Genomic DNA, 109,106 nt, shown 5'->3' with positions numbered 1-109,106 from the left:
GGTCGCCACGACAGTGGCCTTCGCGTCGTTGAGCGCGGCGAGCGACTGACCCGCCTCCTGTGCACCCGCACCGGTCAGTCCATCTCCCGCGAGCCAGTCGAGCCATTCCCCGCCTTCGCCGATGGACAGGCCAAGGCCATCGACCAGCTCCTCCCTGGCTTCCTGCGCGGCGGCCAGGGCGGCCGCATCCGCAGCGGACTGCGCGCCGTTGCGCGCCGAGGCCGCTTGAGCGAAAGCGAAGAAGGCGAACGCAACAAAGAGCAGAATCCCCGTCATCCAGATGTAGATAGGGAGAGTCTGCCCTCGGTCGTTTCGGGGAAGTACCCGCCTCAGCCGCCGACCACGTCCGATACGGCGTCCTGGATCGCTCCGGAGATCTGGCCGTCGAGCCCGAGACCGTCGATGAGGACAAAGATCCCCGCAATAAGAATCATCAACCCCGCATACTCCACAAACCCCGCCCCCGCATCCCGCTCCCGCCCGCGGATGCGACCCGCGATCGTCAACGTCCAGTTCACCCAGACTTCGAGCACGCGTTCCTTCAGCACGACGGCCCCTTCTCTCCCACCAGATTCCGCGACCCCCGCGACCACCGTCGGCGTCGCCATGGGCAACGTACGCGACAACACGTGGCTCGGCAGCAACTCTGCGCAACCGGTGGGCTTTCGTGCGCCCCGGCCCCGCAAGTTGGCGGATTCTCTTCCCCCTCGGTGAGATCACCATGCACGAAGTCCCCTCCCGCGTACCGCGACCGCGAACTCAGGACCGACTGTCCCACATCGAGTTGCACCCGCGAAGGGTTTTCGCGAAGTCGATGTCGGCGTCGATGTTGGCATGGCCGTCAACGTCTTTGGCATGGCGATCAACGTCCCAGAATGGAGCCGAAGTCGGAGCCCGAGCCCAGGAACATGCCCGACGCGATGAGGATCATTGTGGCGGGGAGCATGAAGACCAGCGTCACCATCGTCGCCTTGGGAATGGTCTTGGCCGCCCGGCGGCGGGAATTCTGGGCGTCGGTGCGGCGCATGTCCGTGGCGATCTGGATGAGCGTGTCCGCGATCGGCGAGCCCAGTTCCTCGCCCTGCTGAAGGGCGGAGACGAACTGGGCGACCTGCTCGGAGGCGTTGCGTCGGCGCAGCGCGTCGAAGGCCTGGCGGCGGCTGACGCCCATGTCCATCTGGCGCAGGGTGATGCGGAGTTCGTCCGCCCACGGCCCCTCGTACCGCTCGGCCACCCTGTCCAGCGCCTGGCGGAAGCCGAGTCCCGCCGAGACCACCACCGCGAGGACGTCGAGGAAGTCCGGCAGGGTGCGGTCGATGACCTCGCGGCGTTCGCGGATGGCCTGCCAGATCAGCCCGTCCGCGGCCGTGGCGCCGAAGGCGAAGGTCAGGAGGGCGAAGAGCGGGGAGCCGTTGGTGAGGAAGATCAGGCCGAGGAGGGCCCCGAAGACTCCGTAGACCGCGCGGCGCGCCGCGTAGCGGTCGATCGTGAGGCCGCCGGGGTTGCCCGCCATGTCGATGCGCCGGCGCTTGGCGTCGACCCGCTTCGGTCCCATCATGCGCAGCACCAGCGGGGCGAAGCGCATCCCCAGGCGGTCCACCGCCGAGCCCGCCGCCGAGACGCGGGTCGCGCCGACCTCCAGGGCCACGGCGAGGTCGGAGGGCAGCTTCGCGTCCGCGCGGTACATGCGGATGCCCTGGCAGACGCCCACCACGGCCAGGCCCATCACCACCGCCAGAGCCAACGCCATCAACGTAACTCCTTCGCCAAGCTGTTCTCGGCCACCGGGTCGGGCACGAGGTCAGTAACGGGAACAGTCATGGGATCAGACCTCGATCTTGCCGAGGCGTCTGATCATGAAGAAGCCGATTCCATAGAGGCCCAGTGAGACCAGGATCAGCGTCTGGCCCATCGGCGAGCCGGTCACCCGCTCCAGCGCGCCCTCGTTCGACGAGTTGATGAGGAGGAGGGAGCCCAGTCCGAGCAGCGGGACCGTGAACGCCGTCGCGTGGACCTCCGACAGCATCGTGCGGACCTCGCGCCGCGTCTCCTTCCTGTCCTCCAGGGTCTGCGTGAGGTTGCGCAGGGAGTTGACCACCGTGCCGCCCGCCTTGTTGGACAGGACGAGCGTCGTGACCAGGACGATCAGCTCGCGGGAGGGGAGGCGTCGCGCCAGTTCGCCCAGGGTGTCGTCGATCGAGCGGCCCAGCGTGAGCTGGTCGGCCACGTGCGAGAGCTCCTCGCCCGCCGGGGCCTCCAGTTCCTCGGCCGCCATGGCCAGGGAGGTGCGCAGGGCGAGTCCCGCCGCCGTGGCGTTGGCGAGGATGCGGGCCACGTCGGGGAGCTGGTTGATGAACGCCTCGATGCGTTTCTGCCGCTGCCAGTTGAGGAACGCGACCGCGCTCCAGACCGCGACGGCGCCCGCGATCGGCCCGAAGAAGGGGGCGAGCGTCGCGGCGGCCATCGCCCAGAACGCGACGACGACCGCCATCACGTACGTGAAGAACTCCCCCGCCGTCAGGTCGAGGCCCGTCGAGGAGAGCCGCAGGTGGATCGCGCGGCCGAGGCGGGTGCGGCGCAGTCTGCGGTCGACGGCGGCGAAGCGGCGGGGGCGGCCCGGCGGCCCGCCGTCCCCGCTGCCGGGGCCGAGCGCGAGGCGGTCCACCAGGGCCTCGCGCTGGGCGCGCCCCGATGCGTATGTGTGCACCCCGGCGACGGCGAGCGTGCCGGTGAGCAGCGTGGCGCCGAGCGCGAGCAGCGCGGGTTCGTTCATCGGGCCCCGCCTCGCGGACGGTGCGACCCGGGGCGCGGCCGACCGGCGGTCATCCGATCGCCTCCCTCGTGTTCATCACGTCGACGGCGTCGGCCACGCCGAACGCCGGTGGCACCGGCTCGCCGGCCCCGTACAACCTGTCGGCGACCTCGCGCGGCAGCGGCAGGTGCTCGAAGTAGCCGTGCACGACGCGGTCGGGCCCGATCGGGCGGGGCACGAAGCGGGTGACGGGGACGATGCGGAACTGCTGGCGGCCGTGCGAGACGAGCAGCACGATCTCGGAGATCTTGCGGGAGCCGTCGCTGCGGCGCGCGAGCTGGATGACGACGTCCACCGCCGAGTTGATCTGGTCCTTCAGCGCCTCGAAGGGGATCTGCACCTCCGACATGGAGCCGAGGGTCTGCATGCGCATCAGGGCGTCCTCGGCCGTGTTCGCGTGGACGGTGGCGAGGGAGCCGTCGTGGCCGGTGGACATCGCCTGGAGCATGTCGAGGGTCTCGCCGCCGCGGACCTCGCCGACGATGATGCGGTCGGGGCGCATGCGGAGGCTGTTCCGTACGAGGTCGCGGATGGTGATCTGGCCCTTGCCCTCGACGTTCGCCGGGCGGGATTCGAGGCGGATCACGTGGTCCTGCTGGAGCTGGAGCTCCGCGGAGTCCTCGATGGTGATGATGCGTTCGTGGGCCGGGATCAGACCGGAGAGGGCGTTGAGGAGCGTGGTCTTGCCGGTGCCCGTGCCGCCGCTCACGATGAGGTTGAAGCGGGCGCGCACGAACGCGGCCAGCAGCATCAGCATGTGCTCGTCGAGCGAGCCGAGGCCGATCAGCTCGGGCAGCGTGTAGGCGCGCGGGAAGCGGCGGATGGTGAGGGTGGCCCCGGTGAGGGTCAGCGGCGGGATGATGACGTTGACGCGCTCGCCGGTGGGCAGGCGGGCGTCGACCATGGGGTTCGACTCGTCGACGCGGCGGTTGACCGTGGAGACGATGCGCTCGATCGTCTGCATGAGCTGGTCGTTCGAGGCGAAGCGGAGCGGGAGCTGCTCGACGCGGCCGTTGCGCTCGACGAAGACGGAGTCGGGACCGTTGACCATGATCTCCGTGATGGACGCGTCGGCGAGGAGCGGTTCGAGTACGCCGAGGCCGAGGGCCTCGTCGACGACGCGGCGGATGAGCTGGGCGCGCTCGGAGGTGGAGAGCACGGGGCCCTCGCGGCTGATGATGTGGCCGAGTACGCGCTCCAGGCGGACGCGGCGGTCCGCGGCCGTGAGCGAGGACATCTCGGCGAGGTCGATCTCCTCCAGGAGCTTGGAGCGGTAGACCGCGACGAGACCGTCGTCACGGCTCGGCTCGGTCTGGCGGGTGGGGGCCACGCGGTCGCGCAGGCTCATGTCGTCCTTCAACCTCCCATGCGGTACGGGTCTCGCTCCCATGCGGTACGGGTCCTCGGCAGGTCTTCTGTCATCTGCGGTACGGCCCTCAGCCCCCCGTGTCCTCGTCGTTCGGCATCGTGGCCTCCTTGGTGACGCTCCAGTCGCTGTCCACGAAGGGCAGCAGCGTCGGGACCCGCACCTCCACCGTGGCCGTCGTGGTGTCGCCGCCCTGGCTGACGCCGACGGAGGATTCGAGGCCGCTGTCCATGGCCGCCGCCCCCGCGGCCTCCCCGGAGTCGCCCTGCGAGGCCGCGCGGGCCGCCGCCCTGGCCCCGGAGCCCGCCTGGTTGGCGGCGTAGCCGACCAGGCCGAGCTGGATCGCCGCGAGGCCCACGAGCAGCAGGATCGGCAGGAACCCGGCGAACTCCAGCATGGAGACACCCCGGTCACCCCATCGCCGGCGACGACCACGACCACGGCGGCCACGGCCCCGGCGGCCCGCGAAGATCCCGGACGCCCTCATCCCGGACGCCCTCATCCCGTACGCCCTCACCCCGTCTCCCCCTCCTCGCCCTCCTTCGCCGCGCCCGCCTCCCCGTCGACGTGCCACCCCGTGTCGAAGCCGGGGAAGAACACCGGCACGTCCACCGACACGTGGGCCCTCCACACCGCCCCTCCGTCCGCGCAGGTGACGTCCGCGTCCTGCCAGGCGCCGGGCAGGTGCTTCTTCGCCGCCGAGGAGCAGGCCTCGTCCTCGCCCTCCCCGGCGGCCCGTGCCGCCGTGTACGCCCGCGCCGCCTCGTCCGCCGCGTTCCCGGCCAGGGAGTACGTGTAGCCGTACAGGGCGCACTGCCAGAGGATGGCCATGACCACGAGGACCAGCGGGAACATCGCGGCGAATTCGAGGGTGACCGCGCCCCGGTCGCCGGACGCGGCCTTGCGGCGCAGGGACATGGCGCTCCGCCTGCCGCCGCCCTGGGGCCGTGGCTCGACGATGCCCAGTTCGCCCGCGAGGCCCCAGAGCGCCTGCTTGACCGAGGAGCGGCTCTCCAGGTCCTGCATGCGGCCCGCGTCGACCACGGCCTGGAGCTCCTTGAAGGCGGCGGGCACGGTGGTGCGGGCCGTCCTGGTGCCGGTGACGCGCTCGATCAGGGAGGGCTGGATGTCGGTGCCCTTGCCGTGGCGGTTGACGACGGTGAGGGTCTCCTCGGCCTTGCGGACCTGAAGGCGGTCCCAGAGCCGCACCACGCGCTTGGCGGCGCGGACCGCCACCACGTCGGGGGTGACCAGGAGCAGGGCGTGGTCGGCGAGCTCCACGGCGGTGGCGCTCGCCGAGGTGACGTAGGCGCCGCAGTCGACGACCACGACGTCGTACCGGGAGCGCAGGGCGCCGAGGGTCTGGCGGGCGACCCGGTCGGTGACCTCCTCGCCCCGTTCGCCGTCGGCGGGGGCGAGGAGCAGGCCGAGGCCGGTCTCGTGGGTGTAGACGGCGTCCTGGAGGACGCGGGGCGTGATGTCGCTGATGGCGGCGAGGTCGGCGATGGAGCGCCGGAACTGCACGTCCAGATAGGAGGCGACGTCGCCGGACTGGAGGTCGAGGTCGAGGAGGGCGACCGAGCGCCCCGACGCCTGGGCCGCGAGGGCGAGCTGGACGGCGGTCACCGTCGTCCCCACGCCGCCCTTCGCGCCGCTGACGGTGACGACCGTGCCGGTGCCGGGCGGGCCAGCCGCGCCGCTCCCCCCGTACAGTTCGAGGCTCCCGCCGCCCAGGTGGCGCCGCATGCCCGTGGACCAGGCGGCGGCGGCCTGGACGCGTTCGGCGAGGGCGTCGTAGGCGAGCGGGAGGCCGACGATGCCGCGGGCGCCGGAGTCCATGGCGGCGGTGAGCAGCTCGGGGCTGGTGTCGGCGGTGACCAGGACGACGCCGACGGCGGGGAAGCGCAGGACGAGGTCCCTGATGAGGTCGAGCGCGGGGGCGGGCCCGATGCGCTCGTGGACGAGGACGACCTCCGGCAGTTCGTCGACCGACTCGGCGGCGAGCCGGGCGAGGGTGTCGAGGAGCGCGGTGGAGTCCCCGACGGCCGGGGCGGGTTCGGCGTCGGGGAGCTGTCCGGCGAGCGTGGACAGCGCGCGGGCGGCCTCGATGTCCCCGACGGCGGGGAGGATCCGGGTGGCCATACGAGCCTCCTACTTGTCCTCGTCGAGGGTGTACGTACGGTCGCGCGGCGGCACGGTGGCGTCGCCGCCCGCGCCGACCAGGGCGAGCCGGACGTGGGTCGCGAACGACTCGGCGTACGCGACGCGCTGCGCGTCCGCCGTGCCGAGGGCGAAGGTGATCGGCACGGCCTCGGACGCCCTGCGGCGCGTGCGGTCGTCCTGGTTCGGTTCGAGCGGGGTCAGCCTGCCGACGTCGAGCACCTTGGCCCCCTCCACGATGACCTTGGACTGGTCCTTCGCCCTGTCGCTCTCGCCCTTGAAGGTGGCGTAGATGTTGACCTTCGCGCCCGGTGTGATCTTGCCCGCCACGCCGGTCGCCGCGTCGATCAGGATGGCGATCTCCTGCTGCCCCGGGCCCAGTTCGGGGCGTCGGACGATCATGTCGGACTGGAGCAGCGAGCCCTTCTTGAGCTGGGTGACGGCGATCTTGCCGCGGATCTCGCGGAGGTCGGTGACGGCGTTGTCGGAGAGCCACCGCTCGGGCATCTCGACCTTCTCGAACTGCTCGGCGGTCAGCTCCCGGTAGGGCGGGATGTCGTCCTTGAGCTTGTACGCCGCGGTCTCGGGGCCCACTTTGGAGTTGACGTCACGGATCACCGAGAGCACGCCCGCGAACGCGCCGAGCGCGCACAGGACCGAGAGGACCAGCAGGATGACACCGCGGCGCTGGCGTGAGTTCATGGGCCGGACTACCTCGTTCGAGTGCGGTTGGCTACGGACGGTGAGCGTGGTGGCGCGTGTGCGGTCGTAGGTCGCGTACGGGGTACGAGGAGGGGGCGGCGGCTAGGTGGCGCCGCGTGGCAGGGCGGTCGCGCCGCCCGGCGCGAGGGTGCGCCGCGGTGGCGAGGGGCGGTCCATGACCGGCGGCAGGGGTGCCGCGCAGAACGCGCAGCGGTCGCCGATGAGTTCGAGCCCGCACCAGTGGCAGTCGTCGCGGCGGACGGACGACACCAGTTGGTAGAGGACGGAGATGTCCGGGATGGCCGCCACGAACTCGACGACCTTGCCGGTGGCCCACCAGCGCGCGGACTCGGCGGGCGGGCGCGCCTCGGTGACCTCCTGGCAGTTCCAGGCGGGGGCCAGGGTCTCGGTGACCCAGCCGGGTGCCAGTTGTCCCGGGGCGTACAGCATCCTCGTACCGAATCCGGGTCCCGGCAGGGTCGCCGCCCCACCGTCGCCCGAGATCTTGACCAGCTCGGGCCGCGGCGTGGCGAGGACGGCGAACCGCGCGCCCGGCAGCCAGGACTTGGCGTGCGACTGGAGGGTGACGGGGACGCGGTCCAGCTTGGCGACCGAGCCGAGCAGGGCGCCCGCGTAGATGTAGTGCGAGAGGAGGCGGGCCGCGGAGGCGAGGACGCCCGGGCTGAAGTCGCAGATCGAGAGCTGGCGGAGCTGGAGCGCGAGCACGGCGAGGCCGAGCGGCGGCAGGTCCGAGCGGACGACGGCGATGCGGTCGCTCTCCAGGACCGAACGGATCGCGTGCAGCCGGTGGGCGACGGCCGGGGGCGCGGAGGCGGGGCACAGGATGACGACGTAGCCGTGGTGCTCGATGAGCGTGTCCATCTCGGTGAGCGCCTGGTCCAGCGAGTACGTCCGCGGGGACTGCACGGCGGACTGGAGGACGGCCGCCGAGGGGGTGTGCCGGTCGGGCGAGGGCAGCACCGAGTCGGGGCCGGTGACGGCTATGGCGGTCGGCAACGCGTACACCCCCGGTCCTCGTGCACTCCTGCCTCAGCACCATATCCACGTCATGGTCGACTCGACACCCAACTTCCCACTGTTCATGTGGAGGTGGGGGATTCCGGTGGGGCTACCGGTGGGATCGGTGTGAGGCCTTGACATCCCTTATTGGTCTGGACCAGCTTGTACGTCCAGCACCCCCCACCTCGTTTTCCTCTCCCCCCACGGAGGCAGCAGTGGTTCGCACACGCAGCAGGACGGGGGCCGCCGTCGGCGGCTTCTCGGCCCTGGCTCTGGCTCTCACCGGCCTCTTCACGAGCGGCGTCGGCACGGCCGGCGCGCAGCCCGCCGACACCGCGACCCGCGCCGAGACCGCGACCCGCACCGAAACCTCGGCCCGCGCCGTCCCGGCGCACGCGGTGACCGGTTACTGGCAGAACTTCGACAACGGCGCCCAGGTGCAGAAGCTGAGCGACGTGCCCGACGACTACGACATCGTCGCCGTCGCCTTCGCGGACGCCACGGCCACGCCCGGCCAGGTGACGTTCGACCTCGACTCGGCGGGCCTCGGCGGCTACACCGTCGACCAGTTCAAGGCCGACATCAAGGCCAAGCAGGCGGCGGGCAAGTCCGTGATCATCTCGGTCGGCGGCGAGAAGGGCGCGGTGGCGGTCAACGACGCGGCGTCCGCGAACGCGTTCGCCGAGTCCGTGCACGAGCTCATGCGGGAGTACGGCTTCGACGGCGTCGACATCGACCTGGAGAACGGCCTCGACTCGACGTACATGACGCAGGCGCTGAAGTCGCTGGCCGGCGAGGCTGGGCCGGGCCTCGTCCTCACGATGGCCCCGCAGACCATCGACATGCAGTCGCCGCAGAACGAGTATTTCAAGACAGCGCTCGCCGTGAAGGACATCCTCACGGTCGTCAACATGCAGTACTACAACAGCGGCTCGATGCTGGGCTGCGACGGCAAGGTCTACAGCCAGGGCACGGTCGACTTCCTCACCGGCCTGGCCTGCATCCAGCTGGAGAACGGCCTCGACGCCTCGCAGGTCGGCATAGGCGTCCCCGCCTCCCCCCGCGCGGCCGGCGGCGGATACGTCTCGCCGGACGTGGTGAACGACGCCCTGGACTGCCTGGCCGAGGGGACCGGCTGCGGCACCTTCAAGCCATCCAGGACCTACCCGGGCATCCGGGGCGCGATGGCCTGGTCCACCAACTGGGACGCCACGGCGGGCAACGCCTGGTCCAAGGCGGTGGGAGCGCACGTGCACGCGCTTCCGTAGCCCGTCCCCCTGCTTGAGGACGGCGGCGGCACCGCTCCCCCGGTGACGCCGCCGTTCTCGGGTGCTCGGGGCCGTCACCAGGGCAGGTCGCGGACCTGCTGCACACAGAGGACGAGGAAGAGCAGCCCGGCGCCCGCCAGCATGACGTTGCTCAGCATTCCGTTGCGCCACTCCTTGGGCGTACGGGAGGAGTTGAGCAGCCAGAGCAGGGTGAGGGCCAGGAACGGCATGAAGAAGGCGCCGAGTACGCCGTACGCGACCACGAGGCCGAACGGCTGGTCCAGGAAGAGCAGCCCGATCGGCGGGAAGGTCAGCCACAGCAGGTAGGCGCGGAACGGCAGCGACTTCTCCCGCTTGCCCGCGGCGACCTCCGCGACCATGCCGTCGGCGCTCTGCTCGGCACGGGAGGTTCCGCGCTCGCGCCGCAACCGCTCGACGAAGTCGGCGAACATCAGGCTCACCCCGTGCCACACGCCCATCAGCGCGCCGAACGACGTGGCGAAGAAGCCGATCAGGAACAGCTTGGCGGTGACGGCACCGAACTTGTCCTCCAGCACGTTACCGAGGTCGATGAGGCCCCGGTCGCCGGAGGTGAGGGCGATGTTCGTGGAGTGCAGGAGCTCGGCGCCGATGATCATCATGGCGACGACGAAGATGCCGGTGGTGACGTACGCGACGCGGTTGTCGAGCCGCATCACCCTGACCCAGCTGATGTCGGTCCAGCCCTTGGAGTTCACCCAGTACCCGTACGCGGCCATGGTGATGGTGCCGCCGACGCCGCCGATCAGGCCGAGCGTGTAGAGCAGCGAGCCGTCCGGCAGGACGGGTGCGAGGCCCGCGAAGGCGTTGCCGAGGTCGGGGGCGACGCGGATGGCCACGTAGACGACGATGAGGAACTTCATGCCGATGACGACCGTCATGACCTTCTCGAAGACGGCGTACCGGTTGAACCAGACGAAGGCGAGCCCGAGCAGTCCGCAGAGGATGGCCCAGGCCTTGAGGCTGGGCCCGTCCGGGAAGAGCGCGACGAGCGGCAGCGCGCTGGAGGACATGGCGGTGGCGCCGTACACGAACCCCCACACGACGACGTAGATCGCGAAGTAGTACGTGGTCCACTTCCCGAGGCTGCGCCAGCCCTCGAAGAGGGTGCGCCCGGTGGCCAGGTGCCAGCGCCCCGTGGCCTCGGCCAGGGAGATCTTCACGAGGCATCCGATGATCGCCGCCCACAGCAGCGTGTAGCCGAACTTGCTGCCCGCGATGAGCGTCGCGACGAGGTCGCCCGCGCCGACCCCGGTCGCCGCGACGACGATGCCGGGTCCGACGTACCTCCAGCTCGCCTTGCGAAGCGGCTTCGCTTCCCCGGCGGCGGTGCCACTGCCTGTCGTTTCAGCCATGCCGATCAAGAAAGCGCATCGGGGGGCGCGGCACAAGAGGTTGGCCAAAGACAGCGTTGACCAGTGCATGCCACGCATCGACGATGGGCCCGCGCACCCGCACGCATCCGCAGTCGCTCGGTCCGCACGCACCCCGTGGCCGCGCACCCCGCTCGTCGCAGTGAACAACCCCCACCCCCAGGAGAATTCATGCGACTCCGTACACGCTTGAACGGCAGAAGATCCGCGGCCCTCGCGGCCGTGCTGGCACTCGCCCTGGCGGCGCCCCTGACCGCCAACGCCTCGCCGGACGGCTCCGACGGAACCCCGTCGAGGAGCGCGGCCGCGGCGGCCGACGAGGAAACGCGCCAGTACGAGGTCCCGCTGGCCGACGACCGCGCCGCCCGTACCGCGCTCGCTCGGACCGGCGTCGCGATCGACGAGGTCGACGCCCGCGCGGTGGTCGTCTCGGCGGACGCCGCGGAGGCGGCCTCGCTCCGGAAGGCGGGCTACGAACTCAGAGCCCTGCCCGGTCCCCCGAAACGTACGAACGGCATGGCGGTGGAGCCCAAGGACTTCCCGCCGGCCGACGCCCGCTACCACAACTACGCCGAGATGACGGCGGAGATCGACCAGCGGATCGCGGCGCATCCGACCCTGATGAGCAAGAAGGTCATCGGCAAGTCCTACTCGGGCCGGGACATCGTCGCCATCAAGATCAGCGACAACGTGGGCACGGACGAGGCCGAGCCGGAGGTCCTCTTCACCCACCACCAGCACGCGCGCGAGCACCTCACCGTGGAGATGGCGCTGTACCTGCTGCGCGAGCTGGGCGACGACTACGGCACGGACGCGCGCATCAAGAAGATGGTCGACTCCCGGGAGATCTGGATCGTGCCGGACCTGAACCCGGACGGGGGCGAGTACGACATCGCGAGCGGCTCGTACCGCAGTTGGCGCAAGAACCGCCAGCCCAACAGCGGCTCGTCGAACGTCGGCACGGACCTGAACCGCAACTGGGCCTACCGGTGGGGCTGCTGCGGCGGCTCGTCCGGCTCCACGGGCTCGGACACCTACCGTGGCCGGGCCGGCGAGTCGGCGCCCGAGGTGAAGGTGGTCGCGGACTTCGTCCGCAGCCGCGTGGTCGGGGGCAAGCAGCAGCTCAGGGCCTCCATCGACTTCCACACGTACAGCGAACTGGTCCTGTGGCCGTACGGCTACACATACGCCGACACGGGCCCCGGCCTCACCCAGGACGACCGTGACGCGCACGCGGCGATCGGCCGGAAGATGGCCGCGAGCAACGGCTACACGCCGCAGCAGTCCAGCGACCTCTACATCACCGACGGGTCGATCAACGACTGGCTCTGGGGCAGTCAGAAGATCTTCAGCTACACCTTCGAGATGTACCCGTCATCCGCCGGGGGCGGCGGCTTCTACCCTCCGGACGAGGTGATCGAGCGGGAGACGTCCCGCAACCGTGACGCGGTCCTCCAGCTCCTGGAGAACGCGGACTGCATGTACCGCTCGATCGGCAAGGAAGCGCAGTACTGCACCACGGGCTGACGACACGTCGGCCCGCCTCGGCCCGGGGTGCGATGTGACCCCGGGTCTCCTGCACTGCCCTTCCCTCGGTGCCGCTAGCACCGCCCGGCGACGGGCTTCGCAGCCGGTGGTCAGACGTGGGGGCCGAGCGGTGGCGCGGCGGCGTTGCCGGGGCGCTTCGCGGGAGCGGCCGCGTGGCACGCTTCCGGGTCGTCGCCTCCGGTCGGCGCCGTAGCCGCGATGACGGTGTCCAGCGTGTCCCGCGCGGCCAGCAGGGCGGCCACCGCCTCGTCGATGCGTTCACGTTCCCGGTTCAGGTCGGGCAGCATGCCGGAACAGGCGGGCGCCAGAGTGCGCCCGTCGGCGACCATGCAGGGCATCAGTTCGGCGATCGTGGCGGTGTTGAGACCGGCGCCCAGCAGCATGCGGATGCCCCGGACGGTGGCTATGTCCTCTTCCGCGAACTCGCGATACCCGCTGGGCCGCCGCGAGGGCCTGAGCAGCCCCTGCTCCTCGTAATAGCGCAGCAGGCGTTGGCTGACCCCGGTCCGCCGGGAGAACTCCCCCATGCGCATGTGACGACCACCACATTCAGTTGACTCTCACACCGATGTGAGACAGCAGTCTATTCCGCATGACGAACCAGCCGTCAACTGGCCCGCAGCACACGCCCGTTACCGTCATCGGCCTCGGCCCCATGGGTCTCGCCCTCGCCAAGACGCTCCTGGAACACGGCCACCCCACGACCGTCTGGAACCGCACCCCGCAGAGAGCCGACGGACTTGTCGCCGAGGGCGCCCACCACGCGGGGACCGTCGCCGAAGCGGTATCCGCGAGCCCTGTCACGATCGTGTGCCTCAAGGACTACGAGACCCTGTACGCGGTCGTCGAACCCGCCGGCGACGCCTTGAAGGGCCGCGTACTGGTCAACCTCAACTCCGGTACGCCGAAAGAGGCGCACGCCGCGGCCGGTTGGGCGGCCGGGCAAGGCATCGACTATCTGGACGGCGCGATCATGGTGCCGCCGCCGCTCGTCGGACACCCCGAGTCCGTCTTCCTCTACAGCGGTTCACCGGACGTCTTCGACGAGCACCGGGCGACGCTGGAGAGCATGGGCGGCCCTCGGTACCTCGGCGCCGACCCCAGCCTGGCGGTGCTGTACAACGCGGCACTGCTCGGCATGATGTACGCGACCATGAACGGCTTTCTGCACGCCACCGCGCTGGTCGGATCGGCGAACGTATCGGCGGTCACGTTCGCCGATCTCGCACTCAACTGGTTCATGCCCTCGGTGGTGGACTCCACCCTCACCGAGCAGGCTCCCGACCTGGACAGAGGCAACTACCCCGGCGACGTGGGCACCATGGAGATGAACCTCAACGCGCTGGAGCACATCACCCGTACCTGCGTGGAGCAGGGCGTTCACTCCGACCAGCCGCGGCTCATGCGGACGATCGCCGAGGAGGCGATCGCCGAGGGGTACAGCGGCAAGAACTACCTGGCCGTGTTCGAAGTCTTCAAGAAGGCGGCACAGGCTTCGTGACGACCGACCTCGTTCCTCGCCGTCAGGCCTGGCGGGCACAGGACGTGAGGCGATCGGCGAGCGCGATGACGAGGTCGCGCAGTTCATCGGGGCGCTCGATGACGAACGGCCGGTCGAGTGAGGCGAGGACCCGCGGCAACCAGTCGAGCCGCTGCGCCCGTAGCTCGACGCGCCGCCAGTGCTCGGCCGCGGGGTCCTGGCCGGCCGCGGGCTCGTGCTCGTACTCGTGCTCGTGCTCGTACTCCTTCAGGCTCGCGATGCCTGCGGGGAGGTGCGCGCGGATCTGCTCGACCGTCCCGTGGATCCGCAAGGTCACCTCGTGCCGGTACTCGGCCGTGGCGAACCCCGACAGCACGCGCTCTGCCGGGTCAGGACCCACGGGCGCTTCGAATGAGCCGGGCAGGGCCCTCGCGGCCGCGATGCGGTCGAGCCGGAAGGTTCGGTCCTCGCCGGCCTGGGCGTCCTCGCCCGTCACGTACCACCGGCCCGCGTGGGCGACGATCCCGTAGGCGTGCAGTGTGCGTTCGCTGCGCCGTCCTTCGCGGTCGGTGTAGCGGATCGAGACCGGCCGGCGGTGGCGCACCGCATCGGCGATGGTGAGCAGGAGCCCGGCGTCCGGGTGGTCCAACTCGCCGGGCTGATCCGTGAAGGCGAGAGCGTCCAGGAGTGTGTCGAGCCGGCGGGCGATGTGCTGGGGCAGCACCCGCCGGATCTTCGCTGACGCCGTCTCGTTCGCCGTGCGCTCCGTCGTCGTCAGCTCCGCCCGGCGGCCGGCGACCAGGCCGAGCAGCACGGCCAGCGCCTCGTCGTCGCTGAGCATGAGCGGCGGCAAGCGGTACCCGGGAGCCAGCCGGTACCCGCCGTAGCGGCCGCGCACCGACTCCACGGGCACGTCCAGGTCGGTCAACTGGCCCACATACCGCCGCACGGTGCGCCCCTCGACGCCGAGGCGGTCGGCGAGCTCGGCCACGGTCCGGGTGCCGCCCGACTGCAGCAGCTCCAGGAGCGTCAGCACGCGGCCGGTGGGTCGGGACATGTTCGCAGCCTAACCCGCATAGAGGACCGATTCTGTCCCCTATTTCTCCTAGCCTGCGACGTGCACACCCCAGCACAGCCAAGGAGATTCCCATGGACTTCGTCTCGATCCGCGTCATCACCAGCGATGTCGCACGCCTCGTCGCGTTCTACGAGCGGGCTACCGGGATACAGGCGACATGGGCCACCGAGGACTTCGCCGAACTCAAGACGTCGCGTGCGACCCTCGCGATCGCCGGCACCCGCACCGTCCCGCTGTTCGCCCCGGGCTCTGCCCGCCCGGCGGACAACCACAGCGTGATCATCGAGTTCCTCGTCGACGACGTGGACCGCGTGCACCAGAACCTGACGAACCTGACCGGCTTCATCACCGACTTCGTCACCGAGCCCACCACGATGCCCTGGGGCAACCGGTCGCTGCTGTTCCGCGACCCCGACGGCAACCTCGTCAACTTCTTCACCCCCGGCACCCCAGCGGCCAAGTGACGCAGAGGGGGCACCCGGCAGGATCGCCGGGTGCCCCCTCTCCGTACGCGTACCGCTACACGAAGAGGCTGACCACCGCTGCCACCGCGAAGCCCGCCACGGAGAGGACCGATTCCAGGACCGTCCAGGTCTTGAGCGTGTCCCGCTCCGAGATGCCGAAGTACTTCGCGACCATCCAGAAGCCGCCGTCGTTGACGTGCGAGGCGAAGATCGAGCCCGCCGATATCGCCATGATGACCAGGGCGATGAAGGCCTGGGAGTAGTCGCCCTCGGAGAGGAGGGGGGCGACGATGCCCGCCGTCGTGACGATCGCGACCGTCGCCGAGCCCTGGGCCACGCGCAGGACCAGGGACAGGAGGTACGCGAGGACGATGATCGGCAGGCCCACGTCCTGGAAGGTGTCCGAGAGGGCGCCGGCCACGCCGCTCGCCTTGAGGACCGCGCCGAAGATGCCGCCCGCGCCGACCACCAGGAGGATGTTGCCGACCGGTTTGAGGGACGAGGTCGACACCCTTTCCAGGGACTTGCGGGACCAGCCGCGCCGGATGCCAAGCAGGTAGTACGCCATCAGCAGGGCGATCGTGAGGGCCACGAAGGGGCTGCCGAAGAACTCGATCACCGAGCGGAGAGTGGAGGGGTCGAAGGCGATCGAGGAGAAGGTCGCGAGGAGGATCAGGAACAGCGGCGTTCCGATGATCGCGAAGACCGTGCCCAGCGGCACCGGCTTCTCCTGCGGGGCCACGCCTGCCGCATGCTGCTCGGCGACGACCGCGGCCTTCGCCTCCTCGGCGGCCTCGACCATGTCCTGGGGTACGGGCACGAAGATGCGCTTGCCGATCCACGCCGAGAAGACCCAGGCCGCGAGCACCGCGGGGATGCCGCAGACGATGCCCATCAGGATGACCCAGCCGAGGTCCACGTGGAGCAGACCGGCGGCGGCCACCGGGCCGGGGTGCGGGGGCAGGAAGGCGTGGGTCATCGACAGACCCGCGAGGAGGGGGAGGCAGTAGAGCAGGATCGACTTGCCGCTGCGCTTGGCGGCGGCGTACACGATCGGCGCGAGGACGAAGATGCCGACGTCGAAGAAGACCGGGACGCCGAAGATCAGGCCCGTCAGGCCCATGGCCAGCGGCGCGCGCTTCTCGCCGAAGAGGCCGAGGAGGCGGGAGGCCAGGACCTCGGCGCCGCCGGACACTTCGAGGATCGCGCCGAGCATCGTGCCGAGGCCGATGATGATCGCCACGTGGCCGAGGATGCCGCCCATGCCGGACTCGATGACCGAGACGGCGTCGGACTTCTGGACCGTGCCGAAGAGTTCGGTGACGGAGAGGCCGGCGGAGAGACCGACGACGATGGAGACGGCGAGCAGCGCCACGAAGGGCTGGAGCCTGACCTTGATGATCAGGAAGAGCAGGAGCACGATGCCGAGCGCGGCGACCGTCAGCAGGCCTGCGGTGCCGTCGATCAGGGTGAGTATGCCGCCGGTGTGCGGTGGCTCCTCGGTGGCGGCCGCGAGCACGGCGGTGTGGGACGGGGACATCTTTGACCTCGTAAGTGCATGGGGCTTTCAGAGCATGGGCAGGGGGGATCGCGGCACGGCGCCCCGACGAGAAGGGGGCGCCGTGCCGTGACGACGTACGGCTTGTGGGGGGAGATCGTGCTGGGGGTGGGTCAGCTCAGGACGGCGAGCGCGTCGATCTCGATGAGGAGGCCCTTGGGCAGCCCGACGTAGACCGTGGTGCGGGCCGAGGCCGGGGCCTTGAGGCCCTGCTCCTCGAAGTACGCGTTGTAGATCTCGTTCATCTCGGCGAAGTGGTCGACGTCCGTGAGGTAGACGCGCATCATCATCACGTCGTCCCAGGTGGCGCCGCCCTCTTCGAGGATCGCCTTGACGTTGGCGAACGTCTGGAGGGTCTGCTCGCGCAGGGTCGGGCCCGCGGGGGTGGGGGCCTTGCCCTCCTCGGCGGGGAGGAAGCCGACCTGCCCGGCGACCTGAAGGATGTTGCCCTTCTTGACGCCGTGGGAGAACTTGGCGGGCGGGGTGGTGTGGGTGGCCGGGGTGAGGGCGGTCTTCTCGGTGGTCATGTCGTGCTCAGGCTTCCTTCAGGGGTGACTTGCCGGAGTACTCCCGGCTGATGGCGTCCGCCGTGCGGCGCACCTGCGGGAGCAGTGAGAGGAGTTCCTCGGCGGTGACGACGACATTCGGCGCGGAGACCGACATGGCGGCGACGACGCGCCCGTCCGCACCGCGGATGGGGGCCCCGATGCAGTTGATGGACTCCTCGTGGCCACCGAGGTCGGTGGCCCAGCCCTGTTCGCGCACGGCGCTGAGCTCCTTGAGGAACGCGGCGGCGTTGGGCGTCGAACGGGACGTGTAGGTGGGGTAGTCGAGCTTCTCCGCGATGGCGCGGCGCTCGGCCTCGGGGAGGTCGGAGAGCAGCAGCTTCGCCACGGCGGCGACGGTGATGGCCACCGGCTTGCCGATACGGGAGTACATCCGCACCGGGTAGCGGCTCTCGACCTTGTCGATGTAGAGGACTTCCTGCTCCTCGTAGACGGCGAGGTGGACCGTGTGGCCGCACCGCTCGTTGAGGGCGAGGAGGTGGGGGTGGGCGATCTCGCGCACGTCCAGGTTCTCGACGGCTTCCTGGGCGAGGGCGAAGAGCCGCGCGCCGAGGCGGTAGCGCTGGTCGGACTGGCGGAAGACCAGGCCGTGCTCGTGGAGGGTGCGCAGGAGCCGCAGGGCCGTGGACTTGTGGACGCCGAGCCGGTCGGCGACCCGCCCCAGGTCGGCGGGGCCCTCGGCGAGCAGCGGCAGGATCGACAGCGCGCGGTCGACGGTCTGGCTCATGGCGTTCGTACCTCTTCCTCGGCCCCGGTGTCCTCCGGGACGTACGCCGTCCAGCCGGGGCCCAGACGAAGTGTCTCCCAGGCGGAGTCGTCGAGGTCCGCGAGGCGGTCGGCGTGGGCGCGGGCGGGCGGCGTGGCGAGGTCGCCGGGGACGGTGAGCGCGGCGGCGGCCATGAGGTGGCCGTGCCGGAGCCGGTGCGCGGCGGGCAGGCCGCGCAGGGTGGCGGAGAGGAATCCGGCGGCGAAGGCGTCGCCGGCGCCGACGGGGGCCACGACGTCCACGGTCAGGGCGGGCTGGAAGACGGGGTCCTCGCCGTGCCGGTAGACGGTGGCGCCCCGGCTGCCCTGTTTGACGACGAGGGTGGCGGGTTCGGGCAGGGCGGCGCGGACGGCGTCGGGGCCGCCGGTCACGCCCCAGGCCGCGGCGGCCTCGTCCTCGCCGACGAAGACCAGGTCGGCGCCGCGCGCGAGGTCGAGGAGGACTCCGGGGCCCGCCTGCGCGTCCTTCCACAGGCCGGGGCGGTGGTTGACGTCGAACGAGACCAGTGCGGCGCGGTCCGGGCGCCGGGCGCAGAGGTGGCGTACGAGGCCGAGGCAGTCGGCGGAGAGCGCGGGGGTGATGCCCGACAGGTGCAGGACGCGGCCCGAGGCGAGCGCGTCCTCGTCCACGGAGGCCGGGGACATCGCGGAGGCCGCCGAGCCCGCGCGGTAGTAGACGACCTCGTGGGCGTCGGCGTCGCGGTCGTCGGCGGTGCGGAAGTAGACGCCGGTGGGGCGGTGCGGGTCGCGGCCGACGGCGGAGGTGTCGACGCCGTAGCGGGCGATCGTCTCGACGAGGTGGTCGCCGAAGCCGTCGGCGCCGACGCGGCTGACCCAGCGGGTGGTGTGTCCGGCGGCGGCGAGCGCGCAGACGACGTTGGACTCGGCGCCGCCGATCCCGCGGTCGAAGGAGGGCACGTCGGCGAGGCGCCCGGGGCGCGCGGGCAGGAAGGTGACCATGGACTCGCCGAGCGCCACGACGTCCACCGTCGCGTGGGCGGCCGTCTCCTCGACGGGCCGTGCGGCTGTCTGTGCGGTCACGATCTTCCAGCCCCTCAACCGACTCTCCGGATCCGTTGACCCGGCGTTGGCTCGGATGTTAGACAGCAGTAAGCGACATACGCAATGACTGTTGCACATAATGCAACGCACTCCTGGAGGAGGCGCCCATGGCCGCCGACAACGCCGTCGAACGTCCTGCCGATCCGTTGGCCGCGCTCGCGGACGAGCGGGTCGACCACCGCTTCAAGGGCCTGCCGCCGGACGCCGAAGGACTGACGGTCGGGGAGCTGGCGGCCCAGCGCAGGAACCTCTTCACGGGCGGCTTCACCACGCCCGTGCTCGCCCTCTCCGCCGAGCGCCTCGAACACAACCTCGCGCTCATGGAGACGTACGCGGAGCGGCACGGCCTCGCCTTCGCGCCGCACGGCAAGACGTCGATGGCCCCGCAGCTCTTCCGGCGGCAGCTCGACCGCGGCGCCTGGGGCATCACGCTCGCGGTGCCGCACCAGGTGCGCGTGGCACGGGCGTTCGGCACCCCGCGCGTCTTCCTCGCCAACGAGCTGGTCGACGCGGCGGCGCTGCGCTGGCTCGCCGGTGAACTCGGCGCCGACCCGTCCTTCCGCTTCATCTGCTACGTCGACTCCGTGCGCGGCGTCCGGGCGATGCACGCCGCGCTCAGCGAGGCCGGGGCGACACGCCCGGTCGACGTCGTCGTCGAGCTGGCCGCGGGCGACGGGGCGCGGACCGGGGTGCGGACCGAGGCCGAGTGCTTCGAGATCGCCGACGCCGTCGCCGCGGCGGACACGCTGCGCCTCGTGGGCGTCGCCGGGTACGAGGGCGAGGTGCCGCAGGCCTCGCCGGAGACGGTCACCGCCTGGCTGCGGCGGCTCGTCGCGCTCCTCGTCGACCTCGACAAGGCGGGGCGGTTCGCGGACCTGCCGGAGGTCGTGGTCAGCGCGGGGGGCAGCGCCTGGTTCGACGCGGTGGCGTCGGTCTTCGAGGAGATCCCGGAGCTTTCCGTACCGGTGCTCAAGCTGCTCCGCTCCGGGGCGTACGTGTCCCATGACGACGGTCACTACCGCCACCTCACGCCCTTCAACCGCGTCCCGCAGGAGGGTGCGCTCGAACCGGCCTTCCGGCTGTGGGCGCAGGTGGTGTCCCGGCCCTCGCCGGAGCAGGCGTTCACCAACGCGGGGAAGCGGGACGCGGCGTACGACCTCGACATGCCCGAGGCGCAGGTCGTACGGGACGGGGGCGACGGCGTCGAGCGGGCCGCGACCGGGATCACCGTGACCGGGCTCTCCGATCAGCACGGGTGGCTGCGGACCTCTCCGGAGGCGGAGCTCTCCGTGGGCGACTGGGTGGGGATGGGGCTCTCGCATCCCTGCACGGCGTTCGACAAGTGGCAGCTGATTCCGCTGGTCGAGGGGGACGGGACGGTCACGGATTACGTCCGGACGTTCTTCTGATCTCCCCGCCTCCGCCACGCGGCGGAGGCTTCCCGCCCATTCGTTCACCCCGCATCGAGCCATACCGAAGAGGAGTCGCACCATGGATCTGGTGATCCGGGACGCGCGCGTCATAGACGGCACCGGAGGTGCCTCCTACCGCGCCGACATCGGCGTACACGAGGGCAGGATCACCGAGATCCGGAGAGAGGGCGCCGGAGAGGGGCCCCGGCTCACGGGGCTCTGCAACCTGGACGCCCAGGGCCTCGCCCTCGCGCCCGGTTTCATCGACATGCACGCCCACAGCGACCTCGCCCTGCTCCGGGACCCGGAGCACACCGCGAAGGCCGCCCAGGGCGTGACCCTGGAGGTCATCGGCCAGGACGGCCTCAGCTACGCCCCGGTCGACGACCGCACCCTCGCCCAGGTCCGCCGGGCCATCACCGGCTGGAACGGCGACGGCGGCGACATCGACTTCACGTGGCGCACGGTCGGCGGCTACCTCGACACGCTCGACGGTGCGCACGGCGGCCACGGCATCGCGGTGAACGCCGCCTACCTCATCCCGCAGGGCACCGTCCGGATGTACGCCATGGGCTGGGACGACCGCCCGGCCACACCCGCCGAGCTGGACCGCATGCGACAGCTCGTCGCCGAGGGCATGAGGGAAGGCGCCGTCGGCATGTCGTCGGGGCTCACCTACACCCCGGGCATGTACGCCGACGACTCCGAACTGACCGAGCTCTGCAAGGTCGTGGCCCGGTACAACGGCTACTACTGCCCCCACCACCGCAGTTACGGCGCCGGCGCCCTCCAGGCGTACGAGGAGATGGTGAACCTCACGAGGACCGCGCACTGCCCGCTGCACCTCGCCCACGCCACCATGAACTTCGGCGTGAACAAGGGCAAGGCCCCCGACCTGCTCGCCCTCCTGGACGACGCCCTGGCGCGAGGCGCGGACATCACGCTCGACACGTACCCCTACACCCCGGGCTGTACGACGCTCGTCGCGATGCTGCCGAGCTGGGCGAGCGAAGGCGGGCCCGACGCCATCCTCGCCCGCCTCCAGGACGACTCGACCGCCGAGAAGATCCGCCACCACATGGAGGTCATCGGCGCGGACGGCTGCCACGGCGTACCCATCGAGTGGGACACCATCGAGATCTCCGGCGTCTCCGACCCCGGGCTCGCCTCCTGCGTCGGCAAGACGGTCAAGGAGTCCGCCGACCTGCGCGGCGAGGCCCCCTGGGTGACCGCCCGCCGTCTCCTCGTCGAGGACAAGCTGGGCTCGACGATCCTCCAGCACGTCGGCCACGAGGAGAACGTCCAGGCGATCATGCGCCACCCGGTGCACACCGGCGGCAGCGACGGCATTCTGCAAGGTTTCAAGCCGCACCCGCGGGCGTACGGGACGTTCCCGCAGTACCTCGGGCGCTACGCGCGCGAGCTCGGCGTGATGTCCCTGGAGGAGACCGTCGCGCACCTCACCTCGCGCCCGGCCGCCCGGCTGCGGCTCGCCGACCGGGGCGTGGTCCGCGAGGGCTACCGCGCCGACCTGGTCCTCTTCGATCCGGAGACGGTCGCCGCGGGCTCGACCTTCGAGGCGCCCCGCACGCTTCCCACCGGCATTCCGCACGTCCTGATCGACGGCAGGTTCGTGATGCGGGACGGCCTGCGCACGGACGTCCTCGCGGGACGCGCCGTACGCAGGACGCCGTAAGGGCCTGGGCTCTCAGGACCTGGGTTTTCAGGACCTGGGTTTCAGGACCGCCGCGCTCTAGACGACGGTCGTCGGCCACGTCTCCGCGACCGGCGCGGGGGCGGCGGGCGCCGGGGCGGCGCTACAGGTGAAGCCCAGGCCGGTGAGGGCCCGGACGACCTCGCCCGCGGAGAAGTCACGGCGGTCCTGCCGCGTGATCAGCTCCCCCACCTGCTTCACGGGGTACTGGCGGCGGCCGATGAGCACGGACTCGGCCGTGATGGCCTCGGGCTTGACGCCCTTCATGGCCTGCTCGACGTCGCTCTTGAAGAAGTCGAAGGGGAAACGGGCGATGACACAGCGCATGGTGCCTCACAGAGGTCGGGAGGGACGGGCGGCGGCCGGCTGGCCGGTACGGACGGGGCTCTTCGGCGTCAGGCGGCCTTGCCGTGCGAGGTCCCACCCGGGCCGCCCTGCGAGCGGGCGGCGTACGCGCGGCGCGCACGGCCGTCGCGGGGACGCCGGCCACGGCCCGAGGAGGCACCGCGCCCCGCGTCGGACCTCGGCGGGGCGGCGATGGTCACCGGGGTGCCCGAGGGAGCCTGGGCGCCGGTCACACGCGTCAGCTCGGCGTCGCCCGAGCGCACCTGCGCGGTCTGCGGGGTGATGCCCGCGGCGGCGAGGAGACGGCTCATGTCCCTGCGCTGCGCCGAGGTCACCAGGGTGACGACGCTGCCGGACCCGCCGGCCCGGGCGGTGCGGCCACCGCGGTGCAGATAGTCCTTGTGGTCGGCGGGCGGGTCCACGTTGACGACCAGGTCGAGGTCGTCGACGTGGATGCCGCGGGCCGCGACGTTGGTGGCGACCAGCGCCGTGACCTGGCCGGACTTGAACTGGGCGAGGGTGCGGGTGCGCTGCGGCTGGGACTTGCCGCCGTGCAGCGCCGCCGCCCGGACGCCGCTGCTGAGCAGGTGCGTGGTGAGCCGGTCCACCGCGTGCTTGGTGTCCAGGAAGAGGAGCACCCGCCCGTCGCGGGCCGCGATCTCCGTGGTCGTGGCGTACTTGTCGGCGCCGTGCACCTGAAGCACGTGGTGCTCCATCGTGGTGACCGCGCCCGCCGAGGGGTCGACCGAGTGGACGACCGGGTCGCTGAGGTAGCGGCGGACCAGGAGGTCGACGTTGCGGTCGAGCGTGGCCGAGAACAGCATCCGCTGGCCGCCGGGGCGCACCTGGTCGAGCAACTCGGTGACCTGGGGCAGGAAGCCCATGTCGGCCATCTGGTCGGCCTCGTCCAGGACGGTGATGGCGACATCGTCCAGGCGGCAGTCGCGGCGCTCGATGAGGTCCTTGAGCCGGCCCGGCGTCGCGACGACGACCTCGGCCCCGGCGCGCAGCGCGCCGGCCTGGCGTCCGATCGACATGCCGCCGACCACGGTCGCCATGCGCAGCCGCACCGCCTTGGCGTACGGGGTGAGCGCGTCGGTCACCTGCTGCGCCAGCTCACGGGTGGGTACGAGGATCAGCGCGAGGGGCTTGCGGGATTCGGCGCGCTGCCCCGCCGTGCGCGCGAGCACCGCGAGGCCGAAGGCGAGGGTCTTGCCCGATCCGGTGCGCCCGCGGCCGAGGACGTCACGGCCCGCGAGGGAGTTGGGCAGCGTGGCCGCCTGGATCGGGAAGGGCTCGGTGACGCCGAGGCGCGTGAGGGTGGGCGGCAGGACGTCCGGCAGTCCGAGCGCCGCGAAGTCCTCGACGGGCGGCAGGGCCGGGGTGATGGTCACCGGCAGCGCGAACTCTCCCTGGAGGGCGGCGGGACGACGGCCCGAGCCCCTGGAGTACGAGCGCCCGGCCGAGCGGGAGCCGCCCGAGCCGCGGTAGCTGCTGTTCGACTGACGGCCATCTGTGCGAGATGAGCGGTTCAAGGTGAACCTTCCTCGATGCGGCGCGTATCGAGGAATTCATCCGGCACGAACGGTGCCGAGAATTGCAGGAACGGGCCGGAACAAATTAAACATGAATTCGGCCGCGAATTATGAGAAAGCGGCCGGTCTGACACGCCGGACACGCCGGGGGGTCTTCACCGGGATGCCTCAGGGGCGGTCATCGGGGCACGGAGCCCCGGAAAAAGCAACGGGCTGGGGCCCGCACCCAAGGTGCGGGCCCCAGCCACGAAGTACGCGTGAGCGTCAGGCAGGCAGGATGTTCTCGGCCTGCGGGCCCTTCTGGCCCTGCGTGACGTCGAAGGTCACCTTCTGGCCCTCCTGCAGCTCACGGAAGCCCTGGGTGGCGATGTTCGAGTAGTGGGCGAAGACGTCAGCGCCGCCACCCTCCTGCTCGATGAAGCCGAAGCCCTTTTCCGAGTTGAACCACTTCACGGTGCCGTTAGCCATGTCATATCTCCTTCGGGGCAGTGCCCGTGGAGTCCACACTGTGCGAACTCCGCATCGCCGCGATGATTACCCCGTCCGGATTGACCGGCAATACAAAGTGCTCCGTCGACACATAAAGTCGACCGGAGCACTTGAAGTCTCTGGGAACCACAACTGCAACTGGAAATGACACTAGCACGCCCAGCGCGATGACGCAGTACTTTTCATACCGCTCTGCCGGTCGGTGGATAAACCCTCATCGCGCATCGGACGAATTTCTACACCTGCCGGAACAGATATGGGTCAGGAGGGCCGTGTCCCTTCGGCCTGCCCGTCGGGGCCGCACAGCTCGTCGTTGCGGCGCAGCGCGTCGTCGAGCTGGTCCTCCAGGAGGACGATGCGGCAGGCGGCCTCGATCGGCGTGCCCTGGTCGACGAGCTCGCGGGCGCGCGCGGCGACGCGGAGCTGATGGCGGGAGTAGCGGCGGTGGCCGCCGTCGGACCGCAGCGGAGTGACGAGGCCGGCCTCGCCGACCGCCCGGAGGAAACCGGGCGTGGCGCCGATCATCTCGGCCGCGCGGCCCATCGTGTAGGCGGGGTAGTCGTCGTCGTCGAACCGATCGGGGCCATGCGTGAGGGTCTCTGAGGGCATCTGCACCTTTTCCTGAACGCGTCGAGGGGCCTGGTGCCGTTCGGCACCAGGCCCCGAGGGGTTTCAACACCATCTGCCGGCTATGTGCGCCGGTTGTCTGTTTCCGCACGACCGCCCGAGAGGGCGGGGACGCGGGGATCGCGAATGCGTGACCGGGGACCACCTTCCAATCCGGGGCCTGCGGTACCCGAGCGGCTCGAACCTCGCCCGGGCGATCCTGATGGCGTCAACTCCTCTCATCTCTCTTCACTGACAGCCCTTCATCGACTGTCGTTGGCTACACGAATAACTCTAGCCACGGCAGCCACGCATGTCTACCGTAACCGCGATAGATTTTCGCAGCCGGAGGAGCAGGGATCCGAATGCCCGAGCCGCCCTCCGCCTCGGTAGGCTCATCAGTCATGTCGAAGCCTGACGAACTGCTCGTCGACATCGCCTCTCTGGTGGAGTCCGAGCACAGCAATCAGATGTCCCTCACCGTGGTCGTGGCCGGCGCCGTCATCACCGGCCGCCTGGCCCCGGAAGCCCTGTGGCGGCGGCGCGTGGCCGAAGTCCTGAAGGACTCCGACCAGCTCCGTCCCTTCGCCGCCGTCTTCGCGGGGGACGGGGCGGGCTCCGGTCCGCCGCCCGAGCCCGCCCAGCCCACCCACCTCCACTTCCATCTGGCACGCATCCTCCAGGGCAGCCTCGGCCTCCCGGAGACGGGCGGGATGTACCGCATCCCGCTCCAGGACGTGAGCGCCTGGAGCATCGGAGACCTCAGCTACTCGGAGAACTGAACGAGCACATCACCCGACGAGCCCCGGCCCCGGGGCGGCCCTGACCGGCCGCCCCGGGGCCGGGGGCGGGGCTACCGGGCCCCGGACGGCTTGGGCAGCTCGCAGCCGGGGCGGCTCAGGTCGATCTCGTTGCCCGCGCCGACGCAGGGGACGATCCAGTAGGTCTGCTGGCCGTAGTTGACGCCCTCGCGGACGGTGACCTCGCCGTTCTCGTCGACCTCGCAGGGGTTGTTGTCCGTGCACCGGCCGCCGCTGTCATTGCCGGTGTTGTGGACGGCGACGACCTTGCCGCTCTCGTCGTCGATCACCGGCGAGCCGGAGGTGCCGCCGATCGTCCGGCACTCGGGGGTGTAGCGGACCGAGTCCTTCCAGGTCCAGTCACCCTCCTTGAGGCGGTGCGCGAAGCCGTCGACGCGGCACTGGTAGAGCTTCTTCCAGTAGCCCGACGCGACCGTGATCGCCCGGCCCTGCCCGGGACGCTGCCCGTCCAGCTCCAGGGCCTTGGTCCCGTACGTGCTCTCCACCTCCGCGTAGGTGCTGGTGAGCCGGTAGAGCGACATGTCCGTGTCGGTCATGGTGGCGTACGCGATCGTGTCGGCCCTGAGCGTCCCGAGCCTTCCGCCCGCGCCGTCGAGCAGCGTGAAGCTGCGCGTGGAGGGCTGGTCGACGAGGACCTCGCCCGGCGCGGGGAAGCCGCTCTCCACGCAGTGGCCGTTGGACAGGACGAGCGCGGGGTCGTCGGGCCGCGAGTCGGGCACGCGGACGACGGAGCCGGAGCAGTTGCTGAGCGCCACCGTCCCCGCGAGATCGACGGCACCGGCCTTCGCGGGCGGTTCGTCGCTCACGGCGGTGGCGGGCGCCGCCGTCGCCCCTATGAGCAGGGCGGCGAAGCACGCACCGACGAGAGGCTTCTTCATGTGGGGGTCCCCTCAGATGACTGTGTGACCGGAGTAACTCCGGTTTTGTCATGTGCATTGTTGAGGACACCCGGCACCCGGACAAGGGCGCACCCGCAGGAAGAGGGGAGACGACCGCGCGCCCGCAGGGGCGCGGCGACCGCGTGCCCGGGGAGAGCCACCCGGGGCATCCGCCGCCCCGCCGGCCGGAACACCCCGTAAGCTCGCGCGCATGCAGGTCATCCAGTCGACGAAGCTCGCCAACGTCTGTTACGAGATCCGGGGCCCCGTGCTCGACGAGGCGATGCGGCTGGAAGCGGCGGGCCATCGCATCCTGAAGCTGAACACCGGCAATCCGGCCGCCTTCGGCTTCGAGTGCCCGCCCGAGATCCTGGAGGACATCCTCCGCAACGTCGGCGCCGCGCACGGCTACGGCGACGCGAAGGGCCTGCTCGCGGCCCGCCGCGCGGTCGTCATGCACAACCAGACCCTGGGCATCGAGACCGACGTCGAGCACGTCTTCATCGGCAACGGCGTCTCCGAGCTCATCGTGATGGCCATGCAGGGCCTGCTCGACGACGGTGACGAGGTCCTCGTACCGGCGCCCGACTACCCCCTGTGGACCGCGGCCGTCTCGCTGTCCGGCGGCACCGCCGTGCACTACCGCTGCGACGAGCAGGCCGACTGGATGCCGGACCTCGCCGACATCGAGCGCAAGGTGACCGACCGCACCAAGGCGATCGTCATCATCAACCCGAACAACCCGACCGGCGCCGTGTACAGCGAGGAGATGCTGCGCGGCCTCACCGACATCGCGCGCCGCCACAACCTGCTGGTCTGCTCCGACGAGATCTACGACAAGATCCTCTACGACGGCGCCACGCACACGCCGACCGCCGCCGTCGCCCCCGACCTGCTGACCCTCACCTTCAACGGCATGTCGAAGGCGTACCGGGTCGCGGGGTACCGCGTCGGCTGGATGGCCGTCTCGGGGCCCAAGGCGCACGCCTCGTCGTACATCGAGGGCCTGACGATCCTCGCCAACATGCGCCTGTGCGCGAACATGCCGGGCCAGCACGGCGTCGTGGCCGCGCTGAGCGGACGGCAGACGATCAACGACCTGGTACTGCCGGGCGGGCGGCTCCTCGAACAGCGCGACACGGCGTACGACCTGCTGACGCAGATTCCCGGGGTGAGCTGCGTGAAGCCCAAGGGGTCGCTCTACCTCTTCCCGCGGCTCGACCCGAAGGTCTTCAAGATCAAGGACGACCGGCAGATGGTCCTCGACCTGCTGCGGGCCGAGAAGATCATGGTGGTCCACGGCACGGGCTTCAACTGGCCCGAACCCGACCACTTCCGCGTCGTGACCCTGCCGACGGCGACGGACCTCGCGGAGGCGGTCACGCGGATCGGGAACTTCCTGGACGGCTACAGCCAGCCGTAGCGCGGTCGCACGGCGCGGTGCCCGGCCCAGCGCTCCCGGACCGGAATCAACTTTAGACGGAATCTAAGCTAGGATGTATCCAAGACAGCTTGGAGGCCATCACATGTACGAGCCGATCCGCACCAAGTCGGTCCATTCGATGGCCGACGACGCGAGCTTCCCGCACCGCTCCCGCGAGGAGGAGCTGGACATCCAGCTCGCCGGGCACCTCGCCGCGCTCCTCGCCGTCACCGACGAGCTGCGCGTCCTCGTCCCCGACGCCGGCCTGGACGCCGCGGCCGACCGCCTCGCGTCCCAGGTGGCCCGGCTCCGCCACGGCGTGCACCCCCCGCGCTCCTCCGTCGCCGCGGCCGTCCTCCCCGACAGCTCGACGCACGGGGAGTACCCTCAGCCCCACCTCGCCGCCCTGCACCAGCGCGCGCACGCCCTCGCGGGCCGCGCCCTGGTCGTGGCGGCCTCGCGCGCCGACACCGCGGCGGCCATCCTGGCCGCCGAGCGCATGGACGCCCACGCGGGCGCCACGCGCCTGGTCGGCGCCTCCTGAACGGCCCCGGTCCGCGGCCGGTGAGGCCGCGGACCGGGTGCCACTCACCCCAGGTGGCGGGGCATCAGCCCAGGCGCTTCACCAGCGCGTGGTACTCGTCCCACAGCTCCCTCGGCGTGTGGTCGCCGAAGGTGTTGAGGTGCTCGGGGACCAGCGAGGCCTCCTCGCGCCAGACCTCCTTGTCGACCGTGAGCAGGAACTCCAGGTCGGCCTTGTCCAGGTCGAGCCCGTCGGTGTCCAGCGCGTCGACCGTCGGGAGGATGCCGATCGGGCTCTCGACGCCCTCGGCCCTGCCGTCGAGGCGGTCCACGATCCACTTCAGGACGCGGGAGTTCTCACCGAAGCCGGGCCACACGAACGTGCCGTCGGCGTCCTTGCGGAACCAGTTGACGTAGTAGATCTTCGGCAGCTTGGACTGGTCCCCCCTGGCCGTCGCGGCGGCGCCGACCTTGACCCAGTGGGCCATGTAGTCGCCCATGTTGTAGCCGCAGAACGGCAGCATGGCGAACGGGTCGCGGCGCAGCTCGCCGACCTTGCCCTCGGCGGCGGCGGTCTTCTCGGAGGCCACGTTCGCGCCGAGGAAGACGCCGTGGTTCCAGTCGAAGGACTCGGTCACCAGCGGCACGGCGCTCGCGCGGCGACCGCCGAAGAGGATCGCCGAGATCGGCACGCCCTTGGGGTCCTCCCACTCGGGCGCGATGATCGGGCACTGCGAGGCGGGGGTGGTGAAGCGGGCGTTCGGGTGCGCGGCCGGGACGCCCGACTCCGGCGTCCAGTCGTTGCCCTTCCAGTCGGTGAGGTGGGCCGGGGTCTCCTCTGTCATGCCCTCCCACCAGACGTCGCCGTCGTCGGTCAGCGCGACGTTGGTGAAGACCGAGTTGCCCCACAGCGTCTTCATGGCGTTGGCGTTGGTGTGCTCGCCGGTGCCGGGCGCGACGCCGAAGAAGCCGGCCTCGGGGTTGATCGCGTAGAGGCGGCCGTCCTCGCCGAACCGCATCCAGGCGATGTCGTCACCGATGGTCTCGACGGTCCAGCCGGGGATCGTCGGCTCCAGCATGGCGAGGTTCGTCTTGCCGCAGGCGGACGGGAACGCGGCGGCGACGTACTTGCTCTCGCCCTGCGGGGGCGTCAGCTTGAGGATCAGCATGTGCTCGGCCAGCCAGCCCTCGTCGCGCGCCATGACGGAGGCGATGCGCAGGGCGTAGCACTTCTTGCCGAGCAGGGCGTTGCCGCCGTAGCCCGAGCCGTAGGACCAGATCTCGCGGTCCTCGGGGAAGTGCGAGATGTACTTGGTGGAGTTGCAGGGCCACGGGACGTCGGCCTGGCCCTCCTCCAGCGGCGCGCCCAGCGTGTGGACGGCCTTGACGAAGAAGCCGTCGTCGCCCAGCTCGTCCAGGACCGCCTGGCCCATGCGGGTCATGGTGCGCATGGACACGGCGACGTACGCCGAGTCGGTGATCTCGACGCCGATCGCGGACAGCGGCGAGCCGACCGGCCCCATGCAGAAGGGCACGACGTACATCGTGCGGCCCTTCATCGACCCGCGGAACACACCGCCCCTGCCGTCCCGGCCGGTGAAGATCTCCCGCATCTCGGCGGGGTCCTTCCAGTGGTTGGTCGGGCCCGCGTCCTTCTCCTGCTTCGAGCAGATGAAGGTGCGGTCCTCGACGCGCGCGACGTCGGTCGGGTCGGAGGCCGCGTAGTACGAGTTGGGGCGCTTGACCGGGTCGAGCCTCTTGAACGTGCCGTTGGCGACGAGCTCCCCGCACAGGCGCTCGTACTCGGCCTCGGAACCGTCACACCAGACGACCCTGTCCGGCTGCGTCAGTTCGGCGATCTCGTCGACCCAGGAGGCGAGCTCCTGGTGGCCGGTCGGGACGGTGTTGGTCGGGAGGGTGCTGGGAGCCGCGATGTCGCGCGCCACGATTGCTCCTAATCGAGGGGGTTTTGTGGATGTATGCCCCGTGGGGGCTGCGACCCGGACGCTTCACGTGGAAATTCCCTCTGGCGCTCATCCGGTGCCGACCGCACTCATATGATCATCCGACGAGGGCGCCCATCTGTCCAGAGGGCTTCACACCTGAGCGACGTGAGCATCGCCACTTGTACGGGTTCGCCTGCGAGGGCGGTGGTTTCGTATACGGCTGACGAACGACTTACGGGCCCGTAGGTACGATTCCCGTCATGACCGCTCCCGTCCCCGAAGCGATCCCGGAAGCCGTCGGCGCCGCCTCGCCCGGTTCATCCGTACTGTCGCCGCAGTTCCCCCCGAAGCCGAAGATGCGCGGTTGGCTGCACGCCGGCATGTTCCCGGCGGTGCTCGTCTCCGGCCTGGTGCTCACGGCCCTCGCCGACTCCACCCGCGGCCGCATCGCCTGCGGGATCTTCGCCCTGACGGCGTGCCTGCTCTTCGGCGTCAGCGCGCTCTACCACCGGGGCGACTGGGGTCCGCGCGCGGACGGCGTCCTGCGCAGGCTCGACCACTCCAACATCTTCCTGATCATCGCGGGCACCTACACGCCCCTCACGATGCTGCTGCTCCCCGACGCCAAGGGGCAGTGGCTGCTCTGGGGCGTCTGGGGCGCGGCCGTCGCGGGCATCGCCTTCCGCGTCCTGTGGGTCGGCGCCCCCCGCTGGCTCTACACGCCGTGCTACATCGCGATGGGCTGGGCGGCCGTCTTCTTCCTGCCGGACTTCATGCGTGAGGGCGGCATCACCGTCCTCGTCCTCGTGATCGTCGGCGGGCTGCTCTACAGCGTGGGCGGCGTGATCTACGGCATCAAGCGCCCCAACCCCTCCCCCCGCTTCTTCGGCTTCCACGAGGTCTTCCACTCACTGACCCTGGCCGCGTTCGCCGTGCACTACGTCGGCATCTCCCTGGTGGCCTACCAGCACGGCTGACCCTCTCCCCACCACGAGGAAGTGGCCGCGGCTCCCCAGCCGCGGCCACTTTTTCGTGTGCGCGAACAGGCCGGGGACAGGTCGCGGAAGGTCGCGGACAGGGCATTGTCATTGACAGTGACTACCTTTTGACAGTTACTCTCATTTCATGATGACTGTCACCGACGCTGGTGCCGGCACACCTGCCGCCGCACAGCAGGACCCCCGCCGCTGGTGGGCGCTGGCCGCCCTGGTCGCGAGCATGCTCGTGCTCGGTTTCGACATGACGATCCTCAACGTCGCGCTGCCGACCATGGCCGGGCAGCTCGACGCGGACACCGGTGAGCAGCAGTGGATGGCCGACGCGTACGTCGTCGTCTTCGCCGCGCTGATGCTGCCCGCCGGCCTCCTCGGCGACCGGTTCGGACGGCGCCGGATGCTGATGACCGGCCTCGGCGTCTTCCTGGTCGGTTCGGTCCTCGGCACCCTCGCGCACGACGTCTCCCTCGTCGTCGCGGCCCGCGCCGTCATGGGCCTCGGCGGCGCCCTCGTCATGCCGCTCGCCCTGGCCGTGCTGCCCGCCCTCTTCGGCCCCGGCGAACGGACCAAGGCCGTCGGGATCGTCTCCGCCGCCTCCGCGCTCGGCGCGCCGCTCGGGCCGATCGTCGGCGGCTGGCTCCTCGACCACTTCTGGTGGGGCTCGATCTTCCTGATCAACGTGCCCATGGTCGCGATCGGCCTGACCGCCTGCGCCTTCCTGCTCCCCGAGACCCGCGACCCGTCATCCCCGAAGGTCGACATCCTCTCCACCGCCCTGACCGCCGCCGGGCTCGGCGCGCTCGTCTACGCCGTCATCGAGGCACCCGCCCGCGGCTGGAGCGACCCCCTGGTGCTCGGCATGTCCGCCGGTGCCGTACTCCTGCTCACCGCGCTCGTCCTGCGCGAGCGGCGGATGACGCGCCCCATGCTCGACCTGACGCTCCTTCGCGACCGCGGCTTCTTCCTGAACACGCTGGCGGCGACGCTGGTGATGTTCGTCCTGTCCGGCCTGATGTTCGTGCTCCCCCAGTACCTCCAGGCCGTCCAGGGCAACGACGCCCTCGGCACCGGCGTGCGGATGCTGCCGATGATGGGCGGTCTGCTCGTCGCCGCGAAGTGCGTGGAGCCCGTCGTGCGCCGCTTCGGGCCGCGCGCTGCGATCAGCGGCGGACTCGTGGCGCTCGCCTTCGCCGCGATGCTCGGCAGCCGTACGGAGGTCCACAGCGGCTACGGGTTCACCGCGCTGTGGCTCTCGGTGGCCGGCCTCGGCTTCGGCTTCGCGATCGTTCCCGCCATGGACTCGGCGCTCGGCGCGCTGCCCGTGGAGCGGGCCGGCTCCGGCACCGGGCTGATGATGACCGTGCGTCAGGTGGGCGGCGCCCTCGGGATCGCGCTGCTCGGCTCGCTCCTCGCCTCGGCCTACACCCGCGACCTCGACACCGGCGCGCTGCCCGGCCCCCCGGCCGACGCCGCCCGGGAGTCCGTGGTCGCCGCCCACGCCGTCGCCGACCGGCTCGGCTCCGGGCGCCTCGCCGCGTCCGCCGACGCCGCCTACGTCCACGGCATGGGCCTCGTACTGCTCGTCAGCGGTGTCGCCGCCCTGGTCACGGCGCTGCTGGTCGCCGCGCTGCTGCCCCGCTCCGACGACGGCCGCGGGCAGCGCCCGGCCATGGGCGGAGCCCCGGAGGATGCCGGACAATGAACGCATGACGGCCGCACGCACCCCCCACCCCGCTCCCGCCCCGCAACTGGGGCTGCGCGAGCGGAAGAAGCTCAAGACCCGCCTCGCCATCCGGGAGGCGACCTACGGGCTGATCCGGCGGCAGGGGTACGACGCGACGACCGTCGAGCAGATCGCGGAGGCGGCGGAGGTCTCCCCCTCCACGGTCTTCCGCTACTTCCCGACCAAGGAGGACATCGTCCTCACCGACGAGTTCGACCCGGTCCTTGAGCAGGAGCTGCTGCGGCGGCCCGCCGACGAGCCGATCGTGGAGTCGCTGCGGCAGGTGCTGCGCCGGGCCGTGGACCTCAGCTTCTCGACCGAGCCCGACGAGGCCGTCCTGCGTACGCGGCTCATGCTCGAAGTGCCCGCCGTGCGCTCGCGGATGCTGGAGAGCATGTCGGTCACCGGCGGCATCTTCTGCCGGGTCATCGCGGAGCGCACCGGCAGGGACCCCGGCGACCTGGAGGTGCGGGTCTTCTCCATGGGTCTGATCGGCGCGCTCACCGAGACCATGGCGTACTGGGCCGAGCATGGCCACAAGGAGGACCTCCCCTCCCTCGTGGACCGCACGCTCGCCGCGCTGACGGGCGGATTCTCGGCGGCGCCCGACCGATGGGACATGCCATTCTGACCGCATGAACGGTCCGGAGATCAGCGTAAGTTTCGCCCCCGAGCTGGGGCTTTTCGTCCCGCAGGAGCGACGGGGCGGCCCCAGCACGGTCGTCACCGACGGCGCCTCCACGCTCGGGCACGTCGTCGAGTCCCTCGGGGTGCCGCTCACGGAGGTCGGCGCGCTCGTGGTGGACGGCCGCGAAGCCGCCACCGGGCATGTGCCGGCCGCCGGCGAGACCGTCGCCGTACGGGCGGTGCCCCGCCCCCAGCGGGTGCCGGGCGCCCCGCTCCGCTTCCTCCTCGACGTCCATCTGGGCACGCTGGCCCGGCGGTTGCGGCTCCTCGGCGTCGACGCGGCGTACGAGAGCACGGACATCGGCGATCCCGCGCTCGCCGCGCGCTCGGCGGCCGAGCGGCGGGTCCTGCTGAGCCGCGACCGGGGGCTCCTGCGCCGCCGCGAGCTGTGGGCGGGCGCGTACGTCTACAGCGACCGCCCCGACGACCAGCTCCGCGACGTCCTCGGCCGCTTCACGCCACCGCTGCGGCCGTGGACGCGGTGCACCGCCTGCAACGGCACGCTGCGCGAGGCGTCGAAGGAGGACGTGGCGGACCTCCTGGAGGGCGGGACGCGCGGCACGTACGAGGTCTTCGCCCAGTGCGAGCGCTGCGCCCGCGTGTACTGGCGGGGCGCCCACCACGACCGCCTGGCGGCCCTGGTCGCCACGGCACTTGCGGAGTTCGGCGAGGCCGCCCACTAGCCACGGCTCGTGCTCGTGGTCGTGGTCAGGAAAGCTTCGACGCGAGCTCGCCCGGGTCGGTCGTCGGCGCGTCGCAGACGAAGGAGCGGCAGACGTAGGCCGCCGGGAGACCGTCGATCAAGGGCCGGTCGGCCAGCAACGGCAGCTCCGCCGAGCCCTCGGGCCCCGCCGCGACGACCGCCCCCGGCGCCCCGCCGAGCAGCGCCGTCCGGTGCAGGTCCCCGAGGACCTCGCCGACGACGGCGACTTCGAGCGGCCCGGAGACCGCCGCCTCGGCCACCGCGAGCCCGTGCCCGATGAACCGCGGCACCCGGGGCCCGAGCGCCTTGACGACCCCCAGCGCCCGCTCCGCCGCGAGCCGGTGCGGCGAGGCCCCGGTATGGGCGGCGTACGACAGGAGCGCCCCGGCGGCGGCGGTCCACCCGGACGGCGCCGCGTTGTCCGTGGGGTCCTGCGGACGGCGGATGAGCCGCTCCGCGTCCGCCGCGGTGTCGTACAGGGCGCCGCTCTCCGCGTCCACGAACTGCGCGAGCACATGGTCGAGCAGGAATCCGGCGAACTCCAGCCACACGCCCTCCCCCGTCACGGAGGCCAGCGTGAGGAACCCCTCGGCGACATCGGCGTAGTCCTCCAGGACCCCGGCGTTCGACCCGGCCCGCCCGTCCTTGGAGGTCCGGACGAGCCGTGCCCGCGGATCCATGTGCAGACGTACGAGAAGGTCGCCCGCGCCCACGGCGGCGGCGACGAGATCGGGCCGGTCGAAGTAGGCGCCGACCTCCGCGAGCGCGGCCACGGCGAGCCCGTTCCACGCGGCGACCACCTTGTCGTCACGCCCCGGCGCGGGCCGCTGGGCACGCGCCGCGAGCAGCCGCTCCCGCACGGAGGCGAGGCGGGAGGCGTCCGCGAGGGGCCCGTCGAGGGGCGGGAGCCGCAGCACGGAGGCGCCCTTCTCGAAGGTGCCCTCCTCGGTCACCCCGTAGGCTGCCATGGCCAGCTCCGCGTCGGAGTCGCCGAGGACCTCGCGGATCTGGCCCGGCGTCCAGACGTAGTACGCGCCCTCGACGTGCGCGCCCGTGGCCGGGTCCTCGCTGTCGGCGTCGAGCGCGGAGGCGAAGCCGCCCTCGTTGGTGCGCAGTTCACGGACCATGAAGTCCGCGGTCTCCAGGGCGACGCGCCGCGCGAGGTCGGAGCCGGTGGCCCGCCACAGATGGGCGTAGGCGCGGCACAGGAGCGCGTTGTCGTACAGCATCTTCTCGAAGTGCGGCACGACCCACTCGCGGTCGACGGAGTAGCGCGCGAAGCCGCCGCCGAGCTGGTCGTAGATGCCGCCGCGGGCCATGCGCTCACAGGTCTCCGCGGCCATCTGCAGCGCGCCCTCGGCGCCCGTGCGGGCGTAGTGCCGCAGCAGGAACTCGATGACCATGGACGGCGGGAACTTGGGCGCGCCGCCGAAGCCGCCGTGCGCCGTGTCGTAGTCGCGGGCCAGGCCGAGCAGCGCCTGCGCGAGCTCGTCCTCGCCGGGCCGCTCGCCGGAGCCGTGGGTGAGCTGCCGCTCCCCGAGGTCACGCACGATCTTGCCCGCGACCTCGTCGACCTCGCCGCGCCGGTCGGTCCAGGCCCGGTGCACTCCGTCGAGCACCTGCGCGAAGGAGGGCATGCCGTGCCGGGGCTCCGGCGGGAAGTACGTACCGAAGTAGAAGGGCTCGGCGTCGGCGGTGAGGAAGACGGTCATGGGCCAGCCGCCGTGGCCCGTCGCGGCCTGTACGGCCTCCATGTAGACGGCGTCGACGTCGGGCCGCTCCTCGCGGTCGACCTTGATGTTCACGAACTTCTCGTTCATGAGCGCGGCGGTCCCCTCGTCCTCGAAGGACTCGTGCGCCATGACGTGACACCAGTGGCAGCTGCTGTACCCGACGCTGAGCAGCACCGGGACGCCGCGTTCGCGCGCCTCCTCGAAGGCCTCGGCCGACCAGGGCCACCAGTCGACGGGGTTGTCGGCGTGCTGAAGCAGGTAGGGGGACGTCTCGTGCGCCAGTCGGTTCGGCATACCCCCCATCCTCGCGCACACCGGGCACCACACCCGCGCAGGCCGGGCCCTGATCCGTCGACTCCCTCGCGTCGGAGCCCCGTACGCAGGACACTTGTGTCCGCCGGCGACTGTTGCACTCGGAGGGGGATCCATATGCGGGACAGCCATCGGGCCGAGGCCGAGCGGCTGTTGACACGGGCCGTGGAGGAGGAGGTGCGGCGCTCGGGCGGCCGGGTCGACGGGAGCGTGCTGCTCACGCGGTCGCGCGGCGCCCTGGACGCCATGGCGCAGACGGCCGCCGAGGAGTACGAGACGTACACGCGCGCGCTGGACGAGGCGGACGCGGGGCGGCTCACCTTCGGCCAGCGGTACGCCCGGGAGGGCGCGGGAACTCCACTGCTCGTGGCGGTGGTTGCCGCCGTCGCGGCCGGTGTCTCCGACCTCTCCTTCGGTACGGGCGCCGGTACGGCGCTGGGCACCGGCGCGGTCGTGGCGGTGGCGGGCGCCGCCGCCACGGTCCTGAAGGTCACGGCGTCCCATCTCCCCGCGGCGAGCCGCCGCGCCGGGGCGCTCAACCAGCCCGGCGGGCCCGAGCAGCTCAGGTTGCAGTGGCTGACCGCCCTGGAGGTGCGGGGCATCCGGCCCTTCCTCGACCAGCAGCGCGTCCTCGCCGCCTCCACGGGCACCAGGACGGCGAAGAAGACCCCGCCGCAGCTCCGCGGCACCGACAAGAGCGCGGCGGCGCGCCGGCGGTCCGTGCTCCAGCAGTCCTTCGAGCAACTTCCGCGGGTCGAGGGGCCCTTCGCGGGCCGCAGGACGGAGCTGGGGCGGATCGCCCAGTGGGTGCACGCGGCGCGGGCCAGCACCGACACGCGGCCCACGGTCGTCGTCCTGCACGGGGCGCCGGGCTCGGGCCGGTCCTCGCTCGCCGTGCGGGCGGCGCACGATCTGCGGGACCAGTTCCGCGGCGCGTGCGTGGTCGACCTGCGCGGCGACAACCCGCAGGAGACGCCGCTCTCCACGCGGGACGCGCTGCTGCATCTCCTGAACCGTCTTGGAGCCCCGCGCGAGCAGCTCCTCTTCCGCGAGCGGTCCTCGCAGGAACAGCAGGTCAAGCGGCTCAGCGAGCTGTACCACCAGTATCTGACGGGCGTCGCGGTGACGGTCGTCCTCGACGACGCCGCCGACGCCGAGCAGATCCGCACCCTGATTCCGGAGCGCTCCGACAGCCTGGTCCTGGTCACCGCGCGGGAGCCCGTCGAGCTCGCCGCCGACCTGCCCGCGTGGGTGCACTCGCTGCCCGTCGAGGCGCTGGACGAGGCGGGCGCCGAGCAGCTCCTGCGGGAGTCCGCCGAGGACCCCTCGGGCCCCTACGACGCCACTTCGGCGGACGCCATACGCGAGCTGTGCGGCGGCCTGCCGCTGGCCCTGCGCGCCGCCGGCTCCTCGCTGGGCCCCCGGACGCCCCGGCAGCTCGTCTCCGACCTGGCGGCGTACGGCCCCGCGGACAAGATCGGCCCCGTCGAGCGCGTCCTGTGGCTGCGCTACAACGACCAAGCCGAGCCCGCCCGGCGCCTGCTGCGGCGCCTCGCGCTCGCCGGGCGCGCTTCGCTCGGGCCCTCCGCCGCCGCCGCGCTGCTCGGCACGGACGAGCAGGAGGCGGCCCGGCTGCTCACCGCGCTCTCCCGCGCGGGCCTCGTCGACCGGCTCCGCGGCGGGCGCCACCGCCTGCACGACCTGGTCCGCGCCTTCGCGCAGGGCCGCCTCCTGGACGAGGAGGAGCCCACCGAGCGCACGGCGGCGCAGGAGCGGCTCATCGCGAGCTACGGAGAGCTGGCCGACACGGTGATCCGCCTGGTCGACGGCAAGACGTCCACCCGCGCCGACCAGGTCGGACAGCACGGCTTCGCCTCGCTCGACGCGGCGCTGCGCTGGCTGGACGACGAGTCGACGTTCATCACGGCGGCGCTGCGGCACGCCGAGGGCGTCGACCAGCGGGCCGTCCTCAATCTCCTGGGCGCCCTGTGCGACTACTGCCTGCTCCGCGGCGACCTGTACCGCCTCGGCGAGATCCAGGAGCTGACGCAGGCCATCGACCAGGGGCTGCTGGGCCGCAGCGTGCAGTGGCGCACCGGCATCGCGGCCCGCCAGCTCGGCGAGCTGGATCAGTCGCGTACGACGTTGAACTCCGTCGTCGACCTGTACTTCGAGGCCAACCAGGACGCCGCCGCGGCCCGTGCGCTCGGCTCGCTCGGCATCACGCTGCACCACCAGGGCAACCTCACCGAGGCCGCGGCCCGTCTCACCGAGGCCCTGGACCTCCAGGCCGCCGACGATCTCGCGGGCGACCGCGCCTGGACGCTGCACGCGCTCGCGGCGGTGGAGCGGGACCGCGCCCATCTCGCGCACGCCCTGGAGATGCTGGGGACGGCGCTGCGGCTGCACCGCGAGAGCGGCTCGGTGCACGGCGAGGCGTGGACGCACTTCCAGCTCGGCCAGCTCTGCCTGCGCATGGGTGACGTACCGCGTGCGGAGTCCGAGCTGCGGGACGCCCTCGACCGCTACGGCCGCACCCACGACGCGCGCGGCGAGGCCTGGGCCCTGACCCAGCTCGCGCGGGCCCGCCTGGTGGACGGCGATCCCTCGCCCGCGGTGGACGGCCTGCGCCAGGCGGCCTCGCGGCACCGCGACAACGAGGACGCGCGGGGCGAGGCATGGACCCAGTACTACCTCGGCCAGGCCCTTGAGGAGACCGGCGACCTCACCGAGGCGGTGCGGGAGCTGGAGCGGGCGCGCACGGCGTTCTCCCGGATGCGGGACGTGTACGGCCTGGCGTGCGCCAGGCACCACTCCGCGCGCGTCACCCGCGACCAGCGCGCCGCGCAGACCGGCTCCCTGCGCAACTCGGGCTTCGCCCGTCAGCTCCTGGTCGACGCCCGCGCCGACTTCCAGCGGATCGGCGTCGCGCACGGCGAGGCCTGGACGTGTCTGGAGCTGGTCGTCGTGGACGCGGGCAACACCCGTACGCAGCAGGCGCTGGCCCTCTGCGAGGAGGCGATCACGCTCTTCACCTCGTACGGCGACCGCCGCGGCGAGGACTGGGCCCGCTTCCTGCGCTGCACGCTACTGCCGTACGCCTCTCCCGGCGGCTGGGAGATCGGCACGGCGGTCGCCCAGGAGGAGCTGGCCCAGCTCGACCGCGCCGGCCATCCGACGCGCGACGGCAAGCTGGCCGAGTACGTCCGGGCGTACGGGCTCCTCCTGGAGCGGGGCGCCGACCTGGAGACGGGCTGGCAGGCCTGGCGCCTGGGCATGGTCCCGAGCCGGCACGCCCGCGAAGTCATGGGAGTGGACATGCCACGACCGAGCTGACGGCCCGGAGGGCCGCTACTTCCCGGTGTCGCCCGACTTCTTCGCGGACGAGCCGTCGCCGCCCGCCGCGGCGCCGACCGGCTCGTCCTTCTCGGGCTCGCCCCCGGACTCCTTGAAGTCGACCTTGCCCATGTGGCGGTTCATCGACTTCATGAGGACCCAGACGGCGAGGGCCATCACGGCGAAGACGATGAACCCGAGGACGCCGGGCGTCACCTTGTCGTCGTCGACCTCCTTGGCAAGAGGGACGAGATGCGTCATTGCCAGATGTACGTTCACGCTAGGCATTGTCGCGGATGCCCGCAAAGAGGTCGTCCTCGGGGAGGGAAGTATCGACGAGCGACTTCGCGAGCTCGTACTCCTCCGTCGGCCAGACCTCCCGCTGGAGCTCCATCGGCACCCGGAACCAGCCGCCCTCGGGGTCGATCTGCGTGGCGTGTGCGATCAGGGCGCGGTCACGGACCTCGTAGAAGTCGGCGCACGGGACGTGCGTGGTCAGCGTGCGCTCGACCCGCTCGAACTCGTCCCAGCGCTTGAGCCAGTCCCCGTACGGCGACTCCAGGCCGCGGTCGAGCATCGCCTGGTGCAGGGCCTCGGTGCGCGGACGGTTGAAGCCCTGGTTGTAGTAGAGCTTCTGCGGCTGGTAGGCCTGTCCGTACTCGCTCTCGGGGTACTTCTCGGGGTCCGCCGCGCCCTCGAACGCCACCATGCTGATCTTGTGGGTCATGATGTGGTCGGGGTGCGGATAGCCGCCGTTCTCGTCGTACGTCGTGATGACCTGCGGACGGAAGGAGCGGATCTGCCGCACCAGCTCACCGGCGGCCTTGTCGACGTCCTCCAGGGCGAAACAGCCGTCGGGCAGCGGCGGCAGCGGGTCGCCCTCGGGGAGCCCCGAGTCGACGAAGCCGAGCCACTCCTGCTTGACGCCGAGGATCTCGCGCGCCTCGTCCATCTCCTTCTTGCGCACCTCGTGGATGTGCTCCTGGATGTAGGAGTCGCCCTGGAGCTTGGGGTTGAGGATGTCGCCGCGCTCACCGCCCGTGCAGGTCACGACGAGCACGTCCACCCCCTCGGACACGTACTTGGCCATGGTGGCCGCGCCCTTGCTCGACTCGTCGTCGGGGTGGGCGTGCACTGCCATCAGTCGCAGCTGCTCAGTCAAGACTCGATCCTCAAGGTATTGGGCGCCCTCGTGCATCCGGCGCGGTCAGACGGTGCCGTCCCGCAGGGCGTCGTTGCGGGGCGGCGGTCGGGTGGCAAATGGAGGCTTCTATAGTGACGGAACCGGGGGGCGGAAAATTCCGGCATCCCCTGTTTCCTGGAGGACGATCATGGCGGCGGCGGGCTCGAAGCTCCCCGATGGGCTTCCCGAGGGACACCGGGACGAGGCTCCCACGGGCCGGTACGGCCGCTCCCGCACGGCCGACGAAGCCGCCGACCGCAAGCTGAAGATCGTGGGCTCCGTGCTCGGCGTGCTCATGCTCGGCGTCGTCGGCTGGTTCGGCTACGACTACATCAACGGGACGAAGCTCAGCGCCGAGGTCATCAAGTTCGACGTCGTTTCGGCCGAATCCGTCGAGGCCCACCTCGAAGTGCGCAAGGACGCCGGCGCCAAGGGCTACTGCACCCTGCGCTCGCAGGCCGAGTCCGGTGCCGAGGTCGGCCGCGCGGACTTCCGCTTCGACCAGCGCGCCGACCGCGTCGACAAGGTCGTCACCCTCCGTACGACGGGGAAGGCCACCAGCATCGAGCTGCTCGGCTGCCACGCCGACTGACGTAGCGGCTTTACGGCTCCCATCAGCGCCGACGTAAGTCTGACGACTTATGTCCTCCCTCTCGCGCGCCTGAATTGTTAGGCTCGTGGTTTCGCCCACCCGAGAAGGAACATCCTTCTGGGTAGGGCGTTGCTTTGTATTCCCAGTACCTACGAGGAGCACCTGTGACCCAGACCAGCGAGAACGTCACCTGGCTGACCCAGGAGGCGTACAACCAGCTCAAGGCCGAGCTGGAGTACCTGTCTGGTCCCGCGCGCACCGAGATCGCGGCGAAGATCGCGGCAGCGCGTGAGGAGGGCGACCTGCGCGAGAACGGCGGGTACCACGCGGCCAAGGAGGAGCAGGGCAAGCAGGAGCTCCGCGTCCGCCAGCTGACCCAGCTCCTGGAGACCGCGAAGGTCGGTGAGGCTCCGGCCGCCGACGGCGTGGTGGCGCCGGGCATGGTCGTGACCATCGCCTTCGACGGCGACGAGGACGACACGGTGACGTTCCTCCTCGCCTCGCGGGAGTACGCGAGCGAGGACATCGAGACGTACTCGCCGCAGTCCCCGCTGGGCACCGGCGTGAACGGCAAGAAGATCGGCGAGAACGCGCAGTACGAACTGCCGAACGGCAAGCTCGCCTCCGTCAAGATCCTCGCGGCCACGCCGTACCAGGCCTGAGGTCCGGCCGACGCTCAGAGAGGGCAGGGCTCCCGGCGCCACGCGCGCCGGGAGCCCTGCCCTCTCTCAGTGCCTGTGTATGACACAGGCTCTCAGGCCGTCGCCGAGCGGTACTTGCGCACGGCCAGCGTGCGGAAGAGCACGATGATCAGGACCGAGTAGATCACCGAGGCCCAGACCGGGTGCTCCATGGGCCAGGCCGAGGAGCCGGAGACGCCGGGGTTGCCGAAGAGCTCACGGCAGGCCTGGACGGTCGCGCTGAAGGGGTTCCAGTCGGCGACGTGCCGCAGCCAGGGCGTCATCTGGCTGGAGTCCACGAAGGCGTTCGAGATGAACGTGACCGGGAAGAGCCAGATCAGCCCGCCCGACGTGGCCGCCTCCGGGGTGCGGACCGACAGGCCGATGAGCGCGCCGACCCAGGTGAAGGCGTACCCGAGCAGGAGCAGCAGGCCGAAGGCGCCCAGGGCCTTGCCGATGCCCTCGTGGACGCGCCAGCCGACCATCAGCGCCACGATCGCGAGGACGAGCAGGGTCAGCGCGGTCTGCACGAGGTCGGCGATGGTGCGGCCGGTGAGGACCGCGCCGCGCGCCATGGGCAGCGAGCGGAAGCGGTCGATGAGGCCCTTGTGCATGTCGTCGGCGATACCGGCGCCCGCGCCCGCGGTGGCGAAGGTGACGGTCTGCGCGAAGATGCCCGCCATCAGGAAGTTCTTGTAGACGTCCGCGTTCGCGGTGTCGCCGATCTTCATCGAGCCGCCGAAGACGTACGTGAAGAGGATCACGAACATCACCGGCTGGACCAGCCCGAAGAGGATCATCTCGGGAATCCGGGTCATCCGGATCAGGTTCCGCTTGGCGACGACCAGGGAGTCCCTGACGGACTGGCCGATACCGCCCGCGGGCCTGGGACCCGCGCCGCGCACGGCGTCGGTGACGGTGCTCACTTGTCGGCCTCCTTGCCGTGCTTGGTCTTCGTACGGGTCTTGGCTTCCGCGCCGTCCGCGTCCTCCGCGCCGCCCTCGTCCGACAGCTCGGCGGCGTGGCCGGTGAGGGAGATGAAGACGTCGTCGAGGGTCGGGCGGCGCAGACCGATGTCGTCTATCTCGATGCCCCTGGCGTCCAGCTCGCGGATGACCTCGGCGAGCAGCTTGGCGCCACCGGTGACGGGCACGGTCAGCTTGCGGGTGTGCTCGGCGACGGCGACCTCGCCCTTGCCGAAGCCGCGCAGGACCTCCGAGGCGGTCGCGATGTGCTCGCGCTCGTGCACCACGACCTCGACGCGCTCGCCGCCGGTCCTGGCCTTGAGCTGGTCGGAGGTGCCGCGGGCGATGACGCGGCCGTGGTCGATGACGCAGATGTCGTGCGCCAGGTGGTCGGCCTCCTCCAGATACTGGGTCGTGAGCAGCAGGGTCGTGCCGCCCGCGACGAGCTCCTGGATGACCTCCCACAGCTGCTGGCGGTTGCGCGGGTCGAGGCCGGTGGTGGGCTCGTCCATGAACATGACGGGCGGCGACACGACGAGCGCGGCCGCCAGGTCCAGCCGGCGGCGCATGCCTCCGGAGTACGTCTTGGAGGGCCGGTCGGCGGCGTCCATCAGGTTGAACCTGTCGAGCAGCTCGGCCGCCCTGACCTTCGCCTCCTTGGCCCGCATCTGATAGAGCTGGCCGACCATCTGGAGGTTCTCACGGCCGGTCAGGTACTCGTCGACCGCGGCGAACTGGCCGGAGAGGCCGATCGAGCGGCGCACTTCGTTCGGGTGCTTGAGCACGTCGATGCCCGCGACGACGGCCTTGCCGCTGTCCGGTGTGAGCAGCGTCGTCAGGCAGCGGACCGCCGTGGTCTTCCCCGCGCCGTTCGGCCCCAGCAGGCCGAGCACCGTGCCTTCAGGGACATCCAGATCGACGCCGTCCAGAGCCCTTACGTCGCCGAAGGTCTTCACCAGACCTTCGGCGTAGATGGCGCCTGGCATGAGAGGCCTCCCCGTGATGAGTGATGTCGTGCAAGCGTGATGTGCAGCACACCATAACGCGATACATCGCGTTCGCGCGCCCTCTTTTCGGAAACTCGCCCGCCAGGGGTATCCGGAGTGCTCCGACGGGCGTACAGGGCCAGGCGGAGGCGGCTCGGCCCCGGTCAGCCGATGACCGTGTACCCCGCCGTCCGCAGCGCCGTCGCCACCTCGGAGCAGTGCTCCGGCCCCTTCGTCTCCAGGTGCAGTTCGACCTCCGCCTCCGTGAGGCCGAGGCGCGGATCGGTGCGCACGTGCCTGACGTCCAGGAGGTTGGCGTCCATCTCCGACATCACGCCGAGGAGGTTCGCCAGGGCGCCGGGGCGGTCCGTCAGGCGCAGCCGCAGCGAGAGGTAGCGGCCCGCCGCCGCCATGCCCCGGCGCAGGATGCGCTGCATGAGCAGGGGGTCCACGTTGCCGCCGGAGAGCAGCGCGACCACCGGGCCCTCGAACGCCTCCGGGCGGCTGAGCAGGGCCGCGACCGGGCTGGCGCCCGCCGGTTCGACGACCATCTTGGCCCGCTCGAGGCAGAGCAGCAGGGCGCTGGAGAGCTCGTCCTCGGAGACCGTGACGATCTCGTCGACCAGGTCGGCGACCAGACGGAACGGGACGTCACCGGGGCGCCCGACCTTGATGCCGTCGGCCATCGTCGCCTGGCCCGTGATCGACACCGGGCGCCCGGCCGCCAGTGAGGGCGGGTAGGCCGCGGAGCCCGCCGCCTGCACGCCGACCACCCGTACGTCCGGCCGCAGCGCCTTGACCGCCACCGCGATGCCCGCCGCGAGGCCACCGCCCCCCACGCCCACAACGAGGGTGCGCACCTCCGGGCACTGCTCAAGGATCTCCAGGCCGACCGTGCCCTGCCCGGCGATGATGTCGGGGTGGTCGAAGGGGTGGATGAACACCGCGCCCGTCTCGTCCGCGTACTCCTGCGCGGCGGCCAGCGTCTCGTCGACGACCTGGCCGTGCAGCCGCACCTCGGCGCCGTACTCACGCGTCGCGGCGACCTTGGGCAGCGGCGCGCCGGCCGGCATGAACACCGTGGAGCGCACGCCGAGCAGCGAGGAGGCCAGTGCCACGCCCTGCGCGTGGTTGCCCGCGCTGGCGGCCACCACACCGGCGGCGCGCTCCTCGGGCAGCAGGCCGGCGATCCGCACGTACGCCCCGCGCAGCTTGAAGGAGCCGGTCCGCTGGAGGTTCTCGCACTTGAGGTGCACCGGGGCACCGACGAGCTGCGACAGGTGCCTGCTGCCCTCCATCGCGGTCATGCGAGCCACGCCGGACAGCATCTTCCGCGCGCCGCGCACGTCGTCGAGGGTCACCGTCGGAAAGGAGTCAGGCGTGCGGAAGCTCATGACCGCAAGTCTTGCAGCCGACGACCGCGTCCTCGCGCGACGACCACGGGCCGAGACCGTTTGCCGCGTAGGTTTGCGCAGCGCAGGTACGGTCCGCCCCGTGGCCGCGTACCCTGTCCCCCAACCCACCGCCCTCGCATGAAGTGAGCCCCCGGCCATGCCCACAACTCCGGACATGACGACCGCCAGTGAACCCGGCCTTCTCGACAGCCTTCAGCACCAAGTGGCCGTCTTCGCCCGCCGGGCCGAACAGACCCGCCTCGGCGGCGTAGGCCAGGTCCGCAACTCCATGGACCGAGCCGCGTATCTGCTGCTCAACCGCCTCGACAAGGAAGGCCCCATGGGCGTCAAGGCGCTCGCCGCGAGCATGGGCATCGACTCGTCGACCGTCACCCGGCAGGTCGCCCCGCTGGTCGACACCGGGCTCGTGAAGCGCACCTCGCACCCCGAGGACGGCCGGGCCGTGGTGCTCCAGCTCTCGCCGCGCGGCCAGGCCAGGCTCGACGAGGTCCGCTCCTCGCGGCGCGAGCTGATGGCCGAGCTGACGCACGACTGGGGCCCTGAGGAGCGCGAGAGCTTCTGTGCGCTCCTCACACGCTTCAATTCCGCCCTCTCGGCGCGACAGACGTCACAGTCGACGCCCGGCGGAGAAGTTCCGGCCACTCCGGAGTCTTGACCCCGGCCCCGCGTTGGGCCTCATATGAGACCGGGATCCCCCTTCCTTCCGGCCGGGAGGCGCGGTGCGAGAACGGCAGGCGTTCCACGACGCCCGCCGTGCCCGGGAGTTCGAGGCGTTCGTCGCGGGCGCGGCAGGGCGGCTCCTCCATGCCGCCACGCTCCTCACCGCGGAGCTGCCCGACGACAACCCACGCGCGCGCCGCCTGCTGACGGCGGCCCTCTCCCACACGTACGCGACCTGGGACAGGCTGCGCGGCGAGGACCCGTACGACCGCACCCGGCAGCAGGTCGCCGTCCGCTTCGTGCGCGACTCCTGGCGCCGCCACCGCGGCCACGGCGGGGTCCTCGAACGGCTGAACCCCCAGGAGCGGCTGATCCTCGTCCTGCGGATGTACGAGGGCGTGGCCGAGGAACAGACCGCGGCGCTCCTCGGCCTGCCCACGGAACGCGTCCAGGTGATCTGTGCCCGGGCCATGGCGCGGGTCCTGCACCCGCCGCGAGGGCCCGCGCCCGCGCGGGCCCTCAGCAAGGCGGCGCCGTCATGAGCCAGTACGAGCGCAAGGAGGTCGCCGTCAGGCGCCTCCTGGAGGGCACACCGCCGTCCGTGCCGCGGGAGCTGTACGAGGAGGCGGTACGGCGCGGCGGACGCAGGCTGCGGCGGCGCAGGGCGGTGCGCGGGTTCCTGTGGTTCGCCCTGCTCGCCGCCGTCGTCGCCTTCACCGTGTGGGCCTGTGTCACGCAGCCGTGGGTGGAGCCGCCCACGGAGACGACTCCACCGCTGACACGCTGGTAGGGGCGGTCTTCGTGGGCGCGGTCCGCGGCTAGCCGAGCGCCTGCTGGAGGTCGGCGAGCAGGTCGTCCGCGGACTCGATGCCCACCGAGAGGCGCACCAGGTCGGCGGGGACCTCCAGGTCCGAGCCCGCCACCGAGGCGTGCGTCATCCGGCCCGGGTGCTCGATCAGGGACTCCACGCCGCCCAGGGACTCGCCCAGGGTGAACAGCTTGGCGCGGTTGCAGACCTCCACGGCCGCCTCCTCGCCGCCCGCCACACGGAAGGACACCATCCCGCCGAACGCCTTCATCTGCTTGGCGGCGATCTCGTGGCCGGGGTGCTCGGGCAGGCCCGGGTACAGGACGTGCGTCACGCGCGCGTGCCGGGACAGCATCTCCGTCACCCGGGTGGCGTTCTCGCTGTGCCGGTCCATGCGCACGGCGAGGGTCTTGATGCCGCGCAGCACCAGCCAGGCGTCGAAGGGCCCGGCGACGGCGCCCATCGCGTTCTGGTGGTAGGCCAGCTCCTCGCCGAGCGCCGCGTCGCTGACGACGAGCGCGCCGCCGACGACGTCCGAGTGGCCGCCCATGTACTTCGTCATGGAGTGCACGACGACGTCCGCGCCGAGCGCGAGCGGCTGCTGGAGGTAGGGGCTCGCGAAGGTGTTGTCGACGACCAGGCGCACACCGGCCTCGCGGGCGATCTGCGCGAGCGCCGCGATGTCGGTGATGCCGAGCAGCGGGTTGGAGGGGGTCTCCACCCAGATCGCCTTGGTGTGCTCGGTCAGCGCGGCCCGCACGGAATTCGGGTCCGAGGTGTCGGCCACCGACCAGTTGACGCCCCAGCGCGAGACGACCTTGTCGAAGAGCCGGAACGTGCCGCCGTAGGCGTCATTGGGGATGACGACGTGGTCGCCGGGGGCGAGCAGCGTACGGAGCAGGCAGTCCTCGGCCGCCAGTCCGGACGCGAAGGCGAGCCCGCGACGGCCGCCCTCCAGCGCGGCCAGGTTCTCCTCCAGGGCGGTCCGCGTCGGGTTCGCGCTGCGGCTGTACTCATAGCCGCCGCGCAGGCCGCCCACGCCGTCCTGCTTGTAGGTCGAGACCTGGTAGATGGGCGGGACGACGGCACCGGTGAGGGGGTCGGCGGTGTTGCCGGCGTGGATCGCCACGGTCTCGAAATTCTGCCTGCTGTACGAGTCACTCATGCGGCCCGAGCGTAGTGCGCCGAGGGACCTTCCGCCCGAGTCGGTCCGGTACGTCCCCGCAGGTTCGCCAATTGTCGGACCCGTCTGGTTCGCTTGGCCCATGGAGATTCTCTGGGTCCTGATGGCAGTGATCATGATCGGCGCGGTCCTCGGACCCGTCCTGCTGCGCAGGCGCGGTGGAATCCGGCAGGTCGCCCCGGGCTCGCCGGACGCCGCGGACCCTGCGGACTACGGCTTCCTGCGCCAGGAGGAGCTGGACATCCGCATGCCCGGCCCGGACGCCGACCTCCTCGAAGTGCTCGACCTCGTCCAGCGCACCCAGGAGTGGAAGGCGGCCTCGCAGCTCCTCGTGGGCACGGAGACCCACGGCGAGCAGCGGTGGCAGCGCGTGCAGGCCTTCGCGGGCGCGGCCTCCCTGGAGCTGCGTCAGCGGCCCGGCGGGGTGAGCGAGAACCCCGGCGGGCAGTGGCTGCGCGTCTGGCGGACGGAGGCGCCCAAGGACGCGGGAGGCGCCGCCGTGCACGCGGAGTTCCTGGTCCAGCAGGCGTGGCGGACCTCCACGCAGGGGACCGACGAGTTCCGGATCATCCTCGAGGAGGCGAAGGAGGCGTGCGCGCAGGCGGCGCTGCTCGCCCCCGGTGACCCCATTCCGTACATCATCGAGCTCTCCATCGCGCGCGGCCTCGCGTACCCCCGCGAGGAGTTCGAGCAGCTCTGGCTGAAGATCCTTGACCGCGCGCCCGCGCACATGGGGGCGCATCTGGCCGCGCTGCACTACTGGTGCGAGAAGTGGCACGGCTCCCGCGACCTCGCCCAGAGCTTCGCCGAGGCCGCCGCGGCCCGCGCGCCCCGGGCCTCCCTGCTCGCCGCGCTCCCCCTCTTCGCGGTCTACGAACACCTGCCCGAGGTCAACCTCGTCCGCGGGTTCTACGAGAGCGAGGTCGTCACCAAGGCCATAGAGGGCGCCCTCTTCGCGGTGCACGCCGCGCGCCCCGGCGACCCGATGCTGGCGCACGTCCGCCACCTCCTGGTCTTCTTCCTGGTCCGCTGCGAGCGCTGGGGCGAGGCCATGGCTCAGCTCGTCCACGTGGACGGCCACGTCGGCGCCCTGCCCTGGACCCTCTCCGCCGACCCGGCGGCGGACTACGCGATCTACCGCGCCCTGGCCGTCGCGGGCTACGAGGCGAACGGCGGCAGCCCGGCGACACTGCCGCACTGAGGTCGCGGGGCGCCGGCTGTCGCGCCCCGGGCTGCGGCCTCCGCCGGAATGCGAGCCGCCCTGACGGCGTTGTGCCGTAGGCAGCACCCCGTTCCATGGTTCACGGTCACGTACGAGGAGAGAGACCACATGATCTTCGGCCGCACGCCCGAGCTCCCCACTCCCGAGCAGGCGCTCAAGGGCCGGGCGACCCCGGAATTCGAGGTCCCCTCCCGCCACACGGTCCTCGGCAACCCCCTCCTCGGCCCCTACCCCGAGGGCCTGCGGACCGCGGACTTCGGTCTCGGCTGCTTCTGGGGCGCGGAGCGCAAGTTCTGGCAGACGGACGGCGTCTGGACGACGTACGTCGGCTACCAGGGCGGCTACACGGAGAACCCCTCCTACGAGGAGGTGTGCTCCGGCCTCACGGGTCACGCGGAGGTGGTCCGCGTGGTCTTCGACCCCGAGCGCGTCTCGTACGAGTCCCTCCTGAAGCTCTTCTGGGAGTCCCACAACCCGACGCAGGGCTTCCGCCAGGGCAACGACGTGGGCACGCAGTACCGCTCGGCGATCTACACGCACTCCCCCGAGCAGGAAGCGGCGGCGGAGGCGTCCCGTGACGCCTACCAGCAGGTCCTGACGGCCGCGAACCTCGGCCCGATCACCACGACGATCCTGCCCGCGGCCTCCCGCCCCCTCTGGCCTGCGGAGCCGTACCACCAGCAGTACCTGGACAAGAACCCCGACGGCTACTGCGGCATCGGCGGCACGGGCCTTGAGCTGGAGAGCCCCTCGGAGACGAACTGGGGTCGGGCTTGCCCGACGGGGATCGCGCCCGCGCCGGAGGCGAGCAAGTAGCACGTCCTGTGCACACGAGGGGACGGGTATGGCTGAACGCTTCGCCCGTGCCGGCTCACCCGGCCGGTGACCGCGGCCATGCTGCGGTGGGTCGAGGAGGACTTCGGGCTGGAACCGCGGGCCGTCCGCACCACCTTCGACCGGCCGGCCAATCGGTATGACTACGACTGGTGATCGCCGGGTGCGTGCACCTGCCCGACCGCCGCGCGGTAGCCCGCCAGGTCGCCGCGCGCCTCGCGTACGTCCGGGTGGTCGTCGCCGAGCGCCGCGATCAGGTCGGGAAGGCAGGCGCTGAGTGTCTCGGCCGCCGCCGCGTGATCACCGGACGCGGCCAGGAACCTCGCCACGGCGCAGCGGGTCTCCAGCGTGTTCGTGTGGTCCTTGCCCAGGGACGTCTCCTCCGCGGCCAGGATCTCCCTGGTCCGGCGAAGCGCCTCCGCGGGGTCGCCCATGTCGCAGATGATGGCGGCGATCACCCCGCGGGTGGCCAGCGTGTTCATCGCCGTCGGCCCCAGGTTCCGCTCGCGGGCGGCGAGGATACGGCGGAACTCCACGAGCGCGCCCGACAGATCGCCGCCGCGCCGCAGACACGAGGCGAGGTTGTGTCTGACGACCTGTAGAAACTCGTCGCCCGGGGGAAATGTCGCCTCGCACTCGGTCAGGAGCGCGCGGAACATCTCCTGCGCCTCGGCGTGATCCCCGGCCAGCATCCGGTAGAACGCGATCTGGTGCCGCAGCGTCACCTCCCCGGAGAGAGATTCGTTCTGCTCCTGCGAGTCCTGGGCCGCCGGTTCGGCCTGCGACGCTTCCAGCGCCTCCGTCAGCAGGGCGATCGCCTCGTCCCATTCGCCACGGTCGCCCAACGCGGTGGCCCGCGAGTACACGTCGTCCACGTTTCCCGAGTCCACCGCTGTGTGGAACGCCGTCCGTACGCGCCAGAACGCCGCGTCCGCGACGTGCCGCACCTGTGAAGCGTCCGCCAGCGCGATGAGCATCGTCCAGACCTCGCGCGGCACAGGATCGTGTTCCGGCTGGTCGATGAGGTAGTCGAAGGCCAGGAACCCCGGCTCTTCGTCGTTCGGACCCGCCGGGATCAGCAGACTGCTCGCTCCGTGTACAGGGGTCAGCGCCCACTGCCACGCCTCTTCCAACGGCTCCGGCCGCAGCCGGTGTCCGCCGCGGGCGCGCAGGTAGTGGTCGTGCAGTTCGTCCAGGATTTCGCGCGAGACGGGCTGATCCAGGCCACTGCGGCGGCAGTCGACGGCGGCGGCCACCAGCGCGGCCGCCCTCGGGTGGGTTCCGGGGCTCCACGCCCGGCGCCAGTCGCGCAGCAGCTCCGGCCCCGCGGTCAGTACCTCGGCGAGCCCGAAGTGCTCCGTCTGACGTAACGCGCCCGCGATCCTCGGGTCGTCCGCGTGCTCCCCGGCCGCCCGCAGTTCGTCCGGGGACCAGAGCCTGTCCATGAACACCACGCGCGCGGCCTCCAGGATCTCCCGGCCCTCCCGGAGTGCCGCCCGCTCCTCTTCACCCGCCAACTGGAGGCCCCGTGCGCCGAAGCGGTCGTACTCGGCGGTGCGCATCGTGGCGAGCACCGTCGTGTCACCGCCGTCGCCGGTCAGCCGGGCCACCGTCGTGGACGTCAGGCCGCCCGGCCCGAGGAAGCGTTCCAGATCGTCCAGCCAGAGAACCGAGGGGCCGCCGCGCGACAGGAGCGTCACCAGCGCGGGGAGCGCGTCCCGACGCGCGGGGGCGGCCAGCCGGTGGTTCGGCAGCACCGCACGCATGGCCTCGTACGCCGATCTGGACTTTCCGGCAGTCGACTCGCCGACCACCACGACGCACCGCGCGGTGCGCAGGGTCTCCCGGAGCGTCCGGTCCACCGCTCGCGGGACGTACGGCGGCAGCGCGCCCGCGACCGGCGCCTCCCCGTCCCGCCGCGCCGGGTGCACTCCGAGCCGGATCGCGTCGTCGGCCTCCCTGGCCCGGGGCAACCCGCCTCCGCGACCGGCCACGGAGGCGCTTTCGACGATGCTCTGCCGTGCTTCCGTCTGCCCGTCGAGCCACCGCTTCGCCCGGTCCGCCCACACCGCGGTCACGGCGGTCAAGCCACCGCCGATCACTGCCGCCCAGGAGGGCGACAGCCACAGCCCCGCGACGAGCACGCCCGCGACGCCGACCACACCGCACAGCGCCAACGCCGACCAGGCGCCCAGGTGTTGCCACGCATGTCGTCTCACGAGGCGAGGGTGGTACCGGCGTCGGCCATCGCGCAAGCCGAGCCGCCCCGGCTCCTCTGCCCTCAGCGAATCTGCCCCCAGCCGATATCGCCGACAAGCGCCTGCCCGCCGGGCAACAGTGAAGTCACCAACGCGGCGTCCGTAGTCGCGGGATCTCAGGGAGGCTTCATGTCCGTGTTCGGTGTGTCCGTATTCGGCAGTGGCGGGGAGGCGCGGCCGCGGGGTGAGGAGGGGGACACCTCTCCGTCGCGCTTCGACGATCACCTCGCCGCGCAACTGCTCAACCAGCGCATCGTGTTCCTCGGCACCCAGGTCGACGACGTGTCGGCCAACCGCGTCTGCGCGCAGATGCTGCTGCTGTCGGCCGAGGACCCCAAGACCGACATCAGCCTCTACATCAACAGCCCCGGCGGCTCCGTCAGCGCCGGGCTCGCCATCTACGACACCATGCGGCTCATCCCGAACGACGTGGCCACGCTGGCCATGGGGTTCGCCGCCAGCATGGGCCAGTTCCTGCTCAGCGTCGGCACCCCGGGCAAGCGGTTCGCGCTGCCCAACGCGCGGATCATGATGCACCAGCCGTCGGCCGGCATCGGCGGCACCACCGCCGACATCGCGATCCAGGCGGAGAACCTGGAGTTCACGAAGGCGGCCATCGAGCGGATCACCGCCGAGCACACCGGCCAGACCCCGGAGACGATCTCGCGGGACGGCGACCGCGACCGGTGGTTCACGGCCGAGCAGGCCAAGGAGTACGGGATGGTCGACCACGTGGTCGAGTCCCTCGAAGACGTGCGGCCCGCCGGGTCGAAGCGGCGCATCGGTCTGGGCATCTGAGGATCAGGGGAGACACCGCATGAGTCAGTACACGATCCCTACCGTCGTCGAGCGCACCCCGCAGGGCGAGCGCACGTACGACGTCTACAGCCGGCTGCTCTCCGAGCGGATCATCTTCCTCGGCACGGAGATCGACGACGGCGTCGCCAACGTCGTCATCGCGCAGCTCCTCCACCTGGAGTCGTCCGCCCCGGAGCGGGAGGTCGCCATCTACATCAACTCGCCGGGCGGTTCCTTCACCTCGCTCATGGCCATCTACGACACGATGAGCTTCATCTCGGCGCCCATCTCCACCTTCTGCGTGGGCCAGGCGGCGTCCACGGCCGCCGTGCTGCTCGCCGGGGGCGACCCGGGGCGGCGGTTCGTGCTCGACCACGCGCGCGTGCTGCTCGGGCAGCCCGCGAGCCGGGGACAGCAGGGGACGGTGTCCGACCTCCAGCTCCAGGCCAGGGAGATGATGCGGATCCGCTCGCAGGTGGAGGAGGTCCTGGCGCGGCACACGCACCACGACGTCGCCACGCTCCGGGCCGACATGGACCGCGACAAGTTCTTCACCGCGCAGGAGGCCGTCGCGTACGGGCTCGCCGACCAGGTGCTCAGCAGGCGGTCCCTGCCCGTCGCCGCCTGAGCCGCGGGTGGGGTGTCAGGCCGCCAGACGGACCTCGCCCTGGTACGAGGCCCTGGCAGGCCGTGTACGCGGGGAGACGGCCAGCCGGCTCTGGGCCAGGGAGAGTACGTCGGTCAGACGCAGGCCGAGCGCGTGGGCCGCGGCCGCGAGGACCTCGGAGGAGGCTTCCTTGCGGCCGCGCTCCAGCTCGGAGAGGTACGGCATGGAGATGCGGGCGTCGTCGGCCACGTCCTTGAGGGTGCGTTCCTGGGCGAGGCGCTCGCGGCGCAGGACATCTCCCACCACGTCCCGCCAAAGGGGCTCCCTGACCGCCGGGGCCGGGGCCGGGGCCGGGGCAGAGGGAGCCGCCCCGACCGGGCGCAGGGGAATCACGCGGGCCTCGTCCGGCCTCTGCCGTGGTCGCCCCCCGGCCGGACCGCTCGCTCGGCTGTCGGCTCGGTCGGCTCGGCCCTGGGCTTGGCTGCTCGCTTCGCTGCTCACCGTCTCAGCCTAGGAGGCGACCCGGCCGCCGGGCAGCGGTAAGCGTTCCGCCACCCGCGAAATCCCCTCACCACCGCACCGCCACGCTGCCGCCATACCGCCGCACCGGACTACTTCGCGGCAGACCCCACCGACGAGGCGTCCCGCCCCCAGCTCGCCAGCAGCCGCAGCGCCTGCGCCGACGCCGAGTCCGGCTCGGCGTGGTACATGATCAGCGATTGGTCGCAGTCGTCCGGCAGCCGGAGCGTCTCGAACGACAGGGTCAGCTCGCCCACCAGCGGGTGGCGCATGCGCTTGATGCCATGGCCCTTCTCCCGTACGTCATGGGTGGCCCACAGGTTCCTGAACTCCTCGCTCTTGACGGAGAGTTCGCCCACGAGGGCGGAGAGCCGGGGATCGTTGGGGTAGCAGCCCGCGTCCATGCGGAGGTAGCCGACGATGTCGGACGCCTTCTGCTCCCAGTCGATGAAGAACTCGCGCGAGCGCTCGTCGAGGAAGCAGATCCGCGCCCAGTTCCGGTGCTCCGGCGGCAGCTCGCTCCAGTCGCCGAACAGGGCCGCCGCGAGCGCGTTCCACGCGAGGATGTCCGAGCGGCGGCCGATGACGTACGCGGGCACGCCGTCGATGGAGTCCAGGAGCTGCTGGAGCGCGGGCCGCAGGTGCTGCGGGCGCGCGGCCCGCTTCTTCTTCACCGTCTTCGGCTTCGCGAGCCGCGTGAGGTGGGAGTGCTCGGCGTCCGTGAGGCGCAGGGCGCGCGCGATGGCGTCGAGCACCTCGGTGGAGACGTTGCGGCCGTTGCCCTGTTCCAGGCGCGTGTAGTACGCGACGGAGACCCCGGCGAGCTGGGCGAGCTCCTCGCGGCGCAGGCCCGGCACCCGGCGGTGCCTGCCGTACTCCGGCAGGCCGACGTCCGCGGGCCGCAGCCGGGCCCTGCGGGTGCGCAGGAACTCGCTGAGCTCGGCCCGGCCGTCCAGCGGCGCGGCGTCGGCACCTCGCTGGTGTCCGGCGGGCGTCTCGTGCGTGTCGTCCATGCTTCCAGTATCCCGGCCCGTACGCCGCTGAGACTGTCCCCACCAGTGGTAGGACCGCTGGACGTAGGCGGAACGGGTGTCTGGGTGACTCGGCGCGCGGCTGGCAGCCTCGAAGACATGACTGAGCAGATCACCACCGTTTCCGCCTACGCCGCTCCCGCCCCCGACGCGCCCCTGGAGCGGACCACCGTGCCGCGTCGCGCCGTCGGCGAGTCCGACGTGCTGATCGACATCAAGTACTCCGGGATCTGCCACTCCGACATCCACCAGGCCCGTGACGGCTGGGGAGAGGGCATCTTCCCGATGGTGCCCGGCCACGAGATCGCCGGTGTCGTGACCGAGGTCGGCCCCGGTGTGACCAAGTTCGCCGTCGGCGACCGGGTGGGCGTCGGCTGCATGGTCGACTCCTGCCGCGAGTGCGACAACTGCAAGGCCGGCCTGGAGCAGTACTGCGTGCAGGGCAACGTCCCGACGTACAACGGCCTGGACCACAGCGGTGAGCCGACGTACGGCGGCTACTCCTCGCACATCGTCGTCGACGAGGCGTTCACCGTCGGCATCCCCGAGGGGATCTCGCTGGACGTCGCCGCGCCGCTGCTGTGCGCCGGCATCACCACGTACTCCCCGCTCAAGCGCTTCAACGCGGGCCCCGGCAAGAAGGTCGCCGTGGTGGGCCTCGGCGGGCTCGGCCACATGGCCGTCAAGATCGCCCACGCACTCGGGGCCGAGGTGACCGTCCTCTCGCAGTCCCTGCGCAAGAAGGACGACGGTCTGCGGCTCGGCGCCGAGCACTACTACGCGACCAGTGACGACGCCACGTTCGAGCAGCTCGCGGGCTCCTTCGACATGATCCTCTCGACGGTCTCGGCGCCGCTGCCGCTGGACAAGTACCTCGGCCTGCTGCGCTCCGAGGGTGCCTTCGTCAACGTCGGCGCCCCCGAGGAGCCGGTCTCGCTGAACCTCTTCTCCGTGATCGCCGGCGGCAAGACCCTGGCGGGCTCCATGATCGGCGGCATCGCCGAGACCCAGGAGATGCTGGACTTCTGCGCCGAGCACGGCCTGGGCTCCGAGATCGAGCTGATCCGCGCCGAGCAGGTCAACGAGGCGTACGAGCGGGTCCTCGCCAGCGACGTGCGCTACCGCTTCGTGATCGACGCCGCCACGATCTGACGTCCCGCGGCGGGGCACGTATGACCGCCCTTGTACGCGTATGACCGCCCCTGTGGCGCGTATGACAGCCCCTGTGGCCCGTGTGGCTTGAACGCATCTCGGTCGCCGGTCCTGGTCCGCATGACCTCGCGGACCGGGACCGGCGACCGATGTGTATGCCCGGCCGCCCCGCCTAGCATCGTCCCCGTCAGCGCAGGACGACACTGTTTCGAGCGGGCGAGGAGAGCAGACGAGATGACCATCGAGTTGAACCACACGATCGTCGCGGCGACCGACAAGAAGGCCTCCGCCCAGTTCCTCGCGGACATTCTGGGGCTGGAGGTGAGCCCGCCGTACGGACCGTTCATTCCGGTGGCGATCCCGAACGGCGTCACGCTCGACTTCGCCGAGTCCGGCGAGGGGCCCGCCGTGCCGCAGCACTACGCGTTCCTGGTCTCCGAGGACGAGTTCGACGCGATCTTCGGGCGCATCAAGGACCGGGCCCTGCCCTACTGGGCGGACCCGCACCACACCCGCGCCAACGAGATCAACACGAACGACGGTGGCCGCGGCCTGTACTGGGAGGACCCGGACGGCCACAACCTGGAGATCCTCACCAGGCCCTACGGCAGCGGCGCCTGAGCCAGGAACGCGAGCACGGGCTCTGTGGCCACGTCCGCGAACTCCTCGAAGTACGCGTGCCGGGCGCCCGGGACGAGGAACGTCCTGGCGTCCGGGATGCGTCCGGCGATGAGCGGGGCGTTGGCCGCCGGGTTGAACACGTCGTCCGTGCCGTGCACGACCAGGGTCGGCGCCTTGACGCGGGGCAGCGCGTCCCACGCGTCGTGGCGGTTGCTGGCCCGCAGGTGGCGGCGGCGGGCGTACGGGGGCATGGTCGGATCACCCAGCGTGCGGTACTCCCGTCCCGGCCGGACGCGCTCCTGCTCGGCGAGCCACGCCGGGGTGTACATCAGCTCCAGCAGAGCGCGGCGCGCGGCGTCCGGGGCGGCCCGGCTCAGGGTGTCGCCGATGGCGGGGGCGCGCTGGACGGCGTGTGGACCACCGGGCGAGGTGCATCCGAGGACGAGGCGGCCGACGCGGTCGGGATGATCAGCGGCGAGCCACTGCGCGATGCGCCCGCCCATGGAGGTGCCGTAGACGTGGGCGCGCGCGATGCCGGCGTGGTCGAGCACGGCGAGCACATCACGGGCGAACCCGGGCGTGCTGTACGTGTCGGTGTCGGGACGGTCGCTCTCGCCGGTGCCCCGGTGGTCGATGACGACGGTCGTATGATGCGCGGCGAAATCGTCCCGTACGGGGTCCCACCAGTGGTGGTCGTTGGACTGCCCGCTGAGCAGCACCAGCGGCTCGCCGGAGCCGTGCAGCAGGTAGTGGAGGGCGGCACCGTCGGCCGCTTCGGCGAAGGGCACGCCCGCTCACGCCTCCCGGAGGTCGGCGACGACCCGAAAGCGTTCGAGGACGAGCGCGGTCCCGTCGCGCAGCGGTCCGGGGAAGGCGAACTCCGCCCTGGGCAGCGATGCGTGGTCTTCGGGCGGGGGAAGCGTGGTCATCGGAGCACCCTAGTCACGACGCGGCGCCGACGGGTACCGGCGATACGTGATCGACAGTCCCTTCGGCGCCGCGCCCATTTCGGGGGTCGGGTCAGACGGCGGAGCCGGCCTTCCACTGCGCCCAGTCCATGTTCCAGCCGTTGAGGCCGTTGTCCGGGGCGATGACCTTGTCGCCGGTGTTGCGGACGTCGACGACGTCACCGGTGATGGAGTTCTCGTAGAACCAGGAACCCGGGGTGCTCTTGTCGTTGGCACCCTTGGCGTCCTGGAGGCCGATGCAGCCGTGGCTGGTGTTGGCGCCGCCGAAGATCGAGGGCGAGCCCCAGTAGTTGCCGTGGATGAAGGTGCCCGAGCTCGAAAGACGCATGGCGTGCGGTACGTCCTTGATGTCGTACTCGCCCTTGCCGTCGCCGTCCTTGAAGCCGACGGTGGCACCGTCCATGCGGGTCTCCTTGAACTTCTCGGAGATCACCATCTTGCCGTTGTACGTCTTGTTCTCGGGTGAACCGGCGGAGATCGGGATGCTCTTCACGACCTTGCCGTCCCGCGTCACCTTCATCGTCTTGCTCTTGGCATCGACGATGGAGACCTGGTTGCGCCCGATCTTGAACTGGACGGTCTTCTGCTGCACGCCGTACACACCGTCGGCGCCCTCGACGCCGTCGAGGTTCAGCTTCAGGGTGACCGTGGAGTTGCCCTTCCAGTAGTCCTCGGGGCGGAAGTCCAGGCGGTTGTTGCCGAACCAGTGGCCGACGATCTCCTGACCGCTGGTCGACGACACCTTGACCGCGGACTGCACTTCCTTCTTGTTCGTGATGCCCTTGTCGAAGTTGAGGGACACGGGCATGCCGACGCCGACGGTGGAGCCGTCCTCGGGCGTGAAGTTGCCGATGAAGCTGTTGGCCTGCGAGACGGTCGTGAACTTGGAGTTCTCGTGCGCCTTGCGGCCCTCGGAGTCGGTGGCCGTCGCCGAGATCTTGTACTTCGTGGCGCGCTCGAGCTGCTTGCTCGGCTTCCAGCTCTTCTTGTCGGCGGATATCTGACCGGGCACGGCGGTGCCGTCGGCGGTCTCCATGGACACGTCGGTGAGCGTGCCCTTGCTGACGGTGACCGCGGCCGCGCTGTTGATGCTGGCGTTGTCGGAGCCGTTCTTCGGCGCGATCTTGATCTGGGCGGCCGACGTCTTCTTGGCCGCCGCCTCGTCGACCTGGTTCTGCGACTCCTTGCCACCGGAGGCCTTGTCGCCGCCGTCGTCGCTGCATGCCGAGAGCACGAGCACGCCGCCCACGAGAGCGGACACGGCCGCGAGGCCCTTGCGTCCACGTCCCGCCGCTCGGCGCCTACTGTCCGTCATCACACACATCTCCATAGTTGCAGAATCCCGAACACACCCGAGAGTCCCCGTAGACCCGCATAACGTCCTGCCCGGTTCGTCCCGTTCCACTACCGCGCGGAATGTGGGGAACACCACGTTCCCGGTACTGGACCGGATCCCCGCCCGTGACCACTGTGCACGACGGACCCCCAGAGGGACGAAAGAACCCCGGACGGCGGTTGCTGTCCGGGGTCCCCGATTCCGGATCTCTCAATCCGATGTGCGCGCACCAATCGGCGTCGGCGTCGGATCAGACCAGTTCGTCGTCTTCCTCGTCGTCTTCCCCGTCGTCATCGTCGTCATCGTCGTGCTCCCAGTCCGGCGCGTCGGGGTCGTAGTCGATCGCCTCGCTGCTCCAGGAGGCCTGGGCGAGCTCGACGCCGGGGACCTGGCTGACCAGGTCGAACGGGTCCACGAGGTGGGCGAGCGCCTCCGCGTCGTCCTCCCGGACCGCCGACTCGGCGTGGGCCCGCTCCTCCGTCGGCACCGGCTGGTCCCGCGCGATGCGGTCGAGCGCGGCACCGGTCAGCTTCTCGGTGTCGCCGACCTCGACCACCATTTCGACCCGCAGCCGTACAAACCGTGATGTCTCGTCTCCAGTCATACGGGGGAGAGTACGGTCCGCTCCCCTCGTGGCTTTCCCGCGACCCGCGCCTTTCATTACCATCGCCCCCACACGGCCAATTCGCCAGCACCACAAGGGGGATCCGATTCCGTGTCCGCACGCCGATCGTTGCTGACCGCCACCGCCGCCGGAGCCCTTCTCGGCGCCCTGTGGTTCGTCCCCTCCGCGAACGCGACGTCCCCTTCCTCGCCCACCGAGACCGCGCAGAGCCGCCCCGCCGACCGGCCCCCGGCCTCCGACACCACGACCCACGCGGGCCCGGCCCGCCTGGCCGACACGGGCGGCTTCGACACCACCCCGTACGTGATCGGCGGCACGGCGTTCCTGGGCCTGGGCGCGGGTTTCGTGGCGTTCTCGGCACGCCGGGAACGGCCGGTCAGGCGGGGCGGCGCCCGCGTCAGCCCAGCGGGCCCGTGACCGTCTCGGTCGCCTTCAGCAGTGCTCCCGAGCGCACGAAGGCGTCCGCCCCCGCCAGATCGGGGGCCAGGTAGCGGTCCGGGCCCGGGCCCTCCACGCCCGCCTTGCGGAGCGCCGCGATGACCTCGCGGGTCGCGGGCGCGGGCGTCAGGTCCTCGCGGAGTTCGACCGCGCGGGTGGCCGCGTACAGCTCGATCGCGACGATGCGGGTCAGGTTGTCCACCACCGTGCGCAGCTTGCGCGCGGCGGACCAGCCCATGGACACGTGGTCCTCCTGCATGGCGGAGGACGGGATGGAGTCCGCCGAGGCCGGGACCGCGAGCCGCTTCAACTCGCTGACCAGGGCGGCCTGCGTGTACTGGGCGATCATCAGACCCGAGTCGACCCCCGCGTCGTCCGCGAGGAACGGCGGAAGGCCGTGCGAGCGGTTCTTGTCGAGGAGGCGGTCCGTACGCCGCTCCGCGATCGAGCCGAGGTCGGCCGCGGCGATGGCGAGGAAGTCCAGGACGTACGCGACCGGGGCCCCGTGGAAGTTGCCGTTCGACTCCACGCGGCCACCCCCGGCGCTGTCGGGCAGCACGACGGGGTTGTCGACGGCGGCGGCCAGCTCCCGCTCGGCGACGAGCCTGGCGTGCGCCATGGTGTCCCGGCCCGCGCCCGCGACCTGCGGTGCGCACCGCACGGAGTACGCGTCCTGGACGCGCGGCGCGTCGTCCTGGTGGTGGCCGGTGAGCCCCGAACCGGCGAGGACCTTCAGCATGTTGGCGGCGGACACACCCTGGCCCGGGTGCGGCCGGATGGCGTGCAGCTCGGGCGCGAGGACCTTGTCCGTGCCGAGCAGGGCCTCAAGGGTCAGGGCGGCGGTGATGTCCGCGGACTTGTAGAGGGTGTCGAGATCGGCCAGAGCCATGATCAGCATGCCGAGCATGCCGTCGGTGCCGTTGAGGAGGGCGAGGCCCTCCTTCTCGCGCAGCTCGACCGGCTTGATGCCGTACGCGGCGAGCAGCTCGCCCGCGGGCTTCACCTCGCCGTCGGGCCCCTCGGCGTCGCCCTCGCCCATCAGCGTGAGCGCGCAGTGGCTCAGCGGGGCGAGGTCGCCGGAGCAGCCCAGCGAACCGTACTCGTGCACGACCGGCGTGATCCCGGCGTTCAGTACGTCCGCCATGGCCTCCGCGACCTCGGGCCGCACGCCCGTGTGGCCCGAGCAGACCGTCTTCAGGCGCAGGAACATCAGCGCGCGCACCACCTCGCGCTCCACCCGCGGGCCCATGCCTGCGGCGTGCGAGCGGACGATGTTGCGCTGGAGCTGGGCCCGCAGTTCGGGGCCGATGTGGCGGCTGGCCAGGGCACCGAAGCCGGTCGAGACGCCGTAGACCGGCTCCGGCTTGGCGGCGAGCGCGTCGATGATCTCGCGTGAAGCGGCAAGGGCGCTCAGCGCCTCGTCGGTCAGTTCGATCCGCGCGTTCCCGCGCGCGACGGCGATGACGTCGGCCGCGCTCGTGCCGGACGTCCCAAGGGCCACGGTGGTGCCCACGCTGTGCATATCCATATTCAGCAGCGTACGGACTGAATCGCCAGGTGTCACGGGTGAGGTGGGGTGGGGCCACTTACCCGCCGCCCCCGGAACTTCCGCCGCTCCCCCGTCCCGGCCACCGCCGGCGGCGAGTCGGCGAGGCGGACCACCGGGTCGCTCTCCCCGTCGCCGCCCTCCCGCCCCGCGACCACCGGCTTCACGGCGCGCGCCGCCTTCGCCCGGTACTGCGCCGCGTCGGCGAGGCGGAAGAGGCGGCGCGCCGAGCGGACGGGACCGATCGGGTCCCCGGTCGACGCGACCCCGCAGGCGACCCCGTCACCGAGCTCCAACTCGGCCGCGCGTACGCACAGTTCATCGGCGACCCGTACCACCTCGTCGGCGGTGGGGCCCGCGCAGAGCAGGCAGAACTCGTCGCCGCCGAGGCGCGCGGCCAGCGTGCCGGGGAGCATCGCGCCGCAGAGCGAGAGGACCGAGCCGAAGCGTTCGAGGAGGCGGTCGCCGACCGCGTGGCCCAGGGTGTCGTTGACCCGCTTGAGCCCGTTGACGTCGCAGACGACCAGGCTCACCACGGCCTCGTCGGCGCGGTGCCGCTCCACCGCCTCGTCGAGGCGCAGATCGACCGCGCGGCGGTTGGCGAGCCCGGTCAGCGAGTCCGTGAAGGCCAGCCTGCGCGCCTCCTCCAGGCGCTCGGTCTGCGCGATGCCCGCGGCCACCACCGAGGCGAGGACCGTGGCGAAGTCCGCGTCGGCGCGGCCGAAGACCGGCGCCCCCCTCGGACGCGCCACATACAGCTCGCCCCAGGCCCGCCCGTGCAGCACGACCGGCGCGACCACACAGCAGCCGCGGCCCCGCCTGCGCAGCGCGGTGACGCGCTGGTGGCAGTAGCCGGCGACGCGGCCGCCCGCCGGGCCGTCGGCCGTCTCGACCCAGGCGTCGGGCTCGCCGCCGCCCGCCCAGCGCTCGTGCAGGAACTCGGTGATCTCCGGGAACTGGTGGACGGGGTACGCCTCCCGCTCCGGGAACTCCTCCTCGCCCTCGCTCCGTTCGCCCGTGTTCACCAGGACCCGGAGCCGGCCGAGCTCGCGCTCCCACAGGGAGAGCGCGGCGAAGCTCCCGTCCAGCGCCCGGCAGGCACCCGAGGCCGCCGCCCGCCAGGTCTCACGCGGGGTCCGCGCGGCGGCCATGCCCTGCGCCAGCTCCACCACGGCCCGCAGCCGGACGTCCTCTCCCATCACCCCAGGCTAGGAGGTTTACGGCAATTTGGAACTTCGAGACATATCGCGACCGCAGGCTCGGGACTCACGCGGGGCACGGGGGCACGCGGCTCACTCCCCCGGCCACTCCGGCTTCCGCTTCTCGTTGAACGCCGCGACGCCCTCCGCCCGGTCGCCCGAGAAGGCCACCGTGCGCCACGCCGCGTCCTCCACCTCCAGGCCCGCGCGCAGGTCGAGGCCGTGGCCGAGGCGCAGGGCGCGCTTGGCCGCGCGCAGGCCCACGGGCGAGTTGGCGGCCATGCGGGCGGCGAGCGCCAGCGCCTCCGTACGGGCTCCGCCCTCGTCCGCGAGCAGATCGACCAGGCCCAACTCTCGCGCCTCGGCCGCCTCCACGCGCCGCGCGGAGAAGATCAGCTCGGCGGCGCGGGCGGCGCCGACCCGGCGCGGCAGGAGCTGCGTACCGCCGCCGCCCGGGATGACGCCGACGGACACCTCGGGCAGCCCGACGACCGTGCTGGGGTCGGCGACGATCACGTCGCAGGAGAGCGCGAGCTCGAAGCCGCCGCCGAGCGCGAAGCCGTGCACGGCGGCGATGGTGGGCATGGGCAGGTCCAGTACGCCGGTGTAGGCGGCCCGCGCCGTGGGGCGCTGGCGCAGCAACTCGGCGTCGCTGAAGGAGTTCCGCTCCTTGAGGTCGGCGCCGACGCAGAACGCCCGCTCGTGCGTGGACGTCACGACGACGACACGGGCGTCCGCGTCGCCGGCCAGGGCCGCGCAGGCGGCGGCGATGGAGCGGGCCATCTCCGAGGAGACGGCGTTCATGGCCTTGGGGCGGTCGAGGACGAGCTCGACGACGTGGCCGTGCCGCCTGACCGCCACGTGCTCCCCGTACCGCTGCTCGTCACCCATGACGCCTCCTGATCCCCGGTTAACGACCGTTACCCGGGGATCATGTCAGCCGGGCCCCGCCCCGGGAAGGGGCAGCCCGTCCCGCGAAGCGGCGTCCCTCAGCCCCGCCGCGCGAGCAGCCACGGCTCGACCACGCCGAGGCCGCGCACCGGCCGCTGCCACATCGGCTGGAGGGCGAAGCGGTACGAGGGCGGGTCCTCGCCCTCCTTCTCGGCCGCCGCTGCCGCCTCCGCGACCTTCGCCTCCGACGCGGGCGCGTCGCCGGTCCGGGTCAGCTCCTGCGCGAACGCACCGTCCACGAGCACGGCGTCCTTCGGCGCTATCGAGGTCAGGCGGCTCGCGAGGTTCACCGTCGTACCGAAGACGTCGCCCATGCGCGTGGTGACCGTGCCGAAGGCGATGCCGACGCGCAGCTCGGGCATGGTCTCGTCGTTCGCCATGGTCTCGATGAGGCGCAGGGCGATCTCGGCGGCCACGCCCGCGTCGTCGGCGGCGTACAGGACCTCGTCGCCGAGGGTCTTGATGAGCCGTCCGCCGTGCGCGGCGACGAGGTCGGCCGCCGTGGTCTCGAAGGCCTCGACGAGCTCCCCGAGCTCCTCCTCCTCCATGCGCCGCGTGAGGCGCGTGAAGCCGACCAGGTCGGCGAAGCCCACGGCGAGCCGCCGGTCGACCATCTCCTCGTCGTCGGCGGCCTGCACGACACGCCCCGTGGCGGCGGCGAGCTGGCGGCGCCAGACGTAGACGAGGAACTCCTCCAGCTCCGGCAGGAGCAGCTCCACCAGGGGATACGTGACTTCGGTACGGGTCATGCCGGGCTCGGGCGGCTCCGTGAGCCCCTCCAGGAAGGAGTCGATCTGCCACTCGGCGAGCCGCGCGGTGGTCTGCCCCGTGGACCGGGCCACCTGCACCGCCATGGCCTCGCTCAGGAGGCCCGCCTCGACGAGGCCGGCCAGGCGTCGCAGGGCGAGCACGTCGGCCTCGGTCAGCGCCTTGGCCTGGCCGATGTCGGGGAAGCCCATGGCCCGCCAGAAGCGGGACGCGAGCTCCATGGAGACGCCCGCGCTGCGGGCCGCCTGGAAGGGGGTGTAGCGGCGGTCCGCGCCGAGGATGAGCCCTTCGAGCCTCAGGGCGAGGGGGTCCTTGGCGGACTCGCCGTCCTTGTGCTCGTCCTGCACCTCGGGAACGCCGCCGCCCGGCCCGTCGTCGGGGCCACGCTCTGCGCCCGCGCCGGAGCCCGTGTCATCGACGGTCACGCCTGCTGCCCTTCCGATCTGCCGCGGTCAGGTATCGACCGGCGCCAACTTTACGGCAGGTGTGCCGCAGCTCACTCCAGAGTCCCGTGACCCGTTCACCCGGCCGGGGCACGCCGGGTGCCCGGCCGCCCCCTGGCGCGCGCGGGCACCGCTCACCCCGCCGCCCGCAGGTGCACGATGTCGCCCGCACCGACCGGCTCCTGCACCCCCGCCTCCGTGGCGAGCACCAGGCGGCCGTCGCCGTCGACCGCCACCGCCTCCCCCACGATCGAGCGGTCCCCCGGCAGCTCCGCCCGGACCCGGCGGCCGAGCGTGGCGCACCCCGCCGCGTACGCCTCCTGGAGCCGTGCGCCCGCGGGGTCGCCGCCCGCCGCGCGCCAGTCGCCGTACCACTGCTCCAGGGAGCGCAGCACGGCCCTGAGCACCGTGTCGCGGTCCGTCGTCGACGCCCCGGCGAGGGCGAGTGACCCGGCCGTCGGCACCGGCAGCTCGTCCTCACGCAAGGTGACGTTGAGGCCGACGCCGATGACCACGCCGCCGCCGGAGGCCGAGCCCGCCCGCTCCGCGAGGATGCCGCCGGCCTTGCGCTCCTCGTCACCGACGGTGACCAGGAGGTCGTTGGGCCACTTGAGTGCGGTGTCCACCCCGGCGGCCCGCGAGACCCCCGTGGCGACGGCCACGCCGGTGAGCAGCGGCAGCCAGCCCCACCGCTCGACCGGCACCTCGGCGGGTTTGAGCAGCACGGAGAAGAAGAGGCCCGAGCGGGCGGGCGCCGACCACGTGCGGTCCAGGCGGCCCCGGGCCGCGTTCTGCTCCTCGGCGACGAGGACCGCGCCCTCGGGGAGGTCGTCGGCCCGCGCCGTGAGGTCGGTGTTGGTCGACCCGGTGACGGGCACCACGTCGAGGGAGGTCCACAGGGCGCCGTCGCGCACGAGCGCCCGCCGCAGGGAGGCGGCGTTCAGGGGCGGGCGGTCCAGGTCGGACCAGCGGTTGTCTTGAGCATCTGGCGGCGTCATGCAAGCCACCCTAGGTGTGGTAAACGCCGCACTGCCGAACGGTATCCACGCCGCTACGCTACGGGTCAGTAGCCAGCCGTAAGCCGCCATACGCACCTTTGAGCAGGCAGGGAGCCGCATCCCTATGTCCGAGATCGACATCCACACGACCGCCGGCAAGCTCGCGGACCTCCAGCGCCGCATCGAGGAGGCGACGCATGCGGGGTCGGCCCGCGCGGTCGAGAAGCAGCACGCCAAGGGGAAGTTGACGGCGCGTGAGCGGGTCGGGCTGCTGCTCGACGAGGGCTCCTTCGTCGAGTTCGACGAGTTCGCCCAGCACCGCTCGACCCAGTTCGGCCTGGAGGACAACCGGCCCTACGGCGACGGCGTCGTCACCGGTTACGGCACCGTCGACGGCCGCCCCGTGGCGGTGTTCTCGCAGGACTTCACCGTCTTCGGCGGCGCGCTCGGCGAGGTCTTCGGACAGAAGATCGTCAAGGTCATGGACTTCGCCCTGAAGACCGGCTGCCCGGTCGTCGGCATCAACGACTCCGGCGGCGCCCGCATCCAGGAGGGCGTCATGGCCCTCGGCATGTACGGCGAGATCTTCCGCCGCAACACCCACGCCTCCGGAGTCATCCCGCAGATCAGCCTGGTCGTCGGCCCGTGCGCGGGCGGCGCGGTCTACTCGCCCGCGATCACCGACTTCACGGTCATGGTCGACCAGACCTCGCACATGTTCATCACCGGGCCCGACGTGATCAAGACGGTCACCGGTGAGGACGTCGGCTTCGAGGAGCTGGGCGGCGCCCGCACCCACAACGCGACCTCGGGCGTGGCACACCACATGGCGGGTGACGAGAAGGACGCCATCGAGTACGTGAAGTCCCTCCTCTCCTACCTGCCATCGAACAACCTCAGCGAGCCGCCCGCGTTCCCCGAGGAGGCCGACCTCGCCCCCACCGACGAGGACCGGGCCCTGGACACGCTGATCCCGGACAGCGCGAACCAGCCGTACGACATGCACACGGTGATCGAGCACGTCCTGGACGACATGGAGTTCTTCGAGACGCAGTCGCTGTTCGCGCCGAACATCCTCACCGGCTTCGGCCGTGTCGAGGGCCACCCGGTGGGCATCGTCGCCAACCAGCCGATGCAGTTCGCGGGCTGCCTGGACATCGACGCCTCCGAGAAGGCCGCGCGCTTCGTGCGCACCTGCGACGCGTTCAACGTGCCGGTCGTGACCTTCGTGGACGTCCCCGGCTTCCTGCCGGGCGTCGAGCAGGAGCACACCGGCATCATCCGCCGCGGCGCGAAGCTGATCTTCGCCTACGCCGAGGCCACCGTCCCGCTCATCACGGTCATCACCCGCAAGGCCTTCGGCGGCGCGTACGACGTCATGGGCTCCAAGCACCTGGGCGCCGACCTGAACCTCGCCTGGCCGACCGCGCAGATCGCGGTCATGGGCGCGCAGGGCGCGGTCAACGTCCTGCACCGCCGCACCATCGCCGCGGCCGACGACCAGGAGGCCACGCGGGAGCGGCTCATCCGGGAGTACGAGGACGCCCTGCTCAACCCGTACACCGCGGCCGAGCGCGGCTACATCGACGCCGTGGTCATGCCTTCGGAGACCCGCTCCCACCTCGTGCGCGGCCTGCGTCAGCTCCGCACGAAGCGCGAATCACTGCCTCCCAAGAAGCACGGCAACATCCCCCTGTAGGCCGCGACCGTTGAAGGAGCCCTCATGATCAAGGTCGTCCGGGGCAACCCGACCCCCGAGGAGCTGGCCGCCGCCCTGGCGGTGGTCCGGGCGCGCGCCGCGGCGGTGGCGAACCCGCCGTCCGGCGCGCCCGTACCGCCCGACTCCTGGGCCGACCCGGCCCGCGTGGCCAGGGACCGGCTCCCGGCACCGGGCCCCACCGCGTGGGGCCGTACGTACTGGCCCTCGTGAGGTGGCCGGCCGGGGAACTTGAGTACGCGTACTCAGGCGCCCCGGCCCGTCCCGCCGCACCATCGAAGTCATGCTGTGGTCCGACCCGGAGAACGACCCGCCCGAGGACATGCGGGACATGCAGGCGAAGATGCGCCGTGCCGGATGCGTCCTCGCCCTCGCCATGGTGGTGGCGATGTTCGTGCTCGGCATCCGCTGAGCCGGACCCCTTACGCTGACGGCATGAGTGATCAGCCCCGCCGTCTCGTCCTCGCCTCGAAGTCACCCGCGCGCCTCGGCCTGCTGCGGCAGGCGGGCTTCGCCCCCGAGGTGATCGTCAGCGGCTTCGACGAGGACAAGGTCACCGCGCCGACCCCCGCCGAGCTCGCCCTGGCCCTCGCCGAGGCCAAGGCGTCCGTGGTCGCCGCGCGGCCCGAGGCCATGGGCGCCCTCGTCATCGGCTGCGACTCGGTCCTCGAACTGGACGGGCAGGCGCTCGGCAAGCCCGCCGACGCCGAGGAGGCGACCGCCCGCTGGAAGTCCATGCGCGGCCGCGCGGGCGTCCTCCAGACGGGCCACTGCGTCCGCGACACGACCGCGGGGACCTACGCCTCGGCGACGGCTTCGACCGTCGTCCGCTTCGGTGAGCCCACCGACGAGGAGATCGCCGCGTACGTGGCGAGCGGCGAACCGCTGCACGTGGCCGGGGCGTTCACCCTGGACGGCCGCTCGGCCCCGTTCATCGACGGCATCGAGGGCGACCACGGCAACGTCATCGGCCTCTCGCTGCCGCTGCTGCGCCGCCTGCTCGCGGAACTGGGCGTCGGCGTCACGCAGTTGTGGGCGTGACCCGGCCGGCCTTGTCGTAGGCCACGAGCGGCAGCACGATCAGGCCGAGCACGGCCATCATGAAGGCGAACGCGGGCCAGCCCACCAGGCCCACGCAGAAGGCGCCGAGCACCCCGTGCACGACGGCGCAGGTGATGAGCAGCACCCGCCCGAAGCGCCCCGGCGCGCGGTCGCGGGCGGCCGCGCGGGCCAGCGTGAGCGCGCAGAGCACGAGGTAGCCGCCGAAGACGATGCCGGCGATCCACGTCGACACGGTCATCGCGTGCGGATCGAGGCCGGCCAGTGACATGTCCTGCTTGTCGACGACCATGCCCAGGAACCAGTTCAGGAGCGCGATGCCGACCGCCTCCACGAGGAGAACGATCGCGCCCAACCAGGCCACCGGTCTGCGCGCCACGGCGCCCCACCCACTTCCGCTCTGCTGTTACCCCTGGTACGTCCGATCCCTGCGCACGCTACTAACCGGTAAGGGGCGGGACAAGAGCTGCGCCCCGGGCAAAGAATCATTGGGCCATTGGTAGGGACTCCACAAAGAAAGGTCCTCTGCCGCAGCACTGCCTCACAGAGACCTTGACCACACCGGCGGGCTAGGCTTCCGGCAAGTAACCCCGCCTACCGTGGTAGGACAAGGGTTTTCGCGGACCGAGCGGGCGTCGCATCACACTCCGTGTGGGCAAGCTCACCCTTGGGGATGGGTCGTACAGCCGTGTCCACAGTCCCTAAACTCGGCTTGTTTCAAGGAGGGAGCCATCGTGCGCAAGGTGCTCATCGCCAACCGTGGCGAAATCGCTGTCCGCGTTGCCCGGGCATGCCGGGATGCAGGGATCGCGAGCGTTGCCGTCTACGCAGACCCCGACCGGGACGCTCTGCACGTCCGGGCGGCCGATGAGGCGTTCGCGCTGGGCGGTGACACTCCGGCCACCAGCTACCTGGACATCTCCAAGGTGCTGGCAGCGGCCAAGGACGCGGGGGCGGACGCGATCCACCCCGGCTACGGCTTCCTTTCGGAGAACGCCGACTTCGCGCAGGCCGTCATCGACGCGGGCCTGAACTGGATCGGCCCGCCGCCGCAGGCCATCCGCGACCTGGGCGACAAGGTCGCCGCGCGGCACATCGCGCAGCGCGCCGGTGCCCCGCTGGTCGCGGGCACCCCCGACCCGGTCTCCGGAGCCGACGAGGTCGTCGCCTTCGCCGAGGAGAACGGCCTGCCGATCGCGATCAAGGCCGCGTTCGGCGGTGGCGGGCGCGGCCTCAAGGTCGCCCGCACCCTCGAAGAGGTCCCGGAGCTGTACGACTCCGCGGTGCGCGAGGCCGTGGCGGCCTTCGGCCGCGGCGAGTGCTTCGTGGAGCGCTACCTCGACAAGCCGCGGCACGTGGAGACCCAGTGCCTGGCCGACAAGCACGGCAATGTCGTGGTCGTCTCCACCCGTGACTGCTCGCTCCAGCGCCGCCACCAGAAGCTCGTCGAGGAGGCGCCCGCGCCGTTCCTGACGGCCGAGCAGAACGCCGAGCTGTACGCGGCGTCCAAGGCCATCCTCAAGGAGGCCGGCTACGAGGGCGCGGGCACCGTCGAGTTCCTCGTCGGCGTCGACGGCACGATCTCCTTCCTGGAGGTCAACACCCGTCTCCAGGTGGAGCACCCGGTCACCGAAGAGGTCACCGGCATCGACCTGGTCCGCGAGATGTTCCGCATCGCCGACGGCGAGGAACTGGGTTACGACGACCCGCCGCTGCGCGGCCACTCCTTCGAGTTCCGCATCAACGGCGAGGACCCGGGCCGCAACTTCCTGCCCGCCCCCGGCACCGTCACGGCCTTCGCGCCGCCCTCGGGCCCCGGCGTCCGCCTGGACGCGGGCGTCGAGTCTGGCTCGGTCATCGGCCCGGCCTGGGACTCCCTCCTGGCCAAGCTGATCGTGACCGGCGCGACCCGCGAGCAGGCGCTCCAGCGCGCCGCCCGCGCGCTCGCGGAGTTCAACGTCGAGGGCATGGCCACGGCCATCCCGTTCCACCGGGCCGTCGTCAAGGACCCGGCGTTCGCGCCGGAACTGACCGGCTCCGACGCCCCGTTCACGATCCACACCCGGTGGATCGAGACCGAGTTCGTCAACGAGATCCCGGCCTTCACCGCGCCCGCCGCTGACGCGGAGGCCGACGAGGAGCCGGGCCGCGAGACGGTGGTCGTCGAGGTCGGCGGCAAGCGTCTTGAGGTCTCCCTCCCCTCCTCCCTCGGCATGACGATCGCGCGCACCGCGGCGGCGGGCGGCGCCCGTCCCAAGCGCCGCGCGGCCAAGAAGTCCGGCCCCGCCGCCTCCGGCGACACCCTCGCCTCGCCCATGCAGGGCACGATCGTGAAGATCGCGGTCGAGGAGGGCCAGCAGGTCAACGAGGGCGACCTGGTCGTCGTCCTGGAGGCCATGAAGATGGAACAGCCTCTGAACGCCCACCGCTCGGGCACCATCAAGGGCCTCACGGCGCAGGTCGGCACCGGCCTCACCTCCGGCGCGGTGATCTGCGAGATCAAGGACTGACAGCGGCACACATGCCACGGGGCCGAGCTGACCTCCAGCCCGGCCCCGTGGCACGTTCCGGGCCCGGTCATGGCCACAAGGCACCCCACCGCCCGACACGCGCCCCACGAGCAGTGGCATTCTGGTGACGCGAAGAGCGATCGGAGGCGCGGGGATGAAGACCGGCATGGGCCCCCAGGCCAGAGCGGCCAGAGCACAGCGGGCCGACGCGCGACGGAATTACGACCGGCTGGTCGCCGAGGCGAGAGCCGCGTTCGCCGAGCACGGCACCGGCACGTCCCTGGAGGACGTGGCGCGCCGCGCGGGCGTCGGCATCGGCACGCTCTACCGGCACTTCCCCAACCGCCACGCGCTGATGAGCGCCGTGTGGGAGGACGCCGTACGCGACCTCCTGGCCCGCTCGCACGCGCTCCTCGACGACCCGCATCCCTGCGCCGCGCTGGTGACGTGGCTGCGCGCCATCGTCACTCATGCGGGTGAGTACCGCGGTCTGTCCAGCGCCCTCATGTCGGCGTCGCACGACGACACTTCGGCGCTGGCCCGGTGCAGCAGGCCCATGAGCGAGGCGGGCGCGGCGCTGCTGGCCCGCGCGCAGGAGGCGGGGGCCGTGCGGCCCGGCGTCTCCATCTCCGACCTGCTCCAGCTGACCAACGCGATCTCGCTGGCGGCCGAGGAGACCCCGGACGACCCGGAGTTGGCCGACCGCCTGCTCACGCTGACACTCCGCGGCCTACGGGCCGAGGACCGGGCAGCGGCCTAGCCCCGGCCCGTGCGGCCTCGTCATGTGCGGCTCAGCGGCGGCGCATGTCCGCGACGCGCGCGGTCCGCTCCCCCGGCGGCTGCTCCCCGAGGATCGCGCTGCGCAACTGCTGTCCCGAACCCGTCCCGTGGCTGCGCCGCTGACCCGGCAGGGGCACGTCCCTGCGCGGCTGGCGCCCCGCGGGGGCGGCGTCGGGACCGGGCCCGGCTTCAGGGCCGGCGCCGCCGCCCGTGACCGCGATCTGCACGCCCTGGTCGGCCAGGGCCTGAAGTTCCGTGCCCGCGCGGTCGTCGTGCGCGGGTGGTTCGTCCGTGACCAGGCGCGTGATGACGTCCGTCGGCACCGTCTGGAACATCGTGTCGGTGCCGAGCTTGGTGTGGTCGGCGAGGACCACCACCTCGGCCGCCGCCTGCACCAGCGCGCGGTCCACGCTCGCGGAGAGCATGTTGGACGTGGACAGGCCGCGCTCGGCGGTCAGACCACTGCCCGAGAGGAACGCCCGGGAGACGCGCAGCCCCTGGAGGGACTGCTCGGCCCCGCTGCCCACGAGCGCGTAGTTGGAACCGCGCAGGGTGCCGCCGGTCATGACGACTTCGACGCGATTGGCATGGGCCAGGGCCTGGGCCACCAGCAGGGAGTTGGTGACCACGGTCAGGCCGGGGACCCGCGCGAGCCGTCGGGCCAGCTCCTGCGTGGTCGTACCCGCCCCGACGACGATGGCTTCGCCCTCTTCGACGAGACCCGCCGCGAGATCGGCGATGGCCGTCTTCTCGGCGGTCGCGAGATGTGATTTCTGCGGAAAGCCGGACTCCCGCGTGAATCCGCCCGGCAATACCGCACCGCCATGTCGGCGGTCGAGGAGTCCTTCTGCCTCCAGCGCGCGCACGTCCCGCCGTACGGTCACTTCGGAGGTCTGGACGACGCGGGCGAGCTCACGGAGCGATACCGCTCCGTTGGCCCGCACCATTTCGAGGATCAATTGGCGACGTTCTGCAGCGAACACGAAACTGACAGTAACCCCAACGACCGTCTGCTTTCAGCAGTATGCGCCGAATTACAGAAGTTGTTCGCACGGCAGGGCGGGAGATGGTATAGCCGCCTACTCACCGCGCCTATGCCGCGCGAATGGGCCGCAACAGTGCGTGACCTGCGGAGAGTTGTTTCAAGCCGCCGCTTCGATCAGACCTCGCCGGCCGTCTTCCGCGTGTGCAGTTGCCGCGCCACCTCGGCGATCGATCCCGAAAGCGACGGGTACACGGTGAACGCGTTCGCGATCTGCTCGACGGTGAGATTGTTGTCGACCGCGATCGAGATGGGATGGATCAGTTCCGAAGCACGCGGAGAGACCACCACACCGCCGACCACGATGCCCGTACCCGGACGGCAGAAGATCTTGACGAATCCGTCGCGGATGCCCTGCATCTTCGCGCGCGGATTGCGCAGCAGCGGAAGCTTGACGACCCGGGCGTCGATCTTGCCCGCGTCGACGTCGGCCTGGCTGTACCCGACGGTCGCGATCTCGGGGTCCGTGAAGACGTTCGACGACACGGTCTTCAGGTTCAGCGGTGTCACCGCGTCGCCCAGGAAGTGGTACATCGCGATGCGCCCCTGCATGGCGGCGACGGAGGCGAGCGCGAAGATCCCGGTCACGTCACCGGCGGCGTACACGCCGGGCGCGGACGTGCGCGACACCTTGTCGGTCCAGATGTGCCCCGAGTCCTTGAGCCGGACCCCGGCCTCCTCCAGACCCATGCCACTGCTGTTGGGGATGGCACCCACGGCCATCAGACAGTGCGTACCGGAGATGACACGGCCGTCGTTGAGCGTCACCTCCACCCGGTCGCCCACGCGCTTGGCGGAGGCGGCGCGCGAGCGGGACATGACGTTCATGCCGCGGCGCCGGAAGACGTCTTCGAGCACGGCCGCGGCGTCCGGGTCCTCACCCGGCAGCACGCGGTCCCGGCTGGACACCAGCGTGACGTTCGACCCCAGCGCCTGATAGGCGCCGGCGAACTCGGCACCGGTCACACCCGAACCGACGACGATGAGCTCCTCGGGCAGCTCGTCGAGGTCGTAGACCTGGGTCCAGTTCAGGATGCGCTCGCCGTCGGGCAGGGCGTCGGGGACCTCGCGCGGGTGCCCGCCGGTCGCGATCAGCACGGCGTCGGCGACGAGGGTCTCCTCCGTCCCGTCGGCCGCGCGCACGACGACCTTCCGGGACCCGTCGGCCTCCTGCTGGCCCTCAAGACGCCCGCGGCCGCGCAGCACGCGCGCGCCGGCCCGCGTGACGGAGGCGGTGATGTCGTGGGACTGGGCGAGCGCGAGCCGCTTCACACGGCGGTTGACCTTCCCCAGGTCCACGCCGACGACCCGGGCCGGACTGTCGATGTGCGGGGTGTCGTCCGCGACGATGATCCCCAGCTCCTCGTACGAGGAGTCGAAGGTGGTCATCACCTCGGCCGTCGCGATCAGAGTCTTGGACGGCACGCAGTCGGTGAGCACCGACGCCCCGCCCAGACCGTCGCAATCGACGACGGTCACCTCCGCGCCGAGCTGGGCGGCCACCAGTGCCGCCTCGTAGCCGCCGGGTCCGCCACCAATGATCACGATCCGAGTCACGTACTCCATTGTCCCGCACGCTTCAAGGTGCGCACGCGGCGGGGGGCTCCGTCGGTGCGGTGCCCCCCCGTACGGGCGCTCCTGACGTTGCGGGAGGGGCGTACTTGATTGCTGCCGTACCCTCGTCCTCATGTCGCTCTACGCCGCGTACGCCGGCAATCTGGATCCGCGGCTCATGTCACGCCGCGCCCCGCACTCACCGCTGCGCGCGACCGGCTGGCTGAACGGCTGGCGGCTCACGTTCGGCGGGGAGCACATGGGCTGGGAAGGCGCGCTCGCCACCCTCGTCGAGGCCCCTCGCTCGCAGGTCTTCGTCACGCTCTACGACATCGCGCCCATGGACGAGGAGTCCATGGACCGCTGGGAGGGCGTGGGCCTGGACATCTACCGCCGCATGCGGGTCCGCGTCCACACCCTGGAGGCGGAGGAGCCCGCCTGGGTGTACGTGCTCAACGGCTACGAGGGCGGACTGCCGTCGGCGCGCTACCTCGGGGAGCTCGCGGACGCCGCGGAGTCGGCTGGAGCGCCGCACGACTACGTGATGGAGCTGCGCAAGAGGCCTTGCTAGGGCCGGTCGGCGCACCCGCGGGGCCCTTCGTCGGAAACGACAACACAACAATCGGATTCCCGTGAGCATCGTCATCTACGCGCGTAGGGCGAGAGCGGCTACTCTCGTCGGCGTGAACGCTTCAGTTATTCCGGACAGCATCCAGGGCGACCCCTACGCCGCCGCCGACGCCGCCGCCGCGCGCCTGCGCGAGCTGACGGGCGCAGAGACCCACGACGTCGCCCTCGTGATGGGCTCGGGCTGGGCACCGGCCGTCGGCGCGCTGGGCGAGCCGGAGGCCGAGTTCCCCGTGACCGAGCTGCCCGGCTTCCCGCCGCCGGCGGTCGAGGGCCACGGCGGCCGCATCCGCTCCATCAAGATCGGTGAGAAGCGGGCGCTGGTCTTCCTGGGCCGCACCCACTACTACGAGGGCCGTGGCGTGGCCGCCGTCTCGCACGGCGTGCGCACCGCCGTGGCCGCGGGCTGCAAGACGATCGTGCTGACCAACGGCTGCGGTGGTCTGCGCGAGGGCATGCGCCCGGGTCAGCCGGTCCTGATCAGCGACCACCTCAACCTGACGGCCACGTCGCCGATCGTCGGGGCGAACTTCGTGGACCTCACCGACCTCTACTCGCCGCGGCTGCGGACGCTCTGCAAGGAGATCGACGCGTCCCTGGAGGAGGGTGTCTACGCCCAGTTCCCCGGCCCGCACTACGAGACTCCGGCGGAGATCCGTATGGCCCGCACGATCGGTGCGGACCTGGTCGGCATGTCCACCGTCCTGGAGGCCATCGCCGCGCGCGAGGCCGGGGCGGAGGTCCTCGGCATCTCCCTGGTCACGAACCTTGCCGCGGGCATGACGGGTGAGCCCCTCAACCACGAGGAGGTGCTCCAGGCGGGCCGCGACAGTGCCACCCGCATGGGCGAGCTCCTCGGCCAGGTCCTCACCCGCATCTGACCTCGCGGCAGCCGCCGCCGGTGCCCCGGACCTGCCGCCCCCGGCAGTCGCTACCGCCGGTTACCCCGCATCCACCCTGCCCCGGCGCTCCGCGCCGGATACTTCCCACCCACCCGCCCGATACTCCGTAGCTGCGGATGGATGAGCCGGCGACGGGGTGGGGTCGTACCCGGGCGGGGTCGGGACCGGCGGCAGGCCAGGCCATGTGGGATGGGACCCGGCGGCCCGCAGGTGCGGTCCGAGGCGAGGGGACGTGTCGGTATGTCTGCCCGGAGCACGGTACGCATGGCTATGGGCCTCCGAAGCGGCCCGGCGGCCACGCAGGCGATAGCGAGGACGGACATACCGGCGCGGCCCCGCCCCACAACGGACCGATGCTGAAGCGCCCGGCCGCCCAGACCCCCAGCACCGACCCGCACCCACCCGCACCCCGAGAACCGCTGAAGCGAAGCCGCAACGAAAGGCTGACGACACCGTGCAGGACGACTCCGAACTCACCGCGCGGGCCCACGCCTGGCTGGCCGAGGACCCGGACCCCGAGACCCGCGAGGAGCTGGCCAAGCTCATCGACGCCGAGGACACCGAGGAGCTGGCGGCACGCTTCGCCGGCACCCTTCAGTTCGGCACCGCCGGCCTCCGGGGCGAACTCGGCGCGGGCCCCATGCGCATGAACCGCTCCGTCGTCATCCGCGCCGCCGCGGGCCTGGCCGCGTACCTCAAGGCGAAGGGCCAGACGGACGGCCTGGTGGTCGTGGGCTACGACGCCCGCCACAAGTCCGCCGACTTCGCCCGCGACACCGCCGCCGTGATGACGGGCGCGGGCCTGAAGGCGGCCGTGCTCCCCCGCCCCCTCCCCACCCCCGTACTCGCCTTCGCCATACGGCATCTCGGCGCGGCGGCGGGCGTAGAGGTGACGGCCAGCCACAACCCGCCGCGTGACAACGGCTACAAGGTCTACCTGGGCGACGGTTCCCAGATCGTCCCGCCCGCGGACGCGGAGATCGCGGCGGAGATCGACGCGATCGCCTCCCTCGACGACGTCCCGCGCCCCGAGACCGGCTGGAAGATCCTCGGCGACGAGGTCCTTGAGGCCTACCTGACCCGCACGGACGCGGTCCTGGCCCCGGATTCCCCCCGTACCGCCCGCGTCGTCTACACGGCGATGCACGGCGTCGGCAAGGAGACCCTGCTCGCGGCGTTCGACCGTGCGGGCTTCCCGGCCCCGGTCCTCGTGGCCGAGCAGGCCGAACCGGACCCGGACTTCCCGACGGTCGCGTTCCCGAACCCGGAGGAGCCGGGCGCGATGGACCTGGCCTTCGCGACGGCGGCCCGCGCCACTCCCGCGCCCGACCTGATCATCGCCAACGACCCGGACGCGGACCGCTGCGCGGCGGCGGTCGTGGACGGCGGCGAGTGGCGGATGCTGCGGGGTGACGAAGTAGGAGCGCTCCTCGCCGCACACCTGGTGGAGCGCGGCGCACGCGGCACGTTCGCCGAGTCGATCGTCTCCTCCTCCCTCCTGGGCAGGATCGCGGCGAAGGCGGGCCTCCCGTACGAGGAGACGCTGACCGGTTTCAAGTGGATCGCCCGCGTCGACGGCCTGCGCTACGGCTACGAGGAGGCGCTCGGCTACTGCGTGGACCCCGACGGCGTACGCGACAAGGACGGCATCACGGCGGCGCTCCTGCTCACGGAACTGGCGTCCGGGCTCAAGGAGCAAAACCGCACGCTCCTCGACCTGCTCGACGACTTGGCCGTGGAGCACGGCCTGCACGCCACCGACCAGCTCTCCGTCCGCGTGGAGGACCTGTCCCTGATCGCGGCCGCGATGCGCCGCCTGCGCGAGCAGCCGCCCACCGCGCTCGGGGGGCTGCCCGTGACGCGGGCGGAGGACCTGACGCAAGGCACTCGGACGCTGCCGCCCACGGACGGCCTGCGCTACACGCTCGACGGCGCCCGCGTCATCGTCCGCCCCAGCGGCACGGAGCCGAAGCTCAAGTGCTACTTGGAGGTGGTCGTCCCGGTGGCGGACAAGCCCGGGTTGCCGGCGGCCCGCGCACGGGCGACGGACCTCCTGACGGCCATCAAGCGCGACCTCGCGGCGGCTGCGGGCATCTGACAAGACTCCGCACGCGAACCCGAACGCCGGGCACGCGGACCGGACGCCGGGCACGCGAACCCGAACGCCCAGCCATCGGACCGAACGCCCGGCACGCGAAACCGAACGCCCAGCCATCGGACCGAACGCCGGGCAACCAAACCGGAACACCCGACAAGCCGTCCGTACCACCCCTCCGGGTGATTCCGCCGGAGCAACTGCCGCAGTGCCCGGTGCGCTGCCGGTCCCCCAGGAAGGGACGACCGGTAGCGCACTTTCACGTTCCGGGAGCCGCCGCAGTGCCGTACGGATTCTCCGAGCCCTCGACCGCCGTCCCGTCCGGCGTCCCCGCGTCCAGGTGTCCGCACGACGCGCCGCACGCGCCCCGCGGCTTCGCGGGGCGCGTGGCCCGCGCCCTGCGCCACGCCTGGCCCGCCCTCGCCGGATACGCGGCCGTACGCGGCATCGGACTGCTGGTGTTCACCGTGTGGGCGCACCGCGACCACCGCGGGGTGCGGCATCTGCTCATGGAGTCCTGGGACTGCGACTGGTACCTGCGGATCGCGAGCGACGGCTACGCCCACGAGCTGGGCACCCGCGTCGACGGCAACAACCTCGCCTTCTTCCCGCTCTACCCGCTGCTCGTCAGGGCGGGCGACGCCCTGCTGCCCTGGCTGCCGAGGGGCGCGGCGGGCCTGTCGGTCTCGCTGGCCGCCTCGCTGCTCGCGGCGTGGGGGATCTTCGCGGTGGGCGACCGGCTGTACGGGCGCATGACCGGGGTGCTCCTCGCCGTCCTCTGGGGCAGCCTGCCGGTGGCCCTGGTGCAGTGGATGGGCTACACGGAGTCCCTCTTCACGGCGCTCTGCGCGTGGTCGCTGTACGCGGTGCTCAGCGGCCGCTGGCTGTGGGCGGGCTCCCTGGCGGCCCTCGCGGGCCTCACGCGCCCCACGGGCGTCGCTCTGGCCGCGGCGGTGTCCGTGACGGCCCTGCTGGCCCTGCGGCGGTCCTTCGCCGTGAGAACCGCCGTGAGACCCGCCGTGAGACCCGCCGTGAGACCGCTCCTGGGCGCCGTCCTCGCACCCCTGGGCTGGCTCTCGTACGTCGGCTGGGTGGGCCTGCGTCTCGGCCGCTGGGACGGTTACTTCGCCGTACAGAAGCTGTGGCGCAACGAGTGGGACGGCGGCGTGGGGACGCTGCGGCGGATGCGGGACCTGTTCGTGGCCGAGCGTCCCGCGCTGTTCGTGGCGGTGGTGACGGCGGTACTGCTCGGCTCGGTCGTGCTCTTCGTCCTGTCGGCGGGCGACCGGCAGCCGCTGCCCCTGCTCCTCTTCAGCGGCCTGCTGCTCGCGATCGTGCTGGGCAGCAGCGGCGTCTACTTCCCCCGGGCCCGCTTCGTGCTCCCCGCCTTCCCGCTGCTGCTGCCGGTCGCCGTGGCCCTGGCCCGCGCGAGGACGCACGTACGGGTGACGCTGCTGAGCACGGCGGCACTGACGTCGGCCGTGCTCGGCGGCCACATGCTCCTGGGCTGGCACGGCCCACCGTGAGGCTCCGTGAGGCTCCGTGAGGCTCCGTGAGGCTCCGTGAGCCGGAGGAATGGATCAGGTGACGGCGAGCAGCACCACGAGCAGGATCGCCCCGGCGACGCTCGGCACGACGATCTCGTAGGCCCAGCGGACCGTGGGTTCGCCCTGCGCGGTCTCGGCGTCGGCCTGCCGCTCGGAGAGGTCGCGGAGTTCGTCCATGACCTGGTCGCCCTCGGAGCGGGTGGGCTTGGCCGAGGGGTCGAGGAAGGGCCGGGCGCTCGTCACCGGGTCACCCGCCGCCGCGGCCTGCGACTGCCTGCGCGCGGCCTTCTTGCGGCCGCGCAGGGAGACGGGGATCGCCCAGAGCTGGTACTTGGCGCCGGACGTGGTGACCGCCTCGTTGGAGTAGCTGGAGCGCAGCGTCGCGATGGACGCCCACGGCAGCGTGACGGTCCGGAAGGGGTTGCGGACGCGGAGCCGGTCGTCGTTGGCGTACACGGCGGGGCGCACGGTGAACGCGACGACCAGCGGTACCGCCAGGAGCAGCCCGGCGAGCGCGAGCCACGGGGTGCGGCCCTCGCCGCGGATGACCGCGTCGATGCCCAGCCAGGCGCCCAGGCCGAGCAGCAGGACGCCGCCCGCGATGCCGGCGGGGGACCGGAAGGTGCGGTCCTTGTATGCGGGCTCCGCCACGGGGTTCTGAGGGTCGCTCATACCCCGATTCTGCCTGACGCCACGGCTGCGACCTCCCGCCGGTCCGCACATGCGTACGTAACGGGCACCCGCGGGGCCGGCGGCGGCTACCGCGAGGCGGGGCGCGGGGCAACCGGCGGGAGCCCCTGTACAGCCGCTACGCGCGTAGATATGCTCCTCTCGTGACCATGCCCACTGCATTCGCTGACGTGACCGCGTCCGACAGCACGCTGCGCCGCTTCCTCCACGGGCTGCCCGGCGTCGACACGGTCGGCCTGGAGGCGCGTGCCGCCTCGCTCGGAACCCGTTCGATCAAGACCACGGCGAAGGCGTACGCCATCGACCTGGCCATCTCGATGATCGACCTGACGACCCTTGAGGGCGCCGACACTCCCGGCAAGGTCCGGGCGCTCGGCGCGAAGGCCGTCAACCCCGACCCCACCGACCGTGGCACGCCGCGCACCGCGGCCGTCTGCGTCTATCCGGACATGGTCGCCACCGCCAGGGCCGCCGTCGGGGACAGCGGCGTGAAGGTCGCCTCCGTGGCGACGGCCTTCCCCGCGGGCCGCGCCGCGATCGAGGTCAAGCTCGGCGACGTGCGCGAGGCCGTCGCGGCGGGCGCGGACGAGATCGACATGGTCATCGACCGTGGCGCCTTCCTCTCCGGCGACTACATGACCGTGTTCGAGCAGATCCGCGCCGTGAAGGAGGCCTGCGGCACCGCCCGCCTGAAGGTCATCTTCGAGACCGGCGAGCTGTCGACGTACGACAACATCAGGCGCGCGAGCTGGATCGGCATGATCGCGGGCGCCGACTTCATCAAGACCTCGACCGGCAAGGTCGGCGTCAACGCCACCCCGGCCAACACCCTGCTCATGCTGGAGGCCGTCCGCGACTTCCGCGCGCAGACCGGGGTGCAGATCGGCGTGAAGCCCGCCGGCGGCATCCGCTCCACCAAGGACGCGGTGAAGTTCCTCGTGCTCGTCAACGAGACCGCGGGGCCCGACTGGCTGGACAACCACTGGTTCCGCTTCGGCGCCTCGTCGCTCCTCAACGACCTGCTGATGCAGCGCCAGAAGCTGGCCACGGGCCGCTACTCCGGCCCCGACTACGTGACGGTGGACTGATCCAGATGACTTCCCCCTTCGAGTACGCCCCGGCGCCCGAGTCCCGCTCGGTCGTCGACATCGCGCCGAGCTACGGCCTGTTCATCGACGGCGAGTTCACCGAGGCCGCCGACGGCAAGGTCTTCAAGACGGTCTCCCCGGCCACCGAGGAGGTCCTCTCCGAGGTCGCGCAGGCCGGCGAGGCCGACGTCGACCGTGCCGTGCGGGCCGCCCGCACGGCGTTCGAGACGTGGTCGGCGCTGCCGGGCGCCGAGCGCGCCAAGTACCTCTTCCGGATCGCCAGGATCATCCAGGAGCGCAGCCGCGAGCTGGCCGTCCTGGAGACGCTGGACAACGGAAAGCCCATCAAGGAGACCCGCGACGCCGACCTCCCGCTGGTCGCCGCGCACTTCTTCTACTACGCGGGCTGGGCCGACAAGCTCGACCACGCCGGGTACGGGAAGAACCCCGCGCCGCTGGGCGTCGCGGGCCAGGTCATCCCCTGGAACTTCCCGCTCCTGATGCTGGCCTGGAAGATCGCCCCGGCGCTCGCGACCGGCAACACGGTCGTGCTGAAGCCCGCCGAGACCACTCCCCTGAGCGCCCTGTTCTTCGCGGACATCTGCCGCCAGGCGGGTCTGCCCAAGGGCGTCGTCAACATCCTTCCCGGGTACGGCGACGCGGGCGCGGCCCTGACCGCCCACCCGGACGTGAACAAGGTCGCGTTCACCGGCTCGACGGCCGTCGGCAAGGCCATCGCCCGCCAGGTCGCGGGCACCGACAAGAAGGTCACGCTCGAACTGGGCGGCAAGGGCGCGAACATCGTCTTCGACGACGCCCCCATCGACCAGGCGGTCGAGGGCATCGTCACCGGCATCTTCTTCAACCAGGGCCAGGTCTGCTGCGCCGGGTCGCGCCTCCTCGTACAGGAGTCGATCCAGGACGAGCTGCTCGACTCGCTGAAGCGGCGGCTCTCGACGCTGCGCCTCGGCGACCCGCTGGACAAGAACACCGACATCGGCGCCATCAACTCCGCCGAGCAGCTCGCCCGCATCACCGCGCTCGCCGAGACCGGTGAGGCGGAGGGCGCCGAGCGCTGGTCGGCCCCGTGCGAGCTGCCGTCGTCCGGCTACTGGTTCGCGCCGACCCTCTTCACCAACGTCACGCAGGCGCACACCATCGCCCGCGACGAGATCTTCGGCCCGGTGCTCTCCGTCCTGTCCTTCCGCACGCCGGACGAGGCGGTCGCCAAGGCCAACAACACGCAGTACGGCCTCTCCGCCGGCATCTGGACGGAGAAGGGCTCGCGCATCCTCGCGGTCGCGAACAAGCTCCGGGCGGGCGTCGTCTGGGCCAACACTTTCAACAAGTTCGACCCGACGTCGCCGTTCGGCGGCTACAAGGAGTCGGGCTTCGGCCGCGAGGGCGGCCGGCACGGGCTGGAGGCGTACCTCGATGTCTGACCGACTCACGGTTCTCAAGACCTACAAGCTGTACGTCGGGGGCAAGTTCCCCCGCTCCGAGAGCGGCCGGGTGTACGAGGTGAACGACTCCAAGGGCAGGTGGCTCGCGAACGCGCCCCTCGCCTCCCGCAAGGACGCCCGTGACGCGGTCGTCGCCGCCCGCAAGGCGTTCGGCGGCTGGTCGGGCGCGACCGCGTACAACCGCGGCCAGGTCCTCTACCGCGTCGCGGAGATGCTGGAGGGCCGCAAGGACCAGTTCGTGCGGGAGGTCAGGGACGCGGAGGGCATCTCCAAGTCCGAGGCCGCCGCCCAGGTCGACGCGGCGATCGACCGCTGGGTCTGGTACGCGGGCTGGACCGACAAGATCGCCCAGGTGGCGGGCGGGGCCAACCCGGTCGCGGGCCCGTACTTCAACCTGTCGACGCCTGAACCGACGGGCGTCGTCACGGTCGTCGCACCCCAGGAGTCGTCGTTCCTCGGCCTGGTGTCGGTGCTCGCCCCGGTGATCGCGACGGGCAACACGGCCGTGGTGATCGCCTCCGAGAGGTTCCCGCTGCCCGCGCTCTCCCTCGGCGAGGTCCTCGCGACCTCCGACGTCCCCGGCGGTGTGGTCAACATCCTCACCGGGGGGACCGCCGAGATCGCGGCGCCGCTCGCCGCCCACCAGGACGTCAACGCGATCGACCTCACGGGCGCGGACGCGGACCTGGCGCGCGACCTGGAGATCGCCGCCGCCGACAACCTCAAGCGCGTGCTGCGTCCACAGCCTGTGGACTTCTCGGCCGACCCGGGCACGCACCGCCTGACGGCCTTCCTGGAGACCAAGACGGTCTGGCACCCCACGGGCTCCCTGGGCGCGTCGGGCTCGGCCTACTAGCCACTCTCCGCACAGCGAAGCCCCGGCCCCCTCCGTCCAGGAGGCCGGGGCTTCGTCGTGTCCGGTCCGTCAGTCCCCGTCTCCCGTGCCGATGCCGAAGCGGGCGGCGATGCCGTCGAGCACGCACTCCAGGCCGGTCTCGAACTGCCAGGCGGCGTCGTCCTTGCGGCCCTCACCGAGGGCGTAGCGCCGGTAGGTCGGATAGCGGCCGGTGCCCATCAGGTACATCATCTGCGGCGCCAGCGCGCGGCGCGTCTCGTCGCCGCTGCTCCAGCCGTTGTCGTCCATGTACTGGCGCAGCGCGACCTCGGACTGCGTCGCCCCGTGCGCATAGGCGCTGACCGCGCGGAAGGCGGCCATCACCGAGTCGGTGTCCATTCCGTGGCCGTCGAGCGCCGCGAGCTGCCGCTCCGCCGCCGCCATGCGGTTGGGCGTCAGCGTGAAGTTCGGTGCGGGGAGCTGGGCGAGCCAGGGGTGGCGCAGCGTCATGGCGCGGTTGCCGTGGGCGTAGGCGCGCAGCACCTCGCGCCAGCCGGTCACCTCTTCGGGCACGGTCAGTTCACTCATGACGTGGTCGACCATCAGCGCCCACAGGTCGTCCTTGCCGGAGACGTGGCGGTACGCGGCCATGGGGGCGACGCCCAGCTCGGTGGCGAGGCGGCGCATGGTGACGGCGGCGCCGCCTTCGGCGTCGGCCACGCGCACGGCGACGGCGGCGATCTTCTGCGGTGTCAGAGAGGCGCGGGGCGTGGCCGCGGGGCGCTGCACGCGCTCCCACAGCACGGGCGGTTCGGCGCCGCTGTTCTTCTGCTGGGCTGCCACGGGGCTCCTCTCGACCGACGGCTTGCTGCCGACGACTTGTGTACAGCGTATCCCCAGTAGACGCCGTACACATCCGTGTGTACGTTGTACGCATCGGATACGCCGTACACATCGGCGGCGTACACAGACCTGCACAACGGGGGACCCCATGAACGACACGAGCCCGCAGTCACAGCCTCAGCCCCAGTCACAGCCCCAGCCGCTCCGCGTCGCGGTCGTCGTCGGCTCCGACCGGGAGGGCCGCTTCGCGCCCGTCGTCACGCAGTGGATCAAGAGCCACCTCGACCAGCGCGACGACATGAGCGTCGACGTCGTCGACCTCGCCGAGACACCGCTGCCCACCGTCCTCCCGGCCTTCGGCCGGCCCCCCGCCGCCGGCACCGAGGAGGCGCTCGCCCAGGTCTCACCCCGCCTGGCGGCGGCCGACGCCTTCGTCTTCGTCACTCCGGAGTACAACCACAGCTTCCCCGCGACGCTGAAGAACGCCATCGACTGGCACAACGAGCAGTGGCACGCCAAGCCGGTCGGCTTCGTCTCCTACGGCGGCATCTCGGGCGGCCTGCGCGCGGTCGAGCAGCTCCGCCTCGTCATGGCCGAGCTGAACGCGACGACCATCCGCAACACGGTCAGCCTGCACAACGCCTGGGGCCTCTTCGACGAGGAGCACACGATGCGTGACCCGCAGAGCGACACCGCCGCCAAGGCCATGCTCGAACAGCTCGCCTGGTGGGCCCGCGCACTGAGCGAGGCCAGGGCAGCCCGCCCCTACTCCGCCTGACGCCCGCCAACGCGACCGCCCCGGGAGAGCCATGAACCAGCGCACGGAAGCGGCGGACCCTGCGGCCACCCGGGCCGCGGAGCCCTCCCGCCTCGCCATGCTCGGGCTGCTGCTCGGCATCGTCCTGGCCACGCTCGACGGCACCATCGTCGGCACCGCCCTGCCCACGATCGTCGGGGACCTCGGCGGCCTCGGCCACTTCTCCTGGGTGGTCACGGCCTATCTGCTCACCGCCGCCGTCTCGACCCCGATCTGGGGCAAGGCCGGCGACCTGTACGGCCGCAAGGGCAGCTATCTGACCTCGATCGCCGTCTTCCTCGTCGGCTCGGTGCTCTGCGGAGCCGCGCAGGACATGGGCCAGTTGATCGTCTTCCGGGGGCTCCAGGGCATCGGCGCGGGCGGCCTCTTCGTGGGCGCGCTCTCCCTCATCGGCACGCTGCTGCCGCCGGCGCGGGCGGGGCGCGCGCAGTCCATGATCGGCGTGCTGCTGCCGGTCGCCATGGTCGGCGGCCCGCTGCTCGGCGGCTTCCTCACCGACCAACTGGACTGGCGCTGGGTCTTCTACGTCAACGTGCCCGTGGGCGCCGCCGCACTGCTGATCGTCGGCCTCCTCATCCGGCCGACCGGCGAGCGCAGCACCGCCCGCGTCGACTACGCGGGCGTCGCGCTCCTCACGACGGGCATCCTCGCCCTCACCCTGCTGGGAACCTGGGGCGGCACGACGTACGACTGGATCTCCCCGCGGCTCGCGGCCCTCGCGCTGATCGCCGTGGCCTCGCTGGCCGCCTTCGTGCGTGTGGAGCGGCGCGCTCCCGAACCGGTCATCCCGCCGCGCCTGTTCCGCGACCGCAACTTCACCGTCGCCCAGGTGCTCACCTTCCTGGCGGGCGCGGCGATGCTGGGCGCGGCGAGCTATCTGCCGCAGTACATGCAGTTCGTCCGCGGCATGTCCTCGACGGCGAGCGGTCTGCTGCTGCTTCCGCTGATGCTCGGCATGATGGGCGCGCAGCTCGCCATCGGCCGGGCGGTCGGCAAGGGCGGCGGCTACCGGATCTACCCGATCGCGGGCGGCGCGGTCGCCACGGCGGGCGCACTCACCCTGCTGACGCTGGACGTGGACACCGCCACGGGCGTGGCCTCCGCACTGACGTTCGTACTGGGAGTGGGCCTCGGCTGCCTGTTGCAGCCGTCCCTGCTGATCACCATGAACAGCGCGGAACCCCGCGACATGGGCGCCGCGAGCGGCACCACCACGCTGCTGCGCACCATCGGCGGCTCCCTCGGCGTGGCCGTGCTCGGCTCCTTCTACACCGGCCGCGTGACCGACACCCTCACGGAACGGCTCGGCAAGGACGGCGAGCGCCTCGCGGGCGGACACCAGCTGACGCCGGAGGCGCTGCGGGGCATGCCGGAGCCGGTGCGGGACGCCTTCGGGGCCGCGGTCACCGGCGGGCTGCACGGCGTCATGACCGGCACGGCCGTCCTGTGCGCCGTGACGCTCGCGGTGGCCTGGCTGATCCGCGAGGTACCCCTGCGGTCGACCCCCGGAACGGCGGCTAGCCCGGCAGCAGCCCCACCACCGGGCTCACCACCGGCAGATCGTCCAGGGAGCCGCCCCGGGTGATCGGGTCGGTGACGGCGGCCGTGCTGATCGGCTTGAAGTCCGCGACCTGGGTGCCGAGGGAATTGTCGAGCGGGTCGGTGCCGGTGTTCGCCAGCGGGTCGAGCTGGAGGGACTTGACGGGGGCGAGGCCGCCCGCCGCCGCACTGCGCAGCGCGCCCGTCAGCGCCTCGACCGCCGAGACGTCGCGCCCGGCGTCGGCCGACTCGGCGGCCCCGGCCGCGTGCGGTGCCGCGACCGGCTCCGCGGCACCGGCGGCCGCACCGCCCGCGCCGAGCGCGGCACCCGCCGCGGTGAGCGTCAGCCCCACGCGCAGCAGCCCGCGGGCGCCGGGACGGAGTGATGTGCGTGCCGCGTGTCGTGCCATGAGTACCGTCCGTATCCCTGCGTGGTGAGTAAGTGCGCGAGCACGCAGCGTAATTGACGGGCCCGGGAGGCGCCACAGGCGGCCCAGGGGCTCAAACGTGCGATCGCGCGTCCCTTTTCGCGGCCCGTTCACGGCCGGTATGGGCATGCTTCGCGCCGCCGTTGATAATGGCTCCCGACCACTTGAGGCGAACCAACATCTGAAAAGGGCCAGCGCATTGGGATCCCAGCCCCCGACACCCACCCGCGTCGTGCTGCTCTGCGGCCCCTCGGGCTCGGGCAAGTCCGTCTTCGCCGCCCGCTCCGGGCTCCCCGTGCTCTGCCTGGACGACTTCTACAAGGAGGGCGACGACCCCACGTTGCCGCTCGTCCCCGGCAGCGCGGACATCGACTGGGACTCGCCCGCCTCCTGGGACGCCGACGTGGCGCTCGCCGCCATCGAGGAGCTGTGCCGTACGGGGCGTACGCGCGTCCCGGTGTACGACATCGCGACCAGCGCGCGCGTCGGCCAGGAGTCCCTGGACATCGAGCGCACCCCGCTGTTCATCGCCGAGGGCATCTTCGCGGCGGACATCGTGGAGCGGTGCCGCGAGAACGGCGTGCTCGCCGACGCGATCTGTCTGCGGGGCCGGCCCTCCACCACGTTCCGGCGGCGGCTGCTGCGGGATCTGCGCGAGGGGCGCAAGTCGGTGCCGTTCCTCCTGCGCAGGGGCTGGCGGCTGATGCGCGCGGAACGCGCCATCGTGGCCCGGCAGGCCGCCCTCGGGGCGTACCCCTGTGCCAAGGGCGAGGCCCTGGGGAGGGTCGCCGCCGCTGCCGCCGGGCGGCGTGTCGCGGCGAGCGTCGACGCCGGGTGAGGGGGCGGGCCCGCCCCCGGGCAAGCAGAAGGACCGGAAAGACCCCCCGGCCTTCCGGTCCTGCTACTTGTCTCCCCCGTGTTCCCCCGTGCTCCGCCGCGTCCCCCCGGAGCGGCGGCCCCCGTACTTCCCCCGTGTTCCCCCCGATCCTCAGGCGACCAACTCGCCGAAGGACTCCTCCTGGTCACGCCCGAAGCTGAGGACCTCGTCCTCACGCATCCGGCGGAGCGAGCGCCAGATGCTGGACTTCACCGTGCCCACGCTGATGTCGAGGATGTCCGCGATCTCCGGGTCAGTGCGGCCCTCGTAGTAGCGGAGGACCAGCATCGTGCGCTGGAGTTCGGGCAGCCGGGCCAGGGCCTGCCACAGCACGGCGCGCAGCTCGGTGCCGCGCATCGCGTCCGTGTCGCCCACCGTCTCCGGCAGCTCCTCGGTCGGGTACTCGTTCAGCTTGCGGCGGCGCCACGCGCTGATGTGCAGGTTGGTCATGGTGCGGCGGAGGTAGCCCCCCACCGCGGCCTTGTCGCTGATCCGGTCCCAGGCCCGGTACGTCGAGAAGAGGGCGCTCTGCAGCAGGTCCTCGGCCTCGTACCGGTCGCCGGTCAGGTGGTAGGCGGTGGCGTACAGGGAGGAGCGGCGCTCCTGGACGTAGGCGGTGAACTCCGCCTCCGACAAGCTCTTGCGCTCCCCCTGATCCTCCCCGTACGCGGTTCCCCCGTGAGGTGCGTCAACCACCGTCATGTACGTGGTGTGCTGACGCCCGGTGCCGCGAGCGCACCCCCGCCCGCTCACGGCACCGGACTTCTCAGAGCTCCGTCCGACATCGTGGAGACGCGTGACAACTGCGCTTGACCTGGTGCTGTGCAGCGTATTCATCTCGCGCCCCCCATCGGTGGAGTCCGGTTCGTTCGGTCTGTGCTGTGGTGCTTCTTGCTTGTGACCAGTACTCTGCCGGACCCACTTCATGACGGTGTCCGCCGACTGTCACAGGCCTGTCACAGGGGTCCGCCACCCCGTATCGCGCGTGAGGGTGAGGTGAGGGAGCGCTCCAGCAGTCGTACTGGAGCCCTGGCATGGGACAGAATGACGTTCGTGCCTTCCCTGTTGCTGATCGAGGACGACGACGCCATCCGGACGGCCCTGGAGCTTTCGCTGACGCGCCAGGGACATCGGGTGGCCACTGCTGCCACCGGCGAGGACGGCCTGAAGCTGCTCAGCGAGCAGCGGCCGGACCTGATCGTGCTGGATGTGATGCTGCCGGGCATCGACGGATTCGAGGTGTGCCGTCGCATCCGGCGCACCGACCAGTTGCCGATCATTCTGCTGACCGCGCGCAGCGATGACATCGACGTGGTCGTGGGCCTGGAGTCCGGTGCCGACGACTACGTGGTGAAACCCGTGCAGGGCCGTGTCCTCGACGCGCGCATCCGGGCCGTGCTGCGGCGCGGCGAGCGCGAGGCGAACGACGCGGCGACGTTCGGTTCGCTGGTCATCGACCGCGCGGCGATGACGGTGACGAAGAACGGTGAGGACCTCCAGCTCACCCCGACCGAGCTGCGGCTGCTCCTGGAGCTGAGCCGCAGGCCCGGACAGGCGCTGTCGCGGCAGCAGTTGCTGCGCCTGGTGTGGGAGCACGACTACCTCGGTGACTCACGGCTCGTCGACGCGTGCGTGCAGCGGCTGCGCGCCAAGGTCGAGGACGTGCCGTCGTCGCCCACGCTGATCCGTACGGTGCGCGGGGTCGGATACCGGCTGGACACGCCTCAGTGACCAAACCGCAGGACAAGCTCCGCGCCCTGCCCGCGGCGCGCAGGGCCGTGCTCGCGGGAATCCGCTTCACGAGTCTGCGACTGCGTCTCGTGCTGGTGTTCGGCCTCGTGGCCTTGACCGCCGCCGTCTCTGCATCCGGCATCGCGTACTGGCTCAACCGCGAGGCCGTGCTGACGCGCGCGCAGGACGCGGCGCTCAAGGACTTCCGGCAGCAGATGCAGACGCGGGCCGGCGCGCTGCCCGCCAACCCGTCGCAGGAGGAACTCCAGGTCGCGGCCGGGCAGATGGCGAACAGCAGCCAGCGCTACAGCGTGCTGCTCGTCGCCGAGAAGAAGGGCGGCGGCCGGATAGTCGGCTACTCCGACCTGGACGCCTTCACGCTCGCCAAGGTCCCCCGCTCCCTGCAGAAGGCGGTGACCAAGCGGCAGCCGGTCACCTCGGGCAACAAGAGCCCCCACCACCTGTACTGGCAGCGGATCTCCGAGCACGGCACCCCGTATCTGGTCGGCGGCGCCGAGGTGATCGGCGGCGGCCCGACCGGCTACATGCTGAAGTCGCTGGAGCCGGAGGCCAAGGACCTCAGTTCGCTCGGCTGGTCCCTCGCGATCGCCACCGCGCTGGCCCTGATCGGCTCCGCGCTGCTCGCCCAGGCCGCCGCGACGACCGTGCTCAGACCGGTGCACCGCCTCGGGGTCGCCGCGCGCAGGCTGGGCGAGGGCAAGCTCGACACCCGGCTGCGCGTCTCGGGCACCGACGAACTCGCCGACCTGTCCCGGACGTTCAACAGGACCGCCGAGAACCTGGAGAAGAAGGTCGCCGACATGAGCGCCCGTGACGAGGCGTCGCGCCGCTTCGTCGCCGACATGTCGCACGAGCTGCGCACCCCGCTGACCGCCATCACGGCCGTCACCGAGATCCTGGAGGAGGAGCTCGACGCGGAGACCGGCTCCGTCGACCCGATGATCGAACCGGCCGTACGCCTGGTGGTGAGCGAGACCCGCCGCCTGAACGACCTCGTGGAGAACCTCATGGAGGTCACCCGCTTCGACGCGGGCACCGCGCGCCTGGTCCTGGACGACGTGGACATCGCCGACCAGATCACGGCATGCGTCGACGCCCGCGCCTGGCTGGACGCGGTGGAGCTCGACGCCGAGCGCGGCATCACCGTGCGTCTCGACCCGCGCCGCCTCGACGTCATCCTCGCCAACCTCATCGGCAACGCCCTCAAGCACGGCGGTTCCCCGGTGGAGGTCTCGGCACGCCTGGCGGACGCGGAGCTCGTCATCTCCGTACGCGATCACGGTCCCGGCATTCCCGCGGACATCCTGCCGCACGTCTTCGACCGCTTCTACAAGGCGAGCGCGTCCCGGCCGCGGTCCGAGGGCAGCGGCCTCGGCCTGTCCATCGCCCTGGAGAACGCGCACATCCACGGCGGTGAGATCTCCGCGGCCAACTGCCCGACCGGCGGCGCGGTGTTCACGCTGCGGCTGCCGCGGGACGGCGGAAGCCCCGAAGAGCCCGCCGAGACCGAGGGAGAGCCCGCATGACGGGGCGTCGTACGCGTGCCGCGGTCGTCACGGCCGTGCTGGCCGCCGGGCTCGCCGGCTGCGGGATCAGGTCCACGGAGGTGCCGACCGACTTCGGGCCCGCGCCGTCGCGGGTGCCGTGCGTGATGTCGGGCTCCAGCATCGCCTCGCAGTCGGGCAGCGAGGTGCCCGTACAGGTCTTCCTGGTCTGCGCGGCACAGCTCGTGACCGTCGACCGGGCCGTGCGGGTCCACGAGGACAAGGCGACCACCGACCGGGTACGGATCGCGCAGGCCCTGCTCGACGAGTTGGCCGCGCCCCCTTCGGAGGCCGAGAAACAGGCCGGCTTCGCCACGGACGTACGCGGCGGAACCACGGTCTCCGGGCCTTCGCGGGGTGAGCCGGATGAGGCGCTGCGCCTCAGCAGGCCGCCGCAGGATCTTTCCGCGTTCGCGCTCGCGCAGATCGTGTGCACGCTGGCCGACAGCGCGGCGTCGGCCGAGGACCAGTCGGTGATCATGGGCGGACCGGGTGATGATCCGCTGCGGCGCTACACGTGCGCGCCGGAGGTCCGCTCACGGCCGGGCTCGGTGGAGCCCCCTTCTGAGACGGTGCGGTAACAGAAGCGACCGTGGGGTAACAGGCACACGGACGCGGAACCGATCCTGCCGCCCATGACGTCTTGGGGGGCGTGCGTCAAGGCTCGGGCGGTCGTACCGCCGCCATCCGCTTCCGTGCGGCGGGAGGATTCCTCCTCGCCGCGCACCTTCTGCTCGTCGGATGGATCACGCTGCGTCCGCTGGACGTGCCCTGGGTGAGCGCCGCGAATCTGCAGCCGCTCGCCGGGATCAAGGCTGATCTGGAGCTCGGCGGGGTGCAGGCCACCCGCCGGATCGGCGAGGCCCTGCTGCTGCTCGCCCCGCTCGGTGCGCTGCTCCCGCTGGCCGGAGGCCGGCTCGTCGTGTCGCCGTGGGGTTCCCTGGTGCGAACCGTCGCCGCGGGGGCGCTGCTCTCGCTCGGCATCGAACTGCTCCAGACCGGCGTGCCCGGTCAGGTCGTCGACATCGACTCGCTGCTCCTGAACACGCTCGGGGTGGCGGTCGTCCATCTCGCGGTCGTGCCCGCGGCGCGTGCCAGGCTCCGCCACCACGCGGAGGTCGAGCGCGGCGCGGCCCTCCCCCGGGAGGACACGTCTCAGGGGGCGACCCCGACGATTCCCAGGGTCGGGATCGCACCGTAGAGCGACGCTTCGTACCGCTTTCCGGTCGTAGCGTGGAGACATCGGGGCATACGAGAAGCCTCCCGTCCACGGTTCACGAAGGAGCCCGACATGACCGCCCTTGCCCGCCCCACGAACGGCCGGATGATCGGCGGAGTGTGCGCAGCCCTCGCCAGGCGCTTCGGCACCTCCGCGAAGACGATGCGCGTGATCTTCGTGGTCTCCTGCCTGCTCCCCGGCCCGCAGTTCCTGCTCTACCTCGCGATGTGGCTCCTGCTGCCCTCCGAGGACAAGGTCCGCCAGTCGGCCTGGTGACGGAACACGATGGGGCGCCCCTTCGCGCGAAGGGGCGCCCCATTCGTCGTGCCGGGGGCCGCCCTAGAGCGGCACGCCGTTCAGTCCGCTGCCGTTGACCGGCAAGCCGTGGAGCACGGCGCCGAGCGCACGCTTGCGGTCCGTCGACGTGAGCGACCGGACGGTCTCCTCCGCGATGGGCTGGGTGGCGCGCAGGCCGCCCACGAGGGCTCCCGGCGCGGCGGTGGCGGACTCGAGGACCGCGGCGCCGGGGACGTCCGGAGCGGCGGGCGCGGCGCTCGCGGCACCTGCTCCGGCGACGGCGAAGGCGGCACCGAGAGCGGCGACACCGAGGGTCTTGGCGGCAGACTGCTTCATCTTAGGGCGTCCTTGCGAATTCGATGACGGGGATCGGGCGGTTCAACGACCGCACGGCCTCCGGATCACGGGCGCGGGACGCGAGGAGCGGCCGGGTGGCGTACTCCCCCGGCCGCTCCGGTGCCCGCGGCGAGGCGCGGGCCGTGCGCTACTTCGCGGCGGACGCGCTGGTGGAGACGGTCTGACGGAACAGCCACTCGGACTTCAGTTCGGCGTAGCCGGGCTTGATCACGTCGTTGATCATGGCAAGCCGCTCATCGAAGGGAATGAACGCTGATTTCATCGCATTCACCGTGAACCACTGCATGTCGTCGAGCGTGTAGCCGAACGTGTCGACCAGGTGCTCGAACTCGCGGCTCATGCTCGTGCCCGACATCAGCCGGTTGTCGGTGTTGACCGTGGCCCGGAAGTGGAGCTTCCGCAGCAGGCCGATGGGGTGCTCGGCGTACGAGGACGCGGCGGCCGTCTGGAGGTTCGACGTCGGGCAGAGCTCCAGGGGGATGCGCTTGTCCCGTACGTACGAGGCGAGGCGGCCCAGGCGCACGCTGCCGTCCTCCGCGACCTCGATGTCGTCGATGATGCGCACACCGTGGCCGAGGCGGTCGGCGCCGCACCACTGCAGGGCCTGCCAGATCGACGGCAGACCGAAGGCCTCGCCCGCGTGGATCGTAAAGTGGTTGTTCTCGCGCTTGAGGAACTCGAAGGCGTCGAGGTGGCGGGTGGGAGGGAAGCCCGCCTCCGCGCCCGCGATGTCGAAGCCGACGACGCCGAGGTCGCGGTAGCGGTTGGCCAGTTCGGCGATCTCCAGGGCGCGGGCGGCGTGCCGCATGGCGGTGAGCAGCGCGCCCACGCGGATGCGGTGGCCGTTCTCCTTCGCGCGGCGCTCCCCCAGGCGGAAGCCCTCGTTGACCGCCTCGACGACCTCTTCGAGGGTGAGGCCCTGCTCCAGGTGCTGCTCGGGGGCGTACCTGATCTCGGCATAGACCACGCCGTCCTCGGCGAGGTCCTCGGCGCACTCGGCGGCCACGCGCTTGAGGGCGTCCTTCGTCTGCATCACCGCGCAGGTGTGCGCGAAGGTCTCCAGATACCGCTCCAGGGAGCCGGAGTCGGCCGCCTCGCGGAACCAGATCCCGAGCTTGTCGGGGTCGGCCTCGGGCAGTCCCCCGTACCCGTTCTCCCGGGCGAGGTCGACGATCGTGCCGGGGCGCAGGCCACCGTCGAGGTGGTCGTGGAGGAGCACCTTCGGGGAGCGGCGGATCTGTTCGGCGCTGGGCGTCTCGCGGTCCGTGTGACCGGTTTTGTGAGTCTGGCTCGTCATTTCGGCACTCTAGCGCCTACGCGCGTAGAACTCACTGGTCGATACGTAACAGTGACCCTGCGGACGGGTGGCGTACACCGTCGCTTCTGACACTGTTCTGTCATGGCACAGCATGGGACGACGGGGCCCACGGGGGCGCCCAGGCTCGGGCGCGCGGTCGGAACGGCCCCTTCCGCGGTGAGCGGTGCGGTCGTGCTGCTGCCCGGCGGCGCCGAGACATCCACCCGCAGACCTTCTCCGCTCGCGGCCGGCGCCGTGCGCGCGCTCGGCCGCAGGCTGGCCCACGACGGGCGCGGGGCGGGCCTCGCCGCGCACGTCGTGCACTACCGCAGCCGCGGCTGGAACGGCGCGCAGGCGCAGCTCGCCCACGACGCGGCCTGGGCGGCGGACGAGATCGTACGTCTCTACGGCGACGTCCCCGTCTGCCTCGCCGGAGTGGACATGGGCGGCAGGGCCGCGTTGCGCGCGGGAGGGCACAGCGCGGTCGAGTCCATCCTGGCGCTCGCCCCCTGGCTGCCGGAGGAGGACATGGCCGCGCCGCCCGAACCGGTGAAGCAGCTCGCGGGGCGGCGGGTCCTGATCGTGCACGGCACCAACGACGAACGGACCGATCCCGAGCTGTCGTTCCGGTTCGCGCAGCGGGCCAAGAAGGCCAACCGCGACGTGTGCCGGTTCGAGGTGCACTCGGACGGGCACCGGCTGCATCAGCATCACAGCGAAGTCCTCGCGCTGGCCTCCGACTTCGTCCTGGGGACGCTGTTCGGGGCCGGGTTCGCCCGCCCCCTGGAGGACGCGTTGGCGGCGCCGCCGCCGCTGGGTCTCCGGATGCCGCTGGCCTCCGGCTTCGGGCAGTCGCTGCGGCGGTGAGGCGGCGGGGCGATAAGGCGGTGGCCTGCCCCGTCACGTCGACTGTTGCAGCAGCTTTCCCTTTCTGCTCAGCAGGAACTCCTTGAACGCCGCCACCGGCGGAGTGTCCGGGTGGCCGTCCAGCCAGGCGACACCGATCTCGCGTACGGCCCGCTGGCCCGTCACCGTCAGTTCCACGACCCCGGGGCGCGGCACGGCCGGCGGGGGCAGGAGGGCCACGCCAAGGCCCGCCGCGACCAGGCCGCGCAGGGTCTCCGCCTCCTCGCCCTCGAAGGCCACGCGGGGCCTGAAGCCCGCCTCCTGGCAGAGGTCGTCCGTGATGCGGCGGAGGCCATAGCCCGGCTCAAGGGTCACGAAGGCCTCGTCGGCGGCCTCGGTGAGGCGCACGCGCTTGCGTGCGGCGAGGCGGTGGTCATCGGGCACGACCAGGCGCAGCCGCTGCTCGTCGAGGCGGCGGGCGACCAGGTCGGGGGCGTCCGGTACGGGCGAGGTGAGGCAGAGGTCGAGCTCACCGGCGCGCAGCCGCTCCAGCATCGCCTCGCCGTAGTTCTGTACGAGGCTGAAGCGCACCCGCGGGTGGTCGGCGCGGAAGGCCCGCAGCAGCCCGGGTACGGTCTCCGAGCCCATGGTGTGCAGAAACCCGAAGGCGACCTTGCCGGACTCCGGGTCGGCGTCCGCGCGCACCGACTCGGCGGCGCGCTCCACCTCGCCGAGGGCCCGCTCGACCGAGGCGAGGAAGGTGCGGCCCGCCGGGGTGAGCGAGACGGTACGGCCGCGGCGCGCGAACAGGTCGACCCCCAGGTCCCCTTCGAGGCGTACGAGGGCGCGGGAGAGCGTCGACTGGGGGATCTGCATCTCCTGGGCGGCGCGCGTGACGTGCTCGGTGCGGGCCACCCCCGCGAAGTACGCGAGGCGTGGCGCAAGCAGCGTGACGATGTCCTCCGCGTCACTGTTGTGTGACACACGCGCGCCTGACCTCTGCTGATGCTTCATGGGAACGATTATGGCGATTCCATGCATTGGACGCATCAGAAAAGCGGTCGTACGTTCCTTGCATGCCTCCTGCCAGTAGCGGGGCGACCGCCACCACCCCCGCGGCCGCCCTCACCCCGCCGTCCCCCTCCCCCTCGGCCGCCGATGCGCACATGACGCCCGGCGGGCCCGGCTACCGCCGGATGACGTTCGCGCTCTTCCTCGCGGGTGTCGCCACCTTCGCCCTCCTCTACTCCACGCAGGCCCTCCTGCCCCTCGTCTCCGACGACTTCGGGGTGAGCGCGAGCACGGCGAGCTGGACGGTCTCGGCGGCCACGGGCGCACTGGCTCTCTTCGTCCTCCCCCTCAGCGCGCTCAGCGAGCGCTTCGGGCGGCGCGCGGTCATGACCGCCTCGCTCTCCGTCGCGGTGGCGGTGGGTCTCCTGGTCCCCTTCGCCCCCTCGGTCGAGACGCTCATCGCGCTGCGTGCGGTGCAGGGCGCGGCCCTCGCGGGGCTCCCGGCGTCGGCGATGGCGTTCCTCGCCGAGGAGGTGCGGCCGAAGGCCCTGGTCGCCGCCATCGGCATGTTCGTGGCGGGCAACTCCATCGGCGGCATGAGCGGGCGCATCGTCACCGGCTGGGTCGCGCAGGCCTGGGGCTGGCGCGCGGCGGTCGGCGTCGTGGGCATCCTCGCCGTCCTGTGCGCCGTCGCCTTCCGCGCGCTGCTGCCCGCGCCGCGGCACTTCACCCCGGCATCGCTCAGCCCGAAGGCCCTGGCGCGCACGGTCCGCACGCACCTGTCGAACCCGCTCCTGTGCAGGCTGTACGCGATCGGGGCGCTGTTCATGACCGTCTTCGGCGCGGTCTACACGGTGATCGGCTACCGGCTCGCCGAAGCGCCCTTCTCGCTCCCGCAGGGCATCATCGGCTCCATCTTCCTCGTCTACCTCGTCGGTACGGTCTCCTCCGCCGCGGCGGGCAAGCTGGTGGCCCGGCTCGGGCGGCGCGGCGCGCTCTACCTGGCGGTGAGCACGACCACGGGCGGCCTCCTGCTGTCCCTCTCCCCCTCGCTGGTCGTGGTGCTCCTTGGGCTGGTCCTGATCACCGCCGGGTTCTTCGCCGGGCACGCGGTGGCGTCGTCCTCGGTGAGCCGTACGGCCACCACGGGCCGCGCGCAGGCCTCGGCCCTGTACCAGTCCGCGTACTACCTGGGGTCCAGCGCGGGCGGCACGCTCGGTGCCGTCGCCTTCCACGCGGGCGGCTGGACCGGGACCGTGGGGCTCGGGCTCCTGGCGGTGCTCGGCGTCGTGTCGGTCACGCTGTGGGGCTCGCACGCGGCCCGCGCGAGCGAGCGTGCCGCGAGCGAGCGGCGCGACCTGGTGGCCGCCGCGCGCTGAGCCGTCTGTTTTCCGACTCCGGGGCCCGTTGTCAGTGGGCTGCGGTAGCTTCCCGGAGTAGGCCCCTCACCGGGCCGTTCGGATGGAGCCGCAGGGGTGGGTGGGATGAGCGACATCGCAGGGACGACGACCGATCTGGACGTCACGCTGGAGAAGCACCGGGTCGAGCTGACCGGGTACTGCTATCGGATGCTGGGTTCGGCCTTCGAGGCCGAGGACGCCGTGCAGGACACGATGGTGCGTGCCTGGCGCAGCTTCGAGAAGTTCGAGGGCCGCTCCAGCGTCCGCTCGTGGCTGTACCGCATCGCGACGAACGTCTGCCTGGACATGCTGAACGCGGGCAACCGCCGCGCCCGCCCCATGGACCTGACCGCCGCCGCCCCGCTGGCGCAGGCGGCGCTCACCCCGCGCCCGGACAACACCTGGCTGGAGCCGATGCCGGACGCCCGTGTGCTGCCGAGCCTGCACGACCCGGCGGAGGCGGCCGTCGCCAAGGAGTCGGTGCGCCTCGCGTTCGTCGCCGCCCTTCAGAACCTGCCGCCGAAGCAGCGGGCCGTGCTGATCCTGCGCGAGGTCCTCGCGTGGAAGGCCAGCGAGGTCGCCGAGCTGATCGACACCTCCGTCGCCTCGGTCAACAGCGCGCTCCAGCGGGCCCGCGCCACGCTCGCCGAGCGGCCGGACGACGACACCGCCGTCTCCGACCCGCTCGACGAGGAGCAGCAGAAGCTCCTGGAGCGCTATGTCACCGCCTTCGAGGGCTATGACATGGCGGCGCTCACGGCTCTGCTCGCCGAGGACGCCGTCATGACGATGCCGCCGTTCGACCTGTGGCTGCGCGGCACCGAGGACATCACGGGCTTCATGTCCACGATGGGCGCGCCGTGTGCCAACGGCCGCCTGGTGCCGGTGCACGCGAACGGCTCGCCGGGCTTCGCGCAGTACAAGCCCGATCCGGAGAACGGTGGCTTCATGCCCTGGTCGATCCAGGTCATCGAGATCTCAGGGGGCCGTATCGCCGGCTTCCACTGCTTCCTTGACACCCAGCGGTGGTTCCCCCTCTTCGGGGTGCCGCTCCATCTCGACGACTAGGCCGAGCAGTTCGACCAGACCGACCAGTCCGAGGAGGGCAAGCAGGGCGGGGGCGGGGTTGCGGAGCCGTATCGTCCTCCCCGCCCGACGGGCGGCCAGGTGCAGCCGCGCGATGGCGTCGACCGTGGTGAGGCCGGAGGTCGTCACGGCGGTGACGTCGCAGATGACGTGGGCGCCGGGGCCGTGTCTCGCGGCGGCCACCTGTTCGCAGAGACGGGGCACGTCCTCCGGGCGCAGAGGGCCCGCGATGCGGATGAGGTGCGGTTCGGTGTCGGCCATGCAGGATGGACCGGCTCAGCGGGCGGAACTCATCGGTGACGCCGCCGGGTGAGCCGGGCCGGCCGCCTCAGTCCATGGGGAACGCGCTGGTGTCGATCTCCAGGTCGAAGGGGGCGGGGAGTTTGACCGGTTCGCCGAACTTGCAGGCTTGAAGCCTCGGGCCACTCCATCTCCTCCCAGAGCCGGACGAGGTCGTCCCAGCTCTGGCCGGGCTCATGGCCTACGGTGAGTGCGCTCATGGCGGTCTCCCTTTTTCGGCGCGTCGCCGATCCCAGCATGCCGAACGGGACCGGCGGTGGACCACCGATCCCGTTCACCCGTACGAGTACGCCTTGGTCAGAGCCCCGCTCCGACGCTTCAGCCGATCCGGTCGAGCACGATCGGCTTCGGCGAGAAGGACGTCCCCGCGGCACCGATGTCGAAGGCCCCCTCAAGGGACTGGAGCGCGTACTCGAAGCGCTCCGGGGTGTCCGTGTGCAGGGTGAGGAGAGGGGCACCCGCCTCGACGGAGTCGCCCGGCTTCGCGTGCAGCTCCACGCCCGCGCCCGCCTGGACGACGTCCTCCTTGCGGGCGCGGCCCGCACCGAGGCGCCAGGCGGCGACGCCGACGTCGTACGCGTCGAGGCGGGTCAGGACGCCGGACGACGGGGCCGTCACCACGTGCGTCTCCCTGGCCACCGGCAGCGCCGCGTCCGGGTCGCCGCCCTGGGCCGCGATCATGCGGCGCCACACGTCCATCGCCGAGCCGTCGGCCAGCGCCTTCGCGGGGTCCGCGTCCTTCAGGCCCGCCGCGTCGAGCATCTCGCGGGCCAGGGCGAGGGTCAGTTCCACGACGTCCGCGGGGCCGCCGCCCGCGAGGACCTCCACCGATTCCCGTACCTCGAGGGCGTTGCCCGCCGTGAGGCCGAGCGGGGTCGACATGTCCGTCAGCAGGGCCACCGTGCGCACGCCGCTGTCGGTGCCAAGACCGACCATCGTGGAGGCCAGTTCACGGGCGTCGTCGAGGTTCTTCATGAAGGCGCCGGTGCCGACCTTCACGTCGAGGACCAGCGAACCCGTCCCCTCGGCGATCTTCTTCGACATGATGGAGGAGGCGATCAGCGGGATCGCCTCGACCGTGCCGGTCACGTCCCGCAGGGCGTAGAGCTTCTTGTCGGCGGGCGCGAGGCCGTCACCGGCCGCGCAGATGACCGAGCCGACGCCGTCGAGCACGTCCAGCATCTCCTCGTTGGAGAGCAGCGCGCGCCAGCCGGGGATGGCCTCCAGCTTGTCCAGGGTGCCGCCGGTGTGGCCGAGGCCCCGGCCCGAGAGCTGCGGGACGGCCGCGCCGCACGCGGCGACCAGCGGGGCGAGCGGCAGCGTGATCTTGTCGCCGACGCCGCCGGTGGAGTGCTTGTCCGCCGTGGGGCGGGACAGCGAGGAGAAGTCCATGCGCTCGCCGGACGCGATCATCGCGGCGGTCCAGCGGGCGATCTCCCCGCGGTTCATGCCGTTGAGCAGGATCGCCATGGCGAGGGCGGACATCTGCTCGTCGGCGACCGCGCCGCGCGTGTACGCGTCGATGACCCAGTCGATCTGCTCGTCGCTGAGCTCGCCCCGGTCGCGCTTGGTGCGGATGACGGAGATGACGTCCATTGGCATGTCCTTCCAGCGGTACAACAGCGTACGTATGCGGATGTGTTCGGGACTCTACGCGCATAGAGATCGGAGATGAAGACGGCCCCGCACCCATGATCCCGGAGGGTCGGGGGTGCGGGGCCGGTGGTTCAGAGCCTGTGTCGTGCCACGGGCTCTCAGCCGAGGTGCTGCGGGCCGAACGCGTCCGGGAGCATCTCCGCCAGGGCGCGGATGCCGGAAGCGGTCTCCAGGAGCAGTTCCGGGCCCCCGAACTCGTACAGGAGCTGACGGCAGCGGCCGCACGGCATCAGGATCTCGCCCTTGCCGTCCACGCACGTGAAGTGGGTGAGCCGGCCGCCGCCGGTGAGCTGGAGCTGGGAGACCAGGCCGCACTCGGCGCAGAGACCGAGGCCGTAGGAGGCGTTCTCCACGTTGCAGCCGGAGACCGTCCTGCCGTCGTCGACCAGGGCCGCGGCACCGACCGGGAACCCGGAGTAGGGCGCGTACGCGCGGGACATGGCCTCGCGCGCGGCTTCCCGCAGGGCGTCCCAGTCGGTGTCGGCGGCAGCAGTCGTCACTTGCCCTGTCCCTTTCGGTACGGCATTCCGTCCGCCTTCGGCATGCGGAGCCGCTGGGCGGAGAGCGAGAGGACCAGCAGGGTCACCACGTACGGCGTGGCGGTGACGACCTGGTTGGGCACCTCGTCGGTCAAGCCGTACCACACGAACATCAGCGCGGAGACGGCCGCGGTGATCACCGCGGGGACGTACCGCTTGCGCCACGCGAGGTAGATCGCGCCGATGACCAGCAGGATCGCGAGGAGCAGCAGCAGCGCGTGGACGTTGGTGCCGCCACCCCGGAGCTTCAGGCTGTCGGTGTAACCGAACAGGCCGGCGCCGAGCGCGAGCCCGCCCGGCATCCAGTTGCCGAAGATCATCGCGGCGAGGCCGATGTAGCCGCGCCCGCCCGTCTGGCCCTCCAGGTAGATGTTGGAGGCCACCAGCGAGAGGAAGGCGCCGCCGAGGCCGGCGAGGCCGCCGGAGATGACGACGGCCAGGTACTTGTACTTGTAGACGTTGACGCCCAGCGACTCGGCCGCGATGGGGTTCTCGCCGCAGGAGCGCAGGCGCAGGCCGAACGAGGTGCGCCACAGGATCCACCAGCTCAGCGGCACCATCGCGACGGCGATCACGGTGAGCGGCGACAGGTCGGTGATCAGGCCGCCGAACAGGCCTGCGAGGTCCGAGACCAGGAACCAGTGCTTGTCGTTCAGGTCCATGAGCCAGTCGGAGAGACCTGGCACGGAGAAGTTCCCGAGCGATTCGACGGGCGGCGACTGCTTCGACGTACCGCCTTCCTCGCCCTCGAAGGCGAAGGTGGCGAGGTAGCGGGTGGCGCCGAGGGCGAGGATGTTCAGGGCCACACCGGAGACGATGTGGTTGACGTTGAAGGTGATGGTGACGATCGCGTGCAGCAGGCCGCCGAGCGCGCCGCCGAGGATGCCGAAGAGGACACCGACCCACGGCCCCCACTGGAAGCCGGCCCAGGCGCCGAACCACGTGCCGAGGATCAGCATGCCTTCGAGGCCGATGTTGACCACGCCCGCGCGCTCGGCCCACAGGCCGCCGAGGCCCGCGAGGCCGATCGGCACGGCGAGCTTGAGGGCCGTGGACATCTGGCCGGTGGACGTGATGCCGTCCGCGCCCGTGATGAGGCGGACCACGGAGGTCAGCACGAGGACGCCCGCGATGATCAGCAGGAGGACGGGGAGCGAGACGCGGCGGCGGCCCGGCGCGGGCTGCTTGGCCGGGGGCTTGGCGACGGTTGCCGTGCTCATCGGGCAGCCACCTCCTTCACGGAGTCGTTGTTGCCGTTGTTGCCGTTGTTGCCGTTGTTGCCGTTCGCCCGGGCGGCGGCGGCCAGTTCCTCACCGACGCGGCGCTGTTGACGGCGCAGGCCCCAGCGGCGCACCTCCTCGTAGGAGACGACGACCGCGATCACGATGAGGCCCTGCATGATCACCGCGATCTCCTTGTCGTACGCCTCGGGCTGGGCGTAGTCGAGGGCGGGCGAGGCCTTGTCGAGGAAGGCCCAGAGCAGCGCCGCGAAGGCGATGCCGACCGGGTTGTTGCGGCCGAGGAGCGCGATGCCGATGGCGGTGAAGCCGAGGCCCGCGGGGAAGGAGAGGCTGTAGGTGTGGGTGTCGCCGAGCAGGATCGGCAGGCCCGCGAGGCCCGAGACCGCACCGGAGATCAGCATCGCGCTGAGCACCATGCGCTTGGCGTTGACGCCGGAGGCCGCGGCGGCCGACTCGGAGGCGCCGGTGGCGCGCAGGTCGAAGCCGAACCGGGTGCGGTTGAGGATCAGCCAGTACAGGACACCCGCGAGCACCGCGATGATCACGAAGCCGTAGATCTCGCCGCCCGCGACCTCGATGCCCGGGAACCAGCCGGACTTCTCCATGACGCCGGTCGTCTGGTTGTTGCCCACCGGGACGCCGAAGTTGTCGGTGAGGGTGAGGTAGGCGATGACGCTCGTCGCGATGGCGTTGAGCATGATCGTCGAGACGACCTCGCTGACGCCGCGGGTGGTCTTGAGGATGCCCGCGATGCCGGCCCAGAAGGCGCCGGTGAGCATGGCCACCAGCATGAGCAGGGGGATCTGGAGGAAGGACGGCAGCGCGATGTGCGCGCCGACGACGGCGGTCACCATCGCGGCGAGACGGTACTGCCCGTCCACGCCGATGTTGAACAGGTTCATGCGGAAGCCGATGGCCACCGCGAGCGCCGCCAGGTAGTACATCCCCGCCTGGTTGAGGATCAGGACCTGGATGTCGGAGAAGGTGGCCTGCTCCAGCATCAGGCTGTACGGCTCGATCGGGCTCTTGCCCGAGGCGAGCAGCACGACCGAGGTCAGTGCCACGGCCACGAACAGGGCGATGACCGGTCCGGCCACCGCGAGGAGCACACGCTCCCTGTCGAACTTCTTCATCGGACCTCGTCCTCCTCGGAGCCGTCACCGGACTCGACGTGTTCCAGGTGACCGGAGGCGGCACCCGTCATCGCCGACCCCAGCTCCTCCGGCGTGATGGTGGCCGGGTCGGCGTCCGCGACGAACTTTCCGCGGTAGATCACGCGGAGGGTGTCGGAGAGGCCGATCAGCTCGTCCAGGTCGGCGGAGATCAGCAGTACGGCGAGGCCCTCACGGCGGGCCTCGCGGATCTGGTCCCAGATCTGCGCCTGCGCGCCGACGTCCACACCGCGGGTGGGGTGGGCGGCGATCAGGAAGCGCGGCTTGTGGCTCATCTCGCGGCCGACGATCAGCTTCTGCTGGTTGCCGCCGGAGAGCGAGGCCGCCGTCACGTCGATGCCGGGCGTACGGACGTCGTACTCCTCGACGATGCGGCGTGTGTCGGCCTGGGCGCCCTTGAGATTGAGCCAGAACCCCTTACGACCGCGCGTGTTGGGAGCCTCACCGACGTGACCGAGGATGCGGTTCTCCCACAGCGGGGACTCCAGGAGGAGCCCGTGCCGGTGGCGGTCCTCGGGGATGTAGCCGATGCCGCCCTCGCGCCGCTTGCGCGTGGGGTGGGCGGTGATGTCCTCGCCCGCCATGCGGATCACGCCCGAGTCGGCGTGCCTGAGGGCGATGAGCGCGTCGATCAGCTCGGTCTGGCCGTTGCCCTCGACGCCCGCGATGCCGAGGACCTCGCCCTCGTGGATCGTGAACGAGATGTCGTCGAGCAGCGCACGGCCCGAGTCGCCGTCGGCCAGCAGCTTCAGGCCCTCGACCTCGATCATCGGCCGGTCGGTGACCGTCGACTCCGCCGTCTCCGGCGTGGGCAGTTCGCTGCCCACCATCAGCTCGGCGAGCTGGCGCGGCGTCGTCTCGGAGGGGACGGCCGTGCCGACCGTCGTGCCGCGCCGGATGACGGTGATGTCGTCGGCGACGGACAGCACCTCGCCCAGCTTGTGGGAGATGAAGATGACGGACAGGCCCTCGGACTTCAGTTCGCGCAGGTTGTCGAAGAGCGCTTCGACCTCCTGCGGCACGAGCACGGCCGTGGGCTCGTCGAGGATCAGCGTGGTGGCGCCGCGGTAGAGGACCTTGAGGATCTCCACGCGCTGCCGGTCGGCCACGCCGAGGTCCTCGACGTACGCGTCGGGGCGCACCCCGAGGCCGTAACGCTCGGAGATCTCGGTGATCTTGCGCCGGGCGGCGCCGCCGATGCCGTGCAGCTTCTCGCTGCCGAGCACGATGTTCTCGAGCACGGTGAGCTGGTCGGCCAGCATGAAGTGCTGGTGGACCATGCCGATGCCGCGCGCGATCGCGTCGGCCGGGCCGGCGAAGGCGACCTGCTCGCCGTCGACGGTGATGGTGCCCTCGTCCGGCTTCTGCATGCCGTAGAGGATCTTCATCAGGGTCGACTTGCCCGCGCCGTTCTCGCCCACGAGGGCGTGCACGGTGCCCTTGCGGACGGTGAGACGGATGTCGTGGTTGGCCACGACTCCGGGGAAGCGCTTGGTGATGCCGACGAGTTCGACGGCGATGGGCGGAGGGTTGGTGGACGCGTCGATGGCGCACTCTCCTCGGGGAACTGAAGGAAAGGGGCCGCCTACGCGCGCAGTGCCCCTGCTATTTGGTGCTGCTGGGTCCTCGTGGATGCTGCTGAGGAGGTTCCCCGTACGAAGTGTCTTGGTACGAGGGGAAATCGGGCCGCGGTCCGCGCGAACGGGGCGCGGGGTGAACCATCGTCCCCCACACCCCGTCGCACGGACATCCCGCTGCCGTCACGCCGTCACGGCGTGGCCTTGACCTTGATCTTTCCGTCCTTGATGCCCGCCTCGGCCTTCTCGAGGGCGCTCTGGACGTCCTTCATGGCCATGAACTCGGGGTTCGACTCCGCGAGCGCGACACCGCCGGACTTGAGGTCGGCGCGGACGACGCCGCCCTTGGCGGTGCCGTCCTCGACGGCCTTCGCCAGGTTGTAGACCGAGCCCGCGACGTCCTTGGTGGCCGACGTCAGGATGTGCTTCTTGTACTTGGCGAGCGCGTCCTGCTTGTACTGGTCGGAGTCGACGCCGATCGCCCAGATCTTCTTGGCGGCGGCGGCCTCGATGACACCCTGACCGGAGAGGCCCGCGGCGTGGTAGACCACGTCGGCGCCCTTCTCGATCTGGCCCTGCGCGGCCGTCTTGCCCTTGTCGGGGCTGGAGAAGCCGCCGTCCTCGGCCTTCTCCGTCAGGTACTGCTTGACGACCTTGACCTTGGGGTTCGTGTCCTTCACGCCCTGCGCGAAGCCCGCCTCGAACTTGTGGATGAGCGGGACGTCCACGCCGCCGATGAAGCCGACGGTCTTGGACTTGGTGGTCTTGGCGGCGGCGACACCCGCGAGGTAGGACGCCTCCTGCTCGCTGAAGACCAGGTCGGCGACGTTGTCCGCCTTGACGGTCTCGTCGTCGACGATGCCGAAGGTGGTCTTCGGGAACTTCTCCGCGACCTCCTTGATGGCGGGCGCGTAGGCGTAGCCGACACCGATGACGGGGTTGTAGCCCTGCTTGGCGAGCTGCGTCAGGCGCTGCGTCTTGTCGGCGTCGGACTCGCCGTCGACCGGCTCGACGGCCTTCTCGCCGGTCTTGAACTCCGCGGCGGCCTTCTTCATGCCCGCGGTGGCGGCATCGTTGAAGGACTGGTCGCCGGCGCCACCGACGTCGTAGGCGATGGCGACGCCCTTGTTCTTGTCGTCCTTGCTCGCGGCGGCGTCGCTTGACGTGCCACCACAGGCGGAGACGGAGACGGCAAGGGCTGCGGTCGCGGCGCCCGCGACAGCTATTCGAGACACCCGGCGCATAGAGACGAACTCCTTAGTACAAGCAAGTACAAGCACGCAACAGCGCCTCACCTGGCGCTGATTTCGCCGCAGCGTAACGCGCGTAGACCTGACATAAGAACCCTTCTGTCCGGTCCGTTATCGAGCTGTGGCCACGCGGCGTCGCGGGGGTGTCGGGGGCGCGAACACGCCAAGGGCGTCCCCGTGACGGGGGACGCCCAAGTGGCAGAGGACGTGCTACGTAAAACCTGCGGCCGGCGCGCGGCGGGGTGGCGGCCCCGTCCGCGGAGTCGCGGCCTACGGGACGGTCTTGACCTCGACCTTGCCGCTGATGACGTCCTGCTCGGCCTTCTCCACCGCGGCGACGACGTCCTTCATCGCCCGGTACTTCGGGTTGGAGTCGGCGAACCCGACCCGTCCGGACTTGAGGTCGTAGCGCTGCTCGCCCTTCATCGGCTTGCCCTCGACGACCGACTTCGACAGGTCGTACACCGCGCCGCCGACGTCCTTCAGCGCGGAGCCGAGGATGTGGTCCTTGTACTTGGCGAGCGCCTTCTGCTCGTACTGGTCGGAGTCGACGCCGATCGCCCACTTCTTCTGCGAGCCGACCTCCTGGATGACGCCCTGCCCGGAGAGGCCGGCGGCGTGGTAGATCACGTCGGCGCCCGCCTCGATCTGCCCGCTCGCCGCGTTCTGCCCCTTGTCGGGGCTGGAGAAGCCGCCTTCCTCGGGCTTCTCCGTCAGATAACGCTTCTCGATCTCGATCTTCGGATCGACGGATTTCACGCCCTGCACGAATCCGGCCTCGAATTTATGGATGAGCGGAATGTCCACTCCGCCGATGAATCCGACGTGCTTGGCCTTGCTGGCCTTCGCGGCGGCCACGCCCGCCAGATAGGAACCCTGCTCCTCGTGGAACACGAGATCGGCGACGTTGTCGGCCTTCACG

The 109,106-nt window shown here is 71.4% G+C and carries 110 protein-coding genes (2 of these 110 cut by a window edge); 51 read left to right on the top strand and 59 right to left on the bottom strand.

What is annotated here, in order from left to right; translation table 11 throughout:
- From ACRAKF_RS24595 to ACRAKF_RS24555, 9 genes are all read right to left on the bottom strand, one after another.
- Positions 1-333: the 5' portion of a pilus assembly protein TadG-related protein gene (locus ACRAKF_RS24595; protein ID WP_447042150.1), read on the bottom strand. Its footprint begins 273 nt before the window's first position; only the first 333 of its 606 coding nucleotides appear in the window; its start codon is at positions 331-333; its stop codon lies beyond the left edge, outside the window.
- Positions 330-518 carry a hypothetical protein gene (locus ACRAKF_RS24590; protein ID WP_373569076.1) on the bottom strand — a complete coding sequence of 63 codons (189 nt, stop codon included), beginning with the start codon at positions 516-518 and terminating at the stop codon, positions 330-332. Before ACRAKF_RS24590 ends, ACRAKF_RS24595 begins: the two co-directional genes overlap by 4 nt.
- A 344-nt stretch (positions 519-862) precedes the next feature.
- A complete protein-coding gene (locus ACRAKF_RS24585; RefSeq protein ID WP_447039595.1) occupies positions 863-1,750 on the bottom strand; it encodes a DUF5936 domain-containing protein in 888 nt (295 codons plus the stop codon).
- Positions 1,751-1,825: 75 nt separating this feature from the next.
- Positions 1,826-2,773, bottom strand: coding sequence for a type II secretion system F family protein (locus ACRAKF_RS24580; protein ID WP_447039594.1), 948 nt, complete (start codon positions 2,771-2,773; stop codon positions 1,826-1,828).
- 49 nt (positions 2,774-2,822) lie between these two features.
- Entirely contained in the window at positions 2,823-4,160 is a 1,338-nt protein-coding gene (locus ACRAKF_RS24575; protein ID WP_447039593.1) for a CpaF family protein, read from the bottom strand.
- Between the two features lie 88 nt (positions 4,161-4,248).
- Complete coding sequence (locus ACRAKF_RS24570) at positions 4,249-4,575, bottom strand: TadE/TadG family type IV pilus assembly protein (protein ID WP_447039592.1); 327 nt, start codon at positions 4,573-4,575, stop codon at positions 4,249-4,251.
- Between the two features lie 116 nt (positions 4,576-4,691).
- Positions 4,692-6,320 carry an AAA family ATPase gene (locus tag ACRAKF_RS24565; protein WP_447039590.1) on the bottom strand — a complete coding sequence of 543 codons (1,629 nt, stop codon included), beginning with the start codon at positions 6,318-6,320 and terminating at the stop codon, positions 4,692-4,694.
- Positions 6,321-6,329: 9 nt separating this feature from the next.
- Entirely contained in the window at positions 6,330-7,040 is a 711-nt protein-coding gene (cpaB, locus tag ACRAKF_RS24560) for a Flp pilus assembly protein CpaB (RefSeq protein ID WP_447039589.1), read from the bottom strand.
- A 102-nt stretch (positions 7,041-7,142) separates the two neighbouring features.
- On the bottom strand, positions 7,143-8,066 hold the full coding sequence (locus ACRAKF_RS24555; RefSeq protein ID WP_447039588.1) for a hypothetical protein: 924 nt from the start codon (positions 8,064-8,066) through the stop codon (positions 7,143-7,145).
- A gap of 209 nt (positions 8,067-8,275) precedes the next feature.
- Here ACRAKF_RS24555 and ACRAKF_RS24550 point away from each other — a divergent pair, with 209 nt between their 5' ends.
- The gene (locus tag ACRAKF_RS24550; RefSeq protein ID WP_447039587.1) at positions 8,276-9,328 is read left to right on the top strand and encodes a chitinase; all 1,053 of its coding nucleotides are present in this window, start codon (positions 8,276-8,278) and stop codon (positions 9,326-9,328) included.
- A gap of 74 nt (positions 9,329-9,402) precedes the next feature.
- On the opposite strand, the gene ACRAKF_RS24545 is transcribed toward ACRAKF_RS24550, so the two are convergent.
- Positions 9,403-10,722, bottom strand: a complete 1,320-nt coding sequence (locus ACRAKF_RS24545; RefSeq protein ID WP_447039586.1) for an Nramp family divalent metal transporter — start codon at positions 10,720-10,722, stop codon at positions 9,403-9,405.
- Positions 10,723-10,911: 189 nt separating this feature from the next.
- On the opposite strand from ACRAKF_RS24545, the gene ACRAKF_RS24540 reads away from it, so the two are divergent.
- A complete protein-coding gene (locus ACRAKF_RS24540) occupies positions 10,912-12,267 on the top strand; it encodes a M14 family metallopeptidase (RefSeq protein WP_447039585.1) in 1,356 nt (451 codons plus the stop codon).
- Between the two features lie 110 nt (positions 12,268-12,377).
- Here the strand turns inward: ACRAKF_RS24540 and ACRAKF_RS24535 are convergent, their stop codons facing one another.
- Positions 12,378-12,821 (bottom strand): MerR family transcriptional regulator, encoded by a 444-nt coding sequence (locus tag ACRAKF_RS24535; protein ID WP_447039584.1) that lies wholly within the window; start codon positions 12,819-12,821, stop codon positions 12,378-12,380.
- Positions 12,822-12,880: 59 nt separating this feature from the next.
- Here ACRAKF_RS24535 and ACRAKF_RS24530 point away from each other — a divergent pair, with 59 nt between their 5' ends.
- A complete protein-coding gene (locus tag ACRAKF_RS24530; protein ID WP_447039583.1) occupies positions 12,881-13,789 on the top strand; it encodes an NAD(P)-dependent oxidoreductase in 909 nt (302 codons plus the stop codon).
- Between the two features lie 22 nt (positions 13,790-13,811).
- On the opposite strand, the gene ACRAKF_RS24525 is transcribed toward ACRAKF_RS24530, so the two are convergent.
- Positions 13,812-14,825, bottom strand: coding sequence for a helix-turn-helix transcriptional regulator (locus tag ACRAKF_RS24525; protein WP_447039581.1), 1,014 nt, complete (start codon positions 14,823-14,825; stop codon positions 13,812-13,814).
- A 92-nt stretch (positions 14,826-14,917) separates the two neighbouring features.
- Between ACRAKF_RS24525 and ACRAKF_RS24520 the strand changes: the two genes are divergently transcribed.
- On the top strand, positions 14,918-15,310 hold the full coding sequence (locus ACRAKF_RS24520) for a VOC family protein (RefSeq protein ID WP_447039580.1): 393 nt from the start codon (positions 14,918-14,920) through the stop codon (positions 15,308-15,310).
- Between the two features lie 55 nt (positions 15,311-15,365).
- Here ACRAKF_RS24520 and ACRAKF_RS24515 read toward each other — a convergent pair whose 3' ends face one another.
- The 4 genes from ACRAKF_RS24515 to ACRAKF_RS24500 all read right to left on the bottom strand — a co-directional run bounded on the left by ACRAKF_RS24515 (position 15,366) and on the right by ACRAKF_RS24500 (position 19,159).
- Positions 15,366-16,850 (bottom strand): GntP family permease, encoded by a 1,485-nt coding sequence (locus tag ACRAKF_RS24515; protein ID WP_447039579.1) that lies wholly within the window; start codon positions 16,848-16,850, stop codon positions 15,366-15,368.
- A gap of 131 nt (positions 16,851-16,981) precedes the next feature.
- On the bottom strand, positions 16,982-17,395 hold the full coding sequence (locus tag ACRAKF_RS24510; RefSeq protein ID WP_062770654.1) for a RidA family protein: 414 nt from the start codon (positions 17,393-17,395) through the stop codon (positions 16,982-16,984).
- 7 nt (positions 17,396-17,402) lie between these two features.
- Entirely contained in the window at positions 17,403-18,161 is a 759-nt protein-coding gene (locus tag ACRAKF_RS24505) for an IclR family transcriptional regulator (protein WP_447039577.1), read from the bottom strand.
- A complete protein-coding gene (locus tag ACRAKF_RS24500) occupies positions 18,158-19,159 on the bottom strand; it encodes a sugar kinase (protein WP_447042148.1) in 1,002 nt (333 codons plus the stop codon). Before ACRAKF_RS24500 ends, ACRAKF_RS24505 begins: the two co-directional genes overlap by 4 nt.
- Before the next feature lie 209 nt (positions 19,160-19,368).
- Between ACRAKF_RS24500 and ACRAKF_RS24495 the strand changes: the two genes are divergently transcribed.
- Positions 19,369-20,670, top strand: a complete 1,302-nt coding sequence (locus tag ACRAKF_RS24495) for an amino acid deaminase (protein ID WP_447039576.1) — start codon at positions 19,369-19,371, stop codon at positions 20,668-20,670.
- Between the two features lie 82 nt (positions 20,671-20,752).
- Positions 20,753-22,369 (top strand): N-acyl-D-amino-acid deacylase family protein, encoded by a 1,617-nt coding sequence (locus tag ACRAKF_RS24490; RefSeq protein WP_447039575.1) that lies wholly within the window; start codon positions 20,753-20,755, stop codon positions 22,367-22,369.
- A gap of 57 nt (positions 22,370-22,426) precedes the next feature.
- Here the strand turns inward: ACRAKF_RS24490 and ACRAKF_RS24485 are convergent, their stop codons facing one another.
- The 4 genes from ACRAKF_RS24485 to ACRAKF_RS24470 form a co-directional block, all read right to left on the bottom strand.
- Positions 22,427-22,714, bottom strand: a complete 288-nt coding sequence (locus tag ACRAKF_RS24485) for an SCO5918 family protein (protein ID WP_447039573.1) — start codon at positions 22,712-22,714, stop codon at positions 22,427-22,429.
- A 68-nt stretch (positions 22,715-22,782) separates the two neighbouring features.
- The gene (locus tag ACRAKF_RS24480) at positions 22,783-24,267 is read right to left on the bottom strand and encodes a DEAD/DEAH box helicase (RefSeq protein WP_447039572.1); all 1,485 of its coding nucleotides are present in this window, start codon (positions 24,265-24,267) and stop codon (positions 22,783-22,785) included.
- A 264-nt stretch (positions 24,268-24,531) separates the two neighbouring features.
- Positions 24,532-24,735: a cold-shock protein gene (locus ACRAKF_RS24475; RefSeq protein WP_062780821.1), complete on the bottom strand. Its 204-nt coding sequence runs from the start codon at positions 24,733-24,735 to the stop codon at positions 24,532-24,534.
- A 282-nt stretch (positions 24,736-25,017) separates the two neighbouring features.
- On the bottom strand, positions 25,018-25,365 hold the full coding sequence (locus ACRAKF_RS24470) for a MerR family transcriptional regulator (protein WP_447039570.1): 348 nt from the start codon (positions 25,363-25,365) through the stop codon (positions 25,018-25,020).
- Between the two features lie 401 nt (positions 25,366-25,766).
- Between ACRAKF_RS24470 and ACRAKF_RS24465 the strand changes: the two genes are divergently transcribed.
- Positions 25,767-26,144 carry a hypothetical protein gene (locus ACRAKF_RS24465; RefSeq protein WP_447039568.1) on the top strand — a complete coding sequence of 126 codons (378 nt, stop codon included), beginning with the start codon at positions 25,767-25,769 and terminating at the stop codon, positions 26,142-26,144.
- Between the two features lie 71 nt (positions 26,145-26,215).
- Here the strand turns inward: ACRAKF_RS24465 and ACRAKF_RS24460 are convergent, their stop codons facing one another.
- Positions 26,216-27,061 carry a trypsin-like peptidase domain-containing protein gene (locus ACRAKF_RS24460; protein WP_447039567.1) on the bottom strand — a complete coding sequence of 282 codons (846 nt, stop codon included), beginning with the start codon at positions 27,059-27,061 and terminating at the stop codon, positions 26,216-26,218.
- Positions 27,062-27,272: 211 nt separating this feature from the next.
- Between ACRAKF_RS24460 and ACRAKF_RS24455 the strand changes: the two genes are divergently transcribed.
- Positions 27,273-28,484, top strand: a complete 1,212-nt coding sequence (locus ACRAKF_RS24455) for a pyridoxal phosphate-dependent aminotransferase (RefSeq protein WP_447039565.1) — start codon at positions 27,273-27,275, stop codon at positions 28,482-28,484.
- Between the two features lie 103 nt (positions 28,485-28,587).
- The gene (locus ACRAKF_RS24450) at positions 28,588-29,028 is read left to right on the top strand and encodes an SCO4983 family protein (RefSeq protein WP_447039564.1); all 441 of its coding nucleotides are present in this window, start codon (positions 28,588-28,590) and stop codon (positions 29,026-29,028) included.
- Positions 29,029-29,092: 64 nt separating this feature from the next.
- Here ACRAKF_RS24450 and ACRAKF_RS24445 read toward each other — a convergent pair whose 3' ends face one another.
- Positions 29,093-30,952, bottom strand: a complete 1,860-nt coding sequence (locus ACRAKF_RS24445) for a phosphoenolpyruvate carboxykinase (GTP) (protein ID WP_447039563.1) — start codon at positions 30,950-30,952, stop codon at positions 29,093-29,095.
- A gap of 260 nt (positions 30,953-31,212) precedes the next feature.
- On the opposite strand from ACRAKF_RS24445, the gene trhA reads away from it, so the two are divergent.
- The 4 genes from trhA (at position 31,213) to ACRAKF_RS24425 (ending at position 35,040) form a co-directional block, all read left to right on the top strand.
- The gene (trhA, locus tag ACRAKF_RS24440; protein ID WP_447039561.1) at positions 31,213-31,929 is read left to right on the top strand and encodes a PAQR family membrane homeostasis protein TrhA; all 717 of its coding nucleotides are present in this window, start codon (positions 31,213-31,215) and stop codon (positions 31,927-31,929) included.
- Positions 31,930-32,077: 148 nt separating this feature from the next.
- Complete coding sequence (locus ACRAKF_RS24435) at positions 32,078-33,649, top strand: MFS transporter (protein WP_447039559.1); 1,572 nt, start codon at positions 32,078-32,080, stop codon at positions 33,647-33,649.
- Between the two features lie 4 nt (positions 33,650-33,653).
- The gene (locus ACRAKF_RS24430; RefSeq protein WP_447039558.1) at positions 33,654-34,301 is read left to right on the top strand and encodes a TetR/AcrR family transcriptional regulator; all 648 of its coding nucleotides are present in this window, start codon (positions 33,654-33,656) and stop codon (positions 34,299-34,301) included.
- Between the two features lie 4 nt (positions 34,302-34,305).
- The gene (locus ACRAKF_RS24425; RefSeq protein WP_447039556.1) at positions 34,306-35,040 is read left to right on the top strand and encodes a Mut7-C RNAse domain-containing protein; all 735 of its coding nucleotides are present in this window, start codon (positions 34,306-34,308) and stop codon (positions 35,038-35,040) included.
- Between the two features lie 25 nt (positions 35,041-35,065).
- Here the strand turns inward: ACRAKF_RS24425 and ACRAKF_RS24420 are convergent, their stop codons facing one another.
- The gene (locus ACRAKF_RS24420; RefSeq protein WP_447039554.1) at positions 35,066-37,087 is read right to left on the bottom strand and encodes a thioredoxin domain-containing protein; all 2,022 of its coding nucleotides are present in this window, start codon (positions 37,085-37,087) and stop codon (positions 35,066-35,068) included.
- Between the two features lie 135 nt (positions 37,088-37,222).
- Between ACRAKF_RS24420 and ACRAKF_RS24415 the strand changes: the two genes are divergently transcribed.
- Positions 37,223-40,441 (top strand): tetratricopeptide repeat protein, encoded by a 3,219-nt coding sequence (locus tag ACRAKF_RS24415; protein WP_447039553.1) that lies wholly within the window; start codon positions 37,223-37,225, stop codon positions 40,439-40,441.
- 15 nt (positions 40,442-40,456) lie between these two features.
- Here the strand turns inward: ACRAKF_RS24415 and ACRAKF_RS24410 are convergent, their stop codons facing one another.
- Entirely contained in the window at positions 40,457-40,702 is a 246-nt protein-coding gene (locus tag ACRAKF_RS24410) for a hypothetical protein (protein WP_447042147.1), read from the bottom strand.
- Between the two features lie 19 nt (positions 40,703-40,721).
- A complete protein-coding gene (mca, locus tag ACRAKF_RS24405) occupies positions 40,722-41,582 on the bottom strand; it encodes a mycothiol conjugate amidase Mca (RefSeq protein ID WP_447042145.1) in 861 nt (286 codons plus the stop codon).
- Between the two features lie 190 nt (positions 41,583-41,772).
- Here mca and ACRAKF_RS24400 point away from each other — a divergent pair, with 190 nt between their 5' ends.
- Complete coding sequence (locus ACRAKF_RS24400) at positions 41,773-42,216, top strand: DUF4307 domain-containing protein (protein ID WP_447039552.1); 444 nt, start codon at positions 41,773-41,775, stop codon at positions 42,214-42,216.
- 164 nt (positions 42,217-42,380) lie between these two features.
- On the top strand, positions 42,381-42,878 hold the full coding sequence (greA, locus tag ACRAKF_RS24395; protein WP_447039551.1) for a transcription elongation factor GreA: 498 nt from the start codon (positions 42,381-42,383) through the stop codon (positions 42,876-42,878).
- A 92-nt stretch (positions 42,879-42,970) separates the two neighbouring features.
- Here greA and ACRAKF_RS24390 read toward each other — a convergent pair whose 3' ends face one another.
- From ACRAKF_RS24390 to ilvA, 3 genes are all read right to left on the bottom strand, one after another.
- Positions 42,971-43,822 carry an ABC transporter permease gene (locus ACRAKF_RS24390; RefSeq protein WP_447039550.1) on the bottom strand — a complete coding sequence of 284 codons (852 nt, stop codon included), beginning with the start codon at positions 43,820-43,822 and terminating at the stop codon, positions 42,971-42,973.
- Positions 43,819-44,847, bottom strand: coding sequence for an ATP-binding cassette domain-containing protein (locus ACRAKF_RS24385; RefSeq protein ID WP_447039549.1), 1,029 nt, complete (start codon positions 44,845-44,847; stop codon positions 43,819-43,821). Before ACRAKF_RS24385 ends, ACRAKF_RS24390 begins: the two co-directional genes overlap by 4 nt.
- A 164-nt stretch (positions 44,848-45,011) precedes the next feature.
- Positions 45,012-46,241 carry a threonine ammonia-lyase gene (gene ilvA, locus ACRAKF_RS24380; protein WP_447039547.1) on the bottom strand — a complete coding sequence of 410 codons (1,230 nt, stop codon included), beginning with the start codon at positions 46,239-46,241 and terminating at the stop codon, positions 45,012-45,014.
- Positions 46,242-46,398: 157 nt separating this feature from the next.
- On the opposite strand from ilvA, the gene ACRAKF_RS24375 reads away from it, so the two are divergent.
- The 3 genes from ACRAKF_RS24375 to ACRAKF_RS24365 all read left to right on the top strand — a co-directional run bounded on the left by ACRAKF_RS24375 (position 46,399) and on the right by ACRAKF_RS24365 (position 47,712).
- Positions 46,399-46,917, top strand: coding sequence for a MarR family winged helix-turn-helix transcriptional regulator (locus ACRAKF_RS24375; protein ID WP_447039545.1), 519 nt, complete (start codon positions 46,399-46,401; stop codon positions 46,915-46,917).
- 64 nt (positions 46,918-46,981) lie between these two features.
- Complete coding sequence (locus tag ACRAKF_RS24370; RefSeq protein ID WP_447039544.1) at positions 46,982-47,464, top strand: sigma factor-like helix-turn-helix DNA-binding protein; 483 nt, start codon at positions 46,982-46,984, stop codon at positions 47,462-47,464.
- Positions 47,461-47,712: a hypothetical protein gene (locus ACRAKF_RS24365; protein ID WP_447039543.1), complete on the top strand. Its 252-nt coding sequence runs from the start codon at positions 47,461-47,463 to the stop codon at positions 47,710-47,712. Before ACRAKF_RS24370 ends, ACRAKF_RS24365 begins: the two co-directional genes overlap by 4 nt.
- Before the next feature lie 28 nt (positions 47,713-47,740).
- Here ACRAKF_RS24365 and ACRAKF_RS24360 read toward each other — a convergent pair whose 3' ends face one another.
- Complete coding sequence (locus tag ACRAKF_RS24360) at positions 47,741-48,895, bottom strand: cystathionine gamma-synthase (RefSeq protein ID WP_447039542.1); 1,155 nt, start codon at positions 48,893-48,895, stop codon at positions 47,741-47,743.
- A gap of 100 nt (positions 48,896-48,995) precedes the next feature.
- Between ACRAKF_RS24360 and ACRAKF_RS24355 the strand changes: the two genes are divergently transcribed.
- Positions 48,996-50,114: a hypothetical protein gene (locus ACRAKF_RS24355; protein WP_447039540.1), complete on the top strand. Its 1,119-nt coding sequence runs from the start codon at positions 48,996-48,998 to the stop codon at positions 50,112-50,114.
- A gap of 129 nt (positions 50,115-50,243) precedes the next feature.
- The gene (gene msrA, locus ACRAKF_RS24350) at positions 50,244-50,951 is read left to right on the top strand and encodes a peptide-methionine (S)-S-oxide reductase MsrA (RefSeq protein ID WP_447039539.1); all 708 of its coding nucleotides are present in this window, start codon (positions 50,244-50,246) and stop codon (positions 50,949-50,951) included.
- A 161-nt stretch (positions 50,952-51,112) separates the two neighbouring features.
- On the opposite strand, the gene ACRAKF_RS24345 is transcribed toward msrA, so the two are convergent.
- Positions 51,113-53,188: a tetratricopeptide repeat protein gene (locus ACRAKF_RS24345; protein WP_447039537.1), complete on the bottom strand. Its 2,076-nt coding sequence runs from the start codon at positions 53,186-53,188 to the stop codon at positions 51,113-51,115.
- A gap of 168 nt (positions 53,189-53,356) precedes the next feature.
- On the opposite strand from ACRAKF_RS24345, the gene ACRAKF_RS24340 reads away from it, so the two are divergent.
- On the top strand, positions 53,357-54,025 hold the full coding sequence (locus tag ACRAKF_RS24340; protein WP_447039535.1) for a ClpP family protease: 669 nt from the start codon (positions 53,357-53,359) through the stop codon (positions 54,023-54,025).
- Positions 54,026-54,044: 19 nt separating this feature from the next.
- A complete protein-coding gene (locus tag ACRAKF_RS24335; protein ID WP_447039533.1) occupies positions 54,045-54,653 on the top strand; it encodes a ClpP family protease in 609 nt (202 codons plus the stop codon).
- Positions 54,654-54,668: 15 nt separating this feature from the next.
- On the opposite strand, the gene ACRAKF_RS24330 is transcribed toward ACRAKF_RS24335, so the two are convergent.
- Together ACRAKF_RS24330 and ACRAKF_RS24325 are read right to left on the bottom strand one after the other, a co-directional pair.
- Positions 54,669-55,025: a helix-turn-helix domain-containing protein gene (locus ACRAKF_RS24330; RefSeq protein WP_447039531.1), complete on the bottom strand. Its 357-nt coding sequence runs from the start codon at positions 55,023-55,025 to the stop codon at positions 54,669-54,671.
- Positions 55,026-55,243: 218 nt separating this feature from the next.
- Positions 55,244-56,164: a helix-turn-helix domain-containing protein gene (locus ACRAKF_RS24325; protein ID WP_447039529.1), complete on the bottom strand. Its 921-nt coding sequence runs from the start codon at positions 56,162-56,164 to the stop codon at positions 55,244-55,246.
- 117 nt (positions 56,165-56,281) lie between these two features.
- On the opposite strand from ACRAKF_RS24325, the gene ACRAKF_RS24320 reads away from it, so the two are divergent.
- Together ACRAKF_RS24320 and ACRAKF_RS24315 are read left to right on the top strand one after the other, a co-directional pair.
- Complete coding sequence (locus ACRAKF_RS24320; protein WP_447039528.1) at positions 56,282-57,334, top strand: NAD(P)-dependent alcohol dehydrogenase; 1,053 nt, start codon at positions 56,282-56,284, stop codon at positions 57,332-57,334.
- Between the two features lie 234 nt (positions 57,335-57,568).
- The gene (locus tag ACRAKF_RS24315; RefSeq protein WP_447039526.1) at positions 57,569-57,955 is read left to right on the top strand and encodes a VOC family protein; all 387 of its coding nucleotides are present in this window, start codon (positions 57,569-57,571) and stop codon (positions 57,953-57,955) included.
- On the opposite strand, the gene ACRAKF_RS24310 is transcribed toward ACRAKF_RS24315, so the two are convergent.
- The 4 genes from ACRAKF_RS24310 to ACRAKF_RS24295 form a co-directional block, all read right to left on the bottom strand.
- Positions 57,937-58,743, bottom strand: coding sequence for an alpha/beta fold hydrolase (locus tag ACRAKF_RS24310; RefSeq protein WP_447039525.1), 807 nt, complete (start codon positions 58,741-58,743; stop codon positions 57,937-57,939). The two genes, ACRAKF_RS24315 and ACRAKF_RS24310, sit on opposite strands and share 19 nt — an antisense overlap.
- A gap of 6 nt (positions 58,744-58,749) precedes the next feature.
- The gene (locus ACRAKF_RS24305) at positions 58,750-58,884 is read right to left on the bottom strand and encodes a hypothetical protein (protein WP_447039524.1); all 135 of its coding nucleotides are present in this window, start codon (positions 58,882-58,884) and stop codon (positions 58,750-58,752) included.
- Between the two features lie 91 nt (positions 58,885-58,975).
- Positions 58,976-60,238, bottom strand: coding sequence for a L,D-transpeptidase (locus ACRAKF_RS24300; protein ID WP_447039523.1), 1,263 nt, complete (start codon positions 60,236-60,238; stop codon positions 58,976-58,978).
- Between the two features lie 271 nt (positions 60,239-60,509).
- Positions 60,510-60,863, bottom strand: a complete 354-nt coding sequence (locus ACRAKF_RS24295) for a hypothetical protein (protein ID WP_447039522.1) — start codon at positions 60,861-60,863, stop codon at positions 60,510-60,512.
- A 129-nt stretch (positions 60,864-60,992) separates the two neighbouring features.
- Between ACRAKF_RS24295 and ACRAKF_RS24290 the strand changes: the two genes are divergently transcribed.
- A complete protein-coding gene (locus ACRAKF_RS24290; protein ID WP_447042144.1) occupies positions 60,993-61,301 on the top strand; it encodes an LPXTG cell wall anchor domain-containing protein in 309 nt (102 codons plus the stop codon).
- Here the strand turns inward: ACRAKF_RS24290 and hutH are convergent.
- From hutH to ACRAKF_RS24265, 5 genes are all read right to left on the bottom strand, one after another.
- Positions 61,282-62,850 (bottom strand): histidine ammonia-lyase, encoded by a 1,569-nt coding sequence (hutH, locus tag ACRAKF_RS24285; protein WP_447039521.1) that lies wholly within the window; start codon positions 62,848-62,850, stop codon positions 61,282-61,284. The two genes, ACRAKF_RS24290 and hutH, sit on opposite strands and share 20 nt — an antisense overlap.
- Positions 62,851-62,882: 32 nt before the next feature.
- Positions 62,883-64,067, bottom strand: a complete 1,185-nt coding sequence (locus ACRAKF_RS24280; protein ID WP_447039519.1) for a diguanylate cyclase domain-containing protein — start codon at positions 64,065-64,067, stop codon at positions 62,883-62,885.
- A 93-nt stretch (positions 64,068-64,160) separates the two neighbouring features.
- Entirely contained in the window at positions 64,161-64,958 is a 798-nt protein-coding gene (locus ACRAKF_RS24275; RefSeq protein ID WP_447039518.1) for an enoyl-CoA hydratase/isomerase family protein, read from the bottom strand.
- Between the two features lie 98 nt (positions 64,959-65,056).
- Positions 65,057-66,211, bottom strand: a complete 1,155-nt coding sequence (locus ACRAKF_RS24270) for an adenylate/guanylate cyclase domain-containing protein (protein WP_447039517.1) — start codon at positions 66,209-66,211, stop codon at positions 65,057-65,059.
- A gap of 152 nt (positions 66,212-66,363) precedes the next feature.
- Positions 66,364-67,227, bottom strand: coding sequence for a biotin--[acetyl-CoA-carboxylase] ligase (locus tag ACRAKF_RS24265; protein WP_447039515.1), 864 nt, complete (start codon positions 67,225-67,227; stop codon positions 66,364-66,366).
- Positions 67,228-67,351: 124 nt separating this feature from the next.
- On the opposite strand from ACRAKF_RS24265, the gene ACRAKF_RS24260 reads away from it, so the two are divergent.
- The 4 genes from ACRAKF_RS24260 (at position 67,352) to ACRAKF_RS24245 (ending at position 69,985) form a co-directional block, all read left to right on the top strand.
- Positions 67,352-68,926: an acyl-CoA carboxylase subunit beta gene (locus tag ACRAKF_RS24260; protein ID WP_447039514.1), complete on the top strand. Its 1,575-nt coding sequence runs from the start codon at positions 67,352-67,354 to the stop codon at positions 68,924-68,926.
- A 24-nt stretch (positions 68,927-68,950) separates the two neighbouring features.
- A complete protein-coding gene (locus ACRAKF_RS24255; RefSeq protein ID WP_447039513.1) occupies positions 68,951-69,157 on the top strand; it encodes an acyl-CoA carboxylase epsilon subunit in 207 nt (68 codons plus the stop codon).
- Positions 69,158-69,227: 70 nt separating this feature from the next.
- Positions 69,228-69,356 (top strand): morphogenic membrane protein MmpB, encoded by a 129-nt coding sequence (gene mmpB / locus ACRAKF_RS24250; RefSeq protein ID WP_447039511.1) that lies wholly within the window; start codon positions 69,228-69,230, stop codon positions 69,354-69,356.
- Between the two features lie 23 nt (positions 69,357-69,379).
- Positions 69,380-69,985 (top strand): nucleoside triphosphate pyrophosphatase, encoded by a 606-nt coding sequence (locus ACRAKF_RS24245; RefSeq protein ID WP_447039510.1) that lies wholly within the window; start codon positions 69,380-69,382, stop codon positions 69,983-69,985.
- Here ACRAKF_RS24245 and ACRAKF_RS24240 read toward each other — a convergent pair.
- Positions 69,966-70,382: a hypothetical protein gene (locus ACRAKF_RS24240; RefSeq protein WP_447039509.1), complete on the bottom strand. Its 417-nt coding sequence runs from the start codon at positions 70,380-70,382 to the stop codon at positions 69,966-69,968. The two genes, ACRAKF_RS24245 and ACRAKF_RS24240, sit on opposite strands and share 20 nt — an antisense overlap.
- Positions 70,383-70,737: 355 nt before the next feature.
- Between ACRAKF_RS24240 and ACRAKF_RS24235 the strand changes: the two genes are divergently transcribed.
- Together ACRAKF_RS24235 and ACRAKF_RS24230 are read left to right on the top strand one after the other, a co-directional pair.
- Positions 70,738-72,513 carry an acetyl/propionyl/methylcrotonyl-CoA carboxylase subunit alpha gene (locus tag ACRAKF_RS24235; protein WP_447039508.1) on the top strand — a complete coding sequence of 592 codons (1,776 nt, stop codon included), beginning with the start codon at positions 70,738-70,740 and terminating at the stop codon, positions 72,511-72,513.
- A gap of 154 nt (positions 72,514-72,667) precedes the next feature.
- The gene (locus ACRAKF_RS24230) at positions 72,668-73,273 is read left to right on the top strand and encodes a TetR/AcrR family transcriptional regulator (protein ID WP_447039507.1); all 606 of its coding nucleotides are present in this window, start codon (positions 72,668-72,670) and stop codon (positions 73,271-73,273) included.
- 31 nt (positions 73,274-73,304) lie between these two features.
- On the opposite strand, the gene ACRAKF_RS24225 is transcribed toward ACRAKF_RS24230, so the two are convergent.
- On the bottom strand, positions 73,305-74,276 hold the full coding sequence (locus tag ACRAKF_RS24225) for a DeoR/GlpR family DNA-binding transcription regulator (protein WP_447039506.1): 972 nt from the start codon (positions 74,274-74,276) through the stop codon (positions 73,305-73,307).
- A 176-nt stretch (positions 74,277-74,452) separates the two neighbouring features.
- Positions 74,453-75,901: an NAD(P)H-quinone dehydrogenase gene (locus ACRAKF_RS24220; RefSeq protein ID WP_447039504.1), complete on the bottom strand. Its 1,449-nt coding sequence runs from the start codon at positions 75,899-75,901 to the stop codon at positions 74,453-74,455.
- Between the two features lie 121 nt (positions 75,902-76,022).
- Here ACRAKF_RS24220 and ACRAKF_RS24215 point away from each other — a divergent pair, with 121 nt between their 5' ends.
- The 4 genes from ACRAKF_RS24215 to ACRAKF_RS24200 all read left to right on the top strand — a co-directional run bounded on the left by ACRAKF_RS24215 (position 76,023) and on the right by ACRAKF_RS24200 (position 81,039).
- Positions 76,023-76,460, top strand: coding sequence for a gamma-glutamylcyclotransferase (locus tag ACRAKF_RS24215; protein WP_447039502.1), 438 nt, complete (start codon positions 76,023-76,025; stop codon positions 76,458-76,460).
- A 112-nt stretch (positions 76,461-76,572) separates the two neighbouring features.
- Complete coding sequence (locus tag ACRAKF_RS24210; RefSeq protein WP_447039500.1) at positions 76,573-77,397, top strand: purine-nucleoside phosphorylase; 825 nt, start codon at positions 76,573-76,575, stop codon at positions 77,395-77,397.
- A gap of 475 nt (positions 77,398-77,872) precedes the next feature.
- Positions 77,873-79,516, top strand: coding sequence for a phospho-sugar mutase (locus ACRAKF_RS24205; RefSeq protein WP_447039499.1), 1,644 nt, complete (start codon positions 77,873-77,875; stop codon positions 79,514-79,516).
- Positions 79,517-79,794: 278 nt separating this feature from the next.
- On the top strand, positions 79,795-81,039 hold the full coding sequence (locus ACRAKF_RS24200; RefSeq protein WP_447039498.1) for a hypothetical protein: 1,245 nt from the start codon (positions 79,795-79,797) through the stop codon (positions 81,037-81,039).
- Positions 81,040-81,093: 54 nt separating this feature from the next.
- Here the strand turns inward: ACRAKF_RS24200 and ACRAKF_RS24195 are convergent, their stop codons facing one another.
- Entirely contained in the window at positions 81,094-81,732 is a 639-nt protein-coding gene (locus tag ACRAKF_RS24195) for a PH domain-containing protein (RefSeq protein WP_447039497.1), read from the bottom strand.
- 167 nt (positions 81,733-81,899) lie between these two features.
- On the opposite strand from ACRAKF_RS24195, the gene deoC reads away from it, so the two are divergent.
- Genes deoC through ACRAKF_RS24180 form a run of 3 tightly spaced genes read left to right on the top strand, consistent with a single transcriptional unit; the run spans position 81,900 to position 85,157 of the window.
- Positions 81,900-82,838, top strand: coding sequence for a deoxyribose-phosphate aldolase (gene deoC, locus ACRAKF_RS24190; protein WP_447039496.1), 939 nt, complete (start codon positions 81,900-81,902; stop codon positions 82,836-82,838).
- 5 nt (positions 82,839-82,843) lie between these two features.
- Positions 82,844-84,280, top strand: coding sequence for an aldehyde dehydrogenase family protein (locus ACRAKF_RS24185; protein WP_447039495.1), 1,437 nt, complete (start codon positions 82,844-82,846; stop codon positions 84,278-84,280).
- Positions 84,273-85,157: an aldehyde dehydrogenase family protein gene (locus ACRAKF_RS24180; RefSeq protein ID WP_447039494.1), complete on the top strand. Its 885-nt coding sequence runs from the start codon at positions 84,273-84,275 to the stop codon at positions 85,155-85,157. Before ACRAKF_RS24185 ends, ACRAKF_RS24180 begins: the two co-directional genes overlap by 8 nt.
- A 69-nt stretch (positions 85,158-85,226) precedes the next feature.
- On the opposite strand, the gene ACRAKF_RS24175 is transcribed toward ACRAKF_RS24180, so the two are convergent.
- Positions 85,227-85,979 carry a TetR/AcrR family transcriptional regulator gene (locus ACRAKF_RS24175; RefSeq protein ID WP_447039492.1) on the bottom strand — a complete coding sequence of 251 codons (753 nt, stop codon included), beginning with the start codon at positions 85,977-85,979 and terminating at the stop codon, positions 85,227-85,229.
- A 148-nt stretch (positions 85,980-86,127) separates the two neighbouring features.
- Here ACRAKF_RS24175 and ACRAKF_RS24170 point away from each other — a divergent pair, with 148 nt between their 5' ends.
- Both ACRAKF_RS24170 and ACRAKF_RS24165 read left to right on the top strand, forming a co-directional pair.
- A complete protein-coding gene (locus ACRAKF_RS24170) occupies positions 86,128-86,757 on the top strand; it encodes an NADPH-dependent FMN reductase (RefSeq protein WP_447039491.1) in 630 nt (209 codons plus the stop codon).
- Between the two features lie 31 nt (positions 86,758-86,788).
- The gene (locus tag ACRAKF_RS24165; protein WP_447039489.1) at positions 86,789-88,381 is read left to right on the top strand and encodes an MDR family MFS transporter; all 1,593 of its coding nucleotides are present in this window, start codon (positions 86,789-86,791) and stop codon (positions 88,379-88,381) included.
- Here ACRAKF_RS24165 and ACRAKF_RS24160 read toward each other — a convergent pair.
- Entirely contained in the window at positions 88,314-88,745 is a 432-nt protein-coding gene (locus ACRAKF_RS24160; protein ID WP_447039487.1) for a hypothetical protein, read from the bottom strand. The genes ACRAKF_RS24165 and ACRAKF_RS24160 overlap by 68 nt on opposite strands.
- Positions 88,746-88,962: 217 nt before the next feature.
- Between ACRAKF_RS24160 and ACRAKF_RS24155 the strand changes: the two genes are divergently transcribed.
- On the top strand, positions 88,963-89,601 hold the full coding sequence (locus ACRAKF_RS24155; protein WP_447039485.1) for a uridine kinase family protein: 639 nt from the start codon (positions 88,963-88,965) through the stop codon (positions 89,599-89,601).
- Between the two features lie 150 nt (positions 89,602-89,751).
- Here ACRAKF_RS24155 and ACRAKF_RS24150 read toward each other — a convergent pair whose 3' ends face one another.
- Positions 89,752-90,477 carry a SigE family RNA polymerase sigma factor gene (locus tag ACRAKF_RS24150; protein WP_447039483.1) on the bottom strand — a complete coding sequence of 242 codons (726 nt, stop codon included), beginning with the start codon at positions 90,475-90,477 and terminating at the stop codon, positions 89,752-89,754.
- 216 nt (positions 90,478-90,693) lie between these two features.
- Between ACRAKF_RS24150 and afsQ1 the strand changes: the two genes are divergently transcribed.
- The 5 genes from afsQ1 (at position 90,694) to ACRAKF_RS24125 (ending at position 94,431) form a co-directional block, all read left to right on the top strand.
- Positions 90,694-91,371 (top strand): two-component system response regulator AfsQ1, encoded by a 678-nt coding sequence (gene afsQ1 / locus ACRAKF_RS24145; RefSeq protein ID WP_030562528.1) that lies wholly within the window; start codon positions 90,694-90,696, stop codon positions 91,369-91,371.
- Positions 91,368-92,918 (top strand): ATP-binding protein, encoded by a 1,551-nt coding sequence (locus ACRAKF_RS24140; RefSeq protein WP_447039482.1) that lies wholly within the window; start codon positions 91,368-91,370, stop codon positions 92,916-92,918. Before afsQ1 ends, ACRAKF_RS24140 begins: the two co-directional genes overlap by 4 nt.
- Positions 92,915-93,517, top strand: a complete 603-nt coding sequence (locus tag ACRAKF_RS24135; RefSeq protein WP_447039480.1) for a hypothetical protein — start codon at positions 92,915-92,917, stop codon at positions 93,515-93,517. Before ACRAKF_RS24140 ends, ACRAKF_RS24135 begins: the two co-directional genes overlap by 4 nt.
- Positions 93,518-93,588: 71 nt before the next feature.
- Positions 93,589-94,137 (top strand): VanZ family protein, encoded by a 549-nt coding sequence (locus ACRAKF_RS24130; protein ID WP_447039478.1) that lies wholly within the window; start codon positions 93,589-93,591, stop codon positions 94,135-94,137.
- 90 nt (positions 94,138-94,227) lie between these two features.
- Positions 94,228-94,431: a PspC domain-containing protein gene (locus ACRAKF_RS24125; protein ID WP_447039476.1), complete on the top strand. Its 204-nt coding sequence runs from the start codon at positions 94,228-94,230 to the stop codon at positions 94,429-94,431.
- Between the two features lie 63 nt (positions 94,432-94,494).
- On the opposite strand, the gene ACRAKF_RS24120 is transcribed toward ACRAKF_RS24125, so the two are convergent.
- Positions 94,495-94,788 (bottom strand): ATP-binding protein, encoded by a 294-nt coding sequence (locus tag ACRAKF_RS24120; protein ID WP_447039475.1) that lies wholly within the window; start codon positions 94,786-94,788, stop codon positions 94,495-94,497.
- A 23-nt stretch (positions 94,789-94,811) separates the two neighbouring features.
- On the opposite strand from ACRAKF_RS24120, the gene ACRAKF_RS24115 reads away from it, so the two are divergent.
- Positions 94,812-94,973: a hypothetical protein gene (locus ACRAKF_RS24115; protein WP_447039474.1), complete on the top strand. Its 162-nt coding sequence runs from the start codon at positions 94,812-94,814 to the stop codon at positions 94,971-94,973.
- Here the strand turns inward: ACRAKF_RS24115 and ACRAKF_RS24110 are convergent.
- Positions 94,937-96,106 carry an adenosine deaminase gene (locus tag ACRAKF_RS24110; protein WP_447039473.1) on the bottom strand — a complete coding sequence of 390 codons (1,170 nt, stop codon included), beginning with the start codon at positions 96,104-96,106 and terminating at the stop codon, positions 94,937-94,939. The two genes, ACRAKF_RS24115 and ACRAKF_RS24110, sit on opposite strands and share 37 nt — an antisense overlap.
- A gap of 102 nt (positions 96,107-96,208) precedes the next feature.
- Here ACRAKF_RS24110 and ACRAKF_RS24105 point away from each other — a divergent pair, with 102 nt between their 5' ends.
- On the top strand, positions 96,209-96,973 hold the full coding sequence (locus tag ACRAKF_RS24105; protein WP_447039472.1) for an alpha/beta hydrolase: 765 nt from the start codon (positions 96,209-96,211) through the stop codon (positions 96,971-96,973).
- Positions 96,974-97,006: 33 nt separating this feature from the next.
- Here the strand turns inward: ACRAKF_RS24105 and ACRAKF_RS24100 are convergent, their stop codons facing one another.
- Positions 97,007-97,966, bottom strand: coding sequence for a LysR family transcriptional regulator (locus ACRAKF_RS24100; RefSeq protein ID WP_447039471.1), 960 nt, complete (start codon positions 97,964-97,966; stop codon positions 97,007-97,009).
- A 62-nt stretch (positions 97,967-98,028) separates the two neighbouring features.
- Between ACRAKF_RS24100 and ACRAKF_RS24095 the strand changes: the two genes are divergently transcribed.
- Together ACRAKF_RS24095 and ACRAKF_RS24090 are read left to right on the top strand one after the other, a co-directional pair.
- Entirely contained in the window at positions 98,029-99,342 is a 1,314-nt protein-coding gene (locus tag ACRAKF_RS24095) for an MFS transporter (RefSeq protein WP_447039469.1), read from the top strand.
- A 105-nt stretch (positions 99,343-99,447) separates the two neighbouring features.
- Entirely contained in the window at positions 99,448-100,431 is a 984-nt protein-coding gene (locus ACRAKF_RS24090) for a sigma-70 family RNA polymerase sigma factor (RefSeq protein ID WP_447039468.1), read from the top strand.
- On the opposite strand, the gene ACRAKF_RS24085 is transcribed toward ACRAKF_RS24090, so the two are convergent.
- From ACRAKF_RS24085 to ACRAKF_RS24050, 8 genes are all read right to left on the bottom strand, one after another.
- Positions 100,342-100,710 carry an STAS domain-containing protein gene (locus ACRAKF_RS24085; protein ID WP_447039467.1) on the bottom strand — a complete coding sequence of 123 codons (369 nt, stop codon included), beginning with the start codon at positions 100,708-100,710 and terminating at the stop codon, positions 100,342-100,344. The genes ACRAKF_RS24090 and ACRAKF_RS24085 overlap by 90 nt on opposite strands.
- 357 nt (positions 100,711-101,067) lie before the next feature.
- A complete protein-coding gene (locus ACRAKF_RS24080) occupies positions 101,068-102,345 on the bottom strand; it encodes a thymidine phosphorylase (protein WP_447039466.1) in 1,278 nt (425 codons plus the stop codon).
- Positions 102,346-102,503: 158 nt separating this feature from the next.
- A complete protein-coding gene (locus ACRAKF_RS24075; RefSeq protein ID WP_447039465.1) occupies positions 102,504-102,905 on the bottom strand; it encodes a cytidine deaminase in 402 nt (133 codons plus the stop codon).
- Positions 102,902-104,164, bottom strand: coding sequence for an ABC transporter permease (locus tag ACRAKF_RS24070; protein ID WP_447039464.1), 1,263 nt, complete (start codon positions 104,162-104,164; stop codon positions 102,902-102,904). The genes ACRAKF_RS24075 and ACRAKF_RS24070 overlap by 4 nt, the downstream gene beginning before the upstream one ends.
- The gene (locus tag ACRAKF_RS24065) at positions 104,161-105,318 is read right to left on the bottom strand and encodes an ABC transporter permease (RefSeq protein ID WP_447039462.1); all 1,158 of its coding nucleotides are present in this window, start codon (positions 105,316-105,318) and stop codon (positions 104,161-104,163) included. Before ACRAKF_RS24065 ends, ACRAKF_RS24070 begins: the two co-directional genes overlap by 4 nt.
- Positions 105,315-106,904 carry an ABC transporter ATP-binding protein gene (locus ACRAKF_RS24060; RefSeq protein WP_447042143.1) on the bottom strand — a complete coding sequence of 530 codons (1,590 nt, stop codon included), beginning with the start codon at positions 106,902-106,904 and terminating at the stop codon, positions 105,315-105,317. Before ACRAKF_RS24060 ends, ACRAKF_RS24065 begins: the two co-directional genes overlap by 4 nt.
- 221 nt (positions 106,905-107,125) lie before the next feature.
- Positions 107,126-108,178, bottom strand: a complete 1,053-nt coding sequence (locus tag ACRAKF_RS24055; protein WP_447039461.1) for a BMP family lipoprotein — start codon at positions 108,176-108,178, stop codon at positions 107,126-107,128.
- Positions 108,179-108,454: 276 nt separating this feature from the next.
- Positions 108,455-109,106: the 3' portion of a BMP family lipoprotein gene (locus ACRAKF_RS24050; protein WP_447039460.1), read on the bottom strand. The gene runs 437 nt beyond the window's last position; the window shows 652 of its 1,089 coding nt (coding positions 438-1,089); the start codon falls outside the window, past its right edge; the stop codon is at positions 108,455-108,457.

It is taken from the genome of Streptomyces sp. DSM 118878 (assembly GCF_052936595.1).
This window is presented reverse-complemented; position numbering and strand designations above follow the sequence as displayed.

What these genes read in the sequence shown, in the direction of transcription:
- ACRAKF_RS24585 (WP_447039595.1), bottom strand. Translation starts at nt 1,750, where the DNA reads ATGGCGTTGGCTCTGGCGGTGGTGATGGGCCTGGCCGTGGTGGGCGTC.
- ACRAKF_RS24580 (WP_447039594.1), bottom strand. Translation starts at nt 2,773, where the DNA reads ATGAACGAACCCGCGCTGCTCGCGCTCGGCGCCACGCTGCTCACCGGC.
- ACRAKF_RS24575 (WP_447039593.1), bottom strand. Translation starts at nt 4,160, where the DNA reads ATGAGCCTGCGCGACCGCGTGGCCCCCACCCGCCAGACCGAGCCGAGC.
- ACRAKF_RS24570 (WP_447039592.1), bottom strand. Translation starts at nt 4,575, where the DNA reads ATGCTGGAGTTCGCCGGGTTCCTGCCGATCCTGCTGCTCGTGGGCCTC.
- ACRAKF_RS24565 (WP_447039590.1), bottom strand. Translation starts at nt 6,320, where the DNA reads ATGGCCACCCGGATCCTCCCCGCCGTCGGGGACATCGAGGCCGCCCGC.
- cpaB (WP_447039589.1), bottom strand. Translation starts at nt 7,040, where the DNA reads ATGAACTCACGCCAGCGCCGCGGTGTCATCCTGCTGGTCCTCTCGGTC.
- ACRAKF_RS24545 (WP_447039586.1), bottom strand. Translation starts at nt 10,722, where the DNA reads ATGGCTGAAACGACAGGCAGTGGCACCGCCGCCGGGGAAGCGAAGCCG.
- ACRAKF_RS24540 (WP_447039585.1), top strand. Translation starts at nt 10,912, where the DNA reads ATGCGACTCCGTACACGCTTGAACGGCAGAAGATCCGCGGCCCTCGCG.
- ACRAKF_RS24535 (WP_447039584.1), bottom strand. Translation starts at nt 12,821, where the DNA reads ATGCGCATGGGGGAGTTCTCCCGGCGGACCGGGGTCAGCCAACGCCTG.
- ACRAKF_RS24530 (WP_447039583.1), top strand. Translation starts at nt 12,881, where the DNA reads ATGACGAACCAGCCGTCAACTGGCCCGCAGCACACGCCCGTTACCGTC.
- ACRAKF_RS24525 (WP_447039581.1), bottom strand. Translation starts at nt 14,825, where the DNA reads ATGTCCCGACCCACCGGCCGCGTGCTGACGCTCCTGGAGCTGCTGCAG.
- ACRAKF_RS24520 (WP_447039580.1), top strand. Translation starts at nt 14,918, where the DNA reads ATGGACTTCGTCTCGATCCGCGTCATCACCAGCGATGTCGCACGCCTC.
- ACRAKF_RS24515 (WP_447039579.1), bottom strand. Translation starts at nt 16,850, where the DNA reads ATGTCCCCGTCCCACACCGCCGTGCTCGCGGCCGCCACCGAGGAGCCA.
- ACRAKF_RS24510 (WP_062770654.1), bottom strand. Translation starts at nt 17,395, where the DNA reads ATGACCACCGAGAAGACCGCCCTCACCCCGGCCACCCACACCACCCCG.
- ACRAKF_RS24505 (WP_447039577.1), bottom strand. Translation starts at nt 18,161, where the DNA reads ATGAGCCAGACCGTCGACCGCGCGCTGTCGATCCTGCCGCTGCTCGCC.
- ACRAKF_RS24500 (WP_447042148.1), bottom strand. Translation starts at nt 19,159, where the DNA reads ATGGTCACCTTCCTGCCCGCGCGCCCCGGGCGCCTCGCCGACGTGCCC.
- ACRAKF_RS24495 (WP_447039576.1), top strand. Translation starts at nt 19,369, where the DNA reads ATGGCCGCCGACAACGCCGTCGAACGTCCTGCCGATCCGTTGGCCGCG.
- ACRAKF_RS24490 (WP_447039575.1), top strand. Translation starts at nt 20,753, where the DNA reads ATGGATCTGGTGATCCGGGACGCGCGCGTCATAGACGGCACCGGAGGT.
- ACRAKF_RS24485 (WP_447039573.1), bottom strand. Translation starts at nt 22,714, where the DNA reads ATGCGCTGTGTCATCGCCCGTTTCCCCTTCGACTTCTTCAAGAGCGAC.
- ACRAKF_RS24475 (WP_062780821.1), bottom strand. Translation starts at nt 24,735, where the DNA reads ATGGCTAACGGCACCGTGAAGTGGTTCAACTCGGAAAAGGGCTTCGGC.
- ACRAKF_RS24470 (WP_447039570.1), bottom strand. Translation starts at nt 25,365, where the DNA reads ATGCCCTCAGAGACCCTCACGCATGGCCCCGATCGGTTCGACGACGAC.
- ACRAKF_RS24465 (WP_447039568.1), top strand. Translation starts at nt 25,767, where the DNA reads ATGTCGAAGCCTGACGAACTGCTCGTCGACATCGCCTCTCTGGTGGAG.
- ACRAKF_RS24460 (WP_447039567.1), bottom strand. Translation starts at nt 27,061, where the DNA reads ATGAAGAAGCCTCTCGTCGGTGCGTGCTTCGCCGCCCTGCTCATAGGG.
- ACRAKF_RS24455 (WP_447039565.1), top strand. Translation starts at nt 27,273, where the DNA reads ATGCAGGTCATCCAGTCGACGAAGCTCGCCAACGTCTGTTACGAGATC.
- ACRAKF_RS24450 (WP_447039564.1), top strand. Translation starts at nt 28,588, where the DNA reads ATGTACGAGCCGATCCGCACCAAGTCGGTCCATTCGATGGCCGACGAC.
- trhA (WP_447039561.1), top strand. Translation starts at nt 31,213, where the DNA reads ATGACCGCTCCCGTCCCCGAAGCGATCCCGGAAGCCGTCGGCGCCGCC.
- ACRAKF_RS24435 (WP_447039559.1), top strand. Translation starts at nt 32,078, where the DNA reads ATGATGACTGTCACCGACGCTGGTGCCGGCACACCTGCCGCCGCACAG.
- ACRAKF_RS24430 (WP_447039558.1), top strand. Translation starts at nt 33,654, where the DNA reads ATGACGGCCGCACGCACCCCCCACCCCGCTCCCGCCCCGCAACTGGGG.
- ACRAKF_RS24425 (WP_447039556.1), top strand. Translation starts at nt 34,306, where the DNA reads ATGAACGGTCCGGAGATCAGCGTAAGTTTCGCCCCCGAGCTGGGGCTT.
- ACRAKF_RS24420 (WP_447039554.1), bottom strand. Translation starts at nt 37,087, where the DNA reads ATGCCGAACCGACTGGCGCACGAGACGTCCCCCTACCTGCTTCAGCAC.
- ACRAKF_RS24415 (WP_447039553.1), top strand. Translation starts at nt 37,223, where the DNA reads ATGCGGGACAGCCATCGGGCCGAGGCCGAGCGGCTGTTGACACGGGCC.
- ACRAKF_RS24410 (WP_447042147.1), bottom strand. Translation starts at nt 40,702, where the DNA reads ATGACGCATCTCGTCCCTCTTGCCAAGGAGGTCGACGACGACAAGGTG.
- mca (WP_447042145.1), bottom strand. Translation starts at nt 41,582, where the DNA reads ATGGCAGTGCACGCCCACCCCGACGACGAGTCGAGCAAGGGCGCGGCC.
- ACRAKF_RS24400 (WP_447039552.1), top strand. Translation starts at nt 41,773, where the DNA reads ATGGCGGCGGCGGGCTCGAAGCTCCCCGATGGGCTTCCCGAGGGACAC.
- ACRAKF_RS24385 (WP_447039549.1), bottom strand. Translation starts at nt 44,847, where the DNA reads ATGCCAGGCGCCATCTACGCCGAAGGTCTGGTGAAGACCTTCGGCGAC.
- ilvA (WP_447039547.1), bottom strand. Translation starts at nt 46,241, where the DNA reads ATGAGCTTCCGCACGCCTGACTCCTTTCCGACGGTGACCCTCGACGAC.
- ACRAKF_RS24375 (WP_447039545.1), top strand. Translation starts at nt 46,399, where the DNA reads ATGCCCACAACTCCGGACATGACGACCGCCAGTGAACCCGGCCTTCTC.
- ACRAKF_RS24365 (WP_447039543.1), top strand. Translation starts at nt 47,461, where the DNA reads ATGAGCCAGTACGAGCGCAAGGAGGTCGCCGTCAGGCGCCTCCTGGAG.
- ACRAKF_RS24360 (WP_447039542.1), bottom strand. Translation starts at nt 48,895, where the DNA reads ATGAGTGACTCGTACAGCAGGCAGAATTTCGAGACCGTGGCGATCCAC.
- ACRAKF_RS24355 (WP_447039540.1), top strand. Translation starts at nt 48,996, where the DNA reads ATGGAGATTCTCTGGGTCCTGATGGCAGTGATCATGATCGGCGCGGTC.
- msrA (WP_447039539.1), top strand. Translation starts at nt 50,244, where the DNA reads ATGATCTTCGGCCGCACGCCCGAGCTCCCCACTCCCGAGCAGGCGCTC.
- ACRAKF_RS24340 (WP_447039535.1), top strand. Translation starts at nt 53,357, where the DNA reads ATGTCCGTGTTCGGTGTGTCCGTATTCGGCAGTGGCGGGGAGGCGCGG.
- ACRAKF_RS24335 (WP_447039533.1), top strand. Translation starts at nt 54,045, where the DNA reads ATGAGTCAGTACACGATCCCTACCGTCGTCGAGCGCACCCCGCAGGGC.
- ACRAKF_RS24325 (WP_447039529.1), bottom strand. Translation starts at nt 56,164, where the DNA reads ATGGACGACACGCACGAGACGCCCGCCGGACACCAGCGAGGTGCCGAC.
- ACRAKF_RS24320 (WP_447039528.1), top strand. Translation starts at nt 56,282, where the DNA reads ATGACTGAGCAGATCACCACCGTTTCCGCCTACGCCGCTCCCGCCCCC.
- ACRAKF_RS24315 (WP_447039526.1), top strand. Translation starts at nt 57,569, where the DNA reads ATGACCATCGAGTTGAACCACACGATCGTCGCGGCGACCGACAAGAAG.
- ACRAKF_RS24305 (WP_447039524.1), bottom strand. Translation starts at nt 58,884, where the DNA reads ATGACCACGCTTCCCCCGCCCGAAGACCACGCATCGCTGCCCAGGGCG.
- ACRAKF_RS24300 (WP_447039523.1), bottom strand. Translation starts at nt 60,238, where the DNA reads ATGACGGACAGTAGGCGCCGAGCGGCGGGACGTGGACGCAAGGGCCTC.
- ACRAKF_RS24295 (WP_447039522.1), bottom strand. Translation starts at nt 60,863, where the DNA reads ATGACTGGAGACGAGACATCACGGTTTGTACGGCTGCGGGTCGAAATG.
- hutH (WP_447039521.1), bottom strand. Translation starts at nt 62,850, where the DNA reads ATGGATATGCACAGCGTGGGCACCACCGTGGCCCTTGGGACGTCCGGC.
- ACRAKF_RS24280 (WP_447039519.1), bottom strand. Translation starts at nt 64,067, where the DNA reads ATGGGAGAGGACGTCCGGCTGCGGGCCGTGGTGGAGCTGGCGCAGGGC.
- ACRAKF_RS24275 (WP_447039518.1), bottom strand. Translation starts at nt 64,958, where the DNA reads ATGGGTGACGAGCAGCGGTACGGGGAGCACGTGGCGGTCAGGCGGCAC.
- ACRAKF_RS24265 (WP_447039515.1), bottom strand. Translation starts at nt 67,227, where the DNA reads ATGACGCCGCCAGATGCTCAAGACAACCGCTGGTCCGACCTGGACCGC.
- ACRAKF_RS24260 (WP_447039514.1), top strand. Translation starts at nt 67,352, where the DNA reads ATGTCCGAGATCGACATCCACACGACCGCCGGCAAGCTCGCGGACCTC.
- ACRAKF_RS24255 (WP_447039513.1), top strand. Translation starts at nt 68,951, where the DNA reads ATGATCAAGGTCGTCCGGGGCAACCCGACCCCCGAGGAGCTGGCCGCC.
- mmpB (WP_447039511.1), top strand. Translation starts at nt 69,228, where the DNA reads ATGCTGTGGTCCGACCCGGAGAACGACCCGCCCGAGGACATGCGGGAC.
- ACRAKF_RS24245 (WP_447039510.1), top strand. Translation starts at nt 69,380, where the DNA reads ATGAGTGATCAGCCCCGCCGTCTCGTCCTCGCCTCGAAGTCACCCGCG.
- ACRAKF_RS24230 (WP_447039507.1), top strand. Translation starts at nt 72,668, where the DNA reads ATGAAGACCGGCATGGGCCCCCAGGCCAGAGCGGCCAGAGCACAGCGG.
- ACRAKF_RS24220 (WP_447039504.1), bottom strand. Translation starts at nt 75,901, where the DNA reads ATGGAGTACGTGACTCGGATCGTGATCATTGGTGGCGGACCCGGCGGC.
- ACRAKF_RS24215 (WP_447039502.1), top strand. Translation starts at nt 76,023, where the DNA reads ATGTCGCTCTACGCCGCGTACGCCGGCAATCTGGATCCGCGGCTCATG.
- ACRAKF_RS24195 (WP_447039497.1), bottom strand. Translation starts at nt 81,732, where the DNA reads ATGAGCGACCCTCAGAACCCCGTGGCGGAGCCCGCATACAAGGACCGC.
- deoC (WP_447039496.1), top strand. Translation starts at nt 81,900, where the DNA reads ATGCCCACTGCATTCGCTGACGTGACCGCGTCCGACAGCACGCTGCGC.
- ACRAKF_RS24185 (WP_447039495.1), top strand. Translation starts at nt 82,844, where the DNA reads ATGACTTCCCCCTTCGAGTACGCCCCGGCGCCCGAGTCCCGCTCGGTC.
- ACRAKF_RS24180 (WP_447039494.1), top strand. Translation starts at nt 84,273, where the DNA reads ATGTCTGACCGACTCACGGTTCTCAAGACCTACAAGCTGTACGTCGGG.
- ACRAKF_RS24170 (WP_447039491.1), top strand. Translation starts at nt 86,128, where the DNA reads ATGAACGACACGAGCCCGCAGTCACAGCCTCAGCCCCAGTCACAGCCC.
- ACRAKF_RS24165 (WP_447039489.1), top strand. Translation starts at nt 86,789, where the DNA reads ATGAACCAGCGCACGGAAGCGGCGGACCCTGCGGCCACCCGGGCCGCG.
- ACRAKF_RS24160 (WP_447039487.1), bottom strand. Translation starts at nt 88,745, where the DNA reads ATGGCACGACACGCGGCACGCACATCACTCCGTCCCGGCGCCCGCGGG.
- ACRAKF_RS24150 (WP_447039483.1), bottom strand. Translation starts at nt 90,477, where the DNA reads ATGAATACGCTGCACAGCACCAGGTCAAGCGCAGTTGTCACGCGTCTC.
- ACRAKF_RS24135 (WP_447039480.1), top strand. Translation starts at nt 92,915, where the DNA reads ATGACGGGGCGTCGTACGCGTGCCGCGGTCGTCACGGCCGTGCTGGCC.
- ACRAKF_RS24125 (WP_447039476.1), top strand. Translation starts at nt 94,228, where the DNA reads ATGACCGCCCTTGCCCGCCCCACGAACGGCCGGATGATCGGCGGAGTG.
- ACRAKF_RS24120 (WP_447039475.1), bottom strand. Translation starts at nt 94,788, where the DNA reads ATGAAGCAGTCTGCCGCCAAGACCCTCGGTGTCGCCGCTCTCGGTGCC.
- ACRAKF_RS24115 (WP_447039474.1), top strand. Translation starts at nt 94,812, where the DNA reads ATGACGGGGATCGGGCGGTTCAACGACCGCACGGCCTCCGGATCACGG.
- ACRAKF_RS24110 (WP_447039473.1), bottom strand. Translation starts at nt 96,106, where the DNA reads ATGACGAGCCAGACTCACAAAACCGGTCACACGGACCGCGAGACGCCC.
- ACRAKF_RS24105 (WP_447039472.1), top strand. Translation starts at nt 96,209, where the DNA reads ATGGCACAGCATGGGACGACGGGGCCCACGGGGGCGCCCAGGCTCGGG.
- ACRAKF_RS24100 (WP_447039471.1), bottom strand. Translation starts at nt 97,966, where the DNA reads ATGAAGCATCAGCAGAGGTCAGGCGCGCGTGTGTCACACAACAGTGAC.
- ACRAKF_RS24095 (WP_447039469.1), top strand. Translation starts at nt 98,029, where the DNA reads ATGCCTCCTGCCAGTAGCGGGGCGACCGCCACCACCCCCGCGGCCGCC.
- ACRAKF_RS24090 (WP_447039468.1), top strand. Translation starts at nt 99,448, where the DNA reads ATGAGCGACATCGCAGGGACGACGACCGATCTGGACGTCACGCTGGAG.
- ACRAKF_RS24085 (WP_447039467.1), bottom strand. Translation starts at nt 100,710, where the DNA reads ATGGCCGACACCGAACCGCACCTCATCCGCATCGCGGGCCCTCTGCGC.
- ACRAKF_RS24080 (WP_447039466.1), bottom strand. Translation starts at nt 102,345, where the DNA reads ATGGACGTCATCTCCGTCATCCGCACCAAGCGCGACCGGGGCGAGCTC.
- ACRAKF_RS24070 (WP_447039464.1), bottom strand. Translation starts at nt 104,164, where the DNA reads ATGAGCACGGCAACCGTCGCCAAGCCCCCGGCCAAGCAGCCCGCGCCG.
- ACRAKF_RS24065 (WP_447039462.1), bottom strand. Translation starts at nt 105,318, where the DNA reads ATGAAGAAGTTCGACAGGGAGCGTGTGCTCCTCGCGGTGGCCGGACCG.
- ACRAKF_RS24055 (WP_447039461.1), bottom strand. Translation starts at nt 108,178, where the DNA reads ATGCGCCGGGTGTCTCGAATAGCTGTCGCGGGCGCCGCGACCGCAGCC.